The organism is Cupriavidus sp. MEYA8 (assembly GCF_059278825.1).
Genome location: NZ_CM181221.1, coordinates 3,475,456 through 3,589,745, shown reverse-complemented (window position 1 = coordinate 3,589,745; position 114,290 = coordinate 3,475,456). Strand labels below are relative to the sequence as shown.

Annotated in this window: 95 protein-coding genes, 1 tRNA gene, 1 pseudogene and 2 riboswitches (2 of these 99 only partly in view); of the genes and pseudogenes, 65 read left to right on the top strand and 32 right to left on the bottom strand. The window is 67.3% G+C overall.

Translation table 11 applies throughout. The features are described from left to right. The 4 genes from ltrA to dinB all read left to right on the top strand — a co-directional run. A protein-coding gene (ltrA, locus tag AC5WJ1_RS16800; RefSeq protein WP_171516278.1) for a group II intron reverse transcriptase/maturase crosses the window boundary here: on the top strand, positions 1–14 show its final stretch. It extends 1,699 nt beyond the left edge of the window; only the last 14 of its 1,713 coding nucleotides appear in the window; its start codon lies beyond the left edge, outside the window; its stop codon occupies positions 12–14. Positions 15–300: 286 nt separating this feature from the next. Beyond that, the gene (locus tag AC5WJ1_RS16795) at positions 301–1,437 is read left to right on the top strand and encodes a TRAP transporter substrate-binding protein (protein WP_135706159.1); all 1,137 of its coding nucleotides are present in this window, start codon (positions 301–303) and stop codon (positions 1,435–1,437) included. Positions 1,438–1,556: 119 nt separating this feature from the next. Continuing rightward, entirely contained in the window at positions 1,557–2,459 is a 903-nt protein-coding gene (rarD, locus tag AC5WJ1_RS16790) for an EamA family transporter RarD (protein ID WP_135706158.1), read from the top strand. Between the two features lie 48 nt (positions 2,460–2,507). Continuing rightward, on the top strand, positions 2,508–3,587 hold the full coding sequence (gene dinB / locus AC5WJ1_RS16785; RefSeq protein WP_195427884.1) for a DNA polymerase IV: 1,080 nt from the start codon (positions 2,508–2,510) through the stop codon (positions 3,585–3,587). Between the two features lie 75 nt (positions 3,588–3,662). Here dinB and AC5WJ1_RS16780 read toward each other — a convergent pair whose 3' ends face one another. Beyond that, positions 3,663–4,658, bottom strand: a complete 996-nt coding sequence (locus AC5WJ1_RS16780) for a DUF2272 domain-containing protein (RefSeq protein ID WP_133096584.1) — start codon at positions 4,656–4,658, stop codon at positions 3,663–3,665. Between the two features lie 250 nt (positions 4,659–4,908). Continuing rightward, positions 4,909–5,187 carry an HU family DNA-binding protein gene (locus AC5WJ1_RS16775; RefSeq protein ID WP_012354324.1) on the bottom strand — a complete coding sequence of 93 codons (279 nt, stop codon included), beginning with the start codon at positions 5,185–5,187 and terminating at the stop codon, positions 4,909–4,911. A gap of 1,028 nt (positions 5,188–6,215) precedes the next feature. Here AC5WJ1_RS16775 and AC5WJ1_RS16770 point away from each other — a divergent pair. Then, positions 6,216–6,719, top strand: coding sequence for an SET domain-containing protein (locus AC5WJ1_RS16770; RefSeq protein WP_133096583.1), 504 nt, complete (start codon positions 6,216–6,218; stop codon positions 6,717–6,719). Between the two features lie 13 nt (positions 6,720–6,732). Here the strand turns inward: AC5WJ1_RS16770 and AC5WJ1_RS16765 are convergent, their stop codons facing one another. The 4 genes from AC5WJ1_RS16765 to phhA form a co-directional block, all read right to left on the bottom strand. Next, on the bottom strand, positions 6,733–8,391 hold the full coding sequence (locus AC5WJ1_RS16765; RefSeq protein ID WP_434033295.1) for a sensor histidine kinase: 1,659 nt from the start codon (positions 8,389–8,391) through the stop codon (positions 6,733–6,735). 73 nt (positions 8,392–8,464) lie between these two features. Further along, positions 8,465–9,169: a response regulator transcription factor gene (locus AC5WJ1_RS16760; protein ID WP_115678953.1), complete on the bottom strand. Its 705-nt coding sequence runs from the start codon at positions 9,167–9,169 to the stop codon at positions 8,465–8,467. A gap of 154 nt (positions 9,170–9,323) precedes the next feature. Further along, positions 9,324–9,629 (bottom strand): 4a-hydroxytetrahydrobiopterin dehydratase, encoded by a 306-nt coding sequence (locus AC5WJ1_RS16755; RefSeq protein WP_494476230.1) that lies wholly within the window; start codon positions 9,627–9,629, stop codon positions 9,324–9,326. 143 nt (positions 9,630–9,772) lie between these two features. Continuing rightward, positions 9,773–10,708 (bottom strand): phenylalanine 4-monooxygenase, encoded by a 936-nt coding sequence (gene phhA, locus AC5WJ1_RS16750; protein WP_240745911.1) that lies wholly within the window; start codon positions 10,706–10,708, stop codon positions 9,773–9,775. A gap of 169 nt (positions 10,709–10,877) precedes the next feature. Between phhA and AC5WJ1_RS16745 the strand changes: the two genes are divergently transcribed. From AC5WJ1_RS16745 to AC5WJ1_RS16725, 5 genes are all read left to right on the top strand, one after another. Next, the gene (locus AC5WJ1_RS16745) at positions 10,878–11,363 is read left to right on the top strand and encodes an Lrp/AsnC family transcriptional regulator (RefSeq protein WP_029046491.1); all 486 of its coding nucleotides are present in this window, start codon (positions 10,878–10,880) and stop codon (positions 11,361–11,363) included. A gap of 132 nt (positions 11,364–11,495) precedes the next feature. After that, the gene (locus tag AC5WJ1_RS16740; RefSeq protein WP_494476229.1) at positions 11,496–17,576 is read left to right on the top strand and encodes an alpha-2-macroglobulin family protein; all 6,081 of its coding nucleotides are present in this window, start codon (positions 11,496–11,498) and stop codon (positions 17,574–17,576) included. Beyond that, positions 17,573–18,277, top strand: coding sequence for a lysoplasmalogenase (locus tag AC5WJ1_RS16735; RefSeq protein ID WP_135706154.1), 705 nt, complete (start codon positions 17,573–17,575; stop codon positions 18,275–18,277). The genes AC5WJ1_RS16740 and AC5WJ1_RS16735 overlap by 4 nt, the downstream gene beginning before the upstream one ends. Beyond that, positions 18,274–20,508, top strand: a complete 2,235-nt coding sequence (pbpC, locus tag AC5WJ1_RS16730) for a penicillin-binding protein 1C (protein WP_494476228.1) — start codon at positions 18,274–18,276, stop codon at positions 20,506–20,508. Before AC5WJ1_RS16735 ends, pbpC begins: the two co-directional genes overlap by 4 nt. Before the next feature lie 58 nt (positions 20,509–20,566). Further along, a complete protein-coding gene (locus AC5WJ1_RS16725) occupies positions 20,567–21,520 on the top strand; it encodes a delta(1)-pyrroline-2-carboxylate reductase family protein (RefSeq protein WP_133096576.1) in 954 nt (317 codons plus the stop codon). Here AC5WJ1_RS16725 and AC5WJ1_RS16720 read toward each other — a convergent pair. Continuing rightward, positions 21,472–22,158, bottom strand: coding sequence for a TetR/AcrR family transcriptional regulator (locus AC5WJ1_RS16720; RefSeq protein WP_240745910.1), 687 nt, complete (start codon positions 22,156–22,158; stop codon positions 21,472–21,474). The two genes, AC5WJ1_RS16725 and AC5WJ1_RS16720, sit on opposite strands and share 49 nt — an antisense overlap. Positions 22,159–22,313: 155 nt before the next feature. On the opposite strand from AC5WJ1_RS16720, the gene AC5WJ1_RS16715 reads away from it, so the two are divergent. Together AC5WJ1_RS16715 and AC5WJ1_RS16710 are read left to right on the top strand one after the other, a co-directional pair. Beyond that, on the top strand, positions 22,314–24,302 hold the full coding sequence (locus AC5WJ1_RS16715; RefSeq protein ID WP_431189892.1) for an alkyl/aryl-sulfatase: 1,989 nt from the start codon (positions 22,314–22,316) through the stop codon (positions 24,300–24,302). Between the two features lie 278 nt (positions 24,303–24,580). Then, complete coding sequence (locus AC5WJ1_RS16710) at positions 24,581–25,309, top strand: OmpW/AlkL family protein (protein WP_494476227.1); 729 nt, start codon at positions 24,581–24,583, stop codon at positions 25,307–25,309. 67 nt (positions 25,310–25,376) lie between these two features. On the opposite strand, the gene AC5WJ1_RS16705 is transcribed toward AC5WJ1_RS16710, so the two are convergent. Beyond that, on the bottom strand, positions 25,377–25,577 hold the full coding sequence (locus AC5WJ1_RS16705) for a heavy-metal-associated domain-containing protein (RefSeq protein ID WP_063240048.1): 201 nt from the start codon (positions 25,575–25,577) through the stop codon (positions 25,377–25,379). A 182-nt stretch (positions 25,578–25,759) separates the two neighbouring features. Between AC5WJ1_RS16705 and AC5WJ1_RS16700 the strand changes: the two genes are divergently transcribed. From AC5WJ1_RS16700 to AC5WJ1_RS16690, 3 genes are all read left to right on the top strand, one after another. Further along, a complete protein-coding gene (locus AC5WJ1_RS16700; protein ID WP_494476226.1) occupies positions 25,760–28,270 on the top strand; it encodes a heavy metal translocating P-type ATPase in 2,511 nt (836 codons plus the stop codon). After that, complete coding sequence (gene cueR / locus AC5WJ1_RS16695; RefSeq protein ID WP_133096571.1) at positions 28,267–28,707, top strand: Cu(I)-responsive transcriptional regulator; 441 nt, start codon at positions 28,267–28,269, stop codon at positions 28,705–28,707. Before AC5WJ1_RS16700 ends, cueR begins: the two co-directional genes overlap by 4 nt. A 90-nt stretch (positions 28,708–28,797) precedes the next feature. Next, complete coding sequence (locus AC5WJ1_RS16690; protein ID WP_494476225.1) at positions 28,798–29,760, top strand: alpha/beta hydrolase; 963 nt, start codon at positions 28,798–28,800, stop codon at positions 29,758–29,760. Here the strand turns inward: AC5WJ1_RS16690 and AC5WJ1_RS16685 are convergent. After that, positions 29,757–30,644, bottom strand: coding sequence for a LysR family transcriptional regulator (locus AC5WJ1_RS16685; protein ID WP_135706148.1), 888 nt, complete (start codon positions 30,642–30,644; stop codon positions 29,757–29,759). The two genes, AC5WJ1_RS16690 and AC5WJ1_RS16685, sit on opposite strands and share 4 nt — an antisense overlap. A 253-nt stretch (positions 30,645–30,897) precedes the next feature. Here AC5WJ1_RS16685 and AC5WJ1_RS16680 point away from each other — a divergent pair, with 253 nt between their 5' ends. The 13 genes from AC5WJ1_RS16680 (at position 30,898) to AC5WJ1_RS16620 (ending at position 46,560) form a co-directional block, all read left to right on the top strand. Further along, positions 30,898–32,394 (top strand): CoA-acylating methylmalonate-semialdehyde dehydrogenase, encoded by a 1,497-nt coding sequence (locus AC5WJ1_RS16680; RefSeq protein ID WP_431189916.1) that lies wholly within the window; start codon positions 30,898–30,900, stop codon positions 32,392–32,394. Positions 32,395–32,464: 70 nt separating this feature from the next. Then, a complete protein-coding gene (locus AC5WJ1_RS16675) occupies positions 32,465–34,129 on the top strand; it encodes a GMC family oxidoreductase (RefSeq protein ID WP_434033300.1) in 1,665 nt (554 codons plus the stop codon). A gap of 367 nt (positions 34,130–34,496) precedes the next feature. Then, positions 34,497–35,273, top strand: a complete 777-nt coding sequence (locus AC5WJ1_RS16670; protein ID WP_135706146.1) for an ABC transporter ATP-binding protein — start codon at positions 34,497–34,499, stop codon at positions 35,271–35,273. A gap of 25 nt (positions 35,274–35,298) precedes the next feature. Then, on the top strand, positions 35,299–36,030 hold the full coding sequence (locus AC5WJ1_RS16665) for an ABC transporter ATP-binding protein (RefSeq protein WP_135704013.1): 732 nt from the start codon (positions 35,299–35,301) through the stop codon (positions 36,028–36,030). An 88-nt stretch (positions 36,031–36,118) separates the two neighbouring features. Continuing rightward, positions 36,119–37,327: an ABC transporter substrate-binding protein gene (locus tag AC5WJ1_RS16660; RefSeq protein ID WP_029046505.1), complete on the top strand. Its 1,209-nt coding sequence runs from the start codon at positions 36,119–36,121 to the stop codon at positions 37,325–37,327. Positions 37,328–37,551: 224 nt separating this feature from the next. After that, on the top strand, positions 37,552–38,436 hold the full coding sequence (locus tag AC5WJ1_RS16655) for a branched-chain amino acid ABC transporter permease (RefSeq protein ID WP_133097865.1): 885 nt from the start codon (positions 37,552–37,554) through the stop codon (positions 38,434–38,436). Beyond that, a complete protein-coding gene (locus AC5WJ1_RS16650; RefSeq protein ID WP_243737066.1) occupies positions 38,436–39,482 on the top strand; it encodes a branched-chain amino acid ABC transporter permease in 1,047 nt (348 codons plus the stop codon). The genes AC5WJ1_RS16655 and AC5WJ1_RS16650 overlap by 1 nt, the downstream gene beginning before the upstream one ends. 419 nt (positions 39,483–39,901) lie before the next feature. Continuing rightward, positions 39,902–40,375, top strand: a complete 474-nt coding sequence (locus AC5WJ1_RS16645) for a hypothetical protein (RefSeq protein WP_133097864.1) — start codon at positions 39,902–39,904, stop codon at positions 40,373–40,375. Between the two features lie 69 nt (positions 40,376–40,444). After that, positions 40,445–41,203: a sulfite exporter TauE/SafE family protein gene (locus tag AC5WJ1_RS16640; protein ID WP_133097873.1), complete on the top strand. Its 759-nt coding sequence runs from the start codon at positions 40,445–40,447 to the stop codon at positions 41,201–41,203. Positions 41,204–41,530: 327 nt separating this feature from the next. Beyond that, positions 41,531–42,679 carry an ABC transporter substrate-binding protein gene (locus AC5WJ1_RS16635; RefSeq protein ID WP_029046510.1) on the top strand — a complete coding sequence of 383 codons (1,149 nt, stop codon included), beginning with the start codon at positions 41,531–41,533 and terminating at the stop codon, positions 42,677–42,679. 216 nt (positions 42,680–42,895) lie between these two features. Further along, on the top strand, positions 42,896–43,948 hold the full coding sequence (locus AC5WJ1_RS16630; RefSeq protein ID WP_133097863.1) for a branched-chain amino acid ABC transporter permease: 1,053 nt from the start codon (positions 42,896–42,898) through the stop codon (positions 43,946–43,948). Between the two features lie 3 nt (positions 43,949–43,951). After that, positions 43,952–45,796 (top strand): branched-chain amino acid ABC transporter ATP-binding protein/permease, encoded by a 1,845-nt coding sequence (locus tag AC5WJ1_RS16625; protein WP_133097862.1) that lies wholly within the window; start codon positions 43,952–43,954, stop codon positions 45,794–45,796. 20 nt (positions 45,797–45,816) lie between these two features. Beyond that, positions 45,817–46,560 carry an ABC transporter ATP-binding protein gene (locus AC5WJ1_RS16620; RefSeq protein ID WP_133097861.1) on the top strand — a complete coding sequence of 248 codons (744 nt, stop codon included), beginning with the start codon at positions 45,817–45,819 and terminating at the stop codon, positions 46,558–46,560. 256 nt (positions 46,561–46,816) lie between these two features. Here the strand turns inward: AC5WJ1_RS16620 and AC5WJ1_RS16615 are convergent, their stop codons facing one another. Further along, a complete protein-coding gene (locus AC5WJ1_RS16615; protein WP_494476224.1) occupies positions 46,817–47,755 on the bottom strand; it encodes a LysR substrate-binding domain-containing protein in 939 nt (312 codons plus the stop codon). A 175-nt stretch (positions 47,756–47,930) separates the two neighbouring features. Here AC5WJ1_RS16615 and AC5WJ1_RS16610 point away from each other — a divergent pair, with 175 nt between their 5' ends. The 24 genes from AC5WJ1_RS16610 (at position 47,931) to AC5WJ1_RS16495 (ending at position 78,717) form a co-directional block, all read left to right on the top strand. Continuing rightward, the gene (locus AC5WJ1_RS16610) at positions 47,931–48,926 is read left to right on the top strand and encodes a tripartite tricarboxylate transporter substrate binding protein BugE (protein WP_494476223.1); all 996 of its coding nucleotides are present in this window, start codon (positions 47,931–47,933) and stop codon (positions 48,924–48,926) included. A 3-nt stretch (positions 48,927–48,929) separates the two neighbouring features. Next, positions 48,930–49,799, top strand: a complete 870-nt coding sequence (locus AC5WJ1_RS16605) for an N-formylglutamate amidohydrolase (protein ID WP_133097858.1) — start codon at positions 48,930–48,932, stop codon at positions 49,797–49,799. A gap of 221 nt (positions 49,800–50,020) precedes the next feature. Then, entirely contained in the window at positions 50,021–51,979 is a 1,959-nt protein-coding gene (mnmG, locus tag AC5WJ1_RS16600) for a tRNA uridine-5-carboxymethylaminomethyl(34) synthesis enzyme MnmG (RefSeq protein ID WP_494476222.1), read from the top strand. Positions 51,980–52,000: 21 nt separating this feature from the next. Further along, complete coding sequence (gene rsmG, locus AC5WJ1_RS16595; RefSeq protein ID WP_195427205.1) at positions 52,001–52,702, top strand: 16S rRNA (guanine(527)-N(7))-methyltransferase RsmG; 702 nt, start codon at positions 52,001–52,003, stop codon at positions 52,700–52,702. 85 nt (positions 52,703–52,787) lie between these two features. Next, positions 52,788–53,561 (top strand): ParA family protein, encoded by a 774-nt coding sequence (locus tag AC5WJ1_RS16590; protein ID WP_133097855.1) that lies wholly within the window; start codon positions 52,788–52,790, stop codon positions 53,559–53,561. Positions 53,562–53,581: 20 nt separating this feature from the next. Beyond that, positions 53,582–54,496 (top strand): ParB/RepB/Spo0J family partition protein, encoded by a 915-nt coding sequence (locus tag AC5WJ1_RS16585; RefSeq protein ID WP_133097854.1) that lies wholly within the window; start codon positions 53,582–53,584, stop codon positions 54,494–54,496. 320 nt (positions 54,497–54,816) lie between these two features. Further along, positions 54,817–55,320: an ATP synthase subunit I gene (locus AC5WJ1_RS16580; RefSeq protein WP_133097853.1), complete on the top strand. Its 504-nt coding sequence runs from the start codon at positions 54,817–54,819 to the stop codon at positions 55,318–55,320. A 243-nt stretch (positions 55,321–55,563) separates the two neighbouring features. After that, positions 55,564–56,430, top strand: a complete 867-nt coding sequence (gene atpB, locus AC5WJ1_RS16575; protein ID WP_135706141.1) for a F0F1 ATP synthase subunit A — start codon at positions 55,564–55,566, stop codon at positions 56,428–56,430. Between the two features lie 78 nt (positions 56,431–56,508). Beyond that, the gene (gene atpE, locus AC5WJ1_RS16570) at positions 56,509–56,775 is read left to right on the top strand and encodes a F0F1 ATP synthase subunit C (RefSeq protein WP_010811268.1); all 267 of its coding nucleotides are present in this window, start codon (positions 56,509–56,511) and stop codon (positions 56,773–56,775) included. A gap of 99 nt (positions 56,776–56,874) precedes the next feature. Next, complete coding sequence (locus tag AC5WJ1_RS16565; protein WP_133097852.1) at positions 56,875–57,345, top strand: F0F1 ATP synthase subunit B; 471 nt, start codon at positions 56,875–56,877, stop codon at positions 57,343–57,345. A 2-nt stretch (positions 57,346–57,347) separates the two neighbouring features. Beyond that, the gene (locus AC5WJ1_RS16560) at positions 57,348–57,893 is read left to right on the top strand and encodes a F0F1 ATP synthase subunit delta (protein WP_133097851.1); all 546 of its coding nucleotides are present in this window, start codon (positions 57,348–57,350) and stop codon (positions 57,891–57,893) included. Between the two features lie 38 nt (positions 57,894–57,931). Further along, positions 57,932–59,473, top strand: coding sequence for a F0F1 ATP synthase subunit alpha (gene atpA / locus AC5WJ1_RS16555; protein WP_133097850.1), 1,542 nt, complete (start codon positions 57,932–57,934; stop codon positions 59,471–59,473). A 76-nt stretch (positions 59,474–59,549) separates the two neighbouring features. Next, positions 59,550–60,425: a F0F1 ATP synthase subunit gamma gene (gene atpG / locus AC5WJ1_RS16550; RefSeq protein ID WP_133097849.1), complete on the top strand. Its 876-nt coding sequence runs from the start codon at positions 59,550–59,552 to the stop codon at positions 60,423–60,425. 33 nt (positions 60,426–60,458) lie between these two features. Next, positions 60,459–61,862, top strand: a complete 1,404-nt coding sequence (gene atpD, locus AC5WJ1_RS16545) for a F0F1 ATP synthase subunit beta (RefSeq protein WP_135706140.1) — start codon at positions 60,459–60,461, stop codon at positions 61,860–61,862. Positions 61,863–61,958: 96 nt separating this feature from the next. After that, entirely contained in the window at positions 61,959–62,375 is a 417-nt protein-coding gene (locus tag AC5WJ1_RS16540; RefSeq protein WP_135706139.1) for a F0F1 ATP synthase subunit epsilon, read from the top strand. 767 nt (positions 62,376–63,142) lie between these two features. After that, positions 63,143–63,583, top strand: coding sequence for a CoA-binding protein (locus tag AC5WJ1_RS16535; protein WP_135706138.1), 441 nt, complete (start codon positions 63,143–63,145; stop codon positions 63,581–63,583). A gap of 66 nt (positions 63,584–63,649) precedes the next feature. Beyond that, a complete protein-coding gene (locus AC5WJ1_RS16530) occupies positions 63,650–64,600 on the top strand; it encodes an alpha/beta hydrolase (protein ID WP_494476221.1) in 951 nt (316 codons plus the stop codon). A gap of 80 nt (positions 64,601–64,680) precedes the next feature. Next, entirely contained in the window at positions 64,681–65,778 is a 1,098-nt protein-coding gene (gene hemE, locus AC5WJ1_RS16525; RefSeq protein ID WP_494476220.1) for a uroporphyrinogen decarboxylase, read from the top strand. 521 nt (positions 65,779–66,299) lie between these two features. Further along, complete coding sequence (locus AC5WJ1_RS16520) at positions 66,300–68,597, top strand: primosomal protein N' (RefSeq protein ID WP_494476219.1); 2,298 nt, start codon at positions 66,300–66,302, stop codon at positions 68,595–68,597. Between the two features lie 191 nt (positions 68,598–68,788). Next, positions 68,789–72,766, top strand: a complete 3,978-nt coding sequence (gene putA, locus AC5WJ1_RS16515) for a trifunctional transcriptional regulator/proline dehydrogenase/L-glutamate gamma-semialdehyde dehydrogenase (protein WP_133097843.1) — start codon at positions 68,789–68,791, stop codon at positions 72,764–72,766. Positions 72,767–72,945: 179 nt separating this feature from the next. Next, a complete protein-coding gene (locus AC5WJ1_RS16510; RefSeq protein WP_133097842.1) occupies positions 72,946–74,097 on the top strand; it encodes a branched-chain amino acid ABC transporter substrate-binding protein in 1,152 nt (383 codons plus the stop codon). A gap of 163 nt (positions 74,098–74,260) precedes the next feature. Continuing rightward, entirely contained in the window at positions 74,261–76,219 is a 1,959-nt protein-coding gene (locus tag AC5WJ1_RS16505; protein ID WP_133097841.1) for a tetratricopeptide repeat protein, read from the top strand. 159 nt (positions 76,220–76,378) lie between these two features. Beyond that, the gene (locus AC5WJ1_RS16500; protein ID WP_165971590.1) at positions 76,379–77,602 is read left to right on the top strand and encodes a cation:proton antiporter; all 1,224 of its coding nucleotides are present in this window, start codon (positions 76,379–76,381) and stop codon (positions 77,600–77,602) included. Further along, on the top strand, positions 77,602–78,717 hold the full coding sequence (locus AC5WJ1_RS16495) for a YbdK family carboxylate-amine ligase (RefSeq protein WP_133097839.1): 1,116 nt from the start codon (positions 77,602–77,604) through the stop codon (positions 78,715–78,717). The genes AC5WJ1_RS16500 and AC5WJ1_RS16495 overlap by 1 nt, the downstream gene beginning before the upstream one ends. Positions 78,718–78,751: 34 nt before the next feature. On the opposite strand, the gene AC5WJ1_RS16490 is transcribed toward AC5WJ1_RS16495, so the two are convergent. The 9 genes from AC5WJ1_RS16490 to AC5WJ1_RS16450 all read right to left on the bottom strand — a co-directional run bounded on the left by AC5WJ1_RS16490 (position 78,752) and on the right by AC5WJ1_RS16450 (position 88,402). Further along, complete coding sequence (locus AC5WJ1_RS16490) at positions 78,752–79,243, bottom strand: glycine zipper family protein (protein WP_133097838.1); 492 nt, start codon at positions 79,241–79,243, stop codon at positions 78,752–78,754. A 163-nt stretch (positions 79,244–79,406) separates the two neighbouring features. After that, positions 79,407–80,240, bottom strand: a complete 834-nt coding sequence (locus AC5WJ1_RS16485; RefSeq protein ID WP_434033314.1) for an alpha/beta hydrolase — start codon at positions 80,238–80,240, stop codon at positions 79,407–79,409. A 10-nt stretch (positions 80,241–80,250) separates the two neighbouring features. After that, positions 80,251–80,724 (bottom strand): OsmC family protein, encoded by a 474-nt coding sequence (locus AC5WJ1_RS16480; protein ID WP_135706132.1) that lies wholly within the window; start codon positions 80,722–80,724, stop codon positions 80,251–80,253. 27 nt (positions 80,725–80,751) lie between these two features. Continuing rightward, the gene (locus AC5WJ1_RS16475; RefSeq protein ID WP_133097835.1) at positions 80,752–81,489 is read right to left on the bottom strand and encodes an MBL fold metallo-hydrolase; all 738 of its coding nucleotides are present in this window, start codon (positions 81,487–81,489) and stop codon (positions 80,752–80,754) included. A 121-nt stretch (positions 81,490–81,610) separates the two neighbouring features. Further along, positions 81,611–82,987 carry an L-serine ammonia-lyase gene (locus AC5WJ1_RS16470; protein ID WP_135706130.1) on the bottom strand — a complete coding sequence of 459 codons (1,377 nt, stop codon included), beginning with the start codon at positions 82,985–82,987 and terminating at the stop codon, positions 81,611–81,613. A gap of 150 nt (positions 82,988–83,137) precedes the next feature. Continuing rightward, positions 83,138–86,068, bottom strand: coding sequence for an aminomethyl-transferring glycine dehydrogenase (gene gcvP / locus AC5WJ1_RS16465; protein ID WP_135706129.1), 2,931 nt, complete (start codon positions 86,066–86,068; stop codon positions 83,138–83,140). 99 nt (positions 86,069–86,167) lie between these two features. Beyond that, on the bottom strand, positions 86,168–86,548 hold the full coding sequence (gcvH, locus tag AC5WJ1_RS16460) for a glycine cleavage system protein GcvH (protein WP_133097832.1): 381 nt from the start codon (positions 86,546–86,548) through the stop codon (positions 86,168–86,170). A 99-nt stretch (positions 86,549–86,647) separates the two neighbouring features. Further along, positions 86,648–87,775: a glycine cleavage system aminomethyltransferase GcvT gene (gene gcvT / locus AC5WJ1_RS16455; RefSeq protein ID WP_195427200.1), complete on the bottom strand. Its 1,128-nt coding sequence runs from the start codon at positions 87,773–87,775 to the stop codon at positions 86,648–86,650. 94 nt (positions 87,776–87,869) lie between these two features. Next, positions 87,870–87,994, bottom strand: a riboswitch (glycine riboswitch). Between the two features lie 21 nt (positions 87,995–88,015). Next, positions 88,016–88,102: riboswitch (glycine riboswitch) on the bottom strand. A 69-nt stretch (positions 88,103–88,171) separates the two neighbouring features. Continuing rightward, positions 88,172–88,402 carry a YMGG-like glycine zipper-containing protein gene (locus tag AC5WJ1_RS16450; protein WP_133097830.1) on the bottom strand — a complete coding sequence of 77 codons (231 nt, stop codon included), beginning with the start codon at positions 88,400–88,402 and terminating at the stop codon, positions 88,172–88,174. Between the two features lie 265 nt (positions 88,403–88,667). Here AC5WJ1_RS16450 and AC5WJ1_RS16445 point away from each other — a divergent pair, with 265 nt between their 5' ends. Together AC5WJ1_RS16445 and AC5WJ1_RS16440 are read left to right on the top strand one after the other, a co-directional pair. Next, on the top strand, positions 88,668–90,764 hold the full coding sequence (locus tag AC5WJ1_RS16445) for a UvrD-helicase domain-containing protein (RefSeq protein ID WP_494476218.1): 2,097 nt from the start codon (positions 88,668–88,670) through the stop codon (positions 90,762–90,764). Positions 90,765–90,976: 212 nt separating this feature from the next. Then, entirely contained in the window at positions 90,977–91,147 is a 171-nt protein-coding gene (locus AC5WJ1_RS16440; protein WP_494476217.1) for a hypothetical protein, read from the top strand. Here the strand turns inward: AC5WJ1_RS16440 and AC5WJ1_RS16435 are convergent. Beyond that, the gene (locus AC5WJ1_RS16435; RefSeq protein WP_494476549.1) at positions 91,133–92,251 is read right to left on the bottom strand and encodes an ABC transporter substrate-binding protein; all 1,119 of its coding nucleotides are present in this window, start codon (positions 92,249–92,251) and stop codon (positions 91,133–91,135) included. The genes AC5WJ1_RS16440 and AC5WJ1_RS16435 overlap by 15 nt on opposite strands. A 201-nt stretch (positions 92,252–92,452) precedes the next feature. Here AC5WJ1_RS16435 and hemN point away from each other — a divergent pair, with 201 nt between their 5' ends. Continuing rightward, the gene (gene hemN / locus AC5WJ1_RS16430) at positions 92,453–93,934 is read left to right on the top strand and encodes an oxygen-independent coproporphyrinogen III oxidase (RefSeq protein ID WP_371704910.1); all 1,482 of its coding nucleotides are present in this window, start codon (positions 92,453–92,455) and stop codon (positions 93,932–93,934) included. A gap of 67 nt (positions 93,935–94,001) precedes the next feature. Here the strand turns inward: hemN and AC5WJ1_RS16425 are convergent, their stop codons facing one another. Next, positions 94,002–94,889 (bottom strand): c-type cytochrome, encoded by an 888-nt coding sequence (locus AC5WJ1_RS16425; RefSeq protein WP_133097827.1) that lies wholly within the window; start codon positions 94,887–94,889, stop codon positions 94,002–94,004. Between the two features lie 455 nt (positions 94,890–95,344). On the opposite strand from AC5WJ1_RS16425, the gene AC5WJ1_RS16420 reads away from it, so the two are divergent. From AC5WJ1_RS16420 to arfB, 4 genes are all read left to right on the top strand, one after another. Then, a tRNA-Arg gene (locus AC5WJ1_RS16420) sits at positions 95,345–95,420 on the top strand. Between the two features lie 167 nt (positions 95,421–95,587). After that, positions 95,588–95,710, top strand: coding sequence for a hypothetical protein (locus AC5WJ1_RS16415; RefSeq protein ID WP_276609601.1), 123 nt, complete (start codon positions 95,588–95,590; stop codon positions 95,708–95,710). A 428-nt stretch (positions 95,711–96,138) separates the two neighbouring features. Next, entirely contained in the window at positions 96,139–96,966 is an 828-nt protein-coding gene (locus AC5WJ1_RS16410) for a MipA/OmpV family protein (protein ID WP_494476216.1), read from the top strand. 38 nt (positions 96,967–97,004) lie between these two features. Beyond that, positions 97,005–97,409: an alternative ribosome rescue aminoacyl-tRNA hydrolase ArfB gene (arfB, locus tag AC5WJ1_RS16405; RefSeq protein WP_135706122.1), complete on the top strand. Its 405-nt coding sequence runs from the start codon at positions 97,005–97,007 to the stop codon at positions 97,407–97,409. 25 nt (positions 97,410–97,434) lie between these two features. On the opposite strand, the gene htpX is transcribed toward arfB, so the two are convergent. Then, positions 97,435–98,313, bottom strand: a complete 879-nt coding sequence (gene htpX / locus AC5WJ1_RS16400) for a protease HtpX (protein ID WP_135706121.1) — start codon at positions 98,311–98,313, stop codon at positions 97,435–97,437. A gap of 142 nt (positions 98,314–98,455) precedes the next feature. Further along, complete coding sequence (locus tag AC5WJ1_RS16395; protein ID WP_195427172.1) at positions 98,456–98,830, bottom strand: hypothetical protein; 375 nt, start codon at positions 98,828–98,830, stop codon at positions 98,456–98,458. A 191-nt stretch (positions 98,831–99,021) separates the two neighbouring features. On the opposite strand from AC5WJ1_RS16395, the gene AC5WJ1_RS16390 reads away from it, so the two are divergent. From AC5WJ1_RS16390 to AC5WJ1_RS16380, 3 genes are all read left to right on the top strand, one after another. Continuing rightward, complete coding sequence (locus AC5WJ1_RS16390) at positions 99,022–99,495, top strand: Cd(II)/Pb(II)-responsive transcriptional regulator (protein WP_133097801.1); 474 nt, start codon at positions 99,022–99,024, stop codon at positions 99,493–99,495. Between the two features lie 477 nt (positions 99,496–99,972). Further along, positions 99,973–100,425 carry a nucleoside diphosphate kinase regulator gene (gene rnk, locus AC5WJ1_RS16385; protein WP_135706119.1) on the top strand — a complete coding sequence of 151 codons (453 nt, stop codon included), beginning with the start codon at positions 99,973–99,975 and terminating at the stop codon, positions 100,423–100,425. Between the two features lie 267 nt (positions 100,426–100,692). Then, positions 100,693–101,106 (top strand): hypothetical protein, encoded by a 414-nt coding sequence (locus tag AC5WJ1_RS16380; protein WP_029046599.1) that lies wholly within the window; start codon positions 100,693–100,695, stop codon positions 101,104–101,106. Between the two features lie 205 nt (positions 101,107–101,311). On the opposite strand, the pseudogene AC5WJ1_RS16375 reads toward AC5WJ1_RS16380, so the two are convergent. The 7 genes and pseudogenes from AC5WJ1_RS16375 to gcl all read right to left on the bottom strand — a co-directional run. Next, positions 101,312–101,515 (bottom strand): annotated as a pseudogene (locus tag AC5WJ1_RS16375) (efflux RND transporter permease subunit); the annotation flags it as partial. A gap of 21 nt (positions 101,516–101,536) precedes the next feature. Next, positions 101,537–102,406 carry a KPN_02809 family neutral zinc metallopeptidase gene (ypfJ, locus tag AC5WJ1_RS16370; RefSeq protein WP_195427171.1) on the bottom strand — a complete coding sequence of 290 codons (870 nt, stop codon included), beginning with the start codon at positions 102,404–102,406 and terminating at the stop codon, positions 101,537–101,539. A gap of 266 nt (positions 102,407–102,672) precedes the next feature. After that, positions 102,673–104,136, bottom strand: a complete 1,464-nt coding sequence (pyk, locus tag AC5WJ1_RS16365) for a pyruvate kinase (protein WP_133097797.1) — start codon at positions 104,134–104,136, stop codon at positions 102,673–102,675. Between the two features lie 74 nt (positions 104,137–104,210). Continuing rightward, entirely contained in the window at positions 104,211–105,533 is a 1,323-nt protein-coding gene (locus AC5WJ1_RS16360; protein ID WP_195427170.1) for a glycerate kinase type-2 family protein, read from the bottom strand. A gap of 81 nt (positions 105,534–105,614) precedes the next feature. After that, the gene (locus AC5WJ1_RS16355) at positions 105,615–106,535 is read right to left on the bottom strand and encodes a 2-hydroxy-3-oxopropionate reductase (protein WP_135706117.1); all 921 of its coding nucleotides are present in this window, start codon (positions 106,533–106,535) and stop codon (positions 105,615–105,617) included. A gap of 70 nt (positions 106,536–106,605) precedes the next feature. After that, on the bottom strand, positions 106,606–107,388 hold the full coding sequence (hyi, locus tag AC5WJ1_RS16350; protein WP_133097794.1) for a hydroxypyruvate isomerase: 783 nt from the start codon (positions 107,386–107,388) through the stop codon (positions 106,606–106,608). A gap of 127 nt (positions 107,389–107,515) precedes the next feature. Further along, a complete protein-coding gene (gcl, locus tag AC5WJ1_RS16345; protein ID WP_135706116.1) occupies positions 107,516–109,300 on the bottom strand; it encodes a glyoxylate carboligase in 1,785 nt (594 codons plus the stop codon). A 294-nt stretch (positions 109,301–109,594) separates the two neighbouring features. Between gcl and AC5WJ1_RS16340 the strand changes: the two genes are divergently transcribed. Continuing rightward, complete coding sequence (locus AC5WJ1_RS16340; RefSeq protein ID WP_195427169.1) at positions 109,595–110,320, top strand: hypothetical protein; 726 nt, start codon at positions 109,595–109,597, stop codon at positions 110,318–110,320. Here the strand turns inward: AC5WJ1_RS16340 and AC5WJ1_RS16335 are convergent, their stop codons facing one another. Both AC5WJ1_RS16335 and AC5WJ1_RS16330 read right to left on the bottom strand, forming a co-directional pair. After that, complete coding sequence (locus AC5WJ1_RS16335; protein WP_195427168.1) at positions 110,321–111,535, bottom strand: M20 aminoacylase family protein; 1,215 nt, start codon at positions 111,533–111,535, stop codon at positions 110,321–110,323. Between the two features lie 43 nt (positions 111,536–111,578). Further along, positions 111,579–112,892: an MFS transporter gene (locus tag AC5WJ1_RS16330; RefSeq protein WP_195427167.1), complete on the bottom strand. Its 1,314-nt coding sequence runs from the start codon at positions 112,890–112,892 to the stop codon at positions 111,579–111,581. A 373-nt stretch (positions 112,893–113,265) separates the two neighbouring features. Between AC5WJ1_RS16330 and AC5WJ1_RS16325 the strand changes: the two genes are divergently transcribed. Beyond that, on the top strand, positions 113,266–114,216 hold the full coding sequence (locus AC5WJ1_RS16325; protein WP_133097789.1) for a LysR family transcriptional regulator: 951 nt from the start codon (positions 113,266–113,268) through the stop codon (positions 114,214–114,216). A 63-nt stretch (positions 114,217–114,279) separates the two neighbouring features. Continuing rightward, positions 114,280–114,290, top strand: the 5' end (the start) of a protein-coding gene (locus AC5WJ1_RS16320) for a LysR family transcriptional regulator (RefSeq protein WP_133097788.1). 910 nt of this gene lie beyond the right edge of the window; 11 of the gene's 921 nt are visible here — the first part of the coding sequence; the start codon lies at positions 114,280–114,282; its stop codon lies beyond the right edge, outside the window.

The window sequence follows — 114,290 nt, the reverse complement described above, 5'->3', positions numbered from 1 at the left end:
GGGCATTTAGTTGAGACTCGAGCCGTATGCGGGGAAACTCGCACGTACGGTTCCTAGGGGGGGACAGGTCAGTAATGACCTTCGTCCCTACCCTACTCTTTCGGGTAAGACAGCCCTCGCCGTGCGACGCAAGTCCCGGCCATGCAGGGCACGCCGCCGTGCCCGTTCGCAACAGGCACAGCGTGCGCAGGCCGCCTATCGACACGATCGCCGGCGGCATGTGCGTCACGGTCCCGCGCCCGGCACCAAGCGAGCCGCGCGCTTGCAACCGAACCAAAATTTATAAGAGGAGAAGTAGAGATGGAACGTCGTTCCTTTCTGTTGAAGGCGTCGGCCGTAGCCGCCACCGGGGCACTGGCCGCGTGCGGCAAGGGCGAAGAGAAGGCAGCGCCTGCCGCCGCCAGCGGTCCGGCAGCACCGGCCGTGGTCGGCAGCAACCCGGCCGTGGAATGGCGCCTGGCCTCGAGCTTCCCCAAGTCGCTCGACACCATTTTCGGCGGCGCCGAGCTGCTGTCGGCGCGCGTGAAGGAACTGACCGACGGCAAGTTCAACATCAAGGTGTTCGCGGCGGGCGAGATCGTGCCGGGCCTGCAGGTGCTGGACTCGGTACAGAACAACACCGTGCAGATCGGCCACACGGCCGGCTACTACTACTTCGGGAAGAACCCGACGCTGTGCTTTGACACCACCGTGCCGTTCGGCCTGACCGCGCGCCAGCAGAACGCCTGGATGCTGCAAGGCAACGGCATGAAGCTGATGCGCGAGTTCTTCAAGGAATACAACGTCGTCAACTTCCTGGGCGGCAACACAAACGCGCAGATGGGCGGCTGGTTCCGCAAGGAAATCAAGACCGTGGCCGACCTGCAGGGCCTGAAGTACCGCATCGCCGGTTTCGCCGGCGTGGTGCTGTCGCGCCTGGGCGTGGTGCCGCAGCAGATCGCCGGCGGCGACATCTACCCGGCGCTGGAAAAGGGCACCATCGACGCGGCCGAGTGGGTGGGCCCGTACGATGACGAGAAGCTGGGCTTCTACAAGGTGGCACCGTACTACTACTACCCGGGCTGGTGGGAAGGCAGCGCGCAGCTGTCGTTCTACGCCTCGGCCAGCGAGTTCGAAAAGCTGCCGGCGCTGTACAAGCGCGCACTGGAAACGGCGACCATCGAGGCCCACACCACCATGATGGCCAAGTACGACACGGTCAACCCGCAGGCACTGGCGCGCCTGCTGGAAAACGGCGTCAAGCTGCGCCCGTTCTCCAAGGAGATCATGGAAGCCTGCTTCAAGGCGACGCAGGAAGCCTACGCCGACGAAACCGCCAAGAACCCGTCGTTCAAGAAGATCTACGACGACTGGCGCGTGTTCCGCAACAACGAGGCGGCGTGGTTCAACGTGGCCGAGCAGGCCTACTCGCAGTTCAGCTTCGCGCGCAAGCTCTAAGCACGTTCCGGCCGGTGCCGGGCACAAACCCCATGCCTGTCTGCGGGCATGGGGTTTTTTATTGCCCGGCGAGCTTTTCCCGGCGCCGGTAGAATCGCCGGCATCGACCGGAATTCCCTATGCAAATCGGCATCCTGTACGCGCTCCTGGCTTATGTCATCTGGGGGCTGCTCCCGCTCTATATCAAGTCGCTGCCCGGCATTGCGCCGACGGAGATCCTGCTGCACCGGATGGTGTGGTCGCTGGCGTTCCTGGGGCTGGTGCTGGCCTGGCGGCGCCAGTGGGCCTGGCTCGGGCAGTTGAGGGACCGGCGCCTGCTGCTGTCGTTCGGCGCCAGCGCGGCGCTGCTGTGCGCCAACTGGTTCCTCTATATCTGGGCGGTGTCGGCCAACCGCGTGGTCGATGCCAGCCTGGGCTACTTCATCAATCCGCTGTTCAGCGTGCTGCTAGGCGTGGTGTTCCTGCATGAGCGGCTGCGCGCGGTGCAATGGCTGTCGATCGCGGTGGCAGCGGCCGGGGTGGCTTGGCTGACGGTGGCGGCGGGCCAGTTGCCCTGGATCGCACTCGGGCTGGCGGCCAGTTTTGGCGGCTACGGGCTGTTGCGCAAGACGGGGGCGCTGGGCGCGCTCGAAGGATTGTCGCTGGAGACGCTGCTTCTGTTTCCTTTTGCCGCGGCGATGCTGGCCTACCTCTTCACCACGGGGCAGGATGGCTTCACCCACGCAGCGCCTGGTACGCAATTGCTGCTGCTGATGGCCGGGCCGGTGACGGCGGTGCCGCTGCTGTTCTTCGCCGCCGGCGCGCGGCGCATCCCGCTGTCGCTGCTGGGCCTGCTGCAATACACCGGGCCGACGCTGCAGCTGCTGCTGGGCGTGTGGCTGTGGCATGAACCGTTTCCCGCGCAGAAGCAGGTCGGCTACGCGCTGATCTGGATTTCGCTGGCGCTGTATGCGGTGGAAGGGCTGTGGGTGAACAGCCGGCAAAAGGCGGCTTCCATCCAGGCGACTAATGAATCGATTTGAGTCAGCGAAGCGTTTATTCTTCATGTAGATAAACCTGGTGCCCCGGCCATGTCCGCGCCGCCTGATGCCACGCCCCCGGTCCAGCGCAAGATCATCCATTGCGACTGCGATTGCTTCTACGCCTCGGTCGAGATGCGCGACGACCCCTCGCTGCGCGGCCGGCCGATGGCCGTGGGCGGCTCGCCCGACCGGCGCGGGGTGATCGCCACCTGCAACTATGAAGCGCGTGCCTTCGGCGTGCGCTCGGCCATGGCGTCGGCGCAGGCGGTCAAGCTTTGCCCCGATCTGCTGATCCTGCGTCCGGCCATGGACAAATATCGCGAGGTATCGCGCCAGATTTTTGCGATCTACCGCGAATACACCGAGCTGGTTGAACCGCTGTCGCTGGACGAGGCCTATCTCGACGTCAGCCTCTGCACGCGCCATGCCGGCAGCGCCACCCGCATCGCCGAAGAAATCCGACAGCGCGTGTGCGACCAGGTCGGCGTGACCGTTTCGGCCGGCGTGGGCCCGAGCAAATTCGTTGCCAAGATCGCTAGCGACTGGAACAAGCCCGACGGGCTGTTCGTGGTCCGCCCGGCGGCGGTCAATGCCTTCGTCGCCGCGCTGCCGGTCGAACGCATCCACGGGGTCGGCAAGGTCACCGCGGCCAAGCTGCGGCGGCTGGGCGCGCAGACCTGCGGCGACCTGCGGCCGTGGTCGCCGGACCGGCTGCACCGCGAATTCGGCGCGTTCGGGACGCGGCTCTACAAGCTGTGCCGCGGCGAGGACGAGCGCGAGGTGACGCCCGAGCGGGAGCGCAAGTCGATCAGCGTGGAAGAGACCTATGCCGACGACCTGCCCGACCTGCAGGCATGCCTGGTCGAACTGGAGCCGCTGATCGCCATGCTCGAGGCACGCATTGCCCGCGCGCAGGCGCACGGCACCATCGACAAGCTGACGGTCAAGCTGCGCTTTTCGGACTTCCGCCAGACCACGGTGGAATGCCGCGGCCATGCGCCCGACCGCACGGTCTACGCGCGCCTGCTGGCAGAGGGCCACGCCCGGCGCGGGCTGCCGGTGCGGTTGCTGGGGGTAGGGGTGGCGACCAGCGACCGGGATCGGTCGCAGCTCGAACTGTTCGAGTAAAACCAATTATTCGAGCGAATAATCAATGGGTGGATTTTTACCGCTGATCGATTATTCGTATTGATGATGCTCTGCCTATTGCAGGTTGTTCCGCATCACCAGCACCCAGGGCATGTGCGAATTGGTCACGCCATCGATCCGCCCCGAATCGCCCAGTTCGATTTCCTCCATCGATACCGATTGCTGGACATTGCCGCCGATGGCACGCACCACCCGCGCCGCCGGATCGACGGCCACCACGATGTCGCAATGCATCGGGGTGGTGCCGAAGCCGATCTCCGCCACATCCTCGAGGTAGCGGTCGCGTCCCCGCCCGGAACAGACGATGTCGCCCGGGCGGGGCATGGCCGGAACGGGTTCGATGCGGAAGGCGGGATGGGCAAGGATGCCGTCGCGCGCATCGACTACATACATCGAATGTGACTGGCCGGTCAGGAACTGCTGCTCGTCCAGCCCGGCCTTGCGCAACACCCACGAGATAAACACCGCCGACCAGGCCCAGGCGCCTTGCGTGACCTGCCGGCAACTGGGGGTTTCGCCGACGATGCCCCAGTAGCGCCGGGCCAGCGTGCAGCCCAGCGGCGTGGCCTCCATGCCGGTGCCGTCCGGGAAAGTCATGCAATCGGCGCGAGGCCACTTGATGTTGTTGCTGTCGGTGTCGGCGCTGGTGCCGCTGGCGGGCGCGCCGGTATCGGCCTTGTCCTCGGGTTGCACCTCCGGCGGTTCAGGCAGGGCCGGGGGCAGTTCGGGAGCCGGCGCGGGGCTGTAGGTGACGCAGGCGCTGTCGTCGCGGCCAAGGCGCACCACCTGCCCGCCCCAGCGCGACCACTCCTGCGTGGCGATCTCGACGATGCGCTCGCGCGGCGTGGCGCCGGGCGTGGTGACCGGCCGCTCGTTGTCGGCCAGCGGCCGTGCCTGCGGACGCGCGGGTTCGCTGACCGTGGTGCAGGCGCTCAGCAGCGCCAGCGCCGCGGCGGCGCAAATGGCTTGTGGAGAAACCTGTGGAATCCGCTGTGGAAAGCGCTGTGCATAACGCTGTGGAGATCTGCGGCGCAATGGACGGGCGAACATGGAAGCCCCACATGGCTCGGCGCCCCGTCCGGCCCTGCATCGGCCTTGGCTGGACGCCTGTTGGAAGTCCTAACGCGCAACCGCTTCGGCAATGGCTTCAGCGCTGCGGCGGATACTGCAGAAAACGTCGATCCCTGCTGTGGATAACGTCCCCCGCCTGGCGCTCGCCTGCGCCCTGGCCGAAGCTTGCGGCCGGCGGCGGCATGGCGGGGTCAAACAAACACGGGCCGTGCAGTGCAGCCCGTCAGGCTCACTGGTTGACAGCGTCCTTGAACTTCTGGCCGGCCTTGAACTTCACGGTCTTGGCGGCTTCCACCTTGATTTCTTCGCCGGTGCGCGGGTTGCGCGCCATGCGCTCGCCACGCTCGCCCTTGCTGAACGTGCCAAAGCCGATGAGGCTCAGCGTATCGCCCTTGGCCACGGCGTCCATGATGGCCGACAGGGTCACGTTCAGTGCCTGTTCTGCCTTGGCCTTGGTGAGACCGTCCACACCGGCTGCGATAGCGTCGATCAGTTCGGTTTTCGTCATGCTTCACTCCGTATCGAGTTGATAAAACACAGGCGCCCGGTCGGCGGTAGCAAGGCTGCCACCGGACCGGCAAAAGACGCCGCGGGCCACATCATACCGTGTCGGACAAGGCGCACCGCGAACAGATTGTTACCTGCAGGATTGCGCCAGGCCGCCTCAGGCCGTGGCTGGCGGCAAATCGACCTGCTGGCAGACCTGGTTGCGGGCGCTGCCGTTGCGGTGCAAACGCCGCGCGGCGAGCGCATGGACGGCCACATGACGCTGCACAGGCAGGCGGCCAGCCCGCCACGTTACAGGATGTCCCACGGGCCGTTCAAAGGCCATAGAGGGCCGCAGAGGCGTTTACGGGCCCTCTGCGACTGGGGATGGACCTCAGGGAGCCTCCGGCACGTATACGCGCCTGTATTCGCCCTAAAAGCCCCACAGTCCGGCTGCACTATGTTGCATGCAGATCCAGGCAAGGTTACCTGCCTCGCAAGACGGTATTCGGCTTGTGCATGCCTGGATCCGGCGTGTTCAGACTTGCGTATACGGCAACCTCTGCGGGCACCGGTATACGCCGGGCTCTTGCCGCTGCCCTGGTTCCGCCTTTCGGTTTACATCTTTCTTTCATGTATACAGATAGTGGTAGTAGGTAAACGGCGCCTCCGGCTGTGGAAAACTATGTAAACGTCTTTGCCGTCAACGGTTTACGTAAACGAGAAGTGGTTGCATCCATTGTTGGTCGCAGTGGATGAACCGGCCTTATGGATGAGGTCTTGCGGTATACGCCTCCGACTTATGCCCGAGGCATCCCCATGCGGGCCCCAGGCAGCCCACATCGAATCCGCGTGCTTTTCCACAGAAGGAGGCGGGGTTATCCACATGCGCGAGGTTTACGTGACCGGCCGTAACCAGGCCGTATACCTGCCAGGGCGAGCGGTCGAGCCGTTAACCAGGGGTCACGTATACGTGTCGCAGCCACGCCGGTATCATGCCGATCGCGCCGGAACGGCCGGCACAGGCAGGCGACACGCATGGAAAGGCAAATGGCGGACAAGGCAAAGCAAAAGGCAGCGGGCAAGAAGACCGCGAGCGACCGGATCGAGGTGCGCCAGTCGGGCGTGCACGGCAAGGGCGTATACGCGATCGCCCCCATCGCCGAAGGCGAGCGCGTGATCGAGTACAAGGGCGAGCACATCTCGTGGAAGAAGGCGCTGGAGCGCCACCCGCACGATCCCAGCGATCCCAACCACACTTTCTACTTCAGCCTGGACGACGGCAGCGTCATCGACGCCAAGTTCGGCGGCAACCGTGCGCGCTGGATCAACCACGCCTGCGAACCGAACTGCGAGGCGCGCGAGAAGAAGGGACGCGTCTTTATCCACGCGCTGCGCGATATCGCCCAGGGCGAAGAGCTGTTCTATGACTACGGGCTGGTGATCGAGGCGCGCTATACGGCCAAGCTGAAGAAGGAATTCGAGTGCCGTTGCGGCAGCCCGCAATGCCGCGGCACCATGCTGGCGCCGAAGGACAAGAAAAAGAAGAAGTAAGGCCGAAGGCGCTTCAGCCGGTCGAACCTGCCGGCTCGCACGGGATCCGGATCACGAAGCGCATGACCGGCCGGCGCTCCGGCGTGCACTCGGTGCCCTGCAGGCTGGCCGGCTGCTGCGGCACGTCCTCGATATGGATGGTGCCCTGGTGCAGCGTCACGATCTCGTGCACGATGGCCAGCCCCAGGCCGGCGCCGCCACTCTGCGCCGCGCGGTCGCCGCGGAAGAAGCGCTTGAACACCTCTTCGCGCCGCTGCGGCGGGATGCCGGGCCCGTTGTCTTCGATCATCACCACCGCCATGCCGCGGTGACCCATGGCCTCGCCGCCGGCGCGCACGGTGATGCGGCCGCCGGCCGGCACGTACTTCACCGCATTGTCGATCAGGTTGGACAGCGCCTCGCGCATCAGCAGGCGGTTCCCGCGCACAACCGCGGGCGTGCTGCCGGTGAAGGTAGGCCCGGGCAATATCTCGAAACCCAGGTCGATGCGGCGCGCGAGTGCCTGCGGCACCCATTCGGCGCCGATTTCGAAGGCAAGCTCGGCCAAATCGAAGTGCTCCACCGGCCCCAGCCGCTCCAGCGACAGCCCAGGCTCTGCGCGCGCCAGCGACAGCAGCTGGTTCGACAGCCGCACCGCGCGGTCGGCCGCGGTCTGGACTTCACGCAGGGCATGCCGGACGACCTCCGGAGAATCGGCTTCCATGGCGCGGTCGGCATGCAGCTTGACCGCGGTCAGCGGCGTGCGCAGCTGGTGCGCGGCATCGGCGATGAACTTGCGCTGTGCATCGAGGGCGTCGCGCAGCCGCGCCAGCAGTGCATTCAGGCCGCGGATCAGCGGCGCCACCTCGGCCGGCACCTGGGTTTCGTCCAGCGCCGCCAGCGAGCGCGCGGTCTGCCGGTTGAGCTTGTCGGCCAGGATCTGCAGCGGCACCAGCTCTTCCTTGAGCACGTGCGACAGGATCAGGCTGCCGACCAGCAGCAGCAGGATCAGCGGCACCGACACCGACAGCAGGATCTCGTTGGCGGCGGTCTCGCGCCGGTCCAGCAGCTCGGCCACTTCGATTACGATAGGTCCGCGCGCGGGCTTGCCGGCCTCGCTGGTGCCGAGCTCGTCCACCGCGGCGCTGGGCAGCATCACCGGCAGCCGCACCGCGCGCACCTGGCGCCCGCTGAACCAGGCATAGAACAGCCGGGCATCGTGCAGCGTGGTCTGGCCGGTGCCGTAGCCCAGCCACGTGTCCATGCCGCCGATCAGGCCATCGGGCCCGTGGATGCGCCAGTAGATGCGGTCGGTGCCCTCGGCCTCGACCAGCGTCTGCGCGATCATCGGGATGTCCTGCTCCAGCCGCGGGCCGGCGATGCGGATCTGCTGGGCGATGTTGTTGGCCACGCCATACAGCGCGCGGTCGAACACCTGCGTGGTGTAGTGCGCCGCCAGCCAGTAGGACAGCGAGCCGCTGGTGAGCACCAGCGCGAACAGCGGCGTCGCCAACGCGCGCAGCAGGTGTACGCGCAGGCTGATGTTGGAGCCGGGGCGGGCGGCCTGGCGTGTCGATGCGGGCGCGGCGCCGGCGTTGTCAGCCGCGGCGGAGGAAGGGAGCTCGTTCCGCGTTGCGATGCGGGACGAAGTGCGCCAGGAAATCCGGGTGGAGGTGCGGGAGCGGGGCCACATTGCCGGCTGGGCTGATGGGTCGGGGCCGGGGGTCAGTGCCGTGCGCCGGGCGGCGCAAGCGGCAGGAACGCTTTCATTGGCCGGCGCGGATCTGCAGCAGGTAGCCGAAGCCGCGCACGGTCATGATCTCGACATCGCTGTCCTCGAGCTTCTTGCGCACGCGGTGCACGTAGACCTCGATCGCGGTGTCGCCCACGGTATCGCCGCCTTCGCCGGCGGGGTGGGCAAAAGTGGCCAGGTGGTCCTGCAGCTGCGCCTTGCTGACGACGCGGCCCTGGCGCTGCAGCAGCAGCTCGAGCACCGCGAACTCGCGTGGCGACAGTTCCAGCGGCCGGGCGTCGATGAACATGCGGCGGTCGTTGCCGGACAGGCGCAGGCGCCCCAGGCGCACGTCGCGCTCGGGCGCGGCCTCGCCATGCTGGCTGCGGCGCAGCAGCACGCGCACGCGCGCTTCCAGCTCGGGCAGGGCGAAGGGTTTGATCAGGTAGTCGTCGGCACCGGCGTTCAGGCCCGAGAGCTTGTCTTCCAGTTCGTCGCGCGCGGTCAGGATGATGACCGGGGTGGTGCGGTTGCGGGCGCGGTAGCGCGCCAGCAGGGTCATGCCGTCGATCCCGGGCAGGCCCAGGTCGAGGATGACGAGGTCGTGCTGCTCGCGCAGCAGGTGTTCGGTGGCATAGACGCCGTCATGGACGACGCGTACCTGGTGGCCGGCGCGGGACAGGCCGGCTTCGACGCCGCTGGCAATCTGGCGGTCGTCCTCAATCAGCAGGATACGCATGGCGGCTCGGGCAGGAGGTTGGGCATGGCTGGAGGAGGGCCCATGCAGCACACGGTGCGGGCCTGCCGCAGATTGTACTCGGCGCGGACGGCTGCTTCCTTACGGTTTGCCTACATCCGCCCGGGTATCTGCTGCCGCGCGGGGTATCCGGGTATCAGCCCGGCACCACCAGCGCCGTCGCGGCGCGCTCGATGAAGTGGGCCAGGTCGATGTCGCGCTGTGTGAGGCCGTTGGCGTCGTGGGTGGACAGCGTGATGTCGACGCGGTTGTAGACGTTGAACCATTCGGGATGGTGGTCGGCCTTGTCGGCCTGGATCGCCACGCGCGTCATGAAGCCGAAGGCGGCATTGAAGTCGTGGAAGGTGAAGCGCTTGAAGATCGCGTCGCGGTCCTGGACGGTGGTCCAGCCGGGCAGTTCGGCGAGCAGCGTGGCTCGGGCTTGCGGGGACAGAGGGGTCATGGTGGGCTCGATCTGGGTCTTGGGAAATCGGCAGGCAGCGTCGGGGGACGCCGCCAGAGCGGACAGCCGGCCCGCCCGCGCCGGGGCGGCGGGCATGCCGGCATTGTTTCACAAAGCGGGAAGCGGGGCAGGGGCCGCCGGAATCAGATGTCGTCGGTGTCGGCCCAGCCTTCGCGGGTACCGACGTTGATCACCTGGTCGCCCGGCACCACGTCGCCGGCGCCCAGCGTGGGCTGCGCGCGCAGTTCCTGGTACAGCGGGGCGAAGTCCGGCCGGGTCGCGTCGAACAGCTGCTCAAAGCTGTCGATCACGAAGTAGGTCTTCTGGAACGTGTCGATGCGATAGCGCGTGCGCATGATGCGGCGCACGTCGAAGCCGATCCGGTTGGGGCTGGCCGAGTCCAGGCTGTAGATCGATTCGCCCTGGCTCGACAGGATGCCGGCGCCGTAGATGCGCAGCCCTTGCCCGGTGCGGATCAGGCCGAACTCTACCGTGTACCAGTACAGGCGCGACAGCATGTCGAGCGCGCCCATGCCGGCCGCCTTCAGGCCGCCCTTGCCGTAGGCCTCCATGTAGTCGGCAAAGACCGGGTTGATCAGCAGCGGCACGTGGCCGAACACGTCGTGGAAGCAGTCCGGCTCCTGCAGGTAGTCCAGCTGCTCGGGTTTGCGCATCCACCAGCTGGCCGGGAAACGGCGGTTGGCCAGGTGCTCGAAGAACACCTCGTCCGGCACCAGCCCGGGCACGGCGACCACCTGCCAGCCGGTGGCGCGCATCAGGGTCTCGTTGAGCTGGCCGAAATCCGGCACGCGGTCCTTTTCCATGCCCAGCGTGGCCAGGCCTTGCAGGAATTCGTCGCTGACCCGGCCCTGCAGCATCGAGGCCTGGCGCTCGTACAGCTTGCGCCAGATGGCGTGATCGGTGCTGGTGTAGCGGTGCACCGGCTGCGCGATGGTGAAGTCGGGGCGCAGCGCCTGGCCGGACAGCAGGCCTTCGTCGAACTGTTCGCGCAGCTTGTCGGTGAGGGTGCCCTGGAAGGCGGCGGGGGCTTCGGTGGCGGCCATGGCGGGTGCGGACATAGGTTTGTGTCTCCTGTTATGCGTGATCGCTGCGGCGCGGCAGCGCGGAATGCGGATTTACTGCGTAGTTTAGTGACAGCATGCTGCATATACGCCGCAAAATCGGCTTGTCTTCAATTGATCGTGCATGTAACGTGCGTCATGCGATGACTCGATGCGGAATTTGTGTATGACTGCCCAAAGCGTCTCTCTTGACCCGTTCGACCTGGCCCTGCTGGCCGCGCTGCAGGCGGACGGCCGCTCCACCCACCAGCAACTGGCCGAGCGCGTGCACCTGTCGCCCAGCCAGGTCGGGCGCCGCCTGGCGCGGCTGGAAGCCGATGGCGTCATCACCGGCTACCGCGTCAGCCTGTCGACCCAGGCGCTCGGCCTGGGCGTGCTGGTCTTTATCAGCGTCAAGCTGGCGCACCACGGCGACACCATCGTCGAGCGCTTCCGCGAGGAAATCCTGCTGCTCGAAGAGGTGCAGGAGTGCTATTCGGTAGCGGGCGAGGCCGATTACCTGATCCGCGTGGTCGTGCCGGACCTGCCCACGCTGGCGGAATTCACCATGAAGCGGCTGATGCGGGTGCCCGGGGTGGAGAGCGTGCGTTCCAATATCGTGCTCACCGCGATCAAGTGCGAGGGGGCGCTGCCGCTGTCGCACCTGCGCTGAGCCGGCTTTTAAGTCCGGGTTGAATCTTTTCCAGGTGCGCCATGCAGGATTGCGCGCCGGTCTTGCACTCCTGTGGCGTGCGTGTCACCCTCGCCGGGTGCCACGAAGTGGCGGAAAAGGGAGGTTGGCAGGATGAAGGGAATCGTCGCCGGAGCCGGTCGGGACCTTGGCAGCAGGCAGCCAGCGCGCGCGTCATGCGCCGCGGCATTGGCGCTGGGCGCCGCGCTCGCGCTGCTCGCCGGCGTCCAGCCCGCCGATGCCGCCCAGGTCACCCGCTTTTCGCCCGAAGGCACGGTGGGGCAGGTCAGGCAGGTGGCGATCCGCTTCGACGAGGCCATGGTGCCGATGGGCGACGTGCAGGCCGCCGCGCCCGCCGCGGTGTCCTGCACCGGCGCCGGCACCAGCGGCCAGGCTCGCTGGGTGGATGCCAGGAACTGGGTCTATGACTTCGCCAGCGACCTGCCGCCCGGGGTGCGCTGCAGCGTGCGCATGCGCACCGGGCTCAAGAGCGTTGCCGGCACCGCCTATGCCGGCAAGCCGGAATACCGCTTCGAGACCGGCGGCCCGACCGTGATCGCCAGCCGGCCGTCCGGCGGCGAGATCGAGGAAGACCAGGTCTTCGCGCTGCGCTTCAACGGCCCGGCCACGCCGGCGTCGGTGCGCGAGCACGCCTGGTGCCAGGCGCAGGGGCTGGGCGAGCGCATCCCGGTGCGGTTGCTCGCCGGCAAGGAACGCGATGAGCTGCTCGAGGCGATCCACTGGACCAAACTGGCCAAGCCGGCGCCCGATGCCGTGCACCTGCTCGCCTGCCAGCAGCGGCTGCCGGCCGCGGCGCGCGTGCAGCTGGTGCTGGGCGCGGGCATTGCCACGCCGTCGGGGGTGGCCACGCGCGACGAGCGCCGCTTCGACTACACCGTGCGCGAACCCTTTGCCGCCAGCTTCAGCTGCGAGCGCGAGCACGCGCAATCGCCGTGCACGCCGCTGCGGCCGATGTCGGTCACGTTCTCGGCCCCGGTGCCGCGCAAGCAGGCCGAGAAGGTGGTGCTGAAGACGCCGTCCGGCCCGCGTGCGCCGCAGTTCGCTCCCGATCTGGCGCCGGATGCCAGCGTCAGCGCGCTCACCTTTGCCGCGCCGTTCGCCGAGAAGGCGCAGTTCATCATCGAGATACCGAAGGACCTGAAGGACGACAGCGGCCGCACGCTGTCCAATGCCGACCTGTTCCCGCTCAAGGTCGCCACCGCGTCCATGCCCCCGCTGGCCAAGTTCGCCGCAGCGCCGTTCGGCGTGGTGGAGCGCTTCGGCGAGCTGCCGCGCGGCAAGTCGCCCGCCGACTATCCGCCGCTGCTGCCGGTGACGCTGCGCAATGTCGAGGCCGATCTGGCCGTGCGCGGCATCCAGGCGCGTGCCGGCACGGTGATGAAGCTGCACGTGGACGACGATGCCGCGGTGATGCAATGGCTGGGGCTGGTGCGCCGCATGCATGAGTCCAGCTATACGCGCGGCGAGCTCGACGCGGTGCTGGCGGGCCGCTCGCCGTACCGCGTCAGCAATCTGCGCAACGCGGTGTCGATCGAGACGCGCTCGGTGTCGTTGCTCGAGCGCGCCCCCGGCGTGCAGAAGCTGGCCGTACCCAAACCATCGGGCGACGGCCCGCGGCCGTTCGAGGTGGTCGGCATCCCGCTGCCCGAGCCGGGCTTCCATGTGGTCGAGATCGCTTCGCCGATGCTGGGCGAGGCGCTGCTCGGCAAGCGCGCGCCGATGTACGTGCGCACCGCCGCGCTGGTGACCAACCTGGGCGTGCATTTCAAGCTGGGTCGCAGTCTGGGCAACGAGGACGACGGCAGCCGCAGCGGCCTGGCGTGGGTCACGGCGCTCGACGACGGCAAGCCGGTGGCCGACGCCGCCGTCGCGGTGCGCGACTGCAGCGGGCGCCTGCTGGGCGAGGGCCGCACCGATGCCAGCGGCGTGGTGCGCTTTGCCCGGCTGGACGCCGTGCCGGAATCGAATTGCGACCAGAACGGGCTGTCGGGCTATTTCGTGTCGGCGCGCATCGCCGCCGGACATCCGCAGGCGCGCGGCAAGGCCGACATGGCCTTCGTGATGTCGGACTGGAACCGCGGCATCGAGACCTGGCGCTTCAACGTGCCCACCGACACCAGCACCGCGCCGACGGTGCGCGCGCATACCATCTTCGACCGTACCCTGCTGCGCGCCGGCGAGACCGTGTCGATGAAGCACCTGATCCGCGCCGAGACCGCGCAGGGCTTTGCCTTGCCGCCGGCCAGCCGCCCGCTGCCGACGCGCGTGGTGATCCGCCACGACGGCAGCGGCCAGACCTACGAGCTGCCGCTGCAGTGGCGCCAGACCGCGACTGGCGGGCGCAGCGCGGAAAGCACGTTCCAGGTGCCGCCCGCGGCCAAGCTCGGCGTCTATACCGTCGAGCTGGAAACGCAGGAGCAGACGCAGCAGGGCGGGCGCGCGAATGGCCGCGACGAAGGCTCGCGTACCTATCCCAGCGGCAGCTTCCGCGTCGAAGCGTTCCGGCTGCCGGTTCTCGCCGGCACGCTGCAGCTGGCCGGCAAGGCCGGCGCTGCGATCGCGCCGGCCGAGCTGCCGGTCGGCGTGGAAATCCACTACCTGTCGGGCGGCGGCGCGGCCGGCTTGCCGGTGCGCGTATCGGCGCTGCTGCGCGACAAGAGCGTCAGCTTCCCCGGCTATGACGAGTTCTCGTTCAACCCGCCGCGACCGCAGCGCGAAAGCGCCAGCGGCGACGAGGAAATGGATGACGCCGACCAGCCCGACGACGGCCAGAAGCTGGTGGCGGACAAGCTGCCGCTGACGCTGGACAAGAACGGCAACGGCTCTGTCACGCTGCGCAAGCTGCCCAAGACCGACGCGCCGCGCGACCTGGTGCTCGAAGCGGGCTTTGCCGACCCCAACGGCGAGATCCAGACGCTGCGCCAGACCGTGCCGCTGTGGCCAGCTGGCGTGGTGGTCGGCATCCGGTCCGAAGGCTGGGTCTCGGTGAAGCAGAAGCTGGCGGTGCATGGCGTGGTGCTGGACCTGAACGGCAAGCCGGTGGCTGATGCCCCGGTCAAGCTCAATGCGCGCGCTCGCCTCACCACCTCGGCGCGCAAGCGCGTGGTCGGCGGTTTCTACCGCTATGACAACCGCACCGAGACGCGCGACCTCGGCACCGTGTGCGAGACCCGCACCGATGCGCAGGGCCGCGCGCGCTGCGAGGTGGCGCTGGAGCAGGCCGGCCAGGTCGAACTGGTGGCAAGCGCGCGCGACAAGGAGGGACGCACCGCGCAGGCCGCTTCGACGGTCTGGGTCACGCGCCAGGGTGAACTGTGGTTCGGCGGCGAGAACCACGATCGCATCGACCTGCTGCCGGAGAAGAAGTCCTACGCCCCGGGAGACACCGCGGTGTTCCAGGTGCGCATGCCGTTCCGGCACGCCACCGCGCTGGTGGCGGTGGAGCGCGAGGGCGTCTACCAGACCCAGGTGGTCGAGCTGCATGGCAGCGATCCCACGGTGCGCGTGCAGGTCAGGCCGGAGTGGGGCCCCAATGTCTACGTCTCGGTGCTGGCGCTGCGCGGGCGCCTGCATGAAGTGCCGTGGTATTCGTTCTTTACCTGGGGCTGGCGCCAGCCCGGCGAGTGGTGGCGCGCGTTCCGCAGCGAAGGCCGCGAATATGCCGCGCCGACGGCACTGGTCGACCTGTCCAAGCCGGCCTTCCGGCTGGGGCTGGCCGAGATCAGGGTGGGCAATGCCGGACACCGGCTCGATGTCACGGTGACGCCCGACAAGGCCACCTATCCGGTGCGCGGCAAGGCGCGCGTGGCGATCCAGGTCAGGCTGCCCGACGGCAAGCCCGCCGCCAATGGCGAAGTCGCGCTGGCCGCGGTCGATCAGGCGCTGCTGGAGCTGATGCCCAACACCAGCTGGGACCTGCTTGACGCCATGCTGCAGCGGCGCGGCTATGGCGTGGAAACGTCGACCGCGCAGATGGAAATCATCGGCCGCCGGCACTACGGGCGCAAGGCCGTGCCCGCCGGCGGTGGCGGCGGCAAGAGCCCGACGCGCGAGCTGTTCGACACGCTGCTGCTGTGGAACCCGCGCGTGCAGCTCGATGCCGAAGGCCGCGCCAGCCTGGAAGTGCCGCTCAACGATTCGCTGACCAGCTTCCGCATCGTCGCCGTGGCCGACCTGGGCGTGGGCCGCTTCGGTACCGGCAGCGCCACCATCGCCGCCACGCAGGATTTGCAGGTGATCTCGGGCCTGCCGCTGCTGGTGCGCGAGGACGATCGCTACCGCGCCATGTTCACGCTGCGCAATACCACGAAGCGCGCGATGACGGTGCAGGCGAGCGCGCGCGCCACGCTGCTCGGCAACGACGGCACGCTGCCGGCGCAGACCGTGCAGATTCCCGCGGGTGAAGCGCGCGAGATCGGCTGGGACGTGACCGCGCCCACGCTGCTGGCGTATGCGCGCAGCGGCACCGTGATGTGGGAAGTGCAGGCGAGCGAGCAGGGCGGCGGCAATGCCGGCGACCGCATCAAGGTCTCGCAGCAGATCGTCCCCGCGGTGCCGGTGACGGTGCAGCAGGCAACGCTGGCGCAGGTGTCGCCGTCGCTGTCGGTGCCGGTCAAGGCGCCGCCGGGAGCGCTGGCGGATCCCGCCGGCAAGGTGCGCGGCGGGCTGCAGGTGAACTTCCAGTCGTCGCTGGCGGGCGGCATGCCGGGCGTGCGCGAATGGTTCCGCCACTATCCGTTCACTTGCCTGGAGCAGCGTGCGTCGAAGGCGATCGGCCTGAACGACAAGGCCGCGTGGGAAGCGCTGATGACGCAGTTGCCGTCGTACCTCGACGCCAACGGGCTGGCTTCGTATTTCCCGCTGGCTTCGGACAGCGACTACGGCAGCGAGGTGCTGACCGCCTACCTGCTGGCTGTGACCGACGAAGCCGCGCGCGCAGGCCTGGCGCTGCGCATTCCCGACGCGCAGCGCGCGCAGATGGAGCGCGGACTGGCCGACTTCGTCGAAGGCCGTATCCGCCGCGACGGCTGGTCGCCGGTGGGCGGCACGCAATACCTGGAGGTGCGCAAGCTGGCCGCGCTCGAAGCGCTGTCGCGTACCGGCCACGCGCAGGCGCGCATGCTGGATGCGATCCAGATCCTGCCGGCGCAGTGGCCGACCTCGGCGCTGCTCGACTGGACGCTGCTGCTGACGCGCATGGCCGATATCCCGCAGCGCGAGCAGCGGCTGGCCGAGGCGCAGCAACTGCTGCGCTCGCGCCTGACGGTGCAAGGCACGCGGCTGGCGTTCTCCACCGAGCGCAACGATAACTGGTGGTGGATGATGGCCGGCGGCGATGCCAACGCCGCGCGGCTGCTGACGCTGGCCGCCGAACTGCCGGGCTGGAAGGAAGACGCGCCGCAGCTGGCCACCGGCCTGATCGGCCGCCAGGTGCGCGGCGCCTGGGGCACCACCACCGCCAATGCGTGGGGCATGCTGGCGGTGACGCGCTTTGCGCAGGTGTTCGAGAAGACGCCGGTGGCGGGCAGCACGCGCGTCTCGGTGAGCAACGCCGCCGATGCCACGCGCAGCTTCGACTGGGCGCGCGCGCAGCGCAACGACGGCGTGGCGCAAGGCAGTGTCGACCTGCCGTGGCCGGCAGGCGCGGACGGCGGCACGCTGCAGGTGGAGCAGGCCGGCGCGGGCCATCCGTGGGCGACGGTACAGGCGCTGGCCGCGGTGCCGGTCACGGCGCCGCTGGCCGCGGGCTACCGCATCAAGCGCACCGTGACGCCGCAGGAGCAGGCGGTGTCGGGCAAGTGGTCGCGCGGCGACGTGTACCGCGTCAAGCTCGAGATCGATGCGCAGGCCGACATGACCTGGGTGGTGGTCAGCGACCCGGTGCCCGCCGGCGCCACCATCCTCGGCAGCGGCCTGGGCCGCGATTCGCAGATCGCCACGCGCGGCGAGCGGCGCCAGGGCGTGGCCTGGCCGGCCTATACCGAACGCACGCCGCAGGCGTATCGCGAGTACTTCGGCTACCTGCCCAAGGGCACGGTGTCGGTCGAGTACACGGTGCGCCTGAATAACGCCGGCGAGTTCTCGCTGCCGCCGTCGCGCGTCGAAGCGATGTACGCGCCCGATGTCTTTGGCGTGGCGCCGAACGCGCGGCTGGTGGTCGGGGCACGTCCATGAGCTGGATCGCGCTGAGGATGCCGGCGCGGGTGCGCGAGTGGTGGGTCGCGGGCGCGCTGGCGGGAGTGCTCTATGGCGCCTTGCTGGTGCAGGTGTCGATGGAGCTGCCCGAAGGCGCGCCATTGACCGGGCAGATCGCCATGCAGCCGTTGTGGAAGACCGCGATGGCGCTGCTGCTGGCGCGGGCCGCGTGGTTCCACCGGCCGCTGCCGGAACGGCGCTGGCTGGTGACGGCGCTGGTGTGCTCGGCCGTCGGCGATTTCCTGCTGGCGGTGCCCGCGCTGTCGTTTTCGTTCGTGGGCGGGCTGGGTGCCTTCCTGCTTGCGCACCTCGCCTACCTGCGGCTGCTGGTGCCACTGGCCGGCGACCTGCGCCCGCACCGGCTGATCGCATGCGGCGCCATGCTCGGCGTGGCCGGGACCATGCTGGGACGCTTCTGGCCCAATCTCGGCACGCTGACGGTGCCGGTGTCGGTGTACGTAGGGGTGCTTGCGGCGATGGCGTGCAGCGCGCTGGTGGCGCGGCTGCCGACGCCGCTGGCGGCGCTGGGCGCGCTGTGCTTTGCCGCGTCGGACATGATGATCGGCATCGCGCGTTTCCTGGTGCCGTTCGAGACCTTCGCGCTGGGCATCTGGTGGACCTATGCCGCGGCACAGGTACTGCTGGTGGCGGGCATCGTGTCGGGACGGCCTGAGGCATGAAGCGACGCGGCGCGCGACTGACCTGGCTGGCGCTGCTGCCACTGCTGTGGAGCGGCCATGCTGCCGCGTTGCCGGCCTTCGCGCAGGTGCGCGACGACTGGCGCAGCGCCGACGTGGTCGTGCTGGACCGCCACGGCGATGTGGTCGGCCGGGTACGCGACGACTTCCGCGCGCGCCGCGGCGACTGGGTCACGCTGGCGCAGACTTCGCGGGCATTGCGCACGGCCATCGTGCTGTCGGAAGACCGGCGCTTCTACGCGCATAGCGGCGTCGACTGGCAAGGCGTGGCCGCGGCGGCGTGGGCCAACCTGTGGAACACGCGCACGCGCGGCGCCTCGACGCTGACCATGCAGCTGGCCGGACTGCTTGACGACGACCTGCGCCGGTCCGGCGCGGCGGCGCAGGGGCGCAGTCTCACGCAGAAAGTTGGTCAGGCGGCAGGGGCGGCGATGCTGGAACGCAGCTGGAGCAAGGACCAGATCCTCGAGGCGTACCTGAACCTGGTGCCGTTCCGTGGCGAACTGGTCGGGCTGTCGGCGATGTCGCAGGTGCTGTTCGGCAAGTACCCGCAAGGGCTCGATGCGCGCGAATCGGCGCTGGCGGTGGCGCTGGTGCGCGCGCCCAACGCGCCGGCCGTGCAGGTGGCGCGCCGGGCCTGCGGCATCCTGCGCGAAATGCGGCTGCCGCGCCAATGCGAAGGACTGGAAGGCTTCGCGCAACTGGCGCTGCTGCGCACCGGGCCGGTGGCGCAGCGTAATGCCGCGGCGCAGGTGCCTGCCACGGTGCAGCAGCTCGCCCCGCATCTCGCACGCCGGCTTGTCAGCGACACGCGCGCGCAGCTGGCGCCCGGCGCCTCCATGCCAGCGCACATTACATCCACGCTCGACGCACGCCTGCAGCGCGCGGCGGTCACAAGCCTCGACCGGCACCTGCGCGAGCTGGCCGGGCGCCATGTCGAGGATGGCGCGGTGGTGGTGATCGACAACGCCAGCGGCGACGTGCTGGCCTACGTGGGTTCGTCCGGCGCGCTGTCGTCGGCCGCGCAGGTCGACCACGCCGCCGCACTGCGGCAGGCCGGCTCGACGCTCAAGCCCTTCCTGTACGCGCAGGCGCTGGAGGAACGGCGCCTGACCGCGGCATCGCTGCTCGACGACCGGCCGGTGAACCTGCCGGTGGGCGGCGGACTGTATGTGCCGCAGAACTACGACCACCGCTACGCCGGCTGGGTCAGCACGCGCGCGGCGCTGGCGGCATCGCTGAACGTGCCGGCGGTGCGCACGCTGGTGATGGTGACGCCGCACCGCTTCCACAAGCGGCTGGTGGCGCTGGGCCTGCCGCTGACCGAGGCGGGAGACTACTACGGCTACAGCCTGGCGCTGGGCAGCGCCGACGTGTCGCTGCTGGCGCTGACCAATGCCTACCGCGCGCTCGCCAGCGGCGGGCGCTATGCGCCGCCGCGGCTGCGCGAAGGCGCACCTGTTGCTGCGCCCGTCGCGGTCATGCAGCCGGGCGCGAGTTACGTGATCGGCGATATCCTTGCCGACCGCCACGCGCGCGCCCGCACCTTCGGCCTCGACAGCCCGCTGACCACGCGCTTCTGGACCGCGGTCAAGACCGGCACCAGCAAGGACATGCGCGACAACTGGTGCATCGGCTGGTCGCAGCGCTATACCGTGGGCGTGTGGGTCGGCAACGCCAGCGGCGCGGCCATGCGCGACGTTTCCGGGGTGTCCGGCGCGGCGCCGGTGTGGCATGACGTCATGGAAGCGCTGCACCGCGAGCAAGGCAGCCGCGCGCCGGTGATGCCCGCGGGCGTGCAGCGCGTGACGCTGAATTTCGATGATGGCCTCGAGCCCGCGCGGGAAGAGGTGTTCCTCGCCGGCACGGCCATCACGCGCGTCAGCGTTGGCAAGCCCGCGGCGGCGGCCAGCACCGCGCCGGCGATCGCCAACCCGGCCAACGGTACCGTGTTCGCGCTCGACCCCGACATGCCGCCGGCATCGCAGCGCGTCTGGTTCCAGGCCGAAGGCATCGCCGGCCAGTCCGCGCGCGCGGTCAGCTGGCGCATGGACGGCAAGCCGCTCGGTCGCGGCGCCGAGGTGGCGTGGCTGCCGTGGCCGGGCCGCCATCAGGTGGAACTGCTAGACGCGGCGGGCAAGGTCGTGGACCGGATCGGCATCGAGGTGCGCGGCGCATCGGTGCGGGCGCCGTCCGCGCCTGCCAGGCGCTGACATCGCTGCGCGGCCGTCCCGCATAATGGCCGCTTCACCATCCCGCCGGAGCGCCCGCATGTCCCTGCTTCCCCTCGATGCCGCCAGCACGGCGGCCCGACTGCCATATCCCGAACTGGCGCGCGCCATCGCCGACATGCTGGCCGAGCTGCGCGACGGTACGGCCATGGCGCCGCCGCGCATCGCGCTGCCGGTGGGCGATGCGGAGGACGGCGAGGGTACGCTGCTGGTGATGCCGGCGCGCAACCGCAACCTGGTGATGACCAAGAACATCACCGTGCACCCCGGCAACCCTGGGCGCGGGTTGCCCAATATCCTTGGCGAAGTGGTGGTGGCCGACGCGCATACCGGCGCGCGGCTGGCCATGCTCGACGGGCCGACGGTGACCGGCCGGCGCACCGCGGCGGTGTCGCTGCTGGCGGCGCAATGCTTCGCCGCGCGCACCGACGGCGAACTGCTGATCGTCGGCGCCGGCGTGCAGGCGCTGACGCACCTGGAGGCCTTTGTCGACGGACTGGGTGTGCGCAAGGTATGGCTGCAGTCGCGCACGCGCGACAAGGCCGAGGCGCTGGCCGCGCAGGCGCGTACGCTGGGCGTCGAGGCCGAAGTGACCGACACCGTTGCCGCGGTGCTGCCGCGCGTGTCGATGGTGGTCACGGTCACGTCCAGCCGCAGCCCGGTGCTGCCGGACCTGGACAGCGGGCTCTGGCGCGACGACCACTTCATCGCCGCGGTCGGCGCTTTCCGGCCGGACATGTGCGAGCTGCCGCCGCGGCTTTGCCATGCGGCCGCGGACCACGGGCGCCTGCTGGCCGATACGCTGTTCGGCATCGAGGAAGAAGCAGGTGACCTGCTGCAGGCGGGCATCGACTGGGGCACCGTGCAGCCGTTCGAGACGGCGATCCTGCAGGCCGATGCCATCCGCGCGCGCGGCGGCAGCCCGCTGGTGTTCAAGAGCGTGGGCTATGCGCTGTGGGACCTGGCGGCGTGCGTGCTGGCCAGCCGCGCCTGACGCCCCCGATCATCTTCCGCTCGGCCCGCCCGGGCGCGCAGCCAGTCGCTGAACAAGGTACGCGCCGGCGCCAGGAAGCCGGCGATCGGCTCGCTGCGGTCGCTGGCGTACCAGTGGACATAGCAGCCGTGCAGCGTGGCCACGATCAGGCGTGACATTTCGGGCGGCAGCGGCTGGCCCGGTACTGACAGCACCTCGGCCAGGTCGCGCACATGCGCGTCCCAGCTGTGCCGGATCTGCTCGCGCACGCTGGCCGGCACGCCGCCGGAGAACAGCAGGCCAAGCACCACGCCCTTGGCCTCGGGGTTGGCCGTGAAATAGTCGGCAAGTTCGTCGAACAGGTTTTCCAGCCGCTGCGGCGGCGTCTTGCCGGCATGCCTGGCGACTCCCCCAAGCTCATTTCCAAAGTCTTCGAACAGGCTGGTCGCGGCTTGTGCCAGCAGCATTTCCTTGCTGCCGAAGTGCCAGAGCAGGCTGCTCTTGGCCACCCCGACCTCGGCGGAGATTTGATCCAGTGTCACCTCGGAGTAGCCATGTGCGCTGATCAGCTCACGCGCGACGGCGAGAATCCGGTCTCGTGTTTCCAGGCCGCGGCGGTTCTTGAGCGCAGCGGGCGGGGCCTTGGTGGGCGGGGGCATCGATGACGGCATAGGGGGCAGGGGCAAAGTTCAGAATTTTCAGCGGCGCTGCGATTTGACAGTAGAGGAGTTCTGCCAGCAAACTTCAATATTGTACTGAACGTTCAGCACAATCTTTGGACACCACTCGCTGACAGCGCCTGAAGGAGACCCGCATGGAGACCCGCATGTCGTACCCGACCTCTACTGCCGCGGCCTTCGCCGCAGCCCTCGTTTTCGCTGGCGCGTCCGGATCGGCCAGTGCCGCGCCTACACCGCCCAACCCGGCCAGCGACGCCACGGCCCGCGCCCAGGCCGCCGTGCTTCAGCAACTGCCGTTCCAGAATCAGCGTGATTTCGAGGACGCGCGCCGGGGTTTCATCGGCACCATCGACAGCGGCGAGATCCGCGATGCGCAAGGCAGGGTGGTGTGGTCGCTGGATTCATACCGCTTTATCGACAAGGATGTCGCACCGGCGACGGTCAATCCCAGCCTGTGGCGGCAGGCCCGGCTGAACATGAACCACGGCCTGTTCCAGGTGACCGACCGCATCTACCAGATCCGCGGCTTCGACATCTCCAACATGACGATCATCGAAGGCGACAGTGGCCTGATCATCATCGACCCGCTGACCGCCACCGAGACCGCCCGCACCGGCCTGGAGCTGTACTACAAGCACCGCCCCAGGAAGCCGGTGGTGGCGGTGATCTATACGCACAGCCATGCCGATCACTTCGGCGGCGCCAAGGGCGTGATCAGCGAAGACGACGTCAAGGCGGGGAAGGTCAAAGTGCTGGCGCCCGAAGGCTTCATGGAAGAGGCGGTCAGCGAGAACGTCTTTGCCGGCAATGCGATGAGCCGCCGCGCCCAGTACATGTATGGCGCCAACCTGCAGCGCTCGGCCACCGGCCAGGTCGATGCCGGGCTCGGCAAGGCGGTCGCGCAGGGCACGCTGACGCTGGTGCCGCCGACCGACCTGATCGCGAGGACCGGCGAGACCCGCACCATCGACGGCGTGCAGATCGAATTCCTGATGGCGCCCGGCACCGAGGCGCCGGCCGAGATGCTGATGTACCTGCCGCAGTGGAAGGCGCTGTGCGCGGCCGAGGATGCCACCCACAACCTGCATAACCTGTACACCATCCGCGGCGCGCAGGTTCGCGACGCCAACCAGTGGTGGCGCGCGCTGGACGAGACCATCGACCGCTTCGGCGGCCGCACCGAGGTGCTGTTCGCGCAGCACCACTGGCCGACCTGGGGCCGCGACAATATCGTCACCTACCTCGGCAAGCAGCGCGATGGCTACAAGTACATCCACGACCAGTCGCTGCGGCTCGCCAACCTGGGCTACGTGCCCGCCGAGATCGCCGAGCGTGTGAAGCTGCCGCCGTCGCTGGCCTCCGAATGGCACCTGCGCGACTACTACGGCACCGTCAGCCACAACGCCAAGGCGGTCTACCAGCGCTACCTCGGCTGGTACGACGCCAATCCCGCCAACCTGAACCCGCTGCCGCCCGAGGATGCCGGCAAGCACTACGTCGAGTACATGGGCGGCGCGGCGCGCGTGCTGGAGCGGGCGCGCGCGTCGTATGCGCGCGGCGAGTACCGCTGGGTGGCAGAGGTGCTCAAGCACGTGGTCTTTGCCGACCCCGACAACCAGGCCGCGCGCCGGCTGCAGGCCGATGCGCTGGAGCAGCTCGGCTACCAGGCCGAGTCGTCGACCTGGCGCAATGCCTACCTGACCGGCGCTGCCGAGCTGCGCGACGGCGCGCCCGGGTCCACGCGCCGCACCGGCAGCCCCGACGTGCTGCGGGCGATGACCGACACCATGTTCCTGGACTACCTGGCGATCAGCCTGAACGGCGACCGTGCCGCGGGCAAGACCGTCGCGATCAACTGGGTGCAGCCCGACACCGGCAAGCGCTACGCGCTGACGGTCGAGAACGGCGTGTTCCGCTACAAGGCAGGCGCGCAGCATGCCGCACCGCAGGCCACACTGACGATGCCGCGCGCGGTGCTGACCGGCGTGCTCTCGGGGCAGACCACGCTGCAGGCGGAGACCCAGGCCGGCCGCGCCAAAGTCGGTGGCGATCCGCAGGCGCTCGCTGCATGGGTGGCACTGATGGACAAGTTCGAGCCGAGCTTCGCAATCGTCACGCCGTGAGCGCGGGTCTCGCCGCGTAGGGCAGGGGCAGGCGGGCGCTATTGCGCAGCCGGCCCCTAAACCCTCGTATCTTTCAGGGTTTTTTCCGGCGCGCGGCATAAAGCGTTGCGCCGACGCAGCGTTTACCCGGCCTGGCAATGTCTTCAGCCTGGGTTTCTTAGTGGTTAACCCTTCGTTTAGGGGGCGTCCTCTACGATTCTGTATCGTCGGTGAAACAGTCCTTCTCATACCCGCCGGATAATGCATACGGCAGTAAACGAATGAGGAGTAAGAGGACTATGAAATCGACCTACAAGAAGAAGATGCTGGCGGCTGGCGCTGTCATGGCGCTGACAGGAGCCGCACAAGCACAATCGGCCGGCAGCAATATCGTCAGCCTGGGCTGGTTCCGCGTGATGCCGAACAGCTCCGCCGACCCGATGACCGTCGACAGCATCAATGGCCGGCCGGTCAACATGACCCGCGCCAACACCGGCGCCGATATCGAGAGCGCCGACACCTTGGGCCTGGCGTTCACGCACTTCTTCACGGACAACATCTCGGGCGAGCTGGTCGCGGGCACTCCGCCCAAGCATGACGTCACGGGTACCGGCGAGTACGCCAAGTACGGCAAGCTCGGCTCGGTCAAGCAGTGGAGCCCGGCGCTGCTGGTCAAGTACCACTTCTTCGACGCCAGGACCAAGTTCCGCCCGTATGTCGGCATCGGCGTCAACTACACCTGGTTTACCGACGAAACCATCACCAACCAGCAATTCGTCAATGGCGCGTTCGGCATCCCCGGCGCCAGGATGACCGCCAGCGCCAAGCCGTCGTGGAATCCGGTGTTCAACATCGGCGCCAACTATGCGATCAACGACAACTGGTTCCTCGGCCTGTCGGTGTCGTACCTGCCGCTGTCCACCACCGCCACGCTGACCACGCAGGCTGGCCCGGTGACGATCATTTCGCATACCAAGATCAAGATCGACCCGGTGGTGACATTCCTGAGCGTGGGCTACCGCTTTTGAGCGCAGCGCCACGGCCAGTGCAAAAAGGGACGCCCGGGGGCGTCCCTTTTTGCTGCAGGCCTGCCGCTTATGACACCGACTTGACCGGATAGCCAGCGTCTTCGATGGCGTGCCGCAATGCCTGCGTGTCGGCGCCGCTGTCCACGCGCACGGCTTGGGTCGGTACGTCGGCGCTGACCTTGGCGGCCGGATCAACCGCCTGCACGGCACGCGTGATGGCGCCGACGCAATGGTTGCAGGACATGCCTTCGACCTGGAACTGGATCATGCTGGAAACCTCCTGAAGGGTTGAATGGCGGCACGGCGCCGCGACAGACATAGTGTGAACCTTGCCATGGTGGGAAGCGCAAGAGGATTTTTAAAGTGGCGGGAAATGCTGTTCCGCCCTTGACCTTCCCATGATGGTAAGGTTCATGATGCTGACATCGACACTGTGGATGATCCAGAACCATGACAAGTTCCAGCGCTGTGCTCGCTCCGCAACCCGCCAAGAACTTTGACGACACGCCCGAATGGCGCCTGGCGGTCGAGGGCATGACCTGCGCCTCGTGCGTGCGCCGCGTGGAGAACGCGCTGGCGCGCGTGCCGGGGGTTCACGACGTGGCCGTTAACCTTGCCACCGAGGCCGCCACCCTGCATGCCGACTCCGCTGCCGTGCTGCCGGCCGCCGCGCGCGCCGTGGCCGATGCCGGCTATGCGGTGCCGCAGGACACCGTCGAACTGCAAGTCAGCGACATGACCTGCGCGTCGTGCGTCTCGCGCGTGGAAAAGGCGCTGCGCGCCGTGCCGGGCGTGGTGGAGGCGCAAGTCAACCTGGCCACCGAACGCGCCACGGTCACGGTGCTGCGCGGCACCGCCGATGACGCCGCGCTGACTGCCGCCGTGGCGCGCGCGGGCTATGGGGCCACGCCGGCGGCTGGTGCCGAAGCCGGCGCAGTTGCGTCGACGCAAGCCGCGCGCACGCCTGCGTTCTGGGACGGCCCCTGGCCGGTGGCGATCTCGGCCGCGCTGTCGCTGCCGCTGGTCGCGCCGATGGTGCTGGCATGGTTCGGCGTGCACTGGATGCTGCCGGCCTGGGCGCAGTGGCTGCTGGCGACGCCGGTGCAGTTCGTGTTCGGCTGGCGCTTCTACAAGGCTGGCTGGAAGGCGGTGCGCGCGGGCGCCGGCAATATGGACCTGCTGGTGGCGCTAGGCACGACCGCGGCATACGGGCTGTCGCTGTGGCTGATGTGGCGCACGCCTGCCGACGCCATGCCGCACCTGTACTTCGAAAGCACGGCGGTGGTGATCACGCTGGTGCGGCTCGGCAAGTGGCTGGAGACGCGCGCCAAGCGCCAGACCGCCGAGGCCATCCGCGCGCTGGCGGCATTGCGCCCCGATACCGCGCGCGTGCGCCGCGGCGGCGAGGAAATCCGCGTGCCGCTGGCTTCGGTGCGCGTCGGCGACGAGGTGGTGGTGCGCCCGGGCGAGCGCATCCCGGTTGATGCCGAGGTGATCGAAGGCAGCAGCCATGCGGACGAATCAATGCTGACCGGCGAGAGCGTGCCTGTGCCCAAGAAGCCGGGCGACCGGCTGACCGGAGGCGCGATCAACTTCGAAGGGCTGCTGGTGGCGCGCACCGTTGCCGTCGGCGCCGAGACCGTGCTGGCGCGCATCATCCGCATGGTCGAGCACGCGCAGGCGGCCAAGGCGCCGATCCAGCGCATGGTGGACCAGGTCAGCGCGGTGTTCGTGCCGGTGGTGCTGGTGATCGCGCTGCTGACGGTGCTGGGCTGGGGCCTGCTGGGCGGAAACTGGGAAGCGGCGCTGCTCAATGCGGTGGCGGTGCTGGTGATCGCCTGCCCGTGCGCGCTGGGGCTGGCCACGCCCACCGCGATCATGGCGGGCACCGGCGCGGGGGCGCGTGCCGGCATCCTGATCAAGGACGCCGAGGCGCTGGAAGTGGCGCATCGCGTCAGCGTGGTGGCGTTCGACAAGACCGGCACGCTGACGGTCGGCAAGCCCGAGGTGGTGGCGCTGCATGCTGCCGATTCTTCCGATGCCGACGCCGATGCCGACGGCGGCGCGCTGCTGGCGCGTCTGGCCGCGCTGCAGGCCGGCAGCGAACACCCGCTGGCACGCGCGGTGCTGGCCGCGGCGCAGGCGCGCGGCATCGACGTGCCCAGGGCCGAGGACGTCAAGGCGCTGCCGGGCCGCGGCATTTCCGGCGTGGTCGACGGCCAGGCGCTGCAACTCGGCAGCGAACGCCTGCGCGAATTGCTCGGTGCTGACGCGGGTACGCTGGCACCGGTGGCGCAGCGGCTGCAAGGCGAAGGCCGCACCGTGTCGTGGCTGGTCGAGACCACGCCGTCACGCGTCGTCGGGCTGGTTGCGTTTGGCGATGCGATCAAGCCGGGCGCGCCCAAGGCGATCGCCCGGCTGCGCGCGGCGGGCGTGCGCACCGTGATGCTGACCGGCGACAACGCCGGTGCGGCGGCGCGGGTAGCGCGCGAGCTCGGCCTCGACGAGGTGCAGGCCGAGGTGCTGCCCGAGGACAAGGCCGCGCGCGTGCAGGCGCTGGGCCAGGGCGGTGCGGTCGTGGCGATGGTCGGCGACGGCATCAACGATGCACCGGCGCTGGCGGCCGCCGATGTCGGCATCGCCATGTCGACCGGCACCGACGTGGCCATGCACGCAGCCGGCATCACGCTGATGCGCGGCGACCCGGCGCTGGTGGCCGACGCGCTGGCGGTCTCGCACCGCACCGTGCGCAAGATCCGGCAGAACCTGTTCTGGGCATTCTTCTACAACGTGGTCGGCATCCCGCTGGCGGCGGCGGGGCTGCTGAACCCGGTGGTGGCGGGCGCGGCGATGGCGTTCTCCAGCGTCAGCGTGGTCAGCAACGCCTTGCTGCTGCGGCGCTGGCATCCGCAGTCCAGAACGGCAGCCACGGCAGCCACCGCACAGGGAGGCAAGCGATGAATATCGGCGAAGCGGCGCAAGCGTCGGGCGTGTCGGCCAAGATGATCCGGCACTACGAATCGATCGGGCTGGTGGAGGCGCCGCCACGCACCGAGGGCGGCTACCGTCGCTATGACGAACGCGCGGTGCATACCTTGCGCTTCGTGCGGCGCGCCCGTAATCTGGGCTTCTCGCTCGACGAGATCCGCGACCTGCTGTCGCTGTGGCGCGACCGCGGCCGCGCCAGCGCCGACGTCAAGGCGCTGACGCTGAGGCACGTGGCCGACCTGGAGCAGCGCATTGCCGAACTGGCGGCGATGCGCGATACATTGCGGCAACTGGCGCAGCATTGCAGCGGCGACGACCGGCCGGATTGCCCGATCCTGGCCGATATCGCGGATGTGCCTGGCACTGGCGACGCGCGCCACGCGGCGCGGGAAGAACAGGGCTGTCACTGATCGCCTTGTGGCGTTTGGTGCAGTCACGCAACAAGACAAAGAACAATGCCGGCGCACACGCCGGCCCGGCCGCAGAGGAGACCGTAGCGCATGGCACAACCGATGACGGACGATCCCGCTTCCGCTGGCGCCGCCGGGGCCCGGGGCACCACTACAGCCCCTGGCCCCGCCATTGCGCACGCGCCGGTGCAAAGCCGCCAGCGCATGCGCGACGGCACCGAGCTGCTGCTGCGCACCTGGCTCCCCGATCCCGGCCGCTTTGCGGAACCGCTTGGCTCGGTGCTGCTGGTGCACGGGCTTGCAGAACACGCCGGGCGCTACCAGCACGTCGCCGAACTGCTGTGCGGATTGGGATTGCGCGTGCGCGCGTTCGACCTGCGCGGCCACGGCGCCAGCGGCGGCGCGCGCATGGTGGCCGACCATCCCGACATCTATCTCGAGGACCTGGCCGAGGTCTACGACGCCGCGCTGCATGACTGGAACGAGCTGCCGATCCTGCTCGGCCACAGCATGGGCGGGCTGATCGCGGCGCGCTTTGCCACCGCGCGCGTGCGCCCGGTGCGCGCGCTGGTGCTGTCATCCCCTGCGCTGGCGCTGCGGCTGGCGCAGCCGATGCTGGCGCTGCACCGCGTGCTGCTGACGCTGGCGCCGCGCCTGCGCGTGCCCAACCCGATCGACGCGCGGCACCTGTCGCACGATCCGGCCGTGGTGGCGGCCTACCGCGCCGACCCGCTGGTGCAGACCACCATCACCGCCAGCGTGCTGGAGAGCTTTATCCGCGGCATGGCGCAGGCACAGGCCGATGCCGCGCGGCTGGAGGCGCCGATGCTGATGCTGGTCGGCGGCGCCGACCGCGTGGTCGATCCGGCGGGCAGCCGCAGCTTCTTCGACAATGCGCCGCCCGACCTGCGCGATGAGGTCTGGTATCCGCACGGCTTTCACGAGATCTTCAACGAAGCACAGCCGCTGCGCGGCGAAGTGTTCGCGGCGCTGGGCGACTGGCTGCGGCGGCACTTGCAACCCCCTGCGGCCTCGGCGCCGCCATCGGGCTAGGTCCGGAACACCGACTCCGCCACGCCGAACACCGCGGCCACCACCGGGTCGTCGCGGCGCGTTGCCAGGCAGACCAGCGTCAGCTCGGTCTGCACGGACATGCCCTCGACGATCACCAGGCCGTGCGCATGCGACTCGCGCAGCGCAATCGAATCGCGTACCAGCGACAGTCCCACGCCGGAACGGACCAGGTCCAGCATCGAGGCTTCCTGGTCCACATGCGCTACCTTGGGTACCCCGGCCGCGTCGACACCCGCTTGCGCGAAGCGCTCGCACAGCAGGCGGTTATGCGCCGATTCGGGCGGCGTCCAGATCCACGGCAGCGTTGCCAGCTGTGCCCATGAGCGCAGCGCGGTGCGTTCCTTCCAGCCCTTGGGCGCGACCACGTAGTAGGAGAAGGGCGTCAGCGTAAGCGCATGGAAGCTCGCGTCGGCCGGCTGGCCGAGGTAGAAGCCGACGTCGAGCGCGCCGCTGCGTACCTGTTGCAGTACCCAGCCCGACATGCCATGGCGCAGCTCGGTGCCGATCTGCGGGTGGCGCTCGACCAGCGTGCGCAGCATCGGTCCCAGGCGCGTGAATTCCGGATCCAGGATGGTGCCGATCGCCAGCCGCCCGCGCACCGTGTGATGCATGGCATCGACGGTGTGCTGAAGGTCGCCCACGCCGTCGAGGATGCGCTCGGCCAGCGGCAGCAGTGCAGCGCCGTCCGCGGTCAGTGTCAGGCCGGCGGCGGTGCGTTCGAACAGCTTGATGCGCCACGCCGACTGCAGCGCCTTGAGCTGCAGGCTGACCGCGGGCTGGGTCAGGTGCAGGCGTTGCGCGGCGCGGGTCAGATTGCCTTCTCGTGCGACGGCGACGAATGCGCGCAGATGGTGGAGGTCCAATGCAATGAGGGCGTGTCGAATGTGCGAGTGGTGCGGCGCAATATTTAGCGCGGCTTATATTGCGCTTGACGATAAATCATTGGACGGGGCGGTGCAACTGCACCAAGCTTGCGCTCATTCCGGCCCGCTGCGCCATGCGCGGCAAGCGACGCTGCGGCGCTGTTATTACCGCGCGCAATGATTGCGGCCGATCCTCGATATCCAGTATCAAGCAGGAGTGGAAGTGGAAGACATCCTTGCAGAAGCCAGCGCTGTGCAAACTACCGTTGGACATTTCATCGGGGGCCGGCAGACGCGTGGCGCGTCGCAACGCCTGGCCGATATCTACAACCCTGCGATTGGCGAAGTTGCCGCACGCGTGGCGCTTGCTACCGCGCAGGACGTTGCCGACGCCGTGGCTGCCGCCAAGGCCGCGTTTCCGGCATGGGCCGAGACGCCACCGCTGCGCCGCGCGCGCATCCTGTTCAAGTTCAAGGAGCTGCTCGACCAGCACCATGACGACCTGGCCGCGCTGATCACGCGCGAGCATGGCAAGGTGTTCTCCGATGCCAGGGGCGAAGTCACGCGCGGCATCGAGGTGGTGGAGTTTGCCTGCGGCATTCCCAACCTGCTCAAGACGGACTTCACCGACAACATCGGTGGCGGCATCGACAACTGGAACCTGCGCCAGCCGCTAGGCGTGGTGGCGGGGATCACGCCGTTCAACTTCCCGGTGATGGTGCCGATGTGGATGTTCCCGGTGGCACTGGCATGCGGCAATACGTTCGTGCTGAAGCCGTCGGAGCGCGATCCTTCGCCCAGCTTGCTGATTGCCGATCTGTTGCGCCAGGCTGGCTTGCCCGATGGCGTGTTCAACGTCGTGCAGGGGGACAAGGAAGCAGTCGATGCGCTGCTGTCGCATCCGGATGTGCAGGCGTTGTCGTTCGTTGGCTCGACGCCGATTGCCGAGTACATCTATACGGAAGGGACCAGGCATGGCAAGCGGGTGCAGGCCCTGGGCGGGGCCAAGAACCACCTGGTGGTGATGCCGGATGCGGACCTGGACCAGGCGGTCGATGCGCTGATTGGTGCGGCTTATGGCTCGGCGGGCGAGCGCTGCATGGCGATCTCCGTTGCCGTGGCGGTGGGGGACGTTGCTGACAAGCTGGTGCCGCGGCTGGCGGAGCGGGCGCGTGCGCTGAAGATCCGTAACGGGATGGAGTCAGACGCCGAAATGGGTCCACTGGTGACCGGGGCGCACAAGGCCAAGGTCGAGGGGTATATCGCCCGCGGCGTGGAAGAAGGCGCGACGCTGGTGACCGATGGGCGGGGGCACAAGGTCGAAGGGCATGAAAACGGCTTCTACGTCGGTGGCACGTTGTTCGATCATGTGAAGCCCGACATGACCATCTACAAGGAAGAGATTTTTGGACCGGTCTTGTCGGTGGTGCGGGTGCATGACTTTGCCGAGGCGGTGGCGTTGATCAATGCGCACGAGTTTGGCAACGGCGTGTCGTGCTACACCAGCGACGGCGGGATTGCGCGGGCGTTTGCCCGGCAGATCCAGATTGGTATGGTCGGGATTAATGTTCCCATCCCTGTGCCTATGGCCTGGCATTCATTTGGTGGATGGAAACGTTCGCTGTTCGGCGACCATCATGCCTATGGCGAAGAAGGCGTGCGGTTCTATACGCGCTACAAGAGCGTGATGCAGCGGTGGCCGGATGCCATTGCCAAGGGGGCTGAATTTACGATGCCGGTGGCTAAGTAAGGTCTTGATTGGTTTTTGGTTTTTGATGCCAAGCCGCAGGCAAAGCACACATTCCAAACATAAGAAAGCCATGGAGACATTCGACTACATCATCGTTGGCGCCGGCTCAGCCGGCTGTGTCCTGGCCAACCGCCTGACCCAGGACCCTGACATCAACGTCCTCCTGCTGGAAGCTGGCGGCAAAGACGACTACCACTGGATCCACATCCCGGTAGGCTACCTGTACTGCATCGGCAACCCCCGCACGGACTGGCTCTACCGCACCGAAGCCGAGGCCGGCCTGAACGGCCGCTCCCTTGGCTACCCCCGCGGCCGCGTCTTGGGCGGATGCTCGTCAATCAACGGCATGATCTACATGCGCGGCCAGCGCGAAGACTACGACGACTGGGCCCGCCTGTCCGGCGACGACGGCTGGAAATGGGACAACGTGCTTCCGCTGTTCAAGCGCTGCGAAGACCACCACCGCGGCCCAAGCGAATTCCATGGTGCCCACGGCGAGTGGCGCGTCGAAGCGCAGCGGCTGCGCTGGGACATCCTCGAGCGCTTTGCCGATGCGGCGGAGCAAGCCGGCATCCCGCGTACCGACGACTTCAACCAGGGCGACAACTTCGGCGTCGGCTACTTTGAAGTGAACCAGCGCCGCGGCATCCGCTGGAACACCGCCAAGGCCTTCCTGCGCCGCGCGTCGGAGCGCCCGAACCTGACCATCGTCACCGGCGCGCAAGTCAGCGCGCTTACCTTCGACGGGCGCCGCTGCACTGGCGTGCAATACATCGGTGGCGGGCGGCCGCATGCCGCGGCGGCGCGGCATGAAGTCATCCTTTCCGCCGGCGCGGTCAATACGCCGCAGCTGCTGGAGCTGTCCGGCATCGGCGAGCCGGAACGGCTGCGCGCACTCGGCATCGAGGTACGCCACGCCTTGCCCGGCGTGGGTGAAAACCTGCAGGACCACCTGCAGCTGCGCACCGTGGTCAAGGTCAATGGCGTGCGTACGCTCAACACGCGTGCCGCCAGCCTGTGGGGCAAGTTGTGCATCGGCGTCGAGTACGCCTTCAACCAGAGCGGGCCGATGAGCATGGCGCCGTCGCAGCTGGGCGCATTCGCGCGCTCGGATCCGTCGCAGGCGCGGCCCAATGTGGAGTACCACGTGCAGCCGCTGTCGCTGGACAAATTCGGCGATCCGCTGCACGCGTTCAATGCCTTCACCGCCAGCGCCTGCAACCTGCGGCCGACGTCGCGCGGCAGCGTGCATGCGCGCAGCGCCGATTTCCGCGATGCGCCGGTGATCGCGCCCAACTACCTGTCGACCGATGAAGACCGGCGTGTCGCCGCCGATTCGTTGCGGCTGACGCGCCGCATCGTGGCATCGCCGGCGCTGGCGCCGTACCAGCCCGAGGAATACCTGCCGGGTGCCGCGTTCCAGACCGACGAAGAACTGGCCGAAGCCGCCGGCAGCATCGGCACCACCATCTTCCATCCCGTCGGCACCTGCAAGATGGGACGCGGCGACGACGGCATGGCAGTGGTCGACAACCGGCTGCGGGTGTTCGGCATCGAGGGGCTGCGCGTGGTCGATGCCTCGGTGATGCCGCTGATCACCTCGGGCAATACCAACTCGCCCACCATCATGATTGCCGAGCGCGCCAGCGACATGATCCGCGAAGACCGCCGGCGCGGCGCGGGGGCAGCGGGAGTGATGGCGCCAGCGCCACTCGCCGCGGCGGAAAACGCCTGAAGGTGGCAGGCGCGGGGTGCGCAGCATGGGAAATCGGGCGCGAAAGCATGGGGGCGCCAGGTGGCGTTTGCTGATCATGTGCGCCTGCAAAAAAACTGACACTTGGTTCATGTTTCATAGTGCAAACCCCGATGTTTTGCGATGCAACAGGCGCACACAATAGACGCCTCGGAGGGTGCGCGGGCTGCACATTGTGCTGGCCGCTGTCCTCCGGCGGGAGCCGCCCCGCACAGCCATGACAAAGACGCCGCAGCACGCCGCGACCACGGACGTGCCTGGCGGACGCGGCACAGGGCCTACAGGCCGGTTCGGACCATCAGTCAGTGCCGGGCATCACCCGGCGTACAACGAAGGGCGGGCAGGAGACATGAACCAGCAGGAAACCATCCTGGAAACGCGGAACCTCACCAAGGAGTTCAAGGGGTTCACCGCGGTGAGCGACGTCAACCTACAGGTGCGCCGCGGCTCGATCCATGCGTTGATCGGCCCTAATGGCGCAGGCAAGACCACTTGCTTCAACCTGCTCACCAAGTTCCTGGAGCCGACCACCGGCACCATCGTATTCAACGGCATCGACATCACCCGCGAGAAGCCCGCGCAGATCGCGCGCCGCGGCGTGATCCGTTCGTTCCAGATCTCGGCGGTGTTCCCGCACCTGACGGTGATGGAGAACGTGCGCATCGGGCTGCAGCGACAGCTTGGCACCGCGTACCAGTTCTGGCGCAGCGAGCGCTCGCTCGATGTGCTCAACGACCGCGCCATGGAGCTGCTCGAGCAGGTGGGGCTGACCGAGTTCGCGTACACGCTGACGGTGAACCTGCCGTACGGGCGCAAGCGCGCGCTGGAGATCGCCACCACGCTGGCGATGGAGCCGGAGCTGATGCTGCTCGACGAGCCCACGCAGGGCATGGGCCACGAGGACGTGGACCGCGTCACGCAGCTGATCAAGAAGGTCTCCGCCGGCCGCACCATTTTGATGGTCGAGCACAACATGAGCGTGGTCTCGTCGATCGCCGACAAGATCACCGTGCTGCAGCGGGGCGCGATCCTGGCCGAGGGGCCTTACGCCGAGGTGTCGAAGGACCCGCGCGTGATGGAGGCCTACATGGGCACGGCCGATGCCGAGCTGCAGGGCGCGCACTGAAGCGGGGGATGAGCAAATGAGTACGATCAGCACGAACAACACTCCCGCCCTCGAAATCAAGGGCCTGCAGGCCTGGTACGGCGAATCGCACATCCTGCACGGCGTCGACCTCACGGTGAACCGCGGCGAAGTGGTGACGCTGCTGGGCCGCAACGGCGCCGGGCGCACCACCACGCTGCGCGCGATCATGGGCCTGACCGGCGCGCGCAAGGGCTCGATCAAGGTCAACGGCAACGAGACCATCGGCCTGCCCACGCACAAGATTGCGCACTACGGCATCGGCTACTGCCCGGAAGAGCGCGCGATCTTCTCCAGCCTGTCGTGCGAGGAGAACCTGCTGCTGCCGCCGCAGCTCAAGGGCAAGGGTGGTGAGACGACCGCGGGCATGAGCGAGTCCGAGATCTACGACATGTTCCCCAACCTGAAGGAGCGCCGCCAGAGCCAGGGCACGCGCCTGTCGGGCGGCGAGCAGCAGATGCTGGCGGTGGCGCGCATCCTGCGCACTGGCGCCAACCTGCTGCTGCTCGATGAAATCTCGGAAGGGCTGGCACCGGTGATCGTGCAGGCGCTGGCGCGCATGATCCGGATGCTCAAGCAGAAGGGGTACACGGTGGTGATGGTGGAGCAGAACTTCCGCTTCGCCGCGCCGCTGGCCGACCGCTTCTACGTGATGGAGCACGGCAGCATCGTCGAGCGCTTCGATGCCGGCGATCTGCAGGCAAAGATGCCGGTGCTGCATGAACTGCTCGGGGTCTGATCCCGGGATCTGACCGATACCCGGATCGTTGATTGCTGTTTGGCAGGAACGGGTGGCGCATCGCCGCCGCAAATCAGGAGACAAAGAGATGAAAAAGACTCGGCTCGCGGCCGCGATGGCGGCTATTGCCATGGGTGCGGTTTCGTTCGGCGCTGCCGCGCAGGTATCCGGCGACACCGTAAAGATCGGCTATATCACCGACATGTCGGGCCTGTACGCCGACATCGACGGCCCCGGCGGCCTGGAAGCCATCAAGATGGCGATCGAGGACCGCGGCGGCAAGGTGCTGGGCAAGCCCATCGAGATCGTTTCCGCCGATCACCAGAACAAGGCCGACATCGCCGCCTCCAAGGCGCGCGAATGGATGGACCAGCAGGGCCTGGACATGCTGCTGGGCGGCACCAACTCCGGCACCGCGCTGGCGATGAACAAGGTCGCTTCCGAGAAGAAGCGCGTCTACATCAACATCGGTGCCGGCACCGCGCGCCTGACCAACGAAGAGTGCTCGCCGTACACGGTGCACTATGCCTATGACACGGTGGCGCTGGCCAAGGGCACCGGCAGCGCGGTGGTCAAGCAGGGCGGCAAGTCGTGGTTCTTCCTGACCGCCGACTACGCCTTCGGGCACTCGCTGGAAAGCGACACCGCCGCGGTGGTGAAGGCCAGCGGCGGCACGGTGGCGGGGCAGGTACGGCATCCGCTGTCGGCGTCCGACTTCTCGTCGTTCCTGCTGCAGGCGCAGTCGTCGAAGGCGCAGATCCTGGGCCTGGCCAACGCCGGCGGCGACACCATCAATGCGATCAAGGCGGCCAAGGAATTCGGCATCACCAAGACGATGAAGATCGCTGGCCTGCTGATGTTCATCAATGACATCCACAGCCTGGGTCTGAAGAACACCGAAGGCCTGCTGATGACCGACAGCTGGTACTGGGACATGAACGACGACACCCGCAAGTTCGCCAACCGCTTCTTCGGCAAGATGAAGAAGATGCCGAGCAGCCTGCAGGCCGCGGACTATTCGGCCGCCAGCACCTACCTGAAGGCGGTGGAAGCAGCCAAGACCGATGATCCGGACAAGGTCATGGCCGAGCTGAAGAAGATGAAGATCAACGACTTCTACACCAAGGGCTATATCCGCCAGGACGGCCGTGGCATCCACGACATGTACCTGATGCAGGTGAAGACCGCGGCCGAGTCGAAGAAGCCGTGGGATTACCTGAAGGTGGTGGCGACCATCCCGGGCGACCAGGCATTCACGACGGTGGCCGAGTCGAAGTGCGCGATGTTGAAGAAGTAAGAGCCGTCGACACTGCGACGGTTTGCTCCCCTCTCCCGCGCGCGGGAGAGGGGCAGGGGAAGAGGGCCGGCGCTAGCAGGAGCGTGGCGCAACCAAACTTCCGGCAGCGGTCCTGAGGCCCGCACGCGCCGGTGTTGAAGTCGGCAGCCTCTTGCACGCCGGCCCTCTCCCCCAACCCCTCACCCGAAGCGGGAGAGGGGAGACACAACCTGCAACGGATGCCCATGGACATCTTCGGAATTCCCCTGCCTGCCATGCTTTCCCAGCTGTTGCTGGGGCTGGTGAACGGCGCCTTCTATGCGATGCTGAGCCTGGGCCTGGCGGTCATCTTCGGCCTGCTCAACGTCATCAACTTCGCGCACGGCGCGCTCTTCATGCTGGGTGCGGTGCTGGCCTGGATGGGCATGGAGTACGCCGGGCTCAACTACTGGATCATGCTGCTGCTGTCGCCGCTGGTGGTTGCCGCCATCGGGGTGGTGATCGAGAAGACCATGCTGCGCTGGATCTACAAGCTCGACCACATCTATGGCCTGCTGCTGACGCTGGGCATCACGCTGGTGATCGAAGGCATCTTCCGCTCGATCTACGGCGTGTCGGGCCTGCCGTACCAGACGCCTGACGCGCTGCAGGGTGCGACCGACCTCGGCTTCATGATCCTGCCGAACTACCGCGCCTGGGTCGTGGTGGCGTCGCTGGTGGTGTGCTTCGCGACCTGGTACGTGATCGAGAAGACCAAGCTGGGCGCCTACCTGCGCGCCGGCACCGAGAACCCAAAGATGGTCGAGGCCTTCGGCGTCAACGTGCCGCTGATGGTGACGCTGACCTACGGCTTCGGCGTGGCGCTGGCGGCGTTTGCCGGGGTGCTGGCCGCGCCGGTGATCCAGATCTCGCCGCTGATGGGCCAGAACCTGATCATCATCGTGTTCGCGGTGGTGGTGATTGGCGGCATGGGCTCGATCATGGGGTCGATCCTGACCGGCCTGGGGCTAGGCGTGGTCGAGGGCCTGACCAAGGTGTTCTATCCTGAAGCATCGTCGACCGTGGTGTTCTTCATCATGGTGATCGTGCTGCTGCTGCGCCCGGCCGGGCTGTTCGGGAAGGAGAAGTGATGAGCGCACCAACCACATCATCGACGCAGCCCGCAGTGGCTGCCAACGCGGGCCGGGCAGGAAAGGGACAGGGCGTGCAGAAGAAACTGTTGTACGGATTGCTGCTGCTGGGGCTGATCGCCGCGCCGCTGGCGGGTGCCTATCCGGTATTTGTGCTCAAGGTGCTGTGCTTTGCGCTGTTTGCCTGCGCGTTCAATCTGCTGATCGGCTATACCGGGCTGCTGTCGTTCGGCCATGCGGCCTTCTTCGGCGGTGCCGGCTACGCGGCCGGCCATGCCATGAAGGCCTGGGGCGTGACGCCCGAGATCGGGCTGATCCTGGGCACGGCCACCGGCGCGCTGATCGGCTACGTGGTCGGCTCGCTGGCGATCCGGCGCCAGGGCATCTACTTCTCGATGATCACGCTGGCGCTGGCGCAGATGCTGTTCTTTATCTGCCTGCAGGCGCCATTCACCGGCGGCGAGGACGGACTGCAGGGCATCCCGCGCGGCAAGCTGTTCGGCGTGCTGCCGCTGTCCAATGACCTGACGCTGTACTACGTGGCGCTGGTGATCATTGTCGCGGCCTTCGCGCTGATCGTGCGCACGGTGCATTCGCCGTTCGGCCAGATCCTGAAGGCGATCAAGGAGAACGAGCCGCGGGCTATCTCGCTGGGCTACGATGTCGACCGCTTCAAGCTGACCGCTTTCGTGCTCTCGGCGGCGCTGTCGGGGCTGGCCGGCTCGATCAAGGCGCTGGTGCTGGGCTTCGAGACTCTGACCGACGTGCACTGGTCGATGTCGGGCTCGGTGATCCTGATGACGCTGGTGGGCGGCCTGGGCACCTTGTCGGGCCCGATCGTCGGCGCCTTCGTGATCGTGGCGCTGGAAAACAAGCTGGGCGACATCGGCAGCTTCCTGGCCTCGGCCACCGGCCTGCAGTGGTTCAACACGCTGGGCGAGTCGGTGACGATGGTGACCGGCGTGATCTTCGTGATCTGCGTGCTGACCTTCCGCCGCGGCATCATGGGCGAGCTGCTGGCCCGGTTCGGCCGCAAGCACGAGTGATCGTGGGGCGACATGCCCGATTCTGGGGCTAGGGTTTTTTCTAGCTTGTCCTCTGTGCACCGCTTCGTTACATTCCATATACGGTTTTCGCAGGTTAAATGGAGGCGGAAGCGAGGAGACGACAGGCGCGCACCCGGTGTCGGGTAGCAGCGTTATAAAATAAAGGGCGTTGCCGGGTGATCCTCGGCAACGCTTTTTTCATTGGTGCTTCGCCCACGGCAGCGAGCACGCAATCCTTCACTGTGCCGTGTTCGCCTCATTGTGGGGCACCCATGCCGGATCGGCATCACCCCGGTCCCCGACGCATGCGACAATGCGGGCGCTTTCCGTTGCCCGCCATGCCCGACTATCCCCCTGATTCCCAAGATCCGCCGCTTCCGGACGGCTCGGGTCGTCCCGACGCAACGCCGCAACGGCCCATGCCGCAGCTGTGGGTACGCGCCGGCCAGAGTGCCGATGGCGCCATGCTGGAGGCCTGGCTGGCAGTCGTGCAGCCGTTGCCGGTGCCGGCGGCCAGGGCTCGGCGGCTGATGCTGGACGAGTTGCTGGCGCAGTCCGGGCGCGGGATCTGCCTTCTGGCCTATGGCGGCGCGCCGGACGATGTGCTGGCTTGCCTGCCGGTGGCGCTGGTGCCAAGCCTGGAACTGGCTGGCCTGGCCGCCCTGGCCACGGAATGGTGGGTACGCCCCGGCCTTGGTGCCGGTATGGCCCGCGCCTGCCTGGACGCCGGCTGCGACACGCTGGCCGACTGGGGGCGCGCCCATGGCATCCGCCATGCGCTGCTCGCCCCGGCACTGGCCGGCGCGCAGGGCGGCGCGCCGCCCGGTTTTGCCCCGCATGCCAGCGGCATGTGGATGCGCAATCTTGTGCCGGCGGCCAAGGTGCTCGGCTGAGCCGGCACTGACGCGCTCCGGCGCCCCGTTTTTTCCTCTCCCCGTTTTCCTTTCCCCGTTCCTGCAATGATGGAGTTCGCTTTCCTGGCGGTTGCCGCCTTTCTCGCCGGCATGATCGACGCGGTCGCCGGCGGCGGCGGCCTGGTCCAGATCCCGGCGCTGTTCTCCGCCTATCCCGGCATGGCGCCGGCAACGCTGCTGGGTACCAACAAGGTTGGCTCGATCGCCGGCACCGCCAACGCCGCGCTGCGCTACGGCCGCAGCGTGCGCATCTACTGGGGCGCGACCGCGCCGGCGGTGGTGGCGGCCTTTGTCTTCTCGATGGCCGGCGCGTGGGCGCTGACCATGATCCCGGCCGAGCCGATGCGCAAGGCGCTGCCATTCATCCTGGTGACGCTGCTGGTGTATACGCTGGCCAAGAAGGACCTCGGGACCGAGCATGCGCCGACGCTGAAAGGCGGCCGCGAACGGCTCGCGGCATTGCTCGCCGGCGCAGTGCTCGGCTTCTACGATGGCGTGTTCGGCCCCGGCACCGGCAGCTTCCTGATGATCGTGTTCGTGCGCGTGTTCGGCTATGACTTCCTGCATGCCGCGGCGTCGACCAAGCTGGTCAACCTCGCCACCAACCTGGCGGCGTTGCTGCTGCTCGCCAGCAAGGGCCATATCTGGTGGCAGCTGGGGCTGGTGATGGCGGTGGCCAATGTTGCCGGCAGCCAGGTGGGCAGCCGGCTGGCGCTGCGGCATGGCAGCGCGTTCGTGCGCAAGGTGTTTATCGTGGTGGTGAGCGCGTTGATCCTGAAGACGGCATGGGATGCGTTTGCGCGCTGAGCAGCCGGGCGCGGACCTTGATGCGGGTTAATCCTGCTTTTCGCGTCAAGTCGCTGTGATAGACTCGATTCGCATTCCCGACCGCACGGTCGGTGAATGACAGAAGCGCCAATTCCGGGGGAATTCCGGGGAAAATGGGGCCGGTTCGCCAGGGCGAACGGGTTCTCGGCGTGGACGGGAAATGGGGAATGGTGTGTCATCGTTCCTGGCAGTAGCGCAGGTGCCGGCGATGTGCCTGCGTCAGACCCGAGGGGTCCGTAGAAAATGGGCATCCGCCGGTGGACGCCGGACGGATGCCTTTCCGTTTCAGGAACCGAAGGAGACAAGATGGATTTCAAGCGCGCCAGCCTGCTGGCAATCGCGGCGGCCTGCCTGGCTGCCGGCGCCGCCCAGGCACAGGTCAAGGTCGGGGTCACGGTGTCGGCGACGGGTCCGGCCGCATCGCTGGGTATTCCGGAGAAGAACACCTTCACGCTGATGCCCAAGGAAGTCGCGGGCAAGAAGATCGAGTACATCGTCCTGGACGACGCTTCGGACACCACCACCGCGGTCAAGAACACCCGCAAGCTGATCAGCGAAGACAAGGTTGACGTGGTGGTCGGTTCCACCGTGACGCCGAACTCGCTGGCCATGGTCGACGTGGTCGCCGAGAACGATACGCCGATGATCACCATGGCCGCCTCGGCCCGCATCATCGAGCCGATGGATGCCAAGCGCGCCTGGATCTTCAAGACGCCGCAGAACGACTCGCACATGGCTACCGCGATTGCCGAGCACATGGGCAACAACAACGTGAAGACGGTGGCTTTCATCGGCTTCGCGGATGCCTATGGCGACAGCTGGGCGCAGGAATTCGCCAAGGTGGCGGAGATGCGCAAGATCAAGGTGGTCGCCAACGAGCGCTTTGCCCGCACCGACACTTCGGTGACCGGGCAGGTGCTGAAGATGATGAGCGCCAACGCCGACGCGGTGCTGATCGCAGGCTCGGGTACGCCCGCGGCGCTGCCCGCCAAGACACTGAAGGAGCGCGGCTACAAGGGCAAGGTCTATCAGACTCACGGCGTTGCCAACGCGGACTTCCTGCGCGTGTGCGGCAAGGATTGCGAAGGCACGTTCCTGCCGGCCGGCCCGCTGCTGGTGGCTGAACAGTTGCCCGACAGCAACCCGGTGAAGAAGCCGGCCATGGCCTACAAGACCGCCTACGAGAAAGCCTTCGGCGGCCAGGTCTCGACCTTCGGCGGCCATGCCTGGGATGCGGGCCTGATCCTGCAGCACGCCATTCCCGAGGCACTCAAGAAGGGCCAGCCCGGCACCAAGGAATTCCGCAAGGCGCTGCGCGACGCCATGGAGCAGACCAGGAACCTGCCGGTGTCGCACGGCATCATGAACATGAGCACCACCGACCACCTCGGCTTCGACCAGCGCGCACGCGTGATGGTGCAGATCGTCGACGGCAAGTGGAAGCTGCTGAAATAAGCCGCTGCACTGAATTCCCGAGTGACAGTTGAGTAGGAGTGAAGCAGGGCGCATGGGTTATGCCATGCGCCCTTTTTTCTGCCGCACCGCCATACCTAGGGTTGCCGAGTATTTCCGCAATGGGCAACCCGTTTACCATTTCGTAAATCCCACCGCGCGCAGCACCCTGTCGGCCCCCTTCGAAGCAGGCAGGTATTTCAACGATACGGGGAGACAATGGACCTATCTATCGCCGCCATCCTGGCGCAGGACGGCATCACCTCGGGCGCGATCTACGCGCTGCTGGCACTGGCCCTGGTGCTGGTGTTCTCGGTGACGCGCGTCATCTTCATCCCGCAAGGGGAGTTCGTTGCCTACGGCGCGCTGACGCTGGCCGCGATGCAGGCCGGGCATGCGCCGCAGACCAGCTGGCTGCTGCTGGCCATGGGCGCGCTGACCTTCGTCTATGAAACCGTGACCGTGCTGCGCAGTGCCGAGCTGCGGCGCACGCTGGGCCAGCGGCTGGCGGTGCTGGCCGGCAAGTACCTGGTGTTCCCGCTCGCGGTGCACTGGGTGGTCCAGCAATACGGCGCGCAGCCGCTGCCGATGGTGGCGCAGATCGCGCTGACGCTGCTGGTCATCATCCCGCTCGGGCCGATGCTGTACCGCCTCGCCTACCAGCCGCTGGCCGAGGCCAGCACGCTGGTGCTGCTGATCGTATCGGTCGGCGTGCACTTTGCGCTGGTGGGGCTGGGGCTGGTGATGTTCGGCGCCGAGGGCTCGCGTACCACGGCGTTCTCTGATGCGCGTTTCGAAGTGGGCGCGCTCAGCGTCTCGGGCCAGAGCCTGTGGGTGGTGGGCGTGTCGGCGCTGCTGATCGGCGCGCTGTACTTCTACTTCGAGCGCACGCTGCAGGGCAAGGCGCTGCGCGCGACCGCGGTGAACCGGCTGGGGGCGCGCCTGGTCGGCATCGGCACCACGCAGGCGGGGCGGCTGTCGTTCACGCTGGCCGCGGCGATGGGCGCGCTGTGCGGCGTCCTGATCGCGCCGCTGACCACGGTGTACTACGAGTCGGGCTTCCTGGTGGGCCTGAAGGGCTTTGTCGGCGCGATCGTCGGCGGGCTGGTGAGCTATCCGGTCGCAGCACTGGGTGCGCTGCTGGTGGGCCTGCTCGAATCCTATTCGTCCTTCTGGGCCAGCGCGTTCAAGGAGGTCATCGTCTTCACACTGATCATTCCGGTGCTGCTGTGGCGCTCGCTGACGAGCAAGCATGTCGAGGAGGAGGAATAAGCCATGACCATGCTGACCGACAAGCAAGCGGCGGCCGTGACCGGCGCCGAGGCCGGCAGCCGTGCGCGGTTGAACCGTAACCGGATTCTGGTGCTGGCCTTCATCGTCGTGCTGGCGCTGCTGCCGGTGCTGCCGACGCCTGAATTCTGGATCACGCTGGGCAACTACATCGGGCTGTACAGCATCGTCGCGATCGGGCTGGTGCTGCTGACCGGCGTGGGCGGCATGACATCGTTCGGACAGGCCGCGTTCGTGGGGCTGGGCGCGTACAGCACCGCCTACCTGACCACGCAGTTCGGGCTGTCGCCGTGGTTCGGGCTGCTGGTGGGCCTGGTGATCACGGTAGCCTCGGCCTATGTGATCGGGCTGATCACGATGCGCATGTCCGGCCACTACCTGCCACTGGCGACCATCGCGTGGGGCCTGTCGCTGTTCTTCCTGTTCGGCAACCTGGAGTTCCTGGGCAAGTACGACGGCATCAACGGCATCCCGGTGCTGTCGTTCTTCGGCATCGAGCTGCAGTCGGGCCGCTCGATGTTCTACCTGATCTGGGCAGTGGTGCTGCTGGCCGTGCTGGCGATGCAGAACCTGCTGAACTCGCGCCCGGGCCGCGCCATCCGCGCGCTCAAGGGCGGCGGGGTGATGGCCGAGGCGATGGGCGTCAATACCGCGTGGATGAAAGTGGTGATCTTCGTCGTGGCGGCGATCCTGGCGTGCGTGTCGGGCTTCCTCTACGCGCACCTGCAGCGCGCGGTGAACCCGACGCCGTTCGGCCTGAACTACGGCATCGAGTACCTGTTCATGGCGGTGGTCGGCGGCGTCGGCCACGTGTGGGGCGCAGTACTGGGTGCGGGCATCCTGACCATCCTGAAGGACGTGCTGCAGGGCGTGCTGCCCAAGCTGCTCGGCGCCAACGGCAACTTCGAGATCATCGTCTTCGGCGTGCTGCTGGTGCTCCTGCTGCAGTATGCGCGCGATGGCATCTGGCCGTTCCTGCGCCGGCTGTTTCCGTCGGGCCCCGCGGTGCTGGCGCCGGCGCAAGCCGAGGCGCTGGCGGTGCGGCGCAAGCCCGAGGCGGGCGAGCTGATCCTCGACGTGCGCGCCGCGCGCAAGGAGTTCGGCGGGCTGGTCGCGGTCAACGATGTCAGCTTCCAGGTGCGTGCGGGCGAAATCATCGGCCTGATCGGCCCGAACGGTGCCGGCAAGTCCACCACCTTCAACCTGGTGACGGGCGTGCTGCCGGTCACGCGTGGCGAGGTCCGCTATCGCGGCGAGGTGATCTCCGGCCTGCCGTCGCGCGAGATCGTCAAGCGCGGCATTGGCCGCACCTTTCAGCACGTGCACCTGCTGCCGACCATGACGGTGCTGGAGAACGTCGCCATCGGCGCGCACCTGCGGGGCGACTTCCGCGCGCAGGGCGGTGTCTCGGCAGCGATCCTGCGCATGAACAAGGTCGAGGAAGACAAGCTGCTGTTCGAAGCGAAGCGGCAACTGGAACGCGTAGGCCTGGCCGACTGCATGTACATGGAAGCGGGCAGCCTGGCGCTGGGCCAGCAGCGCATCCTGGAGATCGCGCGCGCCCTGTGCTGCGACCCCGCGCTGCTGCTGCTCGACGAGCCGGCTGCGGGCCTGCGCTACAAGGAGAAGCAGGCGCTGGCCGACCTGCTGCGCAAGCTCAAGGGCGAGGGCATGAGCGTGTTGCTGGTCGAGCACGACATGGACTTCGTGATGAACCTGACCGACCGGCTGGTGGTGATGGAGTTTGGTACGCGCATCGCCGAGGGCGTGCCCGAGGAAGTGCAGAAGAACCCGGCGGTACTGGAAGCCTACCTGGGTGGCGTGGAATAGGTGTGGAGCAAGGACCCGACATGAGCCTGATACTTGAAGTGAAGGACCTCCACGTCCGCTACGGCAAGGTGGAAGCGGTGCACGGCGCCAACCTGAAGGTGGAAGCCGGAAAGATCGTGACGGTGATCGGCCCCAATGGCGCCGGCAAGTCGACCATGCTCAACGCGATCATGGGTGCGCTGCCGGTCAACGGCTCGGCGAGCGGATCGGTCAGCTACCTCGGTCACGACATGGCCGGTATCCCCGTGGAGGGCCGCGTCGCGCGCGGCATGTGCCTGGTGCCGGAGAAGCGCGAGCTGTTTGCGTCGATGACGGTCGAAGACAACCTGTTGCTGGGCGCGTTCCGCCGCAAGCGTGCCGGCGAGAAGAACTACCTGGACCAGATGGACGTGGTCTACGACTTGTTCCCGCGCCTGCGCGAGCGTGCGCGCCAGGATGCCGGCACGCTGTCGGGCGGCGAGCGCCAGATGCTCGCGGTGGGCCGCGCGTTGATGGCCAAGCCGCAGCTGCTGATGCTGGACGAGCCCAGCCTCGGCCTGGCACCGCTGATCGTCAAGGAGATCTTCCATATCATCAGCAACCTGCGCCAGACCGGCGTGGCCACGCTGCTGATCGAGCAGAACGCCCGGGCGGCGCTGCAGGTGGCTGACTATGGCTATGTGATCGAGACCGGGGATATGTCGATGGAGGGGCCCGCAGACGAGTTGGCGGCGAACCCGAAGGTGATTGAAACCTATCTTGGGTTGGCAAAAAAGGCCGCTTAATCCATAAGGATGATAGCCGGACGAATGAGGGCTCGCCTAGGCGAGCCCTTTTTCATTTCTCGTGTGAATAACTTTGGGGATAAGTGGTTTCAGAGGCCTGTTTTTTGGTATCGGGAGGAGCGACGCAGGGTTGGGTACGCTTCGATTCGGTTGATGAATGAAAGGCTGCGAGAATCCTCTGTAGATATCGAGGCCAACGATGATGGCGCTAAAATTATGCTTTTAAGGAATATAGTGGCGCTATCATTTTGGTGTTTTATTTTTCGCGAGAATGTCCTTCGGTATCTTGGATAGCTTCTTGCTGCGCGGTCTCCAGCAACCAATCGCGAAAGCGGTTTAGCGCCGGATGATCGCGGCGCTCCCGCGGCGCGCACAAGAAATAGCCCCGTTGCAGCGAAATCGGCAAATCAAACGGCGCAAAAACACGTCCCGCTGCAATTTCATCTCTCACCAGGCATCGCTGCAACACCGCGACTCCCATGTCGGCGCGAACAGCCTGGATCAGGATCGACACCTGGTCGAACGCTGTGGATAACATCGGCGCAGCGTTGGGTACGCCGGCCGCTCGCAGCCAGTTTTGCCAGTTCGCCGGCGCTGACGTGTGATAGAGCAGGGGCTCCTGCAACAGCTCCGCCGGCGTCTGCCAGCGGCCGGCCTCGCGGCGAGCACGGGCGCGGTCCGGATGGCAGACCGGCACCATTTCACGCCCGATCACGTAGTCGGCCTGCAGGTGCGGCCACTTGCCCACTTCACCCGCCAGGATGGCGGCATCGGGCGTGGCGCCCGAGAGATCCTCATCGCGCTGGTAGGGAACGAAGTCGAGGTGGATTTCCGGATGGCGCCGATGGAAGTCCGGCAGGCGCGGCACCAGCCATACGCTGGCCAGCGTCGGCACGACCGACAGCGTCAGGCGGTGGCGCCGGTCGCCGGCGAGCAGGGCAGCGCTGGCATTTTCGATTGCGGCCAGCGGCTCGGCCACGGCATCGAGCAGCTGCCGGCCGGCATCGGTCAGCACCAGCCGATGTGCATTGCGCTGGAGCAGCGGCTGGCCGAAGTGTTCCTCGAGCCGGGCGATTGCCCGGCTGATCGCGCCCTGGGTGACGCACAGCGTGTCCGCGGCACGGGTGAAGCTGCCAAGCTTTGCCGCGGCGGCAAAGGCGTGCAACTCGGACATCGACGGGGAACGCAGCCGCATGGCGCAGGGTACAGCGCAGGAGAGGGGGCAGAACCTGCGATGCCACAGTGTTTACCTGGGCGTGGGGCAGGATGATCTTTGGTAATGCAAACGTGCAATATAGTCGTTTGTGCGCAACCGGTAAACGCCTGACACTCGCTCGGTTCCTTCGCATAAAACAACAGGAGAAAGCCTCATGAACCGAGCCACGATGACGCGCCGCCAGCTGATGCTGTCGGGCGCCGCAGCCGCCGCCACGCTGATGCTTACCAGCAGCGCCTTCGCGCAGGCCAACTATCCGACCCGCCCGATCCGCTTGATCGTGCCGTTTGCCGCGGGCGGTTCGACCGACCTGTCGGCGCGCCTGGTGGCCGAATTCGCCGGCCGCGAGCTGGGCCAGTCCATCGTGGTCGAGAACAAGGGCGGCGCGGGCGGTTCGCTCGGCATGGAGCAGGTGGCCGGCTCGGCACCGGACGGCTACACCATCGGCATGGCCACGGTCAGCACGCACGGCTCCAACCCGGCTGTGTATCCGAGGCTGAAGTACGACCCGATCAAGGACTTCGCCCCGGTGACCAACGTGGTCGCCATCCCCAGCGTGTTCGCCGTACACCCGAGCGTGCCGGCCAAGACCATGCAGGAGTTCATCGCGCTGGCCAAGGCCAATCCGGGCAAGTACAGCTTTGCCTCGCCGGGTGCGGGCTCGCTCGGCCACGTCAACATCGAGAACTTCATGATGCTGGCCAAGATCGACCTGCTGCACGTGCCGTACAAGGGCGCCGGCCTGGCGCTGAATGACGCTGTAGCAGGGCAGGTCAATGCCATCACCGATAACCTGTCGTCGACGCTGCCCCACGTGAAATCCGGCAAGTTGCGCGCGCTGGCGGTGCTGGGCGCGTCGCGTTCGGCACAGCTGCCGAACGTGCCGACGTATGCCGAGCTGGGCTTCAAGGACATGGGCGAGGGCGGCTGGTTCGGCATCGTCGCCCCGGCCGGCACGCCGCCGGCGATCGTCAGCAAGCTGAACCAGGCTATCCACAAGGCCATGCAGAACCCCGAGTTCAAGCGCAAGGTGGAAGAGTCGGGCGGCACGCTGGTGCCGACCACGCCGGATCAGTTCAAGGCCCAGATCCAGCAAGCCATGGCGCGCTATGCCCGCGTGGCCAAGGCCGCCGAGATCAAGCTGGACTGAGGCATGGCTGAAGCGAATCATCAGGGCGCGCTGCCGCCGGTCATCGTGCGGCTGCCGGAAGGGAAGGCGCTGCCGCTGGTGTGCGACTCGCCGCATAGCGGCACCGTGTACCCTGCGGATTTCGGCGCGGCGATCCCTGCGGCGCGGCTGCGCGGCGGTGAAGACACGCACGTTGATGCGCTGTGGGCAGCGGTGCCGGCGGTCGGCGGCACGCTGCTGGCGGCTACGTTCCCGCGGGTCTATATCGACCCGAACCGGATGGCCGACGATATCGACCCGGATCAGCTGGACGGGGCGTGGCCCACGGCGCTGGCGCCGGGACCGAAGACCAGCCTGGGCTATGGCCTGGTCTGGAGCCGGATCGATGCGAGCACGCCGATCTACGATCGCCGGCTGTCCGTGGCGGAAGTGCAGGGGCGTCTGGACCGCTATTACCGCCCCTACCATGCGGCGCTTGCCGAGGCCGTGGAGGGCGCATACCGGCGCTTTGGCGCGGTCTGGCACCTGAACCTGCACTCGATGCCGAACAATGCCTATGAGCGCCTGAAGATCGACAGCCCGCACCCGCTGGCGGACTTCGTGCTGGGAGACCGGGACGGAACCACCTGCGAGCCGGGGCTGGTCGACCTGGTCGACCGGGAACTGCGCAATATGGGCTACACGGTTGCGCGCAATGACCCCTACAAGGGCGTGCAGCTGATCGCCCAGATCGGGCGGCCCGCCGAGCGGCGTAGCAGCCTGCAGATCGAGATCCGACGTCCGCTCTATATGGACGAGGCGACGCGGAAACGGAATGCCGGGTTCGATACCTTGCAGCGCGACCTTGGCAGGCTGGCGGAGCAGGTTGCAGCATATATCCGGGCCAGCCTCTGAGCAGCTTGTTCCACGTGAAACATTGGCCGGGCCTTGTGCCCGGCCTTTTTGTTTCACGTGGAACATCGTGGCACCCCAGGCGTCGCTTGCCGGCCACGCGCAGGTATCGTCCACATCATGTTTCACGTGAAACATGGTGTCGGTCGAAAAGCGGCCAGACGAATGCCGCTATAATTTCGCATTCCCGCATTTTCCCGCCAGCCTCCCGGAGGAGGTGTCCCATGCTTTACCCAAAAGAATTCGATGTCATCGTCGTCGGTGGTGGTCACGCCGGAACTGAAGCAGCACTCGCGGCCGCGCGCATGGGCTGCCAGACGCTGCTGCTGACCCACAACATCGAGACGCTGGGCCAGATGAGTTGCAATCCGTCCATCGGCGGCATCGGCAAGGGACACCTGGTCAAGGAAGTGGATGCGATGGGCGGCGCCATGGCGGCCGCCACGGACGAGTCCGGCATCCAGTTCCGCATTCTCAATTCCAGCAAGGGACCGGCGGTGCGCGCCACGCGCGCGCAGGCGGACCGTGTGCTGTATCGCAAGGCGATTCGTACTCGCCTGGAAAACCAGCAGAACCTGATGCTGTTCCAGCAGGCAGTGGATGACCTGATGGTCGAGGGCGATCGGGTCGTCGGCGCCATGACGCAGGTCGGCATCGCCTTCCGCGGGCGGGCCGTGGTGCTGACCGCCGGCACTTTCCTGGACGGCAAGATCCACGTCGGCCTGGACAACTACACTGGCGGGCGCGCCGGAGATCCGGCTGCCGTATCCCTGTCGGCGCGCCTGAAGGAACTGAAGCTGCCGCAGGGCCGGCTGAAGACCGGCACGCCGCCGCGCATCGACGGCCGCACCATCGACTTCTCGGTGATGGAAGAACAGCCTGGCGATCTGGATCCGGTGCCGGTGTTCTCCTTCCTGGGCCGTCCGGAGCTGCACCCGCAGCAACTGCCTTGCTGGATCACCCATACCAACAGCCGCACGCATGACGTCATCCGTGGCGGTCTCGACCGTTCGCCGATGTACACCGGCGTGATCGAAGGGGTGGGGCCGCGCTACTGTCCCAGCATCGAGGACAAGATCCATCGCTTTGCCAGCAAGGAAAGCCACCAGATCTTCCTGGAACCGGAAGGGCTGACCACCAATGAGTTCTACCCGAACGGGATCTCGACCAGCCTGCCGTTTGACGTGCAGCTGGAGCTGGTGCATTCGATCCGCGGCCTGGAGAACGCGCATATCCTGCGCCCTGGCTACGCCATCGAGTACGACTACTTTGATCCGCGCGGCCTGAAGTCATCCCTGGAGAGCAAGGCGATCCGCGGGCTGTTCTTTGCCGGCCAGATCAATGGCACCACCGGCTATGAAGAAGCCGCCGCGCAGGGCCTGCTGGCCGGCATCAATGCCGGTTGCTACGTGCGCGAGCGTGAAGCCTGGACGCCGCGTCGCGACCAGGCCTACCTGGGCGTACTGGTCGACGACCTGATCACGCGCGGTGTGACCGAGCCGTATCGCATGTTCACCAGCCGTGCCGAATTCCGACTGAGCCTGCGCGAGGACAACGCCGATATGCGGCTGACGGAAGTCGGCCGTGAGCTGGGTGTCGTTGACGATGCACGCTGGGATGCTTTCAACCGCAAACGGGACACTGTTTCACGTGAAACAGAGCGGCTGAAAAGCACATGGGTGAACCCGGCCATGCTGCCGCCGGAAGACGCCGTGCCGTTGCTGGGCAAGCCGATCGAACGCGAGTACAGCCTGGCCGACTTGCTGCGCCGGCCGGAAGTCCGCTATGAGTCGCTGATGGCGCTGCAGGGCGGCCGCCACGCGCCCGAAGCACCGCTCGACGCCGATGCCATGCTGGCCGACCAGATCCGTGAGCAGATCGAGATTGGTATCAAGTACCACGGCTATATCGCTCGCCAGGCTGCCGAGGTCGACAAGCTGGAAGCCAATGAATCGACCCGCCTGCCCGCGAATCTCGACTACACCGAGGTACGTGGGCTGGGCTTCGAGGTCAGCCAGAAGCTGAACCAGCACCGCCCGGAAACGCTGGGCCAGGCATCGCGCATCTCGGGCGTGACTCCGGCGGCGATCTCGCTGCTGCTGGTACACCTGAAGAAGAAGGGGCTCGGCCGAACGCGCGCCGATTCGGCTGCCGTTGGCGGCAACTCGGAAGAGGCGGCCTGAGTGGCGGGCGCTCGACACACCATGACAGACGACGCCACGCAGCGTCGTCGCCTCGAAGCCGGTCTCGCCGAGATCGGGCTGGTATTGGCACCGGTACAGATTGACAAGCTGTTCGACTACCTCGCGCTGCTGCGCAAATGGAACGGCGTCTATAACCTGACCGCGATCCGCCACCCCGATGAGATGCTTACGCATCACATGCTGGATTCGCTCGCGGCAGTGCCCGCGCTGGCCGCTGCCGCGCGTTCTGCAGAGATAGGTACGCCTGCGCGGGGCAGGGTGCTGGACGTCGGCTCGGGCGGCGGCATGCCCGGGCTGCCATTGGCGATTGCGTGTCCCGACGTGTCGGTGCTGATGGTCGACATCGTGCAGAAGAAGACCGCATTCCTGACGCAATGCCGCGCCCAACTCGGCCTGGTCAACGCCGCGGCGCACTGGGGCCCGGTGGAAAAACTGGACGATGCGGACGGCTTTGCCGTGATCACGTCACGTGCCTTTGCTGAACTGACCGACTTCGTGAACCTGTCGGGCCAGTTGCTCGCGCCGCACGGCAAGCTGATCGCCATGAAGGGTGTTTATCCACAGGCGGAGCTCGACCGGATGGAAGCCGCGGGACTGATGGCCAACTGGCAAGTCGACGAAGTACCGCGCCTCACTGTGCCGGGACTGGATGCCGAGCGCCACCTGGTGGTGCTGTCGCGGCGCGCAGGCGCGCACGCATGACCTACGCCGCGGCGCTGCAAGCAGTGCCGCGAACTGCCGGCCATGAGGCTGGCCGGATGAATTGAAGCAGGAGCCTCAGGAACATATGGCCAAGGTATTCGTGATTGCAAACCAGAAGGGCGGGGTGGGCAAGACCACCACGACGGTGAACCTCGCCGCCGGCCTGGCCGCGCAGGACCAGCGCGTGCTGCTGGTCGACCTGGATCCGCAGGGCAATGCCTCGATGGGTTCGGGCATCGACAAGCAGGCGCTGGAACACAGCGTGTACCAGGTGCTGGTTGGCCTGGCCAGCGTCCCGCAAGCGCGCCAGAAATCCGAGACCGGCAGGTACGACGTGCTGCCGGCCAACCGCGAGCTGGCCGGTGCCGAAGTCGAACTGGTCGAGCTCGATCACCGCGAGCGCCGGCTCAAGCAAGCCATCGACGCAGTCGACGACGAGTACGACTTCGTGCTAATTGACTGCCCGCCGTCGCTGTCGCTGCTGACGCTGAACGGGCTGTGCGCGGCGCATGGCGTGATCGTGCCGATGCAGTGCGAATACTTCGCGCTCGAAGGGCTGTCCGACCTCGTCAACACCATCAAGCAGGTGCACGCCAACCTGAACCGCGAGCTCAAGGTGATCGGCCTGCTGCGCGTGATGTTCGACCCGCGCGTCACGCTGCAGCAGCAGGTGTCGGCACAGCTCGAATCGCACTTCGGTGACAAGGTGTTCAAGACCCTGATCCCGCGCAACGTGCGCCTGGCCGAGGCACCGTCCTATGGCATGCCGGGCGTGGCATTCGATCCGTCATCCAAGGGCGCCAAGGCGTACCTGGACTTTGGCGCCGAGATGATCGCGCGCGTCAGGCAGCTGGGCTGAAGCTCGAGGAGGCATCGACCATGAGTACCGCAAAGACGCCGGCAAAGAAGAAGGGCCTGGGCCGGGGCCTGGAAGCATTGCTGGGCGGTCCCGCCGAGATCGTCGAGACAGCGAAGCAGGAGGGCGCGCCCAGCGTGTTGCACGTGGACCAGTTACAGCCCGGCAAGTACCAGCCGCGTACACGCATGGATGAAGGCGCGCTGCAGGAGCTCGCCGCCAGCATCCGCGCGCAGGGCCTGATGCAGCCGATCCTGGTGCGGCGCGTGGCCGAGCCGGATCGCTACGAGATCATTGCGGGCGAACGCCGTTACCGCGCGTCGAAGCTCGCGGGCCTGGACCAGGTGCCGGTGCTGGTCAAGGACGTGGCCGACGAAGCCGCGGCCGCGATGGCGCTGATCGAGAATATCCAGCGTGAAGACCTGAACCCGCTGGAAGAAGCGCAGGGCATCATGCGCCTGATCCGCGAATTCAAGTTTACGCACGAGCAGGCCGCCGAGTCGGTGGGCCGCTCCCGCAGCGCCGTGTCCAACCTGCTGCGCCTGCTGAACCTGGCGGCGCCGGTGCAGACCATGCTGATGGCGGGCGATCTTGACATGGGTCACGCGCGCGCGCTGCTTGCTGTCGACGGCGCCAATCAGATCACGCTGGCGAACCAGATCGTCAACAAGCGGCTGTCGGTGCGCGAGACTGAAAAGCTGGTGGCGTCCACGCTCAAGCCGTTCGACCTGAGGTCGCTCAAGCAGAAGGGCGTGAACAATATCCGCGACGTGGCGCGGCTGGAGGAAGAGCTGTCGGATGCGCTGGGGCTCTCGGTGCAGATCAAGGTGGGTGCGCGCGGCAAGGGCCAGCTCACCATCCACTTCAGCGACAACGATGCGCTCGATGGGGTGCTCGCGCGGCTGCGCGAATCGCGCGAAGGGCAGCAGGCAGCCTGAAATAGCGGGCGATAACCGGCCATTGCGAGGGTAACTGTTGCATCGAAGCAGCAGTGGCCGGTGCGATTATCGGTATACGTGAGGCGTACCCGCTAATCCACCATCATGCGCAGGGTCCGCTGCGCAATCCAATTACGTCAAACATCATTGCGGCGCAATTTTTGTGAAGCCATCATGCAATCGTGATGGCAACCGTTGTGCGCAACGCACTGCAAGCTAACTGTAAGCAGATTGACGCGAATCAGTAGTTCCCCTTAAAATCGTGCGGTTTGAATTCTGGTCGGGCCGATAAGTTCCGGCCTGAATGAGGCAGGCAGGTAGTGGTTCGAGACCGTCAGCAGCGCAGCGCCGGTTCCCGTCAGGAAGATGACTGGGACGACTGGAAAGAAGGCGCAGAACGTGAAGATGAAGCTGTCGATCCGCTGTCGCACGCCGATGCGGTGAAGCTGTTTGGCGAACGCGCGCTGCGTCCTTCGCGCATGACCCCGGGCAAGGTTGTCCTGGCGCAGGTGATCGTTTCCCTGCTGTCAGCATTTTGCTGGGCGTTGTTCGGGAAAGAGGCGGGGCCGTACGGCTGGTCAGCGTTGTTCGGCGGCATGGTGTGCTTCGTGCCCAGCGGATTCTTCGCATTCCGGCTGTGGGTGGCGCGGGATCGCGCATCGGTCGGCGGGCTGGTCCTGGGTGAGGCGATCAAGGTGTTCGCCACCGTGGCCATGCTGGTGCTGGTGGTGGTGCTGTACCGGGATCTGCGTTGGGTACCAATGCTGGTCACGTTCCTGCTGGCGCTCAAGACTTACTGGGTGGTGGCCCTCGCGATGCGCTAGGCCGCTGCACAAGACAGGTGCTTCATCCGGAGGTGGGGCACCGAAACGGAATATCAAGATGTTTCCGTGGCGGTTTCACCGTGGTTTCACAGCGGTGACACCGGACACGGTCAAGGTTGGAAACCCGCTTGCATCGCGGTGACCGGCGAATCCGCCGAAGGCAATGCAAGACGCGTACCGGGTGCCGCACAGGAGTAGCGGCGCGCGGCCCGAAGATTTCGCAATATACCGTTCGATTCGACAATGGCAGAAGCTACCCAAAGCGCGGAACACGTGCTGACACCCTCCGGCTATATCGCCGAACACTTGCAGAACTTGAACTCGGTCGGCGGCAAGCAAGCGTCGGTGGTCGATTTCTCCGTGATCAACTATGACACGGTGTTCTGGTCGGTCCTGTGCGGCGCCATCGCCGTGCTGTTCCTGTATGCCGCCGCGCGCCGCGTCACCTCGGGCGTGCCGGGCCGCTTCCAGGCCTTCGTCGAGATGATCGTCGAGATGGTCGACGACCAGGCCAAGGGCATCATCCACGGCGACCGTTCGTGGATTGCTCCGCTGGCACTGATGGTGTTCTGCTGGATCACCATGATGAACGCGATCGACTTGATCCCGGTGGACTGGGTCACCGGCCTGAATCATGTCCTGGGCATCTTCCACATCCACCTGCCCCACCACCGCGCGGTGGCCACGGCCGACCTGAACGGCACGCTGGGCATGTCCTGCGCCGTGCTGGTGCTGATGATCTACTACAGCTTCAAGATCAAGGGCGCGGGCGGCTTCATGCACGAACTGTTCTCGGCCCCGTTCGGCGCCAAGTGGTACCTGGCCCCGTTCAACCTGATCCTGAACATCATCGAATTCCTGGCCAAGGCCGTTTCGCTCGGCATGCGGTTGTTCGGCAACATGTACGCCGGCGAACTCGTGTTCCTGCTGATCGCGCTGCTGGGTTCCATCTGGACGTTTGGTGCCGACCTGTCGGCGCTGGGTTTCGTCGGCCACGTCCTTGCCGGCGCTGTCTGGGCGATCTTCCACATCCTGATCGTGCTGCTCCAGGCCTTCATTTTCATGATGCTGACGCTGGTGTACATCGGCCAGGCTCACGATCACCACTGATCGCCGCAGGTTTCAAGTTTTAGGTTTTTGGTTTTTTGATTTTTTGGTTCTAAGTCTCTCTAAATTAAAGGAGTCGTCATGCAAGAATTTCTCGCCAACATCCAGGGTCTGACCGCTATCGGTATCGGCATCATCATCGGCCTGGGCGCTATCGGCGCCTGCCTGGGTATCGCCCTGATGGGTGGCAAGTACATCGAAGCCTGCGCACGTCAGCCCGAGCTGATGAACCCGCTGCAAACCAAGATGTTCCTGCTGGCCGGCCTGATCGACGCGGCATTCCTGATCGGCGTGGGTGTTGCAATGCTGTTCGCCTTCGCGAACCCGCTGCTGGCTGTCATCAAGTAATTCTTTTCGGTCTGCATGATGCTGACGGGCGGCGCGGGCCACCAGCCCAGCCGCCTTTTGTGCATTTATCTGTAGTTTGATTACCGAAAGGAACACACCATGAATCTGAACGCAACGTTTTTTGCGCAGATGGTCGTGTTCTTCATCCTGTGGTGGGTTGTTGCCAAATTCATTTGGCCGCCGCTGGTGAAGGCGCTCGACGAACGCGCAACGAAGATCGCCGATGGCCTCGCCGCTGCCGAGAAGGGCAAGGCCGAGCTTGAACTCGCCAACAAGCGTGTGGACCAGGCCATGGCCGAAGCCCGCACCGAAGGCGCCCAACGCGTCGCTGACGCCGAGAAGCGCGCCCAGCTGACGGCCGAAGAGATCAAGCAGAACGCCCAGGCAGAAGCCGCACGCATCATTGCCCAGGCCAAGGCCGACGCCGAACAGCAGGTTACCCGCGCGCGCGAAGAACTGCGCGACCAGGTCGCCGTGCTGGCCGTCAAGGGTGCCGAGCAGATCCTCAAGCGTGAAGTGAACGCGCAGGTCCACAGCGACCTGCTCAATCAACTCAAGGCTGAGCTCTAATCATGGCTGAAACCGCAACCATTGCCCGTCCCTACGCTGAGGCGCTGTTCCGCGTCGCCAGTGAATCGAGCGCAGGCAACCTGGGTGCATGGTCCGAGCTGGTGTCGGAAATGGGGCTAGTTGCCGCCAATGCCGACATGAAGGCGGTCGCCGACGATCCGAACGTTCCCGGCGACAAGCTGGCCGAACTGTTCCTGTCGGTGCTGAAGTCCCCGGTCAGCGACGAGGCACGCCGCTTCGTCAAGCTGCTGGTGGAGAACGGCCGCCTGACGGTGATGCCTGACATCGCCGAACAGTTCCATGCGCTCAAGAACGCCCGTGAAGGGTCGTCGGATGTCGAGATCACCAGTGCTTTTCCGCTGGAAGATGGTCAGCTGAACGACCTGGTCGCCGCACTCGAACGCAAGTTCGGCCGCAAGCTGTACGCGCAGGTGGCGGTGGACCCGTCCCTGATCGGCGGCGTCAGCGTCAAGGTTGGCGACGAAGTGCTCGACACCTCCGTGCGTGCGCGCCTGGCAGCCATGCAAACCGCGCTGACCGCCGCCTGAGCGGCAGTCCGACGGATTGAAGAATTAGGAGCATTGTGATGCAACTGAACCCCTCAGAAATCAGCGAGCTGATCAAGACCCGCATCTCGGGTCTTGGCGCCGAAGCTGAAGTGCGCAACACCGGCACGGTGATTTCCGTGACCGACGGTATCTGCCGCGTGCATGGCCTGTCCGGCGTGATGCAGGGCGAGATGCTGGAATTCCCCGGCAACACCTTCGGCCTCGCGCTGAACCTCGAGCGCGACTCGGTCGGCGCCGTGGTGCTGGGCGACTACGAACACATTTCCGAAGGCGACACGGTCAAGTGCACCGGCCGCATTCTGGAAGTGCCCGTTGGCAAGGAACTGCTGGGCCGCGTGGTGAACACGCTGGGCCAGCCGATCGACGGCAAGGGCCCGATCAACGCGAAGCAAACCGACGTGATCGAAAAGGTCGCGCCGGGCGTGATCGCGCGTCAGTCGGTGAGCCAGCCGGTGCAGACCGGCCTGAAGTCGATCGACTCGATGGTGCCGATCGGCCGTGGCCAGCGCGAGCTGATCATTGGTGACCGCCAGACCGGCAAGACCGCCGTTGCCGTGGACGCGATCATCAACCAGAAGGGCAAGGGCATGTACTGCGTGTACGTCGCCATTGGCCAGAAGGCTTCGACCATTGCCAACGTGGTGCGCAAGCTGGAAGAGCACGGCGCGATGGAATACACCGTCGTCGTGGCTGCTGCCGCTTCGGACTCGGCCGCCATGCAGTACCTGGCTGCCTACGCCGGCTGCACGATGGGCGAATACTTCCGCGACCGCGGTGAAGACGCGCTGATCGTTTATGACGACCTGACCAAGCAAGCCTGGGCCTACCGCCAGGTGTCGCTGCTGCTGCGCCGCCCGCCGGGCCGCGAAGCCTACCCGGGCGACGTGTTCTACCTGCACTCGCGTCTGCTGGAGCGTGCTGCCCGCGTGAACGAAGACTACGTCGAGAAGTTCACCGACGGCGCCGTCAAGGGCAAGACCGGTTCGCTGACCGCGCTGCCGATCATCGAAACGCAGGCTGGCGACGTGTCCGCGTTCGTGCCGACCAACGTGATCTCGATCACGGACGGCCAGATCTTCCTGGAAACCGACCTGTTCAACGCCGGTATCCGTCCCGCCATCAACGCCGGTATCTCGGTGTCGCGCGTGGGTGGTGCAGCACAGACCAAGGTGGTGAAGGGCCTGTCCGGCGGTATCCGTACCGACCTGGCCCAGTACCGTGAACTGGCTGCGTTCGCGCAGTTTGCTTCGGACCTGGACGATGCGACCCGCAAGCAGCTCGAGCGCGGCCGCCGCGTGACCGAACTGCTGAAGCAGGCGCAATACCAGCCGCAGCAAGTGTGGCAGCTGGCCGCTTCGCTGTTCGCCGCCAACAACGGCTTCCTCGACAATGTGGAAGTGAAGGACATCCTGCCGTTCGAGAAGGGCCTGCACGACCATCTGAAGACCAAGTACGCTGACCTCGTCAACCGCATCGAAGAGACCAAGCAGCTCTCGAAGGAAGATGAACCCGCCCTGCGTGCCGCCGTCGAGGATTTCAAGAAGTCCGCCGCGTTCTAACCACCGCGTGATTCCACGACATCCCTGCCGCGCCTGAGTAGTCAGGCGCGGCAGGGACTCGGACGGAGAGGAAGATATGGCCGGAACGAAAGAAATTCGAACCAAGATCAAGAGCGTGCAAAACACGCGCAAGATCACCAAGGCGATGGAAATGGTCGCCGCATCCAAGATGCGCAAGGCGCAGGAACGGATGCGCAATGCCCGCCCCTATGCCGAGAAAGTGCGCAACATCGCGGCGCACCTGGCTTCTGCCAACCCCGAGTTCAAGCACCCGTTCATGCAAGAGCGCGAAGTGAAGCGCGTCGGCATGATCGTGGTCACGACCGACAAGGGGCTGTGCGGCGGCCTGAACACGAACGTGCTGCGTGCGGTGACCAACGAGCTGAAGAGCCTGCAGGGTCGAGGCGTGGATGTGCAAGCCACTGCCATCGGCAGCAAGGGCATGCAATTCCTGAGCCGCATCGGCGCCAAGGTGGCCTCGAATGTGGTGCAGCTCGGCGACACCCCGCACCTGGAAAAGCTGATCGGCGCGATCAAGGTCCAGCTCGACGCATTCACCAACGGTGAAGTCGACGCGGTGTACCTGGCGTACACCAAGTTCATCAACACGATGAAGCAGGAACCGATGGTTGAGCAGCTTTTGCCGCTCGCCGCCGACAAGCTGTCGCAGACGGAAGAAGAGAAGCGCGCCTACTCGTGGGACTACATCTACGAGCCTGACGCGCAGACCGTGGTGGAAGAGCTATTGGTCCGCTACGTCGAGGCGCTGGTGTACCAGGCCGTGGCCGAGAACATGGCGTCCGAGCAGTCGGCGCGCATGGTGGCCATGAAGGCAGCATCCGACAACGCGAAGAACGTGATCGGCGAACTGCAGCTGGACTACAACAAGACCCGGCAGGCAGCGATCACCAAGGAACTGTCGGAGATCGTCAGCGGCGCGGCAGCGGTCTGAGGCGTCAAGAATTCAAGCTATCGGAGATACGAAATGAGTATCGGAAATATTGTGCAGTGCATCGGCGCCGTGGTGGACATCGAGTTCCCGCGCGACGCGATGCCGAAGGTGTACGACGCGCTGGTGCTGGAAGACAGCGGCGAAACGTCGTTCGCCGAAAAGGGCCTGACGTTCGAAGTCCAGCAGCAGCTGGGCGATGGCGTGGTGCGTACCATTGCCCTCGGTTCGTCGGACGGCCTGCGCCGCGGCATGCCGGTGAAGAACACCGAAGCGCCGATCTCGGTGCCGGTGGGTCAGGGTACCCTGGGCCGCATCATGGACGTGCTGGGTCGCCCCATTGACGAAGCTGGCCCGATCGCTTCGGACGAGCGCCGCGCGATTCACCAGAAGGCACCGAAGTTCGACGAACTGTCGCCTTCGACCGACCTGCTCGAAACCGGCATCAAGGTGATCGACCTGATCTGCCCGTTCGCAAAGGGCGGCAAGGTGGGCCTGTTCGGTGGTGCTGGCGTGGGCAAGACCGTCAACATGATGGAGCTCATCAACAACATCGCCAAGCAGCACAGCGGTCTGTCGGTGTTCGCCGGCGTGGGCGAGCGTACCCGTGAAGGGAACGACTTCTACCACGAAATGAAGGAATCCAACGTGCTCGACAAGGTGGCCATGGTGTTCGGCCAGATGAACGAGCCGCCGGGCAACCGTCTGCGCGTGGCACTTTCGGGCCTGACCATGGCCGAGAAGTTCCGCGACGAGGGCCGCGACATCCTGTTCTTCGTCGACAACATCTACCGCTACACGCTGGCCGGTACCGAAGTGTCGGCACTGCTGGGCCGTATGCCTTCCGCCGTGGGCTACCAGCCGACGCTGGCTGAAGAAATGGGCAAGCTGCAGGAGCGCATCACCTCGACCAAGACTGGCTCGATCACCTCGATCCAGGCCGTGTACGTGCCCGCGGATGACTTGACCGACCCGTCGCCGGCAACCACCTTCCTGCACCTGGACTCGACCCTGGTGCTGTCGCGTGACATCGCCGCTCTCGGTATCTACCCCGCCGTGGATCCGCTCGACTCGACCTCGCGCCAGATGGACCCGCAGGTTGTGGGCCAGGAGCACTACAGCGTCGCGCGCGCCGTGCAGCAGACCCTGCAGCGCTACAAGGAACTGCGCGACATCATCGCGATTCTGGGCATGGACGAACTGTCGCCGGAAGACAAGATGGCCGTGAACCGCGCGCGCAAGATCCAGCGTTTCCTGTCGCAGCCGTTCCACGTGGCCGAAGTGTTCACGGGTTCGCCGGGCAAGTACGTGCCGCTGAAGGAAACCATCCGTGGTTTCAAGATGCTGGTGGACGGCGAGTGCGATCACCTGCCCGAGCAGGCGTTCTACATGGTCGGCTCGATCGACGAAGCCTTCGAGAAGGCCAAGAAGCTCCAGTAAGCCTTGTTTCGATGCCCCCGCGCCTGCGGGGGCGGCGGGGCATCGCGCCAAGCGGTGCAGCCGCCAGAAGCGAAGCGATTGGAGAAAGGATCAGATATGGCAACCATTCTTGTAGACGTCGTCAGCGCGGAAGCGTCGATCTTCTCCGGCCAGGCGAAGTTCGTGGCGCTGCCGGGCGAGTCGGGTGAGCTGGGCATCCTGCCGGGCCACACGCCGCTGATCACGCGCATCCAGCCGGGTGCGGTGCGCATCGAGAAGGAAGACGGCAGCGAAGAGTTCGTGTTCGTTGCCGGCGGCATTCTCGAAGTGCAGCCCAAGCACGTCACCGTGCTGGCCGACACCGCTATCCGCGGTGGCGACCTGGACGAAGCCAAGGCCCAGGAAGCCAAGCGCGCGGCCGAAGAGCTGATGCAGAACCGGAGCAGCGACCTCGACCTGGCACGTGCCCAGAGCGAGCTCGCCGTGGCGGCTGCGCAGCTGGCTGCCATTGCCCGCCTGCGTCGTAAGAAGTAACTGCTTCGGTAGTACTGTCGCGTTGTTGTTTTTTCGATGCGACATTTAAAAAAGGCAGCCGCGAGGCTGCCTTTTTTGTGGGCACAGCGATATGCTTTCGTCCTGCCTGGACAAAAAAAAGCGCGCGGGCCGGGGAGGCTCCGCGCGGACGGGAAAATCCCTTCGAGGGGTCAATTCGAAGGAACGGGTTCGGTCCAGGTGACAATCAAGGCGCATCGGATACCTGGTATCCGCAACAGGCTGCAAAGGCCACGCGCTAAAACGGTCTTCCTGGTGTTCCGGTCCAGCGGCAATTTTGCTGGATCGGAAAATCGGGTTGCTGCAAGAAACGCTACAAAAAGGCTTTCTTCACCACGCCCCTTTAGGTCTGCACAGCAATCTTTGCTGGGGCGCCGCACCCCGGACAGCGGGTGTGTCAATGCATTGTGGGGGAAACTCCCCGGCATGGCAGTAACAAAATGTATCGTTTTGCAAGAAGTTGAAAGCCGCTGGCACCAATATCCGCCGTGCGCGCCACTTTTGTGCAAGTTACGACCACGTTTGCCGTTGTAACGTGCCGATAGCGTATCATTCCCGGCTTGTTTTTCGTGTTCGCTCTCGCACCATGTCCATGTGGCGATTCGCGGTTACGATTTGATACGTCCCCAGCGCTGGCCCGCCTCGGGCCGACGGAAGCCGGACAGTTATCCCCGGTTATCCTGCAGTTGTTCAGCCGTTATCCCAAGACTTATCCCGCAGTTATTCACAGTTTCACAGCCGGAGCCGCAATGCACCCAGAGATGCAGCCAGCGATACATGCCATGCTGGCGATGAAGACCGTGGCCGTGGTCGGCCTGTCGGACCGGCTGGAGCGCCCCAGCAATGAGGTGGCGGAATTCCTGCAGGGTCACGGCTTCCGTATCGTGCCGGTGAATCCACGCCACGCCGGCGAGCGCATCCTTGGCGAAACCTGTCACGCCAGTCTGCAGCAGGCCGCCGAGGCGATGGCCGCCAGCGGCGTGCGCATCGAGTGGGTCGACATCTTCCGCCGTGCCGAGGATACCCCCGCGGTGGTCGATGACGCCATCGCCATCGGCGCGCGCGGGGTCTGGCTGCAGCTTGGCATCGTCAACGATGAAGCCGTGCGCCGCGCCACCGCCGCGGGACTGCTGGCGGTCCAGGACTGCTGCAGCAAGATCGAATTGACGCGCGCACTGGCGCCGCGCTAGGTTGCCCAAGTTGCGCTCAGCCGCGCCGGCACTGGCCCGTTTTCGTTTTTACAAGCCCTCGCAACCATGGCCATCGATCCCGAACTGACCGCCTACTATCGCCGCCTGGCCGAGCGCTATGCCGGCGCGCCCGTGCCTGCCGACGCCGCCGCGCGCCGTACCCGCTTCGCCGAGATCGCCGCGGCTTCGCAGCTGCCGGACCCCGAGGGCATCGCCGTGCGGGACCTGCAGATCCCGCTGGCGGGCCGCACCCTTGACGCGCGCCTGTTCCAGCCGCAAAGCGAGGCCCGGCCGCGGCTGATCGTGTACTTCCATGGGGGCGGCTGGGTCATCGGCTCGCTCCAGACCCACCATACCGTGGCGGCATTGCTCGCCGCGGATACCGGTTGCACGGTGGTCAGCGTCGACTACCGGCTGGCGCCCGAGCATCCATTCCCCGCGCCTTGCGAAGACGCCATGGAAGCGGTGGCGTGGCTGGCGGGCCAGCGCGAGGCGCTGGGCCTGGCACCAGCCTTCCTGGCGCTGGCCGGCGACAGCGCGGGTGGCCATCTGGCGGCGCAGGCCGCACAGCAGCTTAACGGCGGCAACGCGGTGCGGGTCGACGCCCAACTGCTGATCTACCCCGTCGCGGCGCCGGTACTGGCCACGGAAAGCTATCGGGCCTTTGCCGACGGTCCCGGCCTGACGCGCGACGAAATGGCATGGTTCTGGACCCAGTTCATCGGCGCCGGGGCTCTTGCGGAAGGAGCGGCGCATGCCGACCCGCGCGTGCACCTGATGGCCGCAGCGCCGGTTCGGCCGCCCGCGACGGTGATCGTGGTCGCGGCCCACGACGTGTTGCGCGACGATGGTCTGGCCTACGCCGACTTCCTGGTGCGCCACGACGCCGCGGTGATCACCATCGAGGCCAGTGGCATGGTCCATGGCTTCGCGCGGCTGCAGCCGGAAGCCCAGCGTGCGCGCGAATGGATGCGGCGTGCCGCCGATGCCTTCCGCGACCTGCTCGACGACGCCTGAGCGTGGCCGCAGCGCATCGGGCCCATACCCTGAAGCGCCGGCACGCCTCGCCCATCCCTTAGAATGGCGGTCTTACGAGGATGACCATGACCGCACTGCAGAACGATACCTTCCTGCGCGCGCTGCGCCGCCAGCCCACCGAATACACGCCGCTGTGGCTGATGCGCCAGGCAGGCCGCTACCTGCCCGAGTACAACGCCACGCGCGCGCGCGCCGGCAGCTTCCTCGGGCTGGCCAAGAACCCGGCCTACGCCACCGAGGTGACCCTGCAGCCGTTGGACCGCTATCCGCTGGACGCGGCCATCCTGTTCTCCGACATCCTGACCGTGCCCGATGCCATGGGCCTCGGCCTCTCATTCGCCCAGGGCGAAGGCCCGCGCTTCGCGCATCCGCTGCGCTCCGAAGCCGACGTGCAGAAGCTGGCCGTACCCGACATGTCCTCGTTGCAATACGTGTTCGACGCGGTCAGCGAGATCCGCCGCGCGCTGGTGCAGGACGGCCGCCAGCGCGTGCCGCTGATCGGCTTCTCGGGCAGCCCGTGGACGCTGGCGTGCTACATGGTCGAAGGCGGCGGCTCGGACGACTTCCGCACGGTCAAGGCGATGATGTATGGCCGCCCGGACCTGATGCACCGCATCCTCGAAATCAACGCGCAGGCCGTCTCTGCATACCTGAACGCCCAGATCGAGGCGGGCGCGCAGGCAGTGATGATCTTCGACACCTGGGGCGGCGCGCTCGCCGACGGCATGTACCAGGCGTTCTCGCTGGCCTATATGCGCCGCGTGCTTGCCGGACTGAAGCGCGAGCACGCCGGCGAGCAGGTGCCGGCGATCGTCTTTACCAAGGGCGGCGGACTGTGGCTGGAAGCGCTGGCCGATACCGGTGCCGACGCGATCGGGCTGGACTGGACCGTCAACCTGGCCGAGGCGCGCCGCCGTACCGGCGGGCGCGTGGCCCTGCAGGGCAATATCGACCCCACCGTGCTGTTCGCGCCCGAAGCGGCGATCCGCGAGCAGGTGCGTGGCGTGCTGGACAGCTACGCCGCGGGCGGCGGCAGCGATGGCCACGTGTTCAACCTCGGCCACGGCATCTCGCAGTTCACGCCGCCCGAGCATGTCACCGTGCTGGTCGACGAAGTGCATGCCTACAGCCGCAAGCTGCGCGCCGCGCAGAAGTGACCCGCGTGATATACGCCGCGGCCGTTGGGCTCGCGGCGCCCCGCGCTGCAGCGAAACGCGCCGGCGCGTACCCGGTGATGCGGGAGCCGCGCCGTTACGCCTGTCAAGTTAACTTTTTCGCCAGCATTCGCCAAAAAGGTGCTCGGAGTTGATTCTCGGGGCTTGACTTATGCACACCGATAGGTTTGCCGCAGTGCAAGAGAGGGTAATGCCTTAACCTATCCGGGGGATGTTTGCAAGGTCTTGATTTTTAAGGCTTTGGAAGATTTGCAAAGCGTGGGCCGATGCCAGTGGATCCCTTGATTTCCGGGCCTTCCGGGCGCTCCCGAGCGACTTTTCAACAAAGTTATCCACAGGGGCGATGGAATTAGTGGAAAACCAGTCATCTATCATCGACTTAGGGCCACATTTGAAGTTTTACTTTAAGTTGATGTTGCGCCGCACACAAAAACGCCTGCGGCCGCCGTGCTGCCGCCCAAAGCACAGCGATCGTGCGACTGGCGTGCACCAGGTCGGGTCCGATGGCGGACGATAGCGGCGCCAACGCCATATTGCGGGGCGACCCGGCCATCGCCCTGCCGATCGTCCGTGTCGCGCTGGATACACCCGCCGACGATTGCTTCGACTACCTGGCGACGCCCGAGGTCGCGACCGGCGACCTCGTCGTGGTGCCATTTGGCCGTCGCAGCCTGGTTGGCGTAGCCGTGGAGCGCGCTGCCACCTCCGATGTGCCGCCCGACCGGCTGCGCCCGGTGGCGCAGCGCCTGGACTGGATGCCGCCGTTGCCGACCGACTGGATCGCGCTGGCCGCGTTTGCGGCGCGATATTACCAGCGCCGCCTGGGCGAGGTCATGCTCCCTGCGCTGCCGCCGGCGTTGCGTGAAGCCGACAGTTGGCCGGGCCTGGCACAGCGTGCCCGCACCGACGAATATCGCCTGCTGCCCGGGCATGTGGATAACTTGCTGGCCGCCGTGCCGCCGCGCGCCCGCAGCGTGCGGGCGCTGGCTCAGGCGCTCGCCGAACGCGCGGCCGTCGGCACGCCAATGGCGCTGGCCGATGCGCGCGCGCTGTGCGCGGCGGCACCGGCCCGGCTGGCCGAATGGCAGGCCGCCGGCTGGGTCGAAGCCGATCGCACCGCGCGGCTGCTGCTGCCGACCGCGCCGATGCAGGCGCCGTCCGCGGCCCCTGCCTTGCATGACGAGCAGCGCGCCGCGGTACAGGCGATCGCCGAAGCGCAGGGTTTCTCCCCGTTCCTGCTGCACGGCGTTACCGGCAGCGGCAAGACCGAGGTCTACCTGCACGCCATGCAGGCCGTGCTGGAGCGCGACCCGCACTCCCAGGTGCTGATGCTGGTTCCAGAGATCAACCTGACACCGCAGTTGCAGATGCGCATCGCCGCGCGTTTCCCGCACCTGCCGCTGGCGGTGCTGCACAGCGGCCTGGCCGACCAGGAGCGCAGCCTGCAGTGGCTGGCCGCGCATCGCGGCGAGGCCCGGATCGTGCTGGGCACGCGTATGGCCGTGATGGCGTCGCTGCCGGCACTGGCACTGATCGTGGTCGATGAGGAGCACGATACCTCCTACAAGCAGCAGGAAGGGCTGCGCTACTCGGCTCGCGACCTGGCGGTGTGGCGGGCCAAGCAGCGCGGCATCGCCGTCGTGCTGGGTTCGGCCACGCCGTCGATGGAAACCTGGTGGCGGGCGGGGCAGGGCACTTACCGCAAGCTGGTGCTGCGCGAGCGCGCCCAGGCGGATGCCGCGTTGCCAACCGTGCGGCTGGTCGACCTGAACCATGAGCGGCAGCGCCAGCGCGCGCTGTTCGAAGGCCTGTCGGTGCCGCTGCTGGAAGCGATCGACGCCCGCCTGGCGCGCGGCGAGCAGAGCCTGCTGTTCCTGAATCGCCGCGGCTACGCGCCGGTGATTGCCTGCGACAGCTGCGGCTGGTTGTCGGGCTGCCCGCGCTGCTCGGCGTACCTGGTGCTGCACCGGCCCGAGCGGCGCCTGCGCTGCCACCACTGCGGGCTGGAGGCCCCGGTGCCGCACCACTGCCCGGATTGCGGCAATGTCGATATCGCGCCGCTCGGCCGCGGCACCCAGCGCATCGAGGAAGCGCTGGCGGCACGCTTCCCGCAGGCGCGCATCGCCCGCATCGACGCCGACTCGACCCGGCGCAAGGGCAGCGCGCAGGCGATGTTCGATGAAGTCCACGCCGGCGAAGTCGACATCCTGGTGGGCACCCAGATGGTCGCGAAGGGCCATGACTTCCAGCGCGTGACGCTGGTCGGCATCGTGCACCCGGACGCCGCCATGTTCAGCCACGATTTCCGCGCCGCCGAGTACCTGTTCGCGTCGCTGATGCAGGTGGCGGGGCGCGCCGGGCGCGCCGGGCTGCCGGGCGAGGTGCTGATCCAGACCCGCTACCCGGATACCCCGGCATTGCAGGCGCTGACGCGCCATGACTATGATGGATTCGCGGCCAGCCAGTTGCGAGAGCGGCGCCAGGCCGGGTTGCCCCCGTTCTGCTTCCAGGTGCTGGTCACCGCGGAGCACGGCGAGCTGGAGCGGGCGCTGCAGTTCCTGCAGGCAGCGCGGCGGCACGCCGATTCGTGCCGGTTGGCGGCCGAGGTGCAACTGCACGACCCGGTGCCCATGTCGATGGTGCGCATCGCCAACCGCGAGCGCGCCCAGATGCTGGTCGAGGCGACATCAAGGCCGGCGCTGCAACGGTTCATGGCTGAGTGGGTACAGACTTTCGCAGAGGTAGGAACGGAGGTGAAAGGGGTGCGCTGGCAGCTGGAAATCGACCCGCTCCGGATATGAAGCGACAGCGGCGGGCTGCGCAGGTGCAACCCATTTTTCAGGGTTAACGCTAGGGTTGCACAAGGTTGCACCTTGAGGTTTTTCGGGAGTAAGATCGCGCCAGCTCACAGGCTGCGGCCGGTCGTGCGTCCATGCCTGCGGCATCGGCGCGGCGGTACCGGCGGCGCCCCAGTTTTCGGAGAACTGCCCGCATGGCCACCACCACTCTCGGCGTCAAGCTCGACGACGCCTCGCGCGATCGCCTCAAGCGTGTCGCCCAATCCATCGACCGCACGCCGCACTGGCTGATCAAGCAGGCCATCTTCACTTACCTGGAGCAGGTCGAGCGCGGGCACCTGCCGCACGAGACCAGCGCCGCCGGCTCGGCCGACTCCGATGGTTCCGACGCCCCCGACCTGGTCGCCGCCGACGGCGCGCCGCAGCCGTTCCTGGAATTCGCGCAGAGCATCCAGCCCCAGTCGGTGCTGCGTGCCGCCATCACCTCAGCCTACCGTCGTCCCGAGACCGACTGCGTGCCGGTGCTGCTGGAGCAGGCACGCCTGCCGCAGCAGCAGGCCGAGGCAGCCATCAAGATGGCCAAGAAGCTGGCCACCGCGCTGCGCGAACAGAAGGTTGGAACTGGCCGCGAAGGCTTGGTGCAGGGCCTGATCCAGGAATTCTCGCTGTCGTCGCAGGAGGGCGTGGCGCTGATGTGCCTGGCCGAGGCGCTGCTGCGCATTCCCGACAAGGCCACCCGCGATGCGCTGATCCGCGACAAGATCAGCGGCGCCAACTGGCAGTCGCACCTGGGCCAGAGCCCGTCGCTGTTCGTCAACGCCGCCACATGGGGCCTGCTGCTGACCGGCAAGCTGGTCGCCACGCATACCGAATCGGGCCTGACCAAGGCGCTCACGCGCATCATCGGCAAGGGCGGCGAGCCGCTGATCCGCAAGGGCGTGGACATGGCGATGCGCCTGATGGGCGAGCAGTTCGTCACCGGCGAGACCATTTCCGAGGCGCTCGCCAACGCGCGCAAGTACGAGGCGCAGGGGTTCCGCTACTCCTACGACATGCTAGGGGAAGCGGCCATGACCGAGGACGATGCCGCGCGCTACCTGGCTTCGTACGAGCAGGCCATCCATGCCATCGGCCAGGCTTCGCGCGGTCGTGGCATCTATGAAGGCCCGGGCATCTCGATCAAGCTGTCGGCGCTGCATCCGCGCTACAGCCGCGCCCAGCACGAGCGCGTGATCGGCGAGCTGTACGAGCGCCTGAAGTCGCTGACGCTGCTGGCCCGCCAGTACGACATCGGCATCAATATCGATGCCGAGGAAGCCGACCGGCTGGAGATCTCGCTCGACCTGCTCGAACGCCTGTGCTTCGAGCCCGAGCTGGCCGGCTGGAACGGCATCGGCTTCGTGGTGCAGGGCTACCAGAAGCGCTGCCCGTTCGTGATCGACTACCTGATCGACCTGGCCCGCCGCAGCCGCCACCGCCTGATGATCCGCCTGGTCAAGGGCGCCTACTGGGACAGCGAGATCAAGCGCGGCCAGGTGGAAGGACTGGAGGGCTACCCGGTCTACACGCGCAAGGTCTACACCGATGTGTCGTATGTCGCCTGCGCGCGCAAGCTGCTGTCGGTGCCGGACGCGATCTATCCACAGTTCGCGACGCACAACGCGCACACGCTGTCGGCCATCTACCAGATCGCCGGCCACAGCTACTACCCCGGCCAGTACGAGTTCCAGTGCCTGCACGGCATGGGCGAGCCGCTGTACGACCAGGTGGTCGGCCCGACCGCCGACGGCAAGTTCAACCGCCCGTGCCGCATCTACGCGCCGGTCGGCACGCATGAGACGCTGCTGGCCTACCTGGTGCGCCGCCTGCTGGAGAACGGCGCCAACACCTCGTTCGTAAACCGCATCGCCGACGACACCATCTCGCTGGACGAGCTGGTGGCCGATCCGGTTGCCGTGGTCGAGGCCATGCACCGTGACGAAGGCACGCTGGGCCTGCCGCATCCGCGCATCCCGTCGCCGCGCACGCTGTACGGCAAGAGCCGTCCCAACTCGGCCGGCATCGACCTGGCCAACGAACACCGGCTGGCGTCGCTGTCGTCGGCGCTGCTGGCCGGCACCAGTGAGCGCCAGGTTGCCGAGCCGATGCTGGGCGCGGAGGTGCCGCGCGCGGCCGACGCCATCACCACGCCCGTGCTGAACCCCGCCGACCACCGCGACGTGGTCGGCCAGGTCACCGAAGCCAGCCAGGCCGACGTCGACGCCGCGCTGCAGGCAGCCGTCAATGCCGCGCCGATCTGGCAGGCGACGCCGCCGGACGTGCGCGCCGCCGCGCTGGAGCGCGCCGCCGACCTGATGGAAGCGCAGATGCAGTCGCTGATGGGCATCATCATGCGCGAGGCGGGCAAGACCTTCTCCAACGCCATCGCCGAAGTGCGCGAGGCGGTGGACTTCCTGCGCTACTACGCCGCCGAGATCCGCCGCGGCTTCGACAACGAGACCCACCGCCCGCTGGGCCCGGTGGTGTGCATCAGCCCGTGGAACTTTCCGCTGGCGATCTTCACCGGCCAGGTCGCCGCGGCGCTGGCCGCAGGCAACCCGGTGCTGGCCAAGCCCGCCGAGCAGACCCCGCTGATCGCCGCCGCCGCGGTGAAGCTGCTGCGCGAAGCCGGCGTGCCGGCCGGCGCGGTGCAGCTGCTGCCGGGCCGCGGCGAGACCGTCGGCGCCGCGCTGGTGGGCGATGCCCGCGTCAAGGGCGTGATGTTCACCGGCTCGACCGAGGTCGCGCGCATCCTGCAACGCAATGTCGCCGGCCGTCTCGACGCCGCCGGCCGCCCGATCCCGCTGATCGCCGAGACCGGCGGCCAGAACGCGATGATCGTCGACTCCTCGGCGCTGGCCGAGCAGGTGGTCGGAGACGTGGTCAACTCGGCCTTCGACTCGGCCGGCCAGCGCTGCTCGGCGCTGCGCGTGCTGTGCCTGCAGGAGGACGTGGCCGACCGCGTGCTGGAAATGCTCAAGGGCGCGATGCAGGAACTGACCATGGCCAACCCGGATCGCCTGTCGACCGACGTCGGCCCGGTGATCGACGAAGAGGCGCGCGCCAACATCGTGCGCCATATCGACGCCATGCGTGCCAAGGGCCGCCGCGTCCACCAGGCCGATCCCAATGCCGCGCAGGGCGCCAGCTGCCGCAACGGCACCTTCGTGCCGCCGACGCTGATCGAGCTGGACAGTATCGAGGAACTGAAGCGCGAGGTGTTCGGCCCGGTGCTGCACGTGGTGCGCTTCCCGCGCGCGGCGCTCGACACCATGGTCAGCCAGATCAACGGCACCAACTACGGCCTGACGCTGGGCATCCATACCCGCATCGACGAGACCATCTCGTTTATCGTCAGCCGCGCCCATGTGGGCAACCTGTACGTGAACCGCAATATCGTCGGTGCCGTGGTCGGCGTGCAGCCGTTCGGCGGCGAGGCGCTGTCGGGCACCGGTCCCAAGGCGGGCGGCCCGCTGTACCTGCACCGGCTGCTGTCCGTGTGTCCGCAGGACGCGGTGGCACGCAGCGTACGCGCGGCCGACGTGACCAACCACGCCGAGGCGGTCGGCCCGGACGATGAAGCCGTGCGCGCCGCCGAAGCCTTCCGCAACTGGGCCGGCACCGAGCTGCCCGCGGTCGCCGACGCCTGCGCGCGATTTGCCGAGGCATCGCCGTCGGGCCTGGCAGTGACCCTGGCCGGCCCCACCGGCGAGCGCAACACCTACACGCTGCTGCCGCGCGAACACGTGCTGTGCCTGGCCGCGCAGGAGGCCGACCTGGCGCTGCAACTGGGCGCCGTGCTGACCGTCGGCGCGCGCGCCGTATGGCCGGAAACCCCCGTTGCGCGGGGGCTGTTTGCGCGCCTGCCTAAGGGCGTACAATCGCGCGTCCGCATGGTGGCTGACTGGACTGCCGCGGACATCGCCATCGATGCGGTGCTGCACCACGGCGACTCCGACCAGCTGCGCACGGTGTGCGAGCAGGTGGCGGCGCGCCCGGGGCCGATCATCGGCGTGCAGGGGCTGGCGCAGGGCGAGCCGACCGTCGCGCTCGATCGCCTGCTGATCGAGCGCTCGCTGTCGGTCAACACCGCTGCCGCGGGCGGCAATGCAAGTTTGATGACGATCGGCTGAGGCATTCTCGGACGACGCGTCTTGTCGAAGCGCGCACCGGTGGCGGCGATCCTGCCCCGGCGCGCATACCAAGGAGGGCGCGGCACTGCCAGGCCGCGCCTAGAAAAATACGCCGCCCAGGGCGCCATACCGGCACCACGCGGCACAGAGTGGCACCAATTGGGACCCAAGGAGATCTGATGAGCTCGACATTCCACAAGACGGCACTGACCGTTGCCCTGACCCTGGCCGGCCTGACCGGCGCCTCCGCCGCCTTCGCGCAGGCGCAGGAAATCAAGCTGGGCTACGCCGGCCCGATGACCGGCGGCCAGGCCCAGTATGGCAAGGACATGCAGAACGGCATCGTCCTCGCGATCGAGGACATGAACGCCACCAAGCCCAAGATCGGCGGCAAGGAAGTCAAGTTCGTGCTGGTCTCCGAAGACGACCAGGCCGACCCCAAGACCGGCTCGGTGGTCGCGCAGAAGCTGGTCGATGGCGGCATCCAGGGCATGCTCGGCCATTTCAACTCGGGCACCACCATTCCGGCGTCGATGGTCTACAACCGCGCCGGCATTCCGCAGATCGCCATGGCGACCGCGCCGGAATACACCAAGCAGGGATTCAAGACCACCTTCCGCATGATGACCTCCGACACCCAGCAGGGTTCGGTGATCGGCGCCTACGTGGTGAAGAAGCTGGGCGCGAAGAACATCGCCATCGTCGATGACCGCACCGCCTACGGCCAGGGCCTGGCCGACGAGTTCGAGAAGGCCGCCAAGGCCGCCGGCGGCAAGATCGTGCGCCGCGAGTTCACCAACGACAAGGCGGTGGACTTCAAGGCCGTGCTGACCAACATCAAGCGCAGCAACCCGGACATCATCTTCTACGGCGGCGCCGAGACCCAGTCCGCGCCGATGGCCAAGCAGGTCAAGGAACTGGGCATCAAGGCCCCGCTGGTGTCGGGCGAGATGTCCAAGACCGACAACTTCCTGAAGCTGGCCGGTCCTGCCGCCGAAGGCACCGTGGTGTCGCTGGCCGGCCTGCCGCTGGACCAGATGCCGGGCGGCGCCGCCTACGAGAAGAAGTACGAGAAGCGCTTCGGCTCCAAGGTGCAGACCTACTCGCCGTACTCGTATGACGGCGCCACCGCGATGATGACCGCGATGGTCAAGGCTGGTTCGGCCGATCCGGCGCGCTACCTGCCGGTGCTGGCCGCGACCAGCATGCAGGGCGTGACCACCAAGACGCTGGCCTATGACGGCCGCGGCGACCTGAAGGACGGCGGCATCACCGTCTACAAGGTGGTGGGAGGCAAGTGGACCGTGCTGGAAACGGTCGGCGGCAAGTAAGCAATCAGTGCCCGCCAGGCAGGACGCCACCCTCGGGTGGCGTTTTGTTTATGTGCAATGGCTTAAAGAAAGCGGCCGCCGTGCCGATGGTTGTCCGGATGCGGATCGCCCTCATGGCGCATAATCCCGCACTCGCTTACCAAAAATGCAGAAGGAGCAGTACGTGTCCGTGCCGGAAGTCAGCTACGACCACGCCATCGAGCTTGCCAACCAGGGCCGCTTTGCCGACGCCCTGCAGATCGCCGACCAGCTTGCGCAGGCCCGGCCCGAGGTGGTCGATTTCGTCACGCTGCGCGCGCGGCTGCACTTCGACAACGGCGATGCCGCCGCGGCGCTTGCCGTGCTGGACGAGGCACTCGCGCGCCTGGACAGCCTGCCGCTGCAGCCGCCGCACCGCTGGGCCTCGCGCGGCGTGATCGCGCACCGCTACGGCGCCATGCTGATGAGCCTGGGCCGCGACGCCGAGGCGCGCCCGTGGCTGCATGAGGCCGCGCAGCGCAGCGGATTGCTGTCGGGCGAATGGCCGGCGCATTTCCACGCCGGCCTGGCCGCGCTGCGCATGAACGACATGGCTGCCGCGGCGCGCTACTGGCACGACCTGATGTTCCGCAATCCCGACCTGGGCGCGGAAGACATCGCGCCGCTGGTGCAGGACTACATTGCCCGCGCCGAGGGCGCCGGCGTGCCGGTGGAGCCGCTGATGCGCGTCTGCCTGGGGCGCGTGGCGCTGGACAACCCGCACCTGCTGCAGCTCGACGCCGATGCCGGCGACGCGCTCGCCGCCGACCAGGCCGCCCGCGTGCTGGCCGAACATCCCGACCACCCCGAGGCGCGCCGGCTGCGCGCGCCGCTGCGCTGGGGCGTGGGCGACACGCAGGGCGCGCTCGACGACCTGGCCGTCTACCTGCGCCAGGTGGCCGACCCGCAGGCCCAGGTACGCGAACTGGCCTGGCGCCATCAACTGGCCAAGGCCGGCGCGCAGGATGCCGAACGCGAGCCCTGGCAGCGCTTCGCCATCACCGACAAGTCCGACGACGGCGCCGCCTACTACCGCGCCGCCATGGCGCTGGGCGAGTTCATCGATGAAGTCCCCGCCGCCGAGGCGGCGCTGCGCCCCGCGCTGGTGGCCGCGTGCCGCCATGGCGTGAGGTGCTACGACCACTATTTCGCCACCGGCCAGGGCGATGCCGCCGGGCACGGCGGCAATGCCGATCCGCACGTGTATTCATTGTTGTGCCGGCTGCTGGCGCGCAGCCTGCCTGCCGATGCCGCGCACCTGGAAGAGCGCATCGCGCTGCATCGCCAGGGCATGGCCGCCAGCGAGTTCATCGACCACTGGATCGACCTGCTCGACTGCCATGCCGGCGCGGGCCAGCACGGCAAGGTGGTCGAGCTGGCCGGCGAAGTGCTCAATCGCTACCCGCTCGAGCGCAATCCGGCCGATGTCACCTGGGCCTTCAGCCGCCTGATCGCGGCCTGGAAGTCCATGGGCGGCGCCGAGCCGGCCGAGGCGGCGCGCGCCGCGATGGCGCACATGGACGCGCGCCTGGATGCGCTGCCGGTAGAGGCCCGCAGCGAGGCCGCGCACCCGATGGCGCATGCGCGCGCTCACTTCGCCGCGCTTCTGCAGGCACAGATGGCGCGCATGGACGAGCATGACCGTGCCGACGCGCTGGCCGAGATCGAGGGCCAGCAGCGCCGCGCGCTGCTGGTCGAGGATGCCTGGCTGTACAACCGCTTCGGCCTGCTGTGGCGCGAGCTGGGCGAACCGGAGCGCGCGCTGCCGATGTTCGAGCAGGCGGTCGCGCTGACCGAGGGCGATCCCGAGGACCAGGCCGGGCCGCGCCTCCAGCGCGGCCTGGTCCACAACGCCTCGCGGCGCCATGAAGCGGCCATGGCGGACTTCGCCGCCGCCTTTGCCGTGCGCGACGACTGGGATGCCGAGGTATGCCTGCGCGTGGTCGAGTCGGCACTCGGGCTGCAGCAGCGCGAGACGGCGCTGGCTTACTTTGAAAAGGCCCGGGCACGCGGCGCTGCGCAGGGCGCCACGCGCACTTTGTACACGCAGGTCGAGACGGCGCTGAAGTCCACCCGCCCGCGCTGGAAGGTCTGGGGCGTCTGATGCGTCGCACGGGTGTGCGGACGCGTTGAGTTCCGCACAAAATGTAAAAAATGCCATCCAGAAGATGGCGTTTTTTGCGCGAACTTGACCGAAGTTCGTAAGGCGTTTGGTGCGGTGTCGGACAATCACTGACATGGATTGTGATGTGCTTACATTACCATGTCGACCATGAACGGACTGAGCCAACTATTCCCAACTCTTCCCCTCGCCCCAGGGGGCTTGTTCTGGGTCGGGCTCGCGCTGGTAGGCGCGGGCCTGGCGGGGGAAGTCAGCCGCCGCTGGCTGCGCTGCCCGCGCATCGTGGGCTATGCCGTCGCCGGGCTGTTCGCCGGCATGCTCGGGCGCGGCATCGTCGACGAGAACATGATCAACCAGACCCGTATCCTGATCGATATGGCGCTGGCACTGGCCCTGTTCGAACTCGGGCACCGGCTGTCGCTGACCTGGCTGCGCGCCAACCGCTGGCTGCTGCTGACCAGCGCCTTCGAAAGCGTGCTGACCTGGGGCCTGGTCGCGGCGGTGCTGCAATGGATCGGCGCCTCGCCTGGCGTGGCGATCCTGGCCGGCGGCATTGCCGTCAGCACCTCGCCCACCATCGTGCTGCAGCTCAAGAACGAACTGCGTGCCGAGGGCCAGGTCACCGAGCGGCTAATGGCAATGGCGGCGCTGAACAGCATCTACGCTGCCGTGATCGTGCAGGTGGCCACCGGCTGGCTGCATTCCGAATACGGCAACCTGGGCGCCGCCCTGCTGCACCCGCTCTACCTGCTGGTGGGCTCGTGCCTGCTGGCATGGGTGGTGGGCAAGGTCGGCCACGTGATCTATGAGCGCATGTCGGCCGATGACCACTACAGCTTCCTGGTGCTGGTGGGCCTGGTGCTGTTCACGCTGGCGCTGACCCGGGTACTAAAATTGTCGATGCCGCTGACGCTGCTGCTGGCCGGCGTGGTGTTCAAGCACCAGGACAGCCAGCCGCACGTCTGGCCGCCGCACTTCGGCAGTGCCGGCAGCCTGCTGATCATCGTAATGGTGGTGTCGCTGGGCCTGCCGCTGACCGCGCATGACTGGGCCGTGGGCGGCGTCTATGCCATCGTGCTGGTGCTGCTGCGTCACCTCGCCAAGTTTGCCGGCGTGATGTCGCTGGGATCGTTCTCGGGCCTGAGCATGCGCCAGTGCATGGCACTGGGGCTGGCGCTGGCGCCGATGTCGGGGCTGGCCTACCTGCTGATGAGCGACGTCGCGCGCATCTACCCCGGCACCGGACAGCCGCTGGCCGCTATCATCCTGTGCGCGCTGGCGATCGAACAACTGCTCGGCCCGGTGTTGGCAGCGTGGGCGCTGCGCTTCGCCGGCGAATCCCGGGCCAATGGAGGAGGGCGCTGATGTCGCTCGAATCGTTCAAGCAATCCGAGGCACTGACCTTCGGCGTGGAGCTGGAGCTGCAGCTGGTCAACCGCCACGACTATGACCTGGCGCCGTTCGCGCCCGACCTGCTGCGCGCACTCAAGGGCGCCGAGCATGCCGGCGACATTAAGCCGGAAATCAGCCCGTCGATGATCGAGATCAGCACGGGCATCTGCCACAGCTACCAGCAGGCGCTGGACGAGCTGACCACCATGCGCAACCTGATGGTGGCCGCCTCGCGCTCGCTCAACCTGGGCATTTCCGGCGGCGGCACGCATCCGTTCATGCAATGGGCCGACCGCACCATCTCGGACTCGCCGCGCTACCAGTACATCTCCGAGCTGTATGGCTACCTGGCCAAGCAGTTCACCGTATTCGGCCAGCACGTGCATATCGGCTGCCCGAGCGCGGACGAGTCGCTGTTCCTGCTGCACGCCATCGGCCGCTACGTGCCGCACTTCGTTGCGCTGGCGGCGTCGTCGCCGTATGTGCAGGGTGTCGATACCGGCTTTGCCTCGGCGCGCCTGAATTCGGTCGCGGCGTTCCCGATGAGCGGGCGCGCGCCCTTCCTGCTGACGTGGGACGCCTTCACCGCGTATTTCGAGAAGATGCGCAATACCGGCGTGATCGAGAGCATGAAGGACTTCTACTGGGATATCCGGCCCAAGCCGGAATTCGGCACCATTGAGGTCCGCGTGATGGACACGCCGCTGACGGTGCAGCGCGCCTGCGATATCGCCGCGTATATCCAGATGCTGGCGCGCTACCTGTTGTTGTCGCGCCCGTTCATGCCGCAGGAAGACGACTACCTGGTGTACACCTTCAACCGCTTCCAGGCGTGCCGCTTCGGGCTGGATGGCGAATATGTGCATCCCAACGAGCTGACCCGGATGCCGATCGCCGACCACATCCTCTCGATCTGCGATGCACTGGTGCCGCATGCAGAGGCATTGGGTTCGCTGGACGCGCTGGCCAATATCCGCGCGCTGGCCGAGCGCCGCGACGGCGATGCGGAATGGCTGCGCCAGACCGATGCCGACGCGCGCAGCCAGCGCGAGACCGTGCGCAAGGCCTGCGAGCGCTGGGCGGCGTAACACACCGCCCGCCGCCTAACCGCTGAACCGGCACTTACTTCACGCTGTAGCCGCGCCCTTGCATGCACGCGGACCAGGCCTGGTAGTACGAACCCATCGCCTGGCTGGTGTTGGCCTGCGCCTGCTGGTTGGCGGCGTTGGCTTGGCGCCGCGATTGCCGGTGCGCCACGCCGCCTGCCACCGTACCCGTTGCAGCGCCGACCGCCGCGCCTTTGCCGGCATCGCCCGCCATCGCCCCCACCACTGCGCCGGCAGCGGCGCCCCCCGCGGCACCGCGCACGCGCTGGCCGCTTTGCGGCTGCGCCGGGGGCGGTGCCGCGGCGGCCTGGGCGGGATCGACACCGCTCTGCTGCTTGGCCCAGCTGTAGCAGGCGCCGTCGTCGCTGGCTTGCTGCTGCTGGCTCTGCCCCTTGGCCGGATAGGCCACCGGCTTGCCTTGCGCGAGTGCCTGGACCGGGGCCAGTACCAGGGCGGCAGCCAGTACGCCCAGGCCGCGGTACAGCGTGCAGTTTTGCCTTCGCTTCATGATCGATCCCCCGCGATTGCCGGCCGCGCCGCCGTGTGCGGTGGCGGCCGTGTTTGAAGGCCAGTATTGCAGGCGGCGTGGCTAAGTCAATGCATCGTTTCAACGCGCCGGACCGGCTGGCGCCGATGCGTGCACCGCAGGTGCCCGGCAGCGCACGCGCGCATCAGCGGGACGCGGGCGGCGACAGCAGGAACGCGAGCGCGTTGCGCCACCATGCCTCGTCGACGTAGCCGGTCCAGTCGTTGTGCCCGGCGTGATCGATCACGGCCAGGCGGCGGGGTTCGTCCAGCGCTTCATAGAGCGCCTTGCCGAGCCGGGGCGGCACGATGCTGTCGCGCTCGGCCACGACCACCATGACCGGGCGGCCAAAGGCGGCCAGGTGGCTCACGCTGTCGTAACGGTCGCGCAGCAGCCATCCGGTCGGCAGCCATGAGTAGTGGTGTGCGGCGACGTGGGCGAGCTTGTCCCATGGCGTGATCAGCAGCACGGCATCGACGTGCTCGCGCTGGCGCGCCGCGGCGGCCGCCGCAACCCCGGCGCCGAGCGATTCGCCGACCAACAGCAGCGGGCCGTCGAACTGGCGCCGGGCCAGCGCAATCGCCTGCCCGGCATCGTCGACGAAGCTGCGCTCGCCAAGCGCGCCGTCGCGCGGGCCATAGCCGGGATATTCGGCCAGGATCACGCGAATGCCCAGCCGCGTCAGCACGCTGGCGTAGTAGCCGCGATGGCCGGCGTGCCCGGCATTGCCGTGGAAGACGATGGCGGTGGCGCGGACGGGACCGTGCGGCTCGGCCAGCAGGCCGCGGAAATCATCCGGACCCGGCCATGCGCGCAGTCCCTGAGCAACCATATCGTCGACCGAGGCCCTGTCGGGAAAGTAAAGAAAACGATCCTGCAGCATCAGGATGCCTCCCAGCAGGACCGCGCCCGCCAGCAGCCAGCGCAGCAGGCGCCGCGCCGGCGCGGATCGTGCCGCGGGCAGCGCGGTGGCCGGCATGGCGCGTGCGCTAGGCGCCGGCGAGCACCGGTTCGCACCGCACCTCGGTCCGGACCGAATTGGCGATAAAGCAGGCATCGTGCGCGGCATGGTGCAGGCGCTCCAGCTCGTCGCGGGTGGGTTCGCGCTCGCCGGAGAAAGTGACCTGGGGGCGCAGGGTCACCACTGTCATCGCCATCTGGCCTTCGCGGTTCTTTTCCATCACGCCGGTGGCGGCATCGACATAGCGGTCGACGACAAAGCGCTGCTTCGCCGCCAGCGACAGGAACCACAGCATATGGCAGCTCGACAGCGAGGCGATGAACATCTCTTCCGGGTCGACCGCGCTGGCGTCCGACATCGGCAACGGCACCACATGGGGCGACGACGAGCCCGGGACTTCGGCGCCGCCGTCGAAGCGCAGCACGTGCCTGCGGCTGTAGCGGTTGCCGGTGAAATCCTGCCCGTCGCGTTGCCACAGGACTTCGGCGGTATACACGGACATGGGGTTGACTCCCAAGGTTGGAATGCTTCAGGCGCCGTGCGGCACGCTCTCGCCGTCGCGGAGGCCCAGGCGCTGGTTCGCCGGCACCGCGATATCGATCAGCCTGGGCCGCGGCAGGTTCAGGTTGCGCATCATCTCGATGAACTCCTCGCGCGTGCGGCCGGATACGCGGCTGTTGTGCGCGCGCTCATGGCCGATGGTCGAGCAGGTCTGGCCCTTGTAGTCGTGCGCGGGATAGACCCGGGTGTCGTCGGGCAGCGCGAACAGCTTGCGGGTCAGGCTGTCGTACAGCGTGCCGGCATCGCCCGACTGGAAATCGGTGCGGCCGCAGCCGTCGATCAGCAGCGCATCGCCCGTGAAGACGCGGCGCACGATGCCTTCGGAGGTGGACTCTTCCCACAGGTAGCTCATGCTGCCGGCGGTATGGCCGGGCGTGTGGATCGCGCGCAGCACCTGCTTGCCGAATGCGACAGTGTCGCCGTCGATCAGTTGCTTCTGTGCCGGCTTGATATCGCAGCCCGACGGCGCCGCGGTGTGCGCGCCGGTCTGCATGGCCAGGTGGCCGGCCGAGGTGATGTGGTCGGCGTGGGCGTGAGTCTCGATGATCCAGGCCAGGTGTGCGCCGGTATCCTTGACCAGAGCCAGGTCGCGTTCGAGCTGGTGGTCGACCGGGTCGATCAGCAGCGCCTCCTTCGTTTCCGCATCGATCAGCAGGTACGTGAAGGTTGACGAGGCATCGTCAAAGAGCTGGTGGAAGGTCTGCATGGCGGGCCCTCTTGTTCTGCAGTCGGGGAACGCCGCAATGATACGCCGCAAACCATGCACGATGTACGACGGTTTTCTCCCTTCTCCCGCGCGCGTGATAGGGGAGAAAACCGCCGCGCGTTTAGCACTCGACGATATTCACCGCCAGCCCGCCGCGCGCGGTTTCCTTGTACTTCGTCTTCATGTCGGCGCCCGTCTCGCGCATGGTCTTGATCACCGAATCGAGCGATACGTAGTGCGTGCCGTCGCCGCGCAGCGCCATGCGCGCCGCGTTGACCGCCTTGACCGACGCCATCGCATTGCGCTCGATGCACGGAATCTGCACCAGCCCGCCGACCGGGTCGCAGGTCAGGCCGAGGTTGTGCTCCATGCCGATCTCGGCCGCGTTCTCCACCTGCGCCGGGCTGCCGCCGAGTACCGCGGCAAGCGCGCCGGCGGCCATCGAGCAGGCCACGCCGACCTCGCCCTGGCAGCCGACCTCGGCCCCGGAGATCGACGCGTTGAGCTTGTACAGCAGCCCGATCGCGCCCGCTGTCAGCAGGAAGTCGACTACACCCTGCCGGTTCGCGCCCGGCACGAAGCGGTCGTAGTAATGCAGCACGGCGGGGATGATGCCGGCCGCACCGTTGGTCGGCGCGGTCACCACGCGGCCGCCCGCCGCGTTCTCTTCATTGACGGCGATGGCGTACAGGTTGACCCAGTCCATCACCGAGAGCGGATCCGACAGCGTGCGCTCGGCACGCTCGGTCAGGCTGCGGAACAACTCGGGCGCGCGCCGCTTGACCTTGAACGGCCCCGGCAGTTCGCCATCGGTGCGGCAGCCGCGCGCGACGCAGGCCTGCATTACGTCCCAGATATGCAGCAGGCCGTCGATGACCTCTTGCTCGCTGCGCCACGTCAGTTCGTTCTCCAGCATCAGCCGCGCAATGCTCTTACCGCTGTCCTGCGCCATCTGCAGCATGTCCTTGCCGCTGCGAAACGGGTGCGGCAGCTGCTGCGCGGCGTTGAGCACCTGGGTGTTGGGCGCACCGGCCGTGACCACGAAGCCGCCGCCCACCGACAGGTAGCGCGCTTCGCGCAGGCTCGCGCCGCTGCTGTCGAAGGCATGGAACTTCATGCCATTGGGATGCTCGGCCAGGGCCTCGCGGCGGTAGAACGCGATGTGATCCTTCTCGACGAAGGGCACGATATGGCGTCCCAGCAGCGACAGCTCGCGCGACTTGCGCAACGCGGCGAGGCGCCTGTCGATGGAATCGGGATCGATGGTGTCGGGAGACTCGCCCATCAGGCCGAGGATCACGCCCTTGTCGGTGCCGTGCCCCTTGCCGGTGGCGCCGAGCGAGCCGTACAGCTCGACCCGCACGCTGGCCACCTGCGGCAGCAGGCCGTCGCGCTCCAGCCCCTGCGCGAACATCAGGGCCGCGCGCATCGGGCCCACGGTATGCGAGCTCGACGGGCCGATGCCCACCTTGAACAGATCGAAGACGCTGACTGCCACGGAATGTCTCCAGCAATGGGGTGGCCTTGCAGAGGCTCTTTTTAGGCGGTCGAAGTACGGCAACGGACACCGCCGCCGGCGGGCCCGCCATCTTGAGAATAGTGCGGCGGCCGAGCCACCGCAGATGCGATGGCACGGCCCGGGGGTGCGTCAGTCGACCACGTAGTCGCTGACCGGCACGCAGCTGCAGAACAGGTTGCGGTCGCCATACACGTTGTCGGCACGGCCGACCGGCGGCCAGTACTTCTGCGTGCGCAGCGACGCCACCGGATAGGCGGCTTCCTCGCGCGTGTACTTGTGGGTCCACTCGTTCGCGGTCACCACCGCGGCGGTGTGCGGCGCGTGCTTGAGCGGGTTGTCCTCGCGATCGAAAGTACCGTCGGCGACGCGGCCGATTTCCTGGCGGATCGCGATCATCGCGTCGATGAAGCGGTCCAGCTCATGCAGTGCTTCGGACTCGGTCGGCTCGATCATCAGCGTGCCCGGCACCGGGAAGCTCATGGTCGGCGCGTGGAAGCCGTAGTCCATCAGGCGCTTGGCCACGTCTTCGTTGCTGATGCCGGTCTCCTTCTGCAGCGGGCGCACGTCCAGGATGCACTCGTGCGCGACCAGGTCGTGCTGGCCGGTGTACAGCACCGGGTAGTACGGCGCCAGGCGCTTGGCCACGTAGTTGGCCGCCAGGATGGCGTTCTCGGTGGCGGCGGTCAGGCCGGCCGAGCCCATCATCGCGATATACATCCACGAGATCGGCAGGATGCTGGCCGAGCCGAACGGTGCCGCCGACACGCCACCGATGCCGCGGTCGTCGCGGCGGTAGCCGACGCTGTCCTGGTTGGGCAGGAAATCCGCCAGGTGCGCGCCGACCGCAACGGGGCCAACGCCCGGGCCGCCGCCGCCATGCGGGATGCAGAAGGTCTTGTGCAGGTTCAGGTGCGACACGTCGCCGCCAAACTGGCCCGGCGCGGCGGTGCCAACCATCGCGTTCATGTTGGCGCCGTCGACATAGACCTGGCCGCCGTGCTTGTGCACGATCTCGCAGATCTGCTGCACGCCCTGCTCAAACACGCCGTGCGTGGACGGGTAGGTGATCATGATCGCAGCCAGGTTCTTGCTGTGCTGCTCGGCCTTCTTCGCCAGGTCTTCCAGGTCGACGTTGCCATTCTCGTCGCAGGCCACCACCACCACCTTCATGCCGGCCATCTGCGCCGACGCCGGGTTGGTGCCGTGCGCCGACGACGGGATCAGGCAGATGTCGCGATGGCTTTCGCCGCGGCTGGCGTGATACGCATGGATGATCAGCAGGCCCGCGTACTCGCCTTGCGAGCCGGCGTTGGGCTGCAGGCTGACCGCGGCGTAGCCGGTGGCGGCGCACAGCATGGCCTCGAGCTGGTCGATCATCTCGCGGTAGCCCACGGTCTGGTCCAGCGGCGCGAACGGGTGGATCTGGCTGAACTCGGGCCAGGTCACCGGGATCATCTCGCTGGTGGCGTTCAGCTTCATCGTGCACGAGCCCAGCGGGATCATGGTGCGGTCCAGCGCCAGGTCCTTGTCGGCCAGCATGCGCAGGTAGCGCAGCATCTCGTGCTCGGCGTGGTGCGTATTGAACACCGGATGGGTCAGGTACTCGCTGGCGCGCGCCAGTTCGGCCGGGAAGGCGTCATTGATGGCGGCTTCGAGCTTGTCGAAATCGAGGCCCGCCGGCAGCGGCTTGCCTTGCGTGAAGATTTCCCACAGCGCAACCACGTCGTCGCGGGTGGCGGTCTCGTCCAGCGAGATGCCGACGCGCGTGGCGCCGGCATGGCGCAGGTTGATGCCGCGCGCGGTGGCGGCGGCATGGATGGCTTCGGTGTTGAAGCCGGTCTCCAGCGTCAGCGTGTCGAAGAAGGTGGCGTTGGTGCGGACGAAGCCAAGCTGCTCCAGGCCGGCGGCCAGCGTCGCGGCCAGGCGATGCACGCGCTGCGCGATGCGCTTCAGGCCCTGCGGGCCGTGGTATACGGCGTACATCGACGCCATCACCGCCAGCAGCACCTGCGCGGTACAGATGTTGGAGGTCGCCTTTTCGCGGCGGATATGCTGTTCGCGCGTCTGCAGCGCCAGGCGATACGCCTTGTTGCCCTGCGCGTCGACGGTCACGCCGACCAGACGGCCCGGCATCGAGCGCTTGAACGCATCCTTCACCGCCATGTAGCCGGCGTGCGGGCCGCCAAAGCCCAGCGGCACGCCGAAGCGCTGCGAGTTGCCCACGGCCACGTCGGCACCCCATTCGCCCGGCGCGGCGATCAGCGTCAGCGCCAGCAGGTCGGCGGCAGCCACCACCAGGCCCCCGGCGGCGTGCACCGCGTCGGCGATGGCGCGGTAGTCATTGATGTCGCCGTTCACGCCCGGGTACTGCAGCAGCACGCCGAAGGCGCCCGCAGCAGCGGCGTCGGCGGCGGGGCCGACCTTCACTTCAATATCCAGCGGCAGCGCGCGCGTTCGCACCACTTCCAGCGTCTGCGGCAGCACGTCGTCGGCGACGAAGAAGATACTGGAGTCGTGCTTGTTCACGCGCTGCAGCAGCGTCATCGCTTCGGCGGCAGCGGTGCCTTCATCGAGCATCGACGCGTTGGCGATATCCAGCCCGGTCAGGTCGGTGACCATCTGCTGGAAGTTCAGCATCGCTTCCAGGCGGCCTTGCGAGATTTCCGGCTGGTAGGGCGTGTAGGCGGTGTACCAGGCCGGGTTCTCGAAGATATTGCGCAGCACGACCGCGGGCGTGACGGTGTTGTAGTAGCCCTGGCCGATAAAGCTCTTCAGCACGCGGTTCTTGCGCGCCAGGCCGCGCAGCTTGGCCAGTGCGGCTTCCTCGCTCAGCGGCTCGGTGAACTCGCCCATCGGCATGCCGTCGCGGCGGCGGATGGCGGCGGGGATCACGGCATCGATCAGCGCGGCGCGGCTGTCGTAGCCGAGCACCTTCAGCATGTGCTGCTGTTCGGGGGTATCGGGGCCGATGTGGCGGGCGGCGAAGGCGTCGCGCGCCTCCAGTTCGGCCAGCGTGGGCCGGTTACCTTGGGCGGCGGTCATGGGAAGCGGGGCGTTCATTGGCAAGAACCTCGTGGGGAGCGCTGCGGCAGGTGGTCAGCCGTGCCGCGGCGCTGCAAATGCTGTGTGCCGATCCCGGGTGCGGGACCGGCGGGGCGATCAGGCGCCGACGCTGGCCTTGTACGCGTCGGCCGACATCAGGCCGTTGACGTCGTCGCTGTTGGCCGGCTTGAGCTTGAACAGCCAGGCGTCGAAGGCATTGGCATTGACGCTTTCCGGCTCGGCCGTGGCGGCTTCGTTGACGGCGATCACTTCGCCGGCCACCGGGGCGTAGATATCGGAAGCGGCCTTCACCGATTCCACCACTGCCAGCGCGTCGCCGGCACCGACCGACTTGCCCACTTCGGGCAGTTCCAGGAAGACGATGTCGCCCAGCGCATCCTGTGCGTGGTCGGTGATGCCAATGGTGAGCGTGCCGTCGGCTTCGACGCGCACCCACTCATGCGACTCGGTGTATTTGAGGTCGGCGGGGAAATTCATGAAGGTTCTCCGGATTCAGATCTGTTTCTTGTTGGGTGATGCCTGCCCGGCAACGCTGCCGGCAGGCGAGGGCGACCGTTGGGTGAGCGGATGTTTCCCTTAGCTCACGAGTGCCTTGCCATTACGCACAAACGGCAGTTTAACCACAGTCGCGTTGAGTTTGCGGTCGCGGATCTCCACCTGCACGGTGTCGCCGACGTTCACGCCCTGCGGCAGGCGCGCGAACGCGATCGATTGCGACAGCGAGGGGCTGAAGGTGCCGCTGGTGATTTCGCCGTCACCGGCGGCGGTGATGACCTTCTGGTGGGCGCGCAGCACGCCACCTTTGTCGCGCAGGATCAGGCCGAGGAATTGCTGGCGCGAGCCGGCCGCGGCCAGTGCCGCCTTGCCGGTGAAGTCGCGCTCGCTCTGCAGGTCGACGGTCCAGGCCAGGCCCGCGTCCAGCGGCGAGGTGCTGATATCCATGTCCTGGCCATACAGGTTCATGCCGGCTTCCAGGCGCAGCGTGTCGCGCGCGCCCAGGCCGGCCGGGCGCACGCCCGCGGCATTCAGTTTTTCCCACAGGCCGGCGACGCTGGCCGCCGGCACCACCAGCTCGAAGCCGTCTTCGCCGGTGTAGCCGGTGCGCGCGACCATGACTTCGCCAAGTGCGGGGTCCTGCACCACGACAGCGTTGAACGGCTTGAGCGCATCGGAAGGCTGGGTCGACGGGAAGGTACTCCACACCTTGGCGCGGGCGTTAGGGCCCTGCACCGCGACGATCGCCAGCGGCTGCGCGCCCGCGGGCGCAACATCTTCACGGCGCGGGGTGATGGTCACGCCGCTGCCGGTGGCGTCGTTGCGCGCACGGATCCAGTCGATATCGCCGACCGCGGTGCTGGCGTTGACCACCAGGCGGAAACGGTCCTCGGCAAAGAAATAGACGATCAGGTCGTCGATCACGCCGCCTTTTTCGTCGAGCATGCACGAGTACAGCGCCTTGCCCGGCGTCTGCAGCTTGTCGACGTTGTTGGCCAGCAGGCCGCGCAGGAAGGCGCGGGTATTGGGGCCGCTGAGGTCGACCACGCACATGTGCGAGACGTCGAACATGCCGGCGTCGGTGCGCACGGCGTTGTGTTCTTCGATCTGGGAGCCGTAGTTGACCGGCATGTCCCAGCCGCCGAAGTCGACCATGCGGGCGCCGAGGGCGCGGTGGATGGCGTTGAGGGGCGTGGCCTGGAGCGTCATGGAATCCTCGGGGGCAATGTCGGGTCGCGAAAACAAAAAAGGGCCATCCGCCGCAACGATCGCTATGCCAATGGCCAAGCAATCCGCTGCGGCGGATGACCCCTCTGTCCTCGATACCTGAGAGATTACGAGGCGGATTCGTTGAATCCCGTCCTCGCGCGCCCCTTCGGTGGGCACGCTCGCCATGAATGGCGGGTGCCGCTCTCCAGAGTGCGGCATGCATCGTGTGCATGTTGCATGCCGATCCGAGCGGTCCGTGGTGCCTGAGAGTTTTCGGGTGATACCCCTTCGGCGGCGCAGATATGCGCGCTCTCCCGGTCGGATGCGCGCAATGTACGGGAGGGCCCTGCCTTTGTCAACGCGGCGGGCGCCCCCCGCCAGCAGCCATTCGCCCTATCAACGGCGATGGTCGTCGGTCATTACGTTACCGACCACGCCGCCCAGGGCGGCACCGCCCAGCGTGCCTGCGGCACTACCGTGCGTCAACGCAGCACCGCCGGCCGCGCCCACGCCGGCACCAATGACCGTGTTGCGCTGCTTCGGTGTCATGTCGGCACAGCCGGTGGCCAGGGCCGCAACGGCTATGCCGGCCATCGTCGCTTTGGAAAAGGCTCGTAGCATTTTCATGATGGGCTCCGAAAGTAACTTTGAGTACGTTCGGGACGCAGGTCTGCCATCCCGCCATACTGGTTAGAGGAGGGCCCGGACGCCCGGTTTTGGGACTTACCAAGTGTTACTTCGGTAACGTCCCCGCCCCCGGAAAAAGCGGTTCCCGCTGACTGATCAGGGCCGGCCCAGCGTGTTAACATGATTAGCTTTGCGTCCGGCGCCGCCCCATGTGGTGTACAGGGCGCGACGCCGTCCCGACCACCCCACGCAAGCATTCCCGCGCATGAGCCACGGCCTCAACGCCGCCCAATCTGAAGCCGTCCGCTATCTGGACGGACCCTGCCTCGTCCTTGCCGGGGCGGGCTCGGGCAAGACCCGCGTGATCACGCAGAAGATCGCGCACCTGATCGAAGACAAGGGCTTCGAGCCGCGCCATATCGCCGCCGTCACCTTCACCAACAAGGCTGCCAAGGAGATGCAGGAACGCATCGGCAAGCTGATGGAAGGCAAGACCACGCGCGAGGGCAAGCGCATCCCGCTCAAGCAGCTCACAGTCTGTACCTTCCACTCGCTGGGCGTGCAGATTCTGCGCATGGAGGCGGAACACGTCGGCCTGAAGCCGCAGTTCTCGATCATGGATTCGGACGACTGCTTCGGCCTGATCCAGGAGCAGCTCGGCACCACCGACAAGAAGCTGATCCGCGGCGTGCAGAGCACGATCTCGCTGTGGAAGAACGGCATGGTCGACCCCGAGGTCGCGATCGCGCAGGCGGCCAATGCCGACGAGCACCAGGCCGCGCTGGTCTACCGCAACTACGTCGCCACGCTGAACGCGTACCAGGCGGTGGATTTCGACGACCTGATCCGCTTGCCCGCGGAACTGTTCGCGCGCAACGAAGCGGTGCAGCTGAAGTGGCAGAACCGGCTGCGCTACTTCCTGGTCGACGAGTACCAGGATACCAACGCCTGCCAGTACCAGCTGCTCAAGCTGCTGGCGGGGGGCTCGCACCTGCGCGCGCCGGCCTTTACCGCGGTGGGCGACGACGACCAGGCCATCTACGGCTGGCGCGGCGCCACGCTGGACAACCTGCGCGGGCTGCAGACCGACTTCCCCGACCTCAAGGTGATCAAGCTGGAGCAGAACTACCGCTCCACCGTGCGCATCCTGGAAGCGGCCAACGCGGTCATCGCCAACAATCCCAAGCTCTTCGACAAGAAGCTGTGGAGCGAGCACGGCATGGGCGATCCCATCGCCATCCACCCGATGAACGACGAGGAGCACGAGGCGGAGTCGGTGGTGTTCCGCCTGTCGGCGCACAAGTTCGAGCGCCGCGCGCAGTTCCGCGACTACGCCATCCTGTACCGCGGCAACCACCAGGCGCGGCTGTTCGAGCAGATCCTGCGGCGCGAGCGCATTCCCTATGTGCTGTCGGGTGGCCAGAGCTTCTTCGACAAGGCCGAGATCAAGGACATCTGCGCCTACCTGCGCCTGATCGCCAATCCCGACGACGATCCCGCCTTTATCCGCGCGATCACCACGCCGCGCCGCGGCGTCGGCAATACCACGCTCGAAGTGCTGGGCACGTTTGCCGGGCAGGCCAAGGTGTCGTTGTTCGAGGCGGCGATGATGGGCGGCATCGAGGGCAAGCTGCAGCCGCGCCAGCTGGAGCCGCTGCGCGTGTTCTGCGAATCGATGGTGCGGCTGGCCGACCGCGCGGCCAAAGATCCGGCCACCGAAGTGCTCGACGACCTGATGGCCGGCATCCACTACGAGGCATACCTGTACGACAGCTTCGACGAGCGCCAGGCGCAGTCGCGCTGGACCAACACGCTGGAGTTCCTCGAATGGCTCAAGCGCAAGGGCACCAAGCCGGAAGCGGCCGAGGGCGAGGAAGCCACCGGCTATGACAACGCCGACGGCTTCGGCAGCGAAGGCAAGAACCTGCTTGAGCTGACGCAGACCGTGGCGCTGATGAGCATGCTCGAAGGGCGCGAGGAAGATCCCGACGCCGTGCGGCTGTCCACGCTGCACGCGTCCAAGGGGCTGGAATATCCGCACGTGTTCCTGGTCGGCGTGGAAGAGGGCATCCTGCCCCACTGCCGCGAAGACGACGACATGACCGACGAGAAGATCGAGGAAGAGCGCCGGCTGATGTACGTCGGCATCACGCGCGCGCAGCGCAGCCTGCAGATCAGCTGGTGCAAGAAGCGCAAGCGCGCGCGCGAGACGTACTCTTGCCAGCCGTCGCGCTTTATCGGCGAGATGAAGCTGGAAGAAGCGCCGGCACCCAAGGACGAAACTCCGGCGATGAGCCCCAAGGACCGGCTCGGCGCGCTCAAGGCGCTGCTCGGCGGCCCAGGCAAGACGGCGGCCGGCTGATCTTAGGTACGAAGCCCGATACAAAACCCTACCAGGCCGACAAGACCGCGCGCGCCGCTGTCCTTAGCATGACGGTTGTGCCGCTCTGCGCTTTTCACGGTGTGCGGCTTGCGGCGGCAGGGGCTGCCCGGGTCTTGCCGCGCCAGACATCAAGTCTGGCTTTTCCCTGTAATTGGCCCCCGCCGCGCCAGCGTGCGGGGGCAATTTTGGACGTGCTCGCCCTGCTGCAGGCGGTGGTCGACGACGCCGCCGACAGCGGCCACGAGGTCGCGCTCAGCGGCCAGGCGCAGCCGCTGCTGGCGTGGCCGTCGGAGCTGCGGCGCGCGGTGGTCAACCTGGTCGAGAATGCGCGGCGCGCGCGCCTGTCGCTACCGCGCGCCTGACACCGCCAGCGTGACGTACTGCGAGCCGCGCTGGCCGTGGCTGAAGTCGAGGGTAAAGTCCCCCACGTCGACACGGCCTTGCAGTGCGCGGCGCAGCTCGGCGGCACCGCCGGCGCGCACGCCGGCCAGCGCCCGTGCCAGCCATGCGGCGCCGATATAGCCGGCCAGCGTCGCCGAGGACGGCGGCTCATCCAGGTATTGCTTCATGCGCGCTACGTGTTCCCTGACCACGCGCAGCGTGGCCTGCTGCGGGCCGGGCGCGACCTGGGTCAGCACCATGCCGCCGGCGTAGCCGGTACCCAGGATCTCGCGCGCGGCCGTGGCACTGACCGACGACAGGCCGACCAGGAAGCCATACCAGCCCTGCGCCGCCAGTGCGCGGCCCAGTCCGGCATAGGCCAGCGTATCGCCCGCGACGATCACGGCGCCGGGGCGGGCGGCTGCAATGCGGCGTGCCGCAGCGTCGGCACCCGGGTCGGCTTTGGGATCGAGCGGCACCGCGCGCGTGCCGGTCTGCGCCTCCAGCCGGGCCAGCGATGGCGTGGCGAAGTCCGGCGCCACCGCCAGCGCGATCGCGCTCAGGCCATAGCTGCGCAACTGCCGCACTGCCGCGTCGAGTTCGGCCTGGTAGTCGGCGCGGGTGAACCAGACGTTGTCCGCTGCCAATGCCAGGCCCGACAGCGGCGCCACAATCTGCACGCCGCGCCGGACCAGCTCGGCCGATGACGCCAGCGCCGGCAGGAGACGGTCGCCGGCGCCGAACAGCAGCTCGGCGTGCTCGCTGTCGGCCAGCGCCACCGCCTGGGCCACCGCGCGGCGCGGATCGGGATCGGCGTTGCGCACCACGTGGGCGATCCGTACCGGGCCGTTGGCGGCATTGACCGCGTCGAACAGCACCTTGGCGCCGGCCAGGTAGTCGCGCGCCAGGTCCGCCTGCGCACTACCGCGGTCGATCAGGTGGCCCACCACCACGGTGCGGCGCGCGGGAGACTGGGCCAGCAGCGGGGCATTGGGCAGCGCCAGGACCGCTGCGCCGGCCGCCAGCAGGCGTCGGCGCAGCGGTAGGTACGGCAGGGAAGGGGGCAGGGTGTCCGGGATCGGCATCGCGCAATAGGAAAAGGGGGCGCAAGTCGCGCCGGCGCGCAGCGTATCCGCCACGTATTACCGCCGTGTGACGCGGGGCGCCTGCGCACCCGTGCCGTGCCAACGCCGCGCTTGACGACGATCAACGCAACGCGCGGCGCGCAGTCCTAGCATGGGCTGTCAAACACCGTTCCCCCCGCGCCCCCCATGAACCCGCTTGCCATGACTACCCTTGCGCCCGACCGCCGCGCGCTGTCGGACTTTCGCGCTCTCGCCGGCCGCATCGACGGCAACGGCCCGCGCTACACCTCCTACCCGACTGCCGACCGCTTCAGGAACGGCCCGGACCTGTCGCTGTACCACGACGCCCTGGCCGCCTGCCGTGCCGATGCGCCCGCGCCGTTGTCGCTCTACCTGCATATCCCGTTCTGCGAGAACATCTGCTACTACTGCGGCTGCAACAAGATCATCACGCGCGACCACGGCCGCAGCGCCCGCTACGTCACCTACCTGGGCCGCGAGATGGCGCTGCTGGCCGCGCGGCTCGGCACGCGCCGGCGCGTGCTCCAGTCGCACTGGGGCGGCGGCACGCCGACCTTCCTGGATCCCGAAGAAATGCGCCGCGTGATGGCGCTGCTGCACGAGCATTTCGAACTGCCGCCCGATGGCGAGCATTCGATCGAGATCGACCCGCGCCGCGTCGATGACGCGCGCATGGCGCTACTGGCCGAACTTGGGTTCAACCGCGTCAGCCTGGGCGTGCAGGATTTCGATCCCGAGGTGCAGCAGGCCATCCACCGGATCCAGTCGTACGAAGAGACCCGTGCCGTGGTCGACGCCGCGCGCCGGCTGGGCTTCCGCTCGGTCAGCCTCGACCTGATCTACGGCCTGCCGCACCAGACTGCCGCACGCTTTGGCCGCACCATCGACCAGGTGCTGGCGCTGCGGCCCGACCGCCTTTCGGTCTACAGCTATGCGCACCTGCCGCATGTGTTCAAGCCACAGCGGCGCATCGACGAAAGCGCGCTGCCGCCTGCCGGCGAGAAGCTCGACATCCTGGTCTCCACCATCGAACGCCTGACCGCCGAGGGCTACGTCTATATCGGCATGGACCACTTCGCGCTGCCCGATGACGACCTCGCCGTGGCGCAGCGCGAAGGCCGGCTGCAGCGCAACTTCCAGGGCTACTCCACGCACGCCGGCTACGACCAGCTCGGCCTCGGCATCTCGGCGATCGGCGCGGTGGCGGGCCGCTACGTGCAGAACGCCCGCACGCTGGACGAGTACTACGGCGCGCTGGACCAGGAGCGCCTGCCGCTGGCGCGCGGGGTGGAGATGACCGCCGACGATCATCTGCGCCGCGAACTGATCGGCGCGCTGATGTGCAACGGCGTGCTGGATATCCCCGCGCTGGAGCGGCGCCACGGCATTGACTTCGGCACCGATTTCGCGCCCGAACTGGCCGACCTTGCCACCCTGGCGGCCGACGGGCTGGTGCAGGTCCAGCCAGCCCGCATCACGGTCACGCCGCTGGGACGCCTGCTGGTGCGGCGCGTGGCGATGGCGTTCGACCGCTACCTGCGCGACGATGCCGCACGCGTGGCGGTCGCCGGGCCCGAAAGCGAAGGCACTCGCCGGTCCGCCAACGACGGCGCGCAACCGATCCGCATCGTGCCGCGGGCGCGCTACTCGCGCGTCGTGTAACCGCCGCCAGGCATGAAAAAACGCCCGCGAATTTCGCGGGCGTTGTTGTTTGCGGCGCAGTCGTGCCTTACTTGGCTGCGTTCGCCATGTAGTCCGACGCGGCGATCACGTCGGCGTCCGGGCCGGCGTAGCCACCCTTGGGCGGCATCACACCCTTGCCCTTCAGTGCGTAGTTGTGGACCGCGTCCATGCCTTCCTTCAGGCGCGGCGCCCAGGCGGCCTTGTCGCCAAACTTGGGCGCACCGGCCACGCCGGCGGCGTGGCAGGCGGCGCAGACCTGGTCATAGACCTTCTTGCCGACGTCGGCCGACGCAGCGGCTGGCGCCGCAGCTGGCGCCGCGGCAGCGGCTGCCGGAGCCGCAGCAGCGGGTGCGGCCGGTGCGGGCGCAGCAGCAGCCGCAGCGGCTTCCGGCGCCGCAGCGGTCGTCGGGGCAGCGGCAGCCGGTGCCGGCGGCTCGGGGAACTTCGCGCCACCGGCGTCGGCCATGTAGACCACGGCGCGGGCCAGTTCGTAATCGGTGTAGTCGTCAGGCGTGCTGCCGGCGCGCGGCGGCATTGCGCCCTTGCCGCCCAGCACCGACTTCATCAGGCCGTCAAAGCCCTGGCCGATACGCGCGCTCCAGTCGCCGGCAGTACCATACTTGGGCGCTCCCGCCGCGCCAGTGGCGTGGCAGGCCGCGCAGATTTCCTTGTAGACCTGTTCGCCGGTCTTGAACACGCGCGGTGCATTGGGGTCCTTGATTTCGAGCGACGCGACCGGCTTGATGCGGTCGTTGACGGCTTCCGCGGTGGTGGCAGTGCCGGCACTTTCAGTGGAGCCGTGTCCCACAAAGTTGACCAGGAGGACGATCACGAGGATCGGTACCAGGAAAGCCGCGACCACCACAGCGATCAGCTGCTTGGGGGTCTTGATGGGAGACTCGTGTTCGTGGTGTTCGTTGTGGACGTCGCTCATACAGAACTCTCAGTTTTGCAGGAAACCTTCTGGCCGCTCACCCTCGGCTTGCTTTATCTGGCCCTAGTCTGACCACTACCTGGCCCGCAGGGACCCGACAGAAGTCCGCCCCATGCTGCCTTGCGGCCATTGCCTGGCTCGGGTCTGTCGCTATTTGCGCACTTCGGAGTGTCTCCCGGGCCGGGCCCCGGATTGTCGCCGAAACCAAGCCGCAAAGCCTTGATCCTGGTCGACTGCGTGAGGGGCACGATTTGACGCAAATAGCTGGCGATTATAGCCCCATTCCACCCTTCGCCAGTGCCAAAAGCGGCGGTTGCGAGACGTAAGGCGGACCCTCCGGAGAGGCCCGCATGGACGGCGCGGGGCAAACGCGGTATCCTATGCGACTTTCCTGCGGCGGCATTCGCGCGCTGCATTGCTGTACCCGCAATACCGGTTTAAAAAACCGTCTCTGTGCGCCCGTAGCTCAATGGATAGAGTACTGCCCTCCGAAGGCAGGGGTTGCTGGTTCGATCCCAGCCGGGCGCGCCAATCCCATCCGGATTTCCCGCTTTTCCTCCGCCGCCGCCACCACCGCCGCGAAGAACAACAACGCACAACCACAGCCTGCGCGATAAGACGCCGATGTCGATGCTGATGGTCGATATTGACCGCTTCAAGCGCGTCAACGACAACTGGGCCACGCCAGCGGCGACCGCGTGCCGAAGAAGCTGGCCGACGTGATGCGCGCGACCGTGCGGGCCATCGACGTGCCGGGCGCGCATCGGCGGCGAGGAATTCGCCGTGCTGCTGCCGCGGATGGCAAAACGCGCCTCGAATAACGCGGCGGTTGCCCAGCCCGGTCAGCGCGTCGGTCTCGGCCAGTTCGCGCAGCGCTTCGCCGCGGGCGAGGTAGTGCGAAAACAGCTTGCGGAAGCCCTGCAGCGTGACCCACAGCAGCAGCCCCAACGATAGCGCGCTGGCCGCCAGCACCGCGCTCAGGTGCGAGGCGGTGCGCAGCAGCAGGGGGCGGAGGTCAGCGAAAGCTGAACTCATCATGTGCTATCCGGAATAAGAGGCAAAGAACTCGATGTGTCATTGCCAGATAAGGAATGATCGAGGCTGCCAGGTATGGATATCGCCACTGCTGGCATGGATATCGGCGCGCACTTAATTCGCGGCGCAAAAAGTTTCATGACGGTCCCGCCACCTTGCGCCACGGCCATGCTGATAGATTCACCCGACCACACCCTGTCCCGAATGCCCTGTCATGGTTATCTCGACAAGCCTCCCGCGCTGGCTGCGCGGCGCGTTGGCCGGCATTGCGCTGGCCGTGGCCGCGCACCCCGGCGAGGCCGCGCCGGTCAGCCTGCCAGGATCGCTGCCGAACATGGTCGGCCTCGGCGTCGGCTCTACCACCGAGTTCGCCGGCGGCAAGGACCGCATGATCGGCGTGGTGCCCGGCGTGCGCTACGTGACCCCGGGCGGCCGCCTGCTGGAATGGTATGGGCCGTATGCACAGTTCAATTTCGGCGGCCTGACGGGATTCCAGTGGGGGCCGGCGGTAGGGCTGCGGCTGGGCCGCAACAATGTCGACGATCCGGTGGTGGCGCAGGTGCACGAGATCGACACCACGGTGGAGGCGGGCGGGTACATCGGCTATGAATACCTGAACCCTGGCCGCGTCCCGTGGCGGCTGCGCGGCGGCATCAACGTGATGACCAATGCCGGCATCGTTTACGGCGGCAGCCGCGTCACCGCCACCGGCACCTTCTGGATGCCGCTGCACCAGCGCATCTACGCGGGCATGGGCCTGGGCGCGACCTGGGTCAGCGGCAGCTTCAACCGTACCTACTTCGGCGTAACGCCGGCGGATTCGGCAGCCAGCGGCCTGCCCGTCTACAGCCCGGGCGGCGGGCTGGAGCAGTTTACGGGCTGGCTGGCGATGATCTACCAGTTCGACAAGCACTGGTATGGCGGCGCGATGGTCTACGCGCAGCGGCTGGCCGGCGACGCGGCCGACAGCCCGATCGTCACGCAGCGCGGCACGCGCAACCAGATTACCTATGGCATCGGCCTGGCTTATTCGTGGCGCTAGGTGCGGTCCGGCGCGGGGCCGGCTTGCTATGATGCAGCATGGTCGACGAGCTAGTCATTCCCCACCACGAATACCTGATCACCGCGATCCGCGCGCAAGGCGCGGGCGGCCAGAATATCAACAAGGTATCCAACGCCGTGCACCTGCGTTACGACGTGCGGGACTCTTCGCTGCCGCCCGACCATAAGGAACGCCTTCTGGCCCTGCACGATCACCGCATCACGCGCGACGGCGTGGTGGTGATCAAGGCGCAGCAATTCCGCAGCCTCGAGCAGAACCGCGACGAAGCGGTGCGGCGCCTGCATGAACTGGTGCGCAGCGTGGCTACGCCGCCGCGCGTGCGGCGCGCCACGCGTCCGACGCTGGCATCGCGCCGGCGCAGGCTGGAAGGCAAGAGCCAGCGCAGCCAGGTCAAGGCGCTGCGCGGCAGGGTGCTCGACTAGCCCCGCTTGCGAGGCCAGCCTCAGGTCAGCGGGCCGACTGTAGCGCGGCAATGCGTTCCTCGATCGGCGGATGGCTGGAGAACAGCGCCATCCACGACTTGCCGCCGGCAATGCCCATGGCCTGCATGTTCTGCGGCAGTCCGTCCGGCTCCAGGCCGCCCAGGCGGCGCAACGCCGAGACCATCGGCGTGGGCGAACCCATCAGGCCCGATGCGCCGGCATCGGCGCGGAATTCGCGCTGGCGCGAGAACCACGCCACGATGATGCTGGCCAGGATGCCGAACACGATCTCGCAGACGATCACGGTCACCATGTAGCCGATGCCGGGGCCGCTCGATTCTTCGTCGTTCTTGCGCAGCATCGAATCGACGAAGTAGCCGACCACGCGCGCCAGGAAGATGACGAAGGTGTTGACCACGCCCTGGATCAGCGTCAGCGTGACCATGTCGCCGTTGGCCACGTGCGCGACCTCGTGCGCCAGCACCGCCTCCACTTCCTCGTGCGACATCGATTGCAGCAGACCGGTGGACACCGCCACCAGCGAGCTGTTCTTGGTTGCGCCGGTGGCGAAGGCGTTGGGTTCGCCGTCGTAGATTGCCACCTCGGGCATGGGCAGGCCGGCGCGCTGCGCCAGCTTTTCCACCGTCTGCACCAGCCACAGCTCGGTGCTGGTGCTCGGGTGGGTGATGACCTGCGCGCCGGTGGACCACTTGGCGATGGTCTTGGACATCAGCAGCGAGATAAACGAGCCGCCAAAACCCATCAGCGCCGCAAAGGCCAGCAGCATGCCCAGGTTCAGGCCGTTGGCGGTCAGGAAGCGGTTCACGCCGAGCACGCTGGCGGTGATGCTGAGGACGATCATGACGGCGATGTTGGTCGCCAGGAAAAGCAGTACGCGTTTCATGTGTGTATGGAATGCAGTCGAGTGCAATCGAAGTGGATGTGGAGCAACTACGGCGGGGATGCGGACGAGCCGCAAGCGCGCACCGCACCCGCGGCACGGCGCGCAGGAAACGGCGGACGCGGACAACCGCGGCCGCGCACGCTCAGGCGCGCGGCGGGCGGGGCAGCAGCGGCAGGTCGGGTTCGGGCAGCGCGGCGCCGGCGTAGCGCGGCCGGCCGGCGCGGCCCGCCCACGCTGCCAGGCGCAGCGGAGATGCCGGCAGCAGTTGCTCGGCAAGGTCGGCGCCGGGCTGCGGTTGCGGCTCGGGGGATTCGGGAGAAGGGACGGAATCGGCCGGGACGGACGGTTCAGCTTGCGCGACATCGCCGGCCATGTCATCGGACCTTTGGTCGGACATTTTGTCGGCTGCACTTGCAGCCGGTGCGGTGGCGGACGCCGCCAGCCCGTCGCCGATCGTACCCGCGGCGTGCGCGAGCGCGCCCGCCCAGCCCGGCAGGGGCAGGAAGGCCAGCATCATGACCAGCAGGAGAAGCCGGAGCGAACGCAATTGGGGGACGACTTATCGGTGGTGTTGAGGGATTCTACAGGATGCGCCATGACGTCGGCGCCGGCTGCCGCACGCCGCTGCAAGGTTGCGCAGACTGCCCTACACTAGCCAAAACCCTGGAGCGATTACAGGATTCGATCTTCCAAGACAGGACTTCCACCATGCGTATCGGCGAGCTTTCCCGTACCAGCGGCTGCGATGTCGAGACCATCCGCTATTACGAACGCGAGGGGCTGCTCGACGCCCCGCGGCGCGAGGCCAACGGCTACCGGCGCTATGACGACGGCCACCTGGTGCAGCTGAACTTCGTGCGCCATTGCCGCTCGCTCGGCATGAGCCTGTCGGACGTGCGCAGGCTGCGCGAGTTCGAGCGCAACCCGTCGCAGGATTGTGACGACATCAACACGCTGCTGGACCGCCAGATCGCGCAGATCCATGCGCAGCGGGTGGCGCTCGAAGCGCTGGAAGGGCAGTTGCGCGCACTGCGCGAAACCTGCCACCATCACCACCACCAGCCCGCCAGCGAATGCGGCATCCTGCAGAACCTGCAGCAGGCTGCCGCCGGGGCCGCCTGTGAATGCCATCCTGGCGCGCACGATAGCGCCGACGATAGCGGGCATGCCGCCAATGGGTGAGGTACGCGGCCGCATCGCTGTGCTACGATGACTGTCACCGTGATCGCACCACAGCGGTGCACGAGCCCGGGCGGCGCCTTGCATAGTAAGCAATGACTTACGTTGCCGGCCTTACGGCCAGATGGCCGCCGCACTCCAATCTTTTCCACATGACCGTGAACGATCGCCTGACGCCGATGACCGACGCGCCTGTCCGCCTGCAGCGGACCGGCCGCCCGCGCGCGTCCGCGTTCGCCATGTCCCCGCGCCGGATCAGCGCACCGCCTGCATCCGCCCGGTTCCCAGCCTGACTCTCCCCCACACGGGGCCCGGGCCGAACCGGGCCCGAGCCAGCCTCTCCATGGTTGCCGACGACTGACACGTCGCCGGCACCGTCGATATTCGCGCTGCTGCGCAAAGCCAAGACCTGACCGCGCTGCCGCCCGCCACGTTCATGCGGCCGGGCCGCGCTAATCCATGACTGCCGGAGGATCCGCCATGAAGGCCACCAAGAAGCAATCCGCCAAAACTACACGATCCACTCAGGTGGCGACCCCGTCGCTGTACCTGACCGAGCTCGACGTCACGCGCCTTGAGCGCATCGCCAGCCGCGCCGGCTCGACCCAGCTCGAAGACATGCTCGACAGCCTGCTGGCGCGCGCCACGATCGTTGCGCCTGACGAAATCCCGACCGATGTGGTCACCATGAACTCGCGCCTGGTGTGCACGCTGCCTGGCGATCCGTCGCCGCGCAACTGGACGCTGGTCTACCCGGATGCGGCCGATTTCGACGCCGGCCGGCTGTCGGTGCTGTCGCCGGTGGGCCAGGCGTTGCTGGGCGCACGTGCCGGCCAGACCGTCGGCTACCGCCTGCCGGACGGCCGTGAGCAGCAGGTGACGATCGGCGAGATCGCTTTCCAGCCGGAAGCCAGCGGCCAGTACACGCTCTGAGCGCAGCGCGCGCCCGCCGGCGCGTGCCGGCCTGGCCACACGCAAGCCCAGCCGCCTGCGTGCAACCGGCGCTCCGTGGACACCATTCATCGGCAAGCGAGTCGTTTCACGACTCGCAACGCACCATTCGTCGCAGCGGCATTTCTGCTTGCGCGCACTGTGACTAATCTTCAGTCCGTGCTCGCATCGCAACATAGATTGCCGGGCGGTCGGAGTTTCACCCGGCCAAAAAATAAGACCGACGAAATCAGTTGAAGGAGTCCCGAAATGATCGCCAGACGTATCCTTGGCGGCGCGCTTGTGTTCGCGGCAGTGGCCGCGTCCGCTGCGGCGTTGGCTGCCCCCGCCACCAGCAAGGTCGGCAAGTTTGATGTGTATGCCGATGCGCTGCGCGCCGGCAAGTACGACGTGTACACCGACGGCGCCAAGCAAGGCAAGTTCGATACATATACCGATGGCGCCCGCACCGGCCGCTTCGATGTGTATTCGGAAGGCTCGCGCCAGGGTGGCAAGTTCGACACCTTCACCGAAGGCACGCATACCTTCAGCGGCGAGATCTCTAAGCAAGGCAAGTTCGATACCTTCAGCGAAGGTACGCACACCTTCAGCGGCGATATCGCTGACCGCGCGCTCGACAACTCGCGCACGGGTGACGGCTCGCTGTACGGCTATCGCGTCTGAGCGGCACAGCCGAACGCCTGACCTTTCCGGTCCTCGCCTGACCTTAAGCGGCCACCACGGTGGCCGCACGTTTTCTCTCCCGCCTGCCCGGCCGACCTCCTCCTCCTTCTCTCTTCGCCTGGCAGGCGTTTTTCTCCCCCGTCTTTCTTCTCTTTGTCCGATTGTGCTGATTGCAAGCCCACGGCTGCGATAGCCTGCGCGCGTCTCATGCCGCCGGCGGCTGCGTGGCAGCGGCGTCGTGCCGCTCCGCCTGCGCCTTTGGCAGCCTGCGCGCGATCGCCGCGTACAGCAGCGGCACCGCCAGCGTACCCAGCACGAACGCCAGCGAGGTCATCACCACCGGGCGCAGGCGCTGGCGAGCCGCGCGCCCGGCGGCCTCCACCACGCTGGTCACGCCGCCTTCGCGCCGCGGTGCCCTTGGGCTAAGGCTTCAGGGCTCGCGCGCGGCGAAGGTGTCGCACTTGCGGACGTCGCCCGACTCGATGCCGCGGCGCAGCCAGCGCACGCGCTGTTCGCTGGAGCCGTGGGTAAAGGCCTCCGGCACGACATAGCCTTGCGACCGGCGTTGCAGCCGGTCATCGCCGATGGCGGCGGCGGCCTTCAGGCCTTCCTCGATATCGCCCGGTTCCAGCAGTTGCTGGTTGGCGCGCTGCGCGGTGGCGGCCCACACGCCGGCCAGGCAGTCGGCCTGCAGTTCCATGCGCACCGACAGCTGGTTGGCCTGCGCCTCGCCCATGCGGCGGCGCGCGGCGTCGACCTTTTCGGACACGCCCAGCAGGTTCTGCACATGGTGGCCGATCTCGTGCGCGATCACGTACGCCTGGGCAAAGTCGCCGCTGGCGCCAAAGCGCTTGCGCAGTTCGTCATAGAAAGCCAGGTCGATATAGACCTTCTGGTCGCCGGGGCAGTAGAAGGGGCCCATCGCCGACTGGCCCGTGCCGCACGCGGTCGGCGTGGCGCCGGAGAACAGCACCAGCGTCGGCGGTGCGTAGCGGCGGTTCAGCTCGGTCTCGAAGATGTGTTGCCAGGTGCGCTCGGTATTGCCCAGCACCTTGCGCGTGAACACCGTCATCTGGTCGGTGGCGGGCGGGCGGTTGGCCTGCTGCTGATGTTGCTGCTGGCCAGAGCCTTGCAGCACCGATGCGCCCTGCATGATCAGCATCGGGTCGATGCCGAAGAAATACGACGCGGCCAACGCGACGATGACCGTGCCAATGCCGATCGACTTGCCGCCCAGCCCGCCGAATCCGCCGCGGCGGTCTTCTACGTGCTGGCTTTCGGCTTCGTCATCGAGGCGCATGTTGCAGGCTCCTGGGGCAATGTGAGGGAGATCCGGGATTTGCCGGGTTGAAAGTCAGTATAGCAATGGGCTCGGGCGGCCCGCGTGCGCCCAAAACCGCCCCCCTTTTTGTACGCCTCTTTTGCCTTTCTGCGCCCCAAAAAAAACACCACCCGATCGCCCTGGAGACGGGCAACGCGGGCGGTGTGCGGCAAACATAAGAAACCGGGCTTGCGCCCGGTCCGGTCACTGCCTGAGCGTCCCGCGACGGGACGCTGGTGCGTCGGCTAGGCCAATGCGGCTTCCCGCGTGGACGAGGCCGTGGCCACTGCGCTGGCGCCGACTTCCGCCACGCGCAGCAGGTTGGTCGTCCCGCCCTGGCCGAACGGCATGCCGGCCGCGATGGTGATCTGGTCGCCCGGCGCGGCGTAGCCTTCCACCAGCGCCGCGCGCGTCGCGGCCTCGACCATCTCGTCGACGCTCTGCACGTCCGGGCTCACGGTGGAGTGGATGCCCCACGCGATCGCCAGCCGGCGCGCGATGTCCAGGTTGGGCGTGATGCTGACGATCGGCGCGCACGGCCGCTCGCGCGCGGCGCGCAGCGCGGTGGCGCCCGACGATGTATAGGTCACCGTGGCCGCCGCGCCGATGATCTGCGTGACCTCGCGCAGCGCGGCGCAGATCGCGTCCTGGCGCGTGTTCAGCGGGGTCTCGTGCTGCGCGTCGAGCAGGTTGCGGTACAGCGGGTCGCGCTCGACCTCGGTGACGATGCGGTTCATCATCGACACCGCCTGCACCGGGTAGCGGCCGTTGGCTGACTCGGCCGACAGCATTACCGCATCGGCGCCTTCGTAGATCGCGCTGGCCACGTCCGACGCTTCGGCGCGCGTCGGTACCGGCGAGTCGATCATCGATTCCAGCATCTGCGTGGCGATCACCACCGGCTTGCCCAGCTGGCGGCACACGCGCAGGATGCGCTTCTGCACGCCGGGCACGCGCTCGGGCGGCAGCTCAACGCCCAGGTCGCCGCGCGCCACCATCACCGAGTCGGACACGCGCACGATCTCTTCCAGCTGCTGCAGCGCGGCCGGCTTCTCGATCTTGGACAGGATGCCGGCACGGGTGCCGACGATCTCGCGCGCCTCGACGATATCCGACGGACGCTGCACGAACGACAGCCCGATCCAGTCCGCGCCCAGCGACAGCGCGAAGTCCAGGTCCTTGCGGTCCTTCGCCGTCAGCGCGGGGATGGGGATCACCGCGTCGGGCACGTTCACGCCCTTGCGGTCGGACAGCGTGCCGTTGTTGGCCACGCGCGTGGTGATGGTGCCAGTGGTGACCGACTCGATCGCCAGGCGCACCTTGCCGTCGTCGATCAGCAGCGACTGGCCCGGCTGCGCGGCTTCGAACAGCTCGGGGTGCGGCAGGTAGACGCGGGTGCCGTCGCCCGGGGTTGGGTCGCTGTCGAGCACGAACACGTCGCCGGTGCGCACCGCGACCTTGCCCGCGGCGAAGGTGCCGATGCGCAGCTTGGGACCCTGCAGGTCAGCCAGCACGGCGATGGGACGGCCGGTCTCGGCCTCGATCTGGCGCACCGCGTCGTAGCGCGCGCGGTGGTCGTCGTGCGTGCCGTGGCTGAAGTTCAGGCGGAACACGTCCGCGCCGGCCTCGAACAGCGCGCGGATCGCCGCGATGTCGGTGCTGGCGGGGCCGAGCGTGGCCACGATCTTCGCTTTGCGCTGGCGTCTCATGATGTCTCCTCTTCCATTCTCGGTTGCGGCGCTTCGGCGCCGCGAGTCAGTCGGTACTACGTTGGCGGCGATCGTCAGACGATCAGGATCGCGCGGAAGTCGTTCACGTTGGTACGGGTCGGGCCGGTGACGATCAGGTCGTCCACGCCGGCGAAGAAGCCGTAGCCGTCGTTGTTCTCCAGATGCGTGCGCGCATTCAGGCCACGCCCGGCGGCGCGGGTCAGCGTGTCGGGCGACAGCAGCGCGCCGGCGTTGTCTTCCGAGCCGTCGATGCCATCGGTATCGCCGGCAATCGCATGCACGCCGGGCAGGCCGTCGAGCGCCACCGCCAGCGACAGCAGGAACTCCGCATTGCGCCCGCCGCGGCCCTTGCCGCGCACGGTCACGGTGGTCTCGCCACCGGACAGCAGCACGCACGGCTTGCTGAAGGGCTGGCCGCGCTGGGCGACCTGGCGCGCGATGGCGGCGTGGACTTCGGCCACTTCGCGCGCTTCGCCCTCGATGCAGTCGGACAGGATGTGGGCCTCGAAGCCCAGTTCGCGCGCGCGCGCCGCGGCGGCTTCCAGCGATTGTTGCGCGGTCGCCAGCGTCACGCTGCGGTGGCCGTTGAAGCGCGCGTCGCCGGGCTTGGGCGTTTCACCCGCGCCGCTCTCCAGGTGCGCGCGCACATTGGCGGGCACGTCGATGCCGTACTTGGCGATCACGGCCAGCGCGTCGGCGCAGGTAGTCGCATCGGGCAGCGTCGGCCCGCTGGCGATGAGGGTCGGGTCATCGCCGGGAATATCGGAAATCAGCAGCGTCTCCACGCGCGCCGGCGCGCAGTGCAGCGCCAGGCGTCCGCCCTTGAGCGCGGACAGGTGCTTGCGCACGCAGTTCATCTCGCCGATGCTCGCGCCGCTCTTGAGCAGCGCCTTGTTCACGGCTTGCTTGTCGGCCAGCGTCAGGCCCGGCGCGGGCGCGGCCAGCAGCGCGGAGCCGCCGCCGGAAATCAGGCACAGCACCAGGTCGTCGGCGGTCAGGCCCTGCACCAGTTCCACCATGCGCTGCGCGGCGCGTGCGCCGGCTTCGTCGGGAACAGGGTGGGCGGCTTCGATCACTTCGATCCGCTTGCAATCGGCACCATGGCCGTAGCGCGTCACCACCAGCCCCGACAGCTCGCCTTGCCAGTTCGCTTCCACCGCTTGCGCCATCGCGGCGGCGGCCTTGCCGGCGCCGATCACCACGGTGCGGCCCTTGGGCGGCGCGGGCAGGTGCGGCGGCAGGCAGTGGCTGGCGCTGACGGAAGCGACCGCGGTATCGAACAGGTCGCGCAGCAGCGCGCGCGGATTGATCTGTCCGGGATGGGCTGCCGTGCGCTGGGGCGACAGCAGCGCGGCTTGGGGTTCGGTGGCGAGCATGAAGAATCCTGGTGCTGACGAGGTACTGGCTGACTGCGAAAGCTAGTCGTCCCCGCGGGGCGGGGACGACGGGGTTGCTGCTTACTTGGCGTTGGCGATCTGGTGGTTAGACATGATCTCGATCGCGCGGCACAGGGCCGAGTGGTCCTGCTTGCCAAGGCCGTTGGCCGAGCAGGTGTTGAACAGCTCCTGCGCGGTGGCGGTGTTGGGCAGTGCCACGCCCAGCGCCTTGGCACCCTGCAGCGCCAGGTTCAGGTCCTTCTGGTGCAGTTCGATGCGGAAGCCCGGATCGAAGGTGCGCTTGACCATGCGATCGCCATGCACTTCCAGGATGCGGGAGGCCGCGAAGCCGCCCATCAGCGCCTCGCGCACCTTGGCCGGATCGGCGCCCGCCTTGGAGGCGAACAGCAGCGCTTCGGACACAGCCTGGATGTTCAGTGCGACGATGATCTGGTTGGCCACCTTGGTGGTCTGGCCGTCGCCGTTGCCGCCCACCAGCGTGATGTTCTTGCCCATCAGCTCGAACAGCGGCTTGACCTGGTCGAAGGCCTCCTGCGGGCCGCCGACCATGATCGTCAGCGATGCGGCCTTGGCGCCGACTTCACCGCCCGACACCGGGGCGTCCAGGTACGAAGCGCCCAGCTTGTTGATGCGCGCGGCGAAGTCCTTGGTGGCGATCGGCGAGATCGAGCTCATGTCGACCACGATCTTGCCGTAGCTGGCTTCCTTGCCGGCGGCCTTCAGCGCGGCGGCAACGCCCTTGTCGGCAAACAGCACGGCCTCGACGTGCGGCGTGTCCGGCACCATGATGACGATGATGTCGGCGCGCTTGGCGACTTCCTCGGCGCTGGTGCAGACGGTCACGCCTGCATCGACCAGCGCTTGCGGGGCCGGGTTGACGTCATGCACAAACAGCGTGTGGCCGGCGGCGCGCAGGTGGCCCGCCATCGGTGCGCCCATGATGCCCAGGCCGATGAAGCCGACGTTGCGTTGGTTTGCCATATTGATGTCTCCTTGCTTGAGAGTAAGTCTGTCTTGGTTCGAGTAGGTGGTAGCGGGTTACCGCGGGGGCTTACTGCACGCCGTGCGCGGCGCGCCAGCCCAGGCCGGCTTCGGTGGTGGTCTTCGGCTTGTATTCGCAGCCGATCCAGCCGGTGTAGCCGATCTCGTCCAGGAACTTGAACAAATACTGGTAGTTCAGCTCGCCCGTGCCCGGCTCGTTGCGGCCCGGGTTGTCGGCCAGCTGCACGTGCCTGATCTTCGGCAGGTTGGCCTTGATGGTGTTGGCGATCTCGCCCTCCATCCGCTGCATGTGATAGATGTCGTACTGCACGTACAGGTTGGGCGCGTTGACCTGGTTGATCAGGTCGACTGCCTGCTGGGTGCGCGACAGGAAAAAGCCGGGAATGTCGAAGGTGTTGATCGGCTCGACCAGCAGGTCGATATGCTCGGCGGCCAGCGCGCCGGCGGCGAAGCGCAGGTTTTCCACCAGCGTTTCCTGGGCCTGTTCGCGCTTGACGTTCTGCGGCAGGATGCCGACCAGGCAGTTCAGCTGGCGCACGCCCAGCACCTTGGCGTACTTGATGGCCTCGCCCACGCCGTCCTGGAATTCGCCGGCACGGTCCGGGTGGCACGCAATGCCGCGCTCGCCCGCGTCCCACTTGCCGGCGGGCAGGTTGTGCAGCACCAGGTCCAGCTGGAAGCGGTTCAGGCGGTCAGCGATCTGGTCCGCGTGGAACGCATACGGGAAGAGGAACTCCACGCCGCGGAAGCCCGCGCGCGCGGCGGCTTCGAAGCGGTCGAGAAAGCCCACTTCGTTGAACAGCATGGTGAGGTTGGCCGCAAGTTTGGTCATTTGTCATCTCCTGTGACTTGGTTTTTGTTCGTCGTTCCCGCGGAGGCGGGAACCCAGTGACTTTCAAAGACACTGGATTCCCGCCTCCGCGGGAATGACGTGTCGGACTGCAAGGGGCTGTGGAGCCTTACGCCGTTTCTACTTCTTCGTTCAGGATGGCCTCGTCCGCATCCTCGATGTCTTCGATCGGCTCGAACTCGTTGATGTTGTCGATCTCGGTGCCCATCGCGATGTTGGTCACACGCTCCAGGATCACCTCGACCACCACCGGCACCGAGAACTCGGCCATCAGGTCGCGCGCTTCGGCAAAGGCGGGGGCGATGTCTTCCGGCTTGAACACGCGGATCGCCTTGCAGCCCAGGCCTTCCACCACCTTGACGTGGTCCACGCCGTAGCCGTTCAGCTCGGGCGAGTTGACGTTGTCGAAGGCCAGCTGCACGCAGTAGTCCATCTCGAAGTTGCGCTGCGCCTGGCGGATCAGGCCGAGATAGGAGTTGTTCACCACCACGTGGATGTACGGCACCTTGAACTGCGCGGCCACGGCCAGTTCCTCGATCATGAACTGGAAGTCGTAGTCGCCCGAGATCGCCACCACGTCCGAGTTCGGCGAAGCGGTCTTCACGCCGATCGCGGCCGGGATGGTCCAGCCCAGCGGGCCGGCCTGGCCGCAGTTGATCCAGTGGCGCGGCTGGTTCACCGACAGGAACTGCGCGGCGGCGATCTGCGACAGGCCGATGGTGCTGACATAGCGCACGTCGCGCGGGAAGTACTGGTTCATCTCGCGGTACACGCGCTGCGGCTTGACCGGCACGTTGTCGAAGTCGCTCTTGCGCTGCATGGTGCGGCGACGCTTCTGCACGTCGGCGACCCACGACTTGCGGCACGGCAGGCGGCCGGCCATCTTCATTTCGCGCGCGACTTCGACGAACAGCTCCAGCGCGGCCTTGGCGTCGGAGACGATGCCCAGGTCGGGGCCAAACACGCGGCCGATCTGGGTGGGCTCGATATCGACGTGCACGAACTTGCGGCCCTTGGTGTAGACGTCGACGCTGCCGGTGTGGCGGTTGGCCCAGCGGTTGCCGATGCCCATCACGAAGTCCGAGGCCAGCAGCGTCGCATTGCCGTAGCGGTGCGAGGTCTGCAGGCCGACCATGCCGGCTTGCAGCGGGTGGTCGTCGGCCAGCACGCCCCAGCCCATCAGCGTCGGCACCACCGGCACGTTGACCAGTTCGGCGAACTCGACCAGCAGATCCGAAGCGTCAGCGTTGATCACGCCGCCGCCGCAGACGATCAGCGGGCGCTCGGCCGCGTTCAGCATGGAGATGGCCTTTTCGATCTGGGCGCGCGAGGCGGCCGGCTTGTATGGCTGCAGCGACTGGTAGGTGTCGGGATCGAATTCGATCTCGGCGACCTGCACGTCGAACGGCAGGTCGATCAGCACCGGACCCGGGCGGCCCGAGCGCATGATGTGAAACGCTTGCTGGAACACTTGCGGCACCAGTGCCGGCTCGCGCACGGTCACGGCCCACTTGGTCACGGGCTTGGCGATCGACTCGATGTCGACGGCCTGGAAGTCCTCCTTGTACAGGCGCGCGCGCGGGGCCTGGCCGGTGATGCAGAGGATGGGGATCGAGTCCGCCCAGGCCGAGTACAGGCCGGTGATCATGTCGGTGCCGGCGGGGCCCGAGGTGCCGACGCAGACGCCGATATTGCCGGGTTCGGCACGGGTGTAGCCCTCGGCCATGTGCGAGGCGCCTTCGACGTGGCGGGCCAGAACGTGGCTGATGTTGCCCGACTTGCGCATTGCCGAGTAGAACGGGTTGATCGCCGCGCCCGGCACGCCGAACGCCGTGGTCACGCCTTCCTTCTCCAGAACCGCGATGGCCGCGTCGATTGCTCTCATCTTTGCCATGATCTTGTCTCCAATGGTGGTGGGATTCGCATTGGAGTCGATCCTATTCCCCCAACCGGGGCGGGATAAACAGAAGGACGATCAGTTGATTCGATACTTCGGGTATGGAATATGGCCTTGGAAGCCTGATGAGACGGTCGCCGACAGCACGCCGGCGTATGCAATTGGATATGCGGTGTGATGAAGCGGCCACGCTGCGCAGCGGTGGGTACGCCCCGGGGCCACCCGGCGCGGTGTCTATCCGGCACGTGCCCATGCGGCGAAAATGGCGGCATCCCGTTGCCCGTGCCGATCATGTATTCCAGGCTGCCGCCGACCTACGAACTGCTTGAAGCGCTTGACGCCTCCAGCGCGCCCGCGCCGCCATCGGAGCGCGCGCCGGCTGGCGGGCTGGCCCGCTTGCTGTGGATCGGCTTTATCGTCGCGCTGGTGGCGACCCTGCTCGGCGGCGGTGCGCTGGCCGCGTGGCGGCTGTGGCTGAAGCACCCGGTACCACCGTGGTCGCTGCGCGCCTTCGAGGCGTTTCTGGCCGCGGCGGCCGCCTGCTATGTGGGCGCCGGGCTGGCGCGCACCCGCCCGGTGCTGGCCAGGCTGCGCAACCCGCTGCGCTGGCAAGCCCGGGAAATGGACCGCCAGCGCGCGGCCGAGGACGCGCTGCTGCGGCAGCTGGCGCGCATCCCGCCGGCGCAGCTGGAAGCGCGCCAAAGGCGCGTGGCCTTGCAGCTGCGGCTATGGGAGGGGGCTGCACGTACCGTGGGCCTGCTGCTGGCTCTGGCGCCCGCCGCGGTGGTGCTGGCCGGCGCGTGGCGCGCCTTGCCGCGTCCGGAGCAGGCGGTGCCGACGCTGCTGTGGGGCTATGGCGTAATGCTGGTCGCCGGCGGCGCCAGCTACCTGTACCTGCATGTGCAGTGCAGCCGGCCGTTGCGGCGGCTGGCCTACGTGCTGGGCGAAGCCGCGCGGATGAACGCCGAACTGGATGCGCGGCGCGCGCAACGCGCCGCCGCTGCACGCGAAGCGTGATCAGGCCGCGGCGAGATAGGTCTGCACCAGCCGCACCCAGGCCGCCGCGCCCAGCGGCAGCACCGCGTCGTTGAAGTCGTAGCCGGGGTTGTGCACCATGCAGCCGCCGAATTCGCCTTCGCCGTTGCCGAGGATCAGGTAGCACCCCGGCACTGCGTTGAGCATCCACGCAAAGTCCTCGCTGCCGTTGAGTCCCTTTAGCGCCTGCGTGACCACGTTGTCCGCGCCGACCAGCTCGGTGCAGACGCGCTGCGCCAGCAGCGTTTCGGCTTCGGCGTTGACCATCGGCGGCGTCAGCTGGCGGTAGTCGATCTCCGCCTCCACGCCATGTGCCTGTGCCGTCAGCGCGACGATCTCGCGGATGCGCTGCTCGACCAGCGCACGGGTCTCGGGCCGCGCGGCGCGCACGTTGAGCCCCAGCGTCACGGCTTCCGGAATCACGTTGTGCGTGGCGCCGCCGCGAATGAAGCCGACTGATACCACGGCGGTATCGTCAGGTGCGACATTGCGCGCCACCACGGTCTGCAGCGCGGTGACGATGGCCGCCGCCGCCGCGATCGGGTCGCGCGCGCGGTGCGGCATCGCGCCGTGGCCGCCCACGCCGCGCACGGTCACGTCGGCCACGTCCGACGACAGGCTCACCGGCCCCGGCAGCACGCGGAACGATCCCGCCGGCACGCCCGGCATGTTGTGCAGCGCGAAGATCGCATCGCACGGAAAGCGCTCGAACAGCCCGTCCTCGATCATCGCGCGCGCGCCGCACAGGTTTTCTTCGTCGGGCTGGAAGATCAGGTTGAGCGTGCCGTCGAATTCGGGCTGGTCGGCAATCGCCCTGGCCGCCGCCAGCAAAATTGCGGTATGGCCGTCGTGGCCGCACGCGTGCATCTTGCCGGGCACGCGGCTGGCGTAGGGCAGGCCGGTGGCCTCGGTGATCGGCAGCGCGTCCATGTCGGCGCGGATGCCGAGGCGGCGCGCGCCGCTGCCGCGCTTGAACTGCCCGACCACGCCGCTCTTGCCGATGCCGGTGTGGACCTCGTAGCCCCATTCGGCCAGCAGCGTCGCCACCAGCTTGCTGGTCGCCCCCACCTCGAAGCCCAGTTCGGGCTGCGCGTGGATCTGGCGGCGGATGCCGACGAAGGTTTCGGCGTCGATGCCGAGCGCCGGCAGCAGGTGCGGCAGGTACTGGAACGGCTGGAGCGTCGGTGTGCGGGTCATGGGTTCGGTCTCCGGAAAATGGTCAGGGTTCAGTGGGCGCGGATCAGTGGGCGCGGATGCCGCGGATGCGCAGCACGGCGAGCAGCGTGATCACGCCGCAGACCAGCATGTAGAGGGCCGGCGACATCGGGTTGCCGGTGCGGGCCAGCATCCACGTGACGATGAATTGCGACGAGCCGCCGAACACCGTCACGCCCACGCTGTAGATCACCGACAGGCCGCTGGCGCGCACGCCGGCGGGCAGCATCTCCAGCATCATCAGGAACATCGGCGTGGTGCCGAGGTTGACCAGCGCCGTCAGCAGCGCCGACACGCACAGCACCAGCGGCACGCTCGGGTAGGCATTGATCAGCCAGAACGCCGGGTACACCGCCAGCATGCTGAGCACCAGCGATGCGACCACCAGCGGCTTGCGCGCGACCAGGCGGTCAGCGAGGTGGCCGGCGAACAGCGACACCACCGTCAGCGTCAGCCCGGTGACACAGCCCGACAGAAACGAGAGCGACGCCGGCATATGCAGCACGCGGATCATGTAGGTCGGCATGAAGAACACCACCAGGTACATCGTCGCGGTGCCGGCCGTGGTCGCCAGGATGCCCTTGAGCACGGTGGCCCAGTGGTTGCGGAACAGCTCGCCGAGTGGGCTCGGCGCGTGGTCGTCGGCCTGGTGGGTTTCGTCGAGGTGCGCGCGGATATACAGCCCCACCGGCGCGATCAGCAGGCCGACCAGGAAGGGCAGGCGCCAGCCCCAGCTCTCCAGCGACGCGGCCGGCAGCACGGCGTACAGCGCGGCGCCGGTCAGCGCGCCCAGCAGCGCCGAGATGCCCTGGCTGCCGAGCTGCCAGCTGACGCGCCAGCCGCGGCCCTTGACCCCGCCTGCCTCCATCAGCATCGCGGTCGAGGCACCGATCTCGCCGCCGAGCGAAAAGCCCTGCAGCAGGCGGCCCGCCACGATCATCAGCGAGCCGGCGATGCCGGCCGACGCATACGGCGGCGCCAGCGCGATGCACAGCGTGCCCAGCACCATCAGGCCGATGGTCAGCGTCATCGCAGCCTTGCGGCCGCGCCGGTCGGCGTAGCTGCCGATCAACACGCCACCGAGCGGGCGCATCACGAAGCCGATGCCGAAGGTGGCGACCGCCAGCAGCAGCGAGCCGTAAGGACTGTCGGAGGGGAAGAACAGCTTGCCGATCAGCAGCGAGAAGAAGCTGTAGACGGTGAAATCGAACATCTCCAGCGCGTTGCCCAGCGAGCACGCCGCGATCAGGCGGAACTGGCTCTGGTTGCGAGGCGTGCTGACGGTGGCGGCGGGGGCGGCCGCGACGCTGGCAGGCGTCGCGAGGGTGGCGTCGTTCATGCAAGTTCTCCACGAACTGGTGGGGGGCTGCACGCACGGCGGACCGGTGTTGTCAGGGCCCGGTGAGCAGGAGCGGCTCGCGCGGCAGTCAGGTTGGCAACCTGTGGCGCTGAGTATTCAGGCAAACGGCCCGGGACAAAAAATCATATATTTTCATCCTGATAACCAGATCGAATCACCGTCATAACCGGTGTCGTCCCGATATCGGGAAAACTACTGAAGGGCGCCGGCAAAGCCTTGGCCGATGCGGCGAAGGGACGGAAGTGCTGCCCGCGACGCGCATCGGCGCCGCGCCCGCGGATGGGGCGTGTTGCCCCGCGCCGGGGCATGGCGCACGGCAATGCACGGCACCCTGGAACAGGAAACGAAATCGATGAAGCTGCACCAACTGCGGGTCCTGCTGGCCGTGGCAGAGCACGGCAGCATCCATGAAGCGGCGCGCGCGCTGCATATCTCGCAGCCGGCGCTGTCCAAGGCCATCGCCGAGCTGGAACGCGAGCTCGGCGTGACGCTGCTGTCGCGCTCGGTGCGCGGCGTCAGCCTGACCGCCTACGGGCTGGCGCTGGTCAAGCGCGCCAGCGTGGTCGAGCAGGAGCTGCGGCATGCGCTGGAAGACATCGAATCGATCCGCGGCCATGCCGAGGCGGAGCTGAACATCGGCTTTACCGCGGTGGCGTCGAGCGGCCCGCTGCCCGCGGCCATCGCGGCGTTCCGGCAGCGCTTTCCCAACGTGGCGCTGCGCGGCTTCGAGCTGCGCCCGCAGCAGATCCAGGAAGGCCTGCGCGAAGGGCGGCTCGACCTGGGCCTGATCTCCACCAACAGCGGCCCCGGCTCGGCCTCGCTGCAATGGGAGCCGCTGTTCTCGGTCGGCATGAAGCTGGCGGTGCGCGCCGGGCACCCGCTGCGCCGCACGCGCCGGCTGCGGCCACTGCTGGACGCCGACTGGCTGGTGCTCGACCCGGTCGACGATGCCGGCAGCCCGCTCGCCAGCCTGATGCGGCTGCACCGGATGGAAATGCCGCGCCGGGTGGTGCAGAGCGCATCGAACCTGCTCGGCCTGCAGCTGGCCACGCGCACCGACCTGGTCAGCATGTGGTCGGACTTTGTCTTCCACGGCACCGGCGGCCCGCTGCAGCTGGCCCGCGACCAGCTGGTGCCGCTGCCGATCCAGGACGAGCTGCCGGATTTCCGCGTTTTCCTGGTCTATCGCTCGGTCGACCTGATGACGCACGCCTGCGCGGAATTCAGCCGCGAAGTGCGGCATTGTGCCCGCGAGCGCCGCGATGCGCCGCCCGCCATGCGCCGGGCCCGATCCGCTTCATAAGCGCCGCCGGGATGCCACGGCGGCGCCGATGCCGCACAATGGCGCCCGGGAGACTGATATCCGATGGACAAACT

What these genes read in the sequence shown, in the direction of transcription:
- AC5WJ1_RS16795 (WP_135706159.1), top strand. Translation starts at nt 301, where the DNA reads ATGGAACGTCGTTCCTTTCTGTTGAAGGCGTCGGCCGTAGCCGCCACC.
- rarD (WP_135706158.1), top strand. Translation starts at nt 1,557, where the DNA reads ATGCAAATCGGCATCCTGTACGCGCTCCTGGCTTATGTCATCTGGGGG.
- dinB (WP_195427884.1), top strand. Translation starts at nt 2,508, where the DNA reads ATGTCCGCGCCGCCTGATGCCACGCCCCCGGTCCAGCGCAAGATCATC.
- AC5WJ1_RS16780 (WP_133096584.1), bottom strand. Translation starts at nt 4,658, where the DNA reads ATGTTCGCCCGTCCATTGCGCCGCAGATCTCCACAGCGTTATGCACAG.
- AC5WJ1_RS16775 (WP_012354324.1), bottom strand. Translation starts at nt 5,187, where the DNA reads ATGACGAAAACCGAACTGATCGACGCTATCGCAGCCGGTGTGGACGGT.
- AC5WJ1_RS16770 (WP_133096583.1), top strand. Translation starts at nt 6,216, where the DNA reads ATGGCGGACAAGGCAAAGCAAAAGGCAGCGGGCAAGAAGACCGCGAGC.
- AC5WJ1_RS16765 (WP_434033295.1), bottom strand. Translation starts at nt 8,391, where the DNA reads ATGTGGCCCCGCTCCCGCACCTCCACCCGGATTTCCTGGCGCACTTCG.
- AC5WJ1_RS16760 (WP_115678953.1), bottom strand. Translation starts at nt 9,169, where the DNA reads ATGCGTATCCTGCTGATTGAGGACGACCGCCAGATTGCCAGCGGCGTC.
- AC5WJ1_RS16755 (WP_494476230.1), bottom strand. Translation starts at nt 9,629, where the DNA reads ATGACCCCTCTGTCCCCGCAAGCCCGAGCCACGCTGCTCGCCGAACTG.
- phhA (WP_240745911.1), bottom strand. Translation starts at nt 10,708, where the DNA reads ATGTCCGCACCCGCCATGGCCGCCACCGAAGCCCCCGCCGCCTTCCAG.
- AC5WJ1_RS16745 (WP_029046491.1), top strand. Translation starts at nt 10,878, where the DNA reads ATGACTGCCCAAAGCGTCTCTCTTGACCCGTTCGACCTGGCCCTGCTG.
- AC5WJ1_RS16740 (WP_494476229.1), top strand. Translation starts at nt 11,496, where the DNA reads ATGAAGGGAATCGTCGCCGGAGCCGGTCGGGACCTTGGCAGCAGGCAG.
- AC5WJ1_RS16735 (WP_135706154.1), top strand. Translation starts at nt 17,573, where the DNA reads ATGAGCTGGATCGCGCTGAGGATGCCGGCGCGGGTGCGCGAGTGGTGG.
- pbpC (WP_494476228.1), top strand. Translation starts at nt 18,274, where the DNA reads ATGAAGCGACGCGGCGCGCGACTGACCTGGCTGGCGCTGCTGCCACTG.
- AC5WJ1_RS16725 (WP_133096576.1), top strand. Translation starts at nt 20,567, where the DNA reads ATGTCCCTGCTTCCCCTCGATGCCGCCAGCACGGCGGCCCGACTGCCA.
- AC5WJ1_RS16720 (WP_240745910.1), bottom strand. Translation starts at nt 22,158, where the DNA reads ATGCCCCCGCCCACCAAGGCCCCGCCCGCTGCGCTCAAGAACCGCCGC.
- AC5WJ1_RS16715 (WP_431189892.1), top strand. Translation starts at nt 22,314, where the DNA reads ATGGAGACCCGCATGTCGTACCCGACCTCTACTGCCGCGGCCTTCGCC.
- AC5WJ1_RS16710 (WP_494476227.1), top strand. Translation starts at nt 24,581, where the DNA reads ATGAAATCGACCTACAAGAAGAAGATGCTGGCGGCTGGCGCTGTCATG.
- AC5WJ1_RS16705 (WP_063240048.1), bottom strand. Translation starts at nt 25,577, where the DNA reads ATGATCCAGTTCCAGGTCGAAGGCATGTCCTGCAACCATTGCGTCGGC.
- AC5WJ1_RS16700 (WP_494476226.1), top strand. Translation starts at nt 25,760, where the DNA reads ATGACAAGTTCCAGCGCTGTGCTCGCTCCGCAACCCGCCAAGAACTTT.
- cueR (WP_133096571.1), top strand. Translation starts at nt 28,267, where the DNA reads ATGAATATCGGCGAAGCGGCGCAAGCGTCGGGCGTGTCGGCCAAGATG.
- AC5WJ1_RS16690 (WP_494476225.1), top strand. Translation starts at nt 28,798, where the DNA reads ATGGCACAACCGATGACGGACGATCCCGCTTCCGCTGGCGCCGCCGGG.
- AC5WJ1_RS16675 (WP_434033300.1), top strand. Translation starts at nt 32,465, where the DNA reads ATGGAGACATTCGACTACATCATCGTTGGCGCCGGCTCAGCCGGCTGT.
- AC5WJ1_RS16670 (WP_135706146.1), top strand. Translation starts at nt 34,497, where the DNA reads ATGAACCAGCAGGAAACCATCCTGGAAACGCGGAACCTCACCAAGGAG.
- AC5WJ1_RS16660 (WP_029046505.1), top strand. Translation starts at nt 36,119, where the DNA reads ATGAAAAAGACTCGGCTCGCGGCCGCGATGGCGGCTATTGCCATGGGT.
- AC5WJ1_RS16655 (WP_133097865.1), top strand. Translation starts at nt 37,552, where the DNA reads ATGGACATCTTCGGAATTCCCCTGCCTGCCATGCTTTCCCAGCTGTTG.
- AC5WJ1_RS16650 (WP_243737066.1), top strand. Translation starts at nt 38,436, where the DNA reads ATGAGCGCACCAACCACATCATCGACGCAGCCCGCAGTGGCTGCCAAC.
- AC5WJ1_RS16645 (WP_133097864.1), top strand. Translation starts at nt 39,902, where the DNA reads ATGCCGCAGCTGTGGGTACGCGCCGGCCAGAGTGCCGATGGCGCCATG.
- AC5WJ1_RS16640 (WP_133097873.1), top strand. Translation starts at nt 40,445, where the DNA reads ATGGAGTTCGCTTTCCTGGCGGTTGCCGCCTTTCTCGCCGGCATGATC.
- AC5WJ1_RS16635 (WP_029046510.1), top strand. Translation starts at nt 41,531, where the DNA reads ATGGATTTCAAGCGCGCCAGCCTGCTGGCAATCGCGGCGGCCTGCCTG.
- AC5WJ1_RS16630 (WP_133097863.1), top strand. Translation starts at nt 42,896, where the DNA reads ATGGACCTATCTATCGCCGCCATCCTGGCGCAGGACGGCATCACCTCG.
- AC5WJ1_RS16625 (WP_133097862.1), top strand. Translation starts at nt 43,952, where the DNA reads ATGACCATGCTGACCGACAAGCAAGCGGCGGCCGTGACCGGCGCCGAG.
- AC5WJ1_RS16620 (WP_133097861.1), top strand. Translation starts at nt 45,817, where the DNA reads ATGAGCCTGATACTTGAAGTGAAGGACCTCCACGTCCGCTACGGCAAG.
- AC5WJ1_RS16615 (WP_494476224.1), bottom strand. Translation starts at nt 47,755, where the DNA reads ATGCGGCTGCGTTCCCCGTCGATGTCCGAGTTGCACGCCTTTGCCGCC.
- AC5WJ1_RS16610 (WP_494476223.1), top strand. Translation starts at nt 47,931, where the DNA reads ATGAACCGAGCCACGATGACGCGCCGCCAGCTGATGCTGTCGGGCGCC.
- AC5WJ1_RS16605 (WP_133097858.1), top strand. Translation starts at nt 48,930, where the DNA reads ATGGCTGAAGCGAATCATCAGGGCGCGCTGCCGCCGGTCATCGTGCGG.
- mnmG (WP_494476222.1), top strand. Translation starts at nt 50,021, where the DNA reads ATGCTTTACCCAAAAGAATTCGATGTCATCGTCGTCGGTGGTGGTCAC.
- rsmG (WP_195427205.1), top strand. Translation starts at nt 52,001, where the DNA reads ATGACAGACGACGCCACGCAGCGTCGTCGCCTCGAAGCCGGTCTCGCC.
- AC5WJ1_RS16590 (WP_133097855.1), top strand. Translation starts at nt 52,788, where the DNA reads ATGGCCAAGGTATTCGTGATTGCAAACCAGAAGGGCGGGGTGGGCAAG.
- AC5WJ1_RS16585 (WP_133097854.1), top strand. Translation starts at nt 53,582, where the DNA reads ATGAGTACCGCAAAGACGCCGGCAAAGAAGAAGGGCCTGGGCCGGGGC.
- atpB (WP_135706141.1), top strand. Translation starts at nt 55,564, where the DNA reads ATGGCAGAAGCTACCCAAAGCGCGGAACACGTGCTGACACCCTCCGGC.
- atpE (WP_010811268.1), top strand. Translation starts at nt 56,509, where the DNA reads ATGCAAGAATTTCTCGCCAACATCCAGGGTCTGACCGCTATCGGTATC.
- AC5WJ1_RS16565 (WP_133097852.1), top strand. Translation starts at nt 56,875, where the DNA reads ATGAATCTGAACGCAACGTTTTTTGCGCAGATGGTCGTGTTCTTCATC.
- AC5WJ1_RS16560 (WP_133097851.1), top strand. Translation starts at nt 57,348, where the DNA reads ATGGCTGAAACCGCAACCATTGCCCGTCCCTACGCTGAGGCGCTGTTC.
- atpA (WP_133097850.1), top strand. Translation starts at nt 57,932, where the DNA reads ATGCAACTGAACCCCTCAGAAATCAGCGAGCTGATCAAGACCCGCATC.
- atpG (WP_133097849.1), top strand. Translation starts at nt 59,550, where the DNA reads ATGGCCGGAACGAAAGAAATTCGAACCAAGATCAAGAGCGTGCAAAAC.
- atpD (WP_135706140.1), top strand. Translation starts at nt 60,459, where the DNA reads ATGAGTATCGGAAATATTGTGCAGTGCATCGGCGCCGTGGTGGACATC.
- AC5WJ1_RS16540 (WP_135706139.1), top strand. Translation starts at nt 61,959, where the DNA reads ATGGCAACCATTCTTGTAGACGTCGTCAGCGCGGAAGCGTCGATCTTC.
- AC5WJ1_RS16535 (WP_135706138.1), top strand. Translation starts at nt 63,143, where the DNA reads ATGCACCCAGAGATGCAGCCAGCGATACATGCCATGCTGGCGATGAAG.
- AC5WJ1_RS16530 (WP_494476221.1), top strand. Translation starts at nt 63,650, where the DNA reads ATGGCCATCGATCCCGAACTGACCGCCTACTATCGCCGCCTGGCCGAG.
- hemE (WP_494476220.1), top strand. Translation starts at nt 64,681, where the DNA reads ATGACCATGACCGCACTGCAGAACGATACCTTCCTGCGCGCGCTGCGC.
- AC5WJ1_RS16520 (WP_494476219.1), top strand. Translation starts at nt 66,300, where the DNA reads ATGGCGGACGATAGCGGCGCCAACGCCATATTGCGGGGCGACCCGGCC.
- putA (WP_133097843.1), top strand. Translation starts at nt 68,789, where the DNA reads ATGGCCACCACCACTCTCGGCGTCAAGCTCGACGACGCCTCGCGCGAT.
- AC5WJ1_RS16510 (WP_133097842.1), top strand. Translation starts at nt 72,946, where the DNA reads ATGAGCTCGACATTCCACAAGACGGCACTGACCGTTGCCCTGACCCTG.
- AC5WJ1_RS16500 (WP_165971590.1), top strand. Translation starts at nt 76,379, where the DNA reads ATGTCGACCATGAACGGACTGAGCCAACTATTCCCAACTCTTCCCCTC.
- AC5WJ1_RS16495 (WP_133097839.1), top strand. Translation starts at nt 77,602, where the DNA reads ATGTCGCTCGAATCGTTCAAGCAATCCGAGGCACTGACCTTCGGCGTG.
- AC5WJ1_RS16490 (WP_133097838.1), bottom strand. Translation starts at nt 79,243, where the DNA reads ATGAAGCGAAGGCAAAACTGCACGCTGTACCGCGGCCTGGGCGTACTG.
- AC5WJ1_RS16485 (WP_434033314.1), bottom strand. Translation starts at nt 80,240, where the DNA reads ATGCCGGCCACCGCGCTGCCCGCGGCACGATCCGCGCCGGCGCGGCGC.
- AC5WJ1_RS16480 (WP_135706132.1), bottom strand. Translation starts at nt 80,724, where the DNA reads ATGTCCGTGTATACCGCCGAAGTCCTGTGGCAACGCGACGGGCAGGAT.
- AC5WJ1_RS16475 (WP_133097835.1), bottom strand. Translation starts at nt 81,489, where the DNA reads ATGCAGACCTTCCACCAGCTCTTTGACGATGCCTCGTCAACCTTCACG.
- gcvP (WP_135706129.1), bottom strand. Translation starts at nt 86,068, where the DNA reads ATGAACGCCCCGCTTCCCATGACCGCCGCCCAAGGTAACCGGCCCACG.
- gcvH (WP_133097832.1), bottom strand. Translation starts at nt 86,548, where the DNA reads ATGAATTTCCCCGCCGACCTCAAATACACCGAGTCGCATGAGTGGGTG.
- gcvT (WP_195427200.1), bottom strand. Translation starts at nt 87,775, where the DNA reads ATGACGCTCCAGGCCACGCCCCTCAACGCCATCCACCGCGCCCTCGGC.
- AC5WJ1_RS16450 (WP_133097830.1), bottom strand. Translation starts at nt 88,402, where the DNA reads ATGAAAATGCTACGAGCCTTTTCCAAAGCGACGATGGCCGGCATAGCC.
- AC5WJ1_RS16445 (WP_494476218.1), top strand. Translation starts at nt 88,668, where the DNA reads ATGAGCCACGGCCTCAACGCCGCCCAATCTGAAGCCGTCCGCTATCTG.
- AC5WJ1_RS16435 (WP_494476549.1), bottom strand. Translation starts at nt 92,251, where the DNA reads ATGCCGATCCCGGACACCCTGCCCCCTTCCCTGCCGTACCTACCGCTG.
- hemN (WP_371704910.1), top strand. Translation starts at nt 92,453, where the DNA reads ATGACTACCCTTGCGCCCGACCGCCGCGCGCTGTCGGACTTTCGCGCT.
- AC5WJ1_RS16425 (WP_133097827.1), bottom strand. Translation starts at nt 94,889, where the DNA reads ATGAGCGACGTCCACAACGAACACCACGAACACGAGTCTCCCATCAAG.
- AC5WJ1_RS16410 (WP_494476216.1), top strand. Translation starts at nt 96,139, where the DNA reads ATGGTTATCTCGACAAGCCTCCCGCGCTGGCTGCGCGGCGCGTTGGCC.
- arfB (WP_135706122.1), top strand. Translation starts at nt 97,005, where the DNA reads ATGGTCGACGAGCTAGTCATTCCCCACCACGAATACCTGATCACCGCG.
- htpX (WP_135706121.1), bottom strand. Translation starts at nt 98,313, where the DNA reads ATGAAACGCGTACTGCTTTTCCTGGCGACCAACATCGCCGTCATGATC.
- AC5WJ1_RS16395 (WP_195427172.1), bottom strand. Translation starts at nt 98,830, where the DNA reads ATGATGCTGGCCTTCCTGCCCCTGCCGGGCTGGGCGGGCGCGCTCGCG.
- AC5WJ1_RS16390 (WP_133097801.1), top strand. Translation starts at nt 99,022, where the DNA reads ATGCGTATCGGCGAGCTTTCCCGTACCAGCGGCTGCGATGTCGAGACC.
- rnk (WP_135706119.1), top strand. Translation starts at nt 99,973, where the DNA reads ATGAAGGCCACCAAGAAGCAATCCGCCAAAACTACACGATCCACTCAG.
- AC5WJ1_RS16380 (WP_029046599.1), top strand. Translation starts at nt 100,693, where the DNA reads ATGATCGCCAGACGTATCCTTGGCGGCGCGCTTGTGTTCGCGGCAGTG.
- ypfJ (WP_195427171.1), bottom strand. Translation starts at nt 102,406, where the DNA reads ATGCGCCTCGATGACGAAGCCGAAAGCCAGCACGTAGAAGACCGCCGC.
- pyk (WP_133097797.1), bottom strand. Translation starts at nt 104,136, where the DNA reads ATGAGACGCCAGCGCAAAGCGAAGATCGTGGCCACGCTCGGCCCCGCC.
- AC5WJ1_RS16360 (WP_195427170.1), bottom strand. Translation starts at nt 105,533, where the DNA reads ATGCTCGCCACCGAACCCCAAGCCGCGCTGCTGTCGCCCCAGCGCACG.
- AC5WJ1_RS16355 (WP_135706117.1), bottom strand. Translation starts at nt 106,535, where the DNA reads ATGGCAAACCAACGCAACGTCGGCTTCATCGGCCTGGGCATCATGGGC.
- hyi (WP_133097794.1), bottom strand. Translation starts at nt 107,388, where the DNA reads ATGACCAAACTTGCGGCCAACCTCACCATGCTGTTCAACGAAGTGGGC.
- gcl (WP_135706116.1), bottom strand. Translation starts at nt 109,300, where the DNA reads ATGGCAAAGATGAGAGCAATCGACGCGGCCATCGCGGTTCTGGAGAAG.
- AC5WJ1_RS16340 (WP_195427169.1), top strand. Translation starts at nt 109,595, where the DNA reads ATGTATTCCAGGCTGCCGCCGACCTACGAACTGCTTGAAGCGCTTGAC.
- AC5WJ1_RS16335 (WP_195427168.1), bottom strand. Translation starts at nt 111,535, where the DNA reads ATGACCCGCACACCGACGCTCCAGCCGTTCCAGTACCTGCCGCACCTG.
- AC5WJ1_RS16330 (WP_195427167.1), bottom strand. Translation starts at nt 112,892, where the DNA reads ATGAACGACGCCACCCTCGCGACGCCTGCCAGCGTCGCGGCCGCCCCC.
- AC5WJ1_RS16325 (WP_133097789.1), top strand. Translation starts at nt 113,266, where the DNA reads ATGAAGCTGCACCAACTGCGGGTCCTGCTGGCCGTGGCAGAGCACGGC.